Genomic DNA, 113,565 nt, shown 5'->3' on the forward strand with positions numbered 1-113,565 from the left:
TTGAACGCTATTTTTTTTGGATGGCGAGCGAGGCGATATGAGCGACAGCTTTGACCACAATGCTCCGGTGATAGAGCGACGCTGGCCGGCGCTGTTTGCACGGTTGATCACCGAAGCGAGTATGGAAGATCAGGCTGCGCTGGTAGAAGGTTTAGGCTCGACCCTGAGCATTGCCGGCATTCAGCTCACCAGTCGCCATGACCGTACGCGTGAAGCACGACTGCAGGCCGCCAGCCTACCCCCGGCCAGCCCGGTGGTGCATGTCTACGGCACGGGGTTGGGTGACTTGCCGTCCGTCTTGCTTGAGAGCACCGATCTTCAGCGTTTGTACGTGCATATCCTCAACGGTGCGATTTTCCTGTTGACGCTGCAGTTGCTCGATCAGCGGCAGTGGCTCAGCGATCCACGGATCGAGTTGCGGTATGCCGGTGATTCGCCGGACATCCACCTGCCGTTTTTTGCGTTGCCCTCCGAGATGCTGCTGGCAGACGATTTTAACGCCAAGATTCGTGATCGGCTGATCAGCGAAGTGCACCTTGCCTTCAATAATCGCGAGTTCGACCCGCAGTCCCCGGAGATTGTCCAGCGACTGGAAGAGAGTGTTGAGCTCGTCAGCCAGGATGCCGATGTCGCCGAGTTGTTTGCGACATGCCAGGGTCGGGAAGTGTATGTGATTGCCACGGGGCCGAGCCTGGAACAGCATTTCGAGCAGCTTCGAGCGGTACGCGCGCAGGCACAGCGGCCCTTGTTCATCAGCGTCGATACCGCCTACCGACCCCTGCGCGAACACGGCATCAAGCCGGACCTGGTGGTCACTATCGACCAACGCATCAGCTTCAGGCATTTGCCGCCCGAAGACACGGGCGACATCCCTCTGGTCTATCTGCCGCTGAGCGACCCTCAGGTCTTGACGGCGTGGCAAGGGGCTCGTTACGTCGGGTATTCCGCCAGTCCGGTCTATGCCGCTATCCGCCAGCAGATCAGCAAGGCTGAGTTGTATGTCGGCGGCAGTGTGATCCATCCAGCGGTGGATCTGGCCGTGAAGATGGGCGCGGACCGCATTACGCTGTTCGGCGCCGATTTCGCGTTCCCCATGAACAAAACCCATGCCGGCTGGAATGATGGCGAGCTGGGTCCTGCGGTGAGTCAGGCCAAGCACTGGGTGCTCGACGGGCATGGGCAGCGCGTGCGCACGCAGTTGAATTTTCGCAGTTACCTGTGTGAGTTGGAGCGCTACATCGCCGGGCATCCGCAGGTGCGCTTTTTTAACAGCAGTCGGGCAGGCGCGATGATTGTCGGTACGACGTTCAATCAGGAGTTCGTGCAGTGAGTGGTTTTGCACAATGCATCAGTGAATGCCGTCAGTGCGCCGGGCTGTTTCGTCTCGGGCGTGATGTCGAGGCGGCGCTGACCATGGTCGACGTCTTTGAGAAGTCGCAAACTCTGTTTAGCCGAACACCTCCAGCGATCCAGCAGCAGTGGGCGCAATTGCTGATGTCGATGTTCGCTGCACAGGAAGCGCAGGACTGGCTGGGGTTGGCTGACTCAATGGAATATGAATTGATCGACTTGCTGGAAGCAGGCCACGTTTATCTCTAATCGATATTTTTACTGGGTCAGCGTAATCCTGTCGTTTTTTCGCTTCGCTTTTATAGGCGTTTTTTGACGTCAAGTTTCTCTCGTGGGTCTCGTGCAGGCCTTTGTTTTCGGAGGGGTGGCAGTGTGATGGCAATTTTTTTCAAAAAAGCCCTCAAGCAACCTGCAATCGCGACGATAACTACTACGAAGGTTCTCTAGGCCATACCCGGCGGTTGCCAGGGCCGGAAGCCGCAGCACCCAACCAACGAGGAACTCATCATGTCTTTAGGCGTAAACACTAACGTTACTTCCCTGAACGTCCAGAAGAACCTGGGCCGTGCATCGGACGCCCTGTCTACTTCCATGACTCGCCTGTCTTCCGGCCTGAAAATCAACAGCGCAAAAGACGACGCTGCCGGCCTGCAGATTGCTACCCGCATGAGCAGCCAGATTCGCGGTCAGACCGTAGCGATCAAAAACGCCAACGACGGTATCTCGATGGCTCAGACCGCTGAAGGCGCTCTGCAAGAAACCACCAACATTCTGCAGCGTATGCGTGAACTGGCTGTACAAGCACGTAACGGCACCAACGGTACTGCTGACCGCACCGCGACCAACTCTGAATTCACCCAGATGTCGGACGAACTGACTCGTATCGCGAGCAGCACCAACCTGAACGGCAAATACCTGCTGGACGGTACTGCTGGCGCCATGACTATTCAAGTAGGTGCCAACACCGGTACTTCCAACCAGATCACCTTGACCCTGAGCAGCAAGTTCGACGCCGCCAGCCTGTCCGTAGGTTCCGGTACTGTTGTTCTGACCGGTGCAACCAGTGCTGCCGCCGGTTCGGCTATCGACGGTGCAATCACCGCAATCGACGCCGCTATCGCCATCGTAACTGCCAACCGTGCAAACCTCGGTGCTTCGCAAAACCGCCTGACTAGCACCATCGCCAACCTGCAAAACGTCAACGAGAACGCCACCGCTGCAATGGGTCGCGTACAAGACACCGACTTCGCAGCAGAGACTTCGGAGCTGACCAAGCAACAAACCCTGCAACAAGCTTCCACCGCTGTTCTGGCTCAAGCCAACCAGCTGCCTTCCGCTGTACTGAAACTGCTTCAGTAATTTCGGAATGAGTTTTGGCGGGGGGGTGCGCTTGTCGTGCTCTCTCGCTTTTTTGCTTTAGAAGGTGATGGATATGGACATGAGCGTTAAGCTGAATTTGTCTTACCCGGCCGCCCCTGGTACCGCTGCCGATAAACCGGCTACTGTGTCTCGCAGCGACAACGATACCGTTCAACCTGTGGCTGAAAGCAAAAGCTCGGATCCGGGCAAGTTGAAGCAGGCCGTGCAAGAGATCGAAAAATTCGTACAGTCGGTCAAACGCAATCTGGAGTTCTCCATCGACGAGGCTTCCGGCAAAGTGGTTGTGAAAGTGATTGCCAGTGAATCGGGTTTGGTGGTGCGGCAGATCCCTTCCGAAGAAGTCCTGAAACTGGCGGAAAGTTTGAATACGGCCAGCAACGTGCTGTTCGACGCGAAAGCCTGAGAAATGGCATGAATCGTGTCTGTACGTTGAGTTGACGGCGCATCCGGTCAAAAGACCGGCGACAGACAGAAAGGGAGATGCACATGGCAAGTCCAATCACGCCGGGTACAGGCCTCGGTTCCGGTCTGGATATCAATTCGATCGTTACAGCGCTGGTCAACAGTGACAAGTCGGCCAAGCAGAACCAGATCACCACCCAGACGACGCTCAATACGTCGAAGATATCGGGTGTGGGCTCGCTCAAAAGTGCGCTGGCCGCCTATCAGGCCGCCATGGATAAGCTCAATAGCAGCACAGCCCCTGCGTTTGCGGGTTTTGCGGCAACTTCGTCGACTGCGACGACCTTGACGGCGACCTCTGACAACACGGCCGTCAACGGTACGTACAACATCAAGGTCAACAACCTGGCTACCGGTTCGAAAGTGGCTAGCGCTTCTTTTGCAGGCGGTGCTACCAGTACCATTCCGAGTGGTAATTTGACCATCAGTCAAAATGGCACTGACTACAACGTTACTATCCCGACGAGTGCAACTTTGCAATCCGCTCGTGACGCGATCAACTCCACTCTGAGTGGTCAAGGCATATCGGCCAACATCGTGACTGACAGCTCGGGCTCACGCCTTGTTATCGGGTCGACTACGACCGGCAAGGGGTCAGACCTGAAGGTCAGCGGTATTCCCGGTCTGGCAATCGACGGCACTCAAGTCCTGGGCACCATCCCTGATCCGAGTAACCCGGGCCAGACCATTCCTGATCCAAACGGTGCAGGAACGATTGGTGCGCTGGCTACTGATGCGAGTCTGACGATTGATGGTCTGGCAGTGACCAGCAAAACCAACACCATCAATGGTGCGGTGAGCGGATTGAGCATGACGCTGGTGGCACTGGGTACCTCGACAGTAACTGTGTCGACCAACACGACCGGGTTGCAGACTGCGTTGCAGTCCTTCGTCGACTCCTATAACACCTTGGTGAAAACGGTCACCTCACTGACCCAGGCCACCGCCGATAGCAGTGGCAAGCTGACGGTCTCTGCTCCAATGACCGGTGACTCCTTGCCTCGTTCGCTGCTGGCTGATGTTCGCAAGGAGCTGGTCACGCCGGGTCCGGGTGGGCAGCTGTCGGTGCTGGCGCAATTGGGTATCACGACGGACCAGAAGGCCGGTACGCTGAATTTTGATACCGCAAAGTTCAATACTGCAATGACCACCAAGGCGTTGGGCAGTCAGATTCAAACCCTGTTTACCGGTACCAACAGCAGCAACGGCCTACTGGCCAGAATGAGCAAGGCGATCAGCCCTTACTCGCAGACCGGTGGCATGTTGGATCAGCGCACCACCAGCCTGAACAAGCAGAAAAACGACTTGAGTTCTCAGCAAGTGGCGTTGGATCTGCGTGTCACCACGCTGACGGCGACGCTGACCGCCAAGTACAACGCCATGGACCTGTTGGTTGGGCAGATGAAGGCGACGGGAAGCAACATCACCTCGTTCTTCAATAGCCTGGATGCGCAACAACGCGGCTAAGTAGCGATGATGTGACAGAAAAAACCCGGCTGTGTTTTAACGCGCCGGGTTTTTGTTTTTTGATTTAAAGTTTTTTGGCTCGTAGCCGATATATTGGTCAAGCGAGCCCATGAATTGTGATGAGGTAGAAACATGAATCCGATGTTAGCCCTTCGGCAATATCAAAAAGTTGGAGCGCAAGCCCAGGTCTCCGAAGCCAGTCCGCACCGTTTGGTGCAGATGCTGATGGAGGGTGGGCTGGATCGTATTGCCCAGGCAAAAGGTGCCATGGAGCGCAAGGATATTCCGGGTAAAGGTGTATTGATCAGCAAGGCCATCGGTATCATTGGCGGCTTGCGTGAGGGCCTGGATCTTGAGAGCAGGGCTGAAGAAGTGGGGCAGCTTGATAACCTCTATGTCTACATGATGAAGCGTCTGGCTGAAGCCAACATCAAGACCGACCCAAAGATTCTCGACGAAGTCGCGGGTTTGCTTCGCACCGTCAAAGAAGGGTGGGACGCCATCGCCGAGCCAAGCCCGCAGTTTTAAGGAGATCACCATGAGTCTTGTATTGCAGCGAATCGAACAGACCCGCGAAGCGTTGGTCGGGGCATTGGCTGAGCGCAACTGGGAAGTCATTGGTGCATTGGACCTGGATTGCCGTTCCTGCATGGAAGACGTTATGAGTGAGGCGATCCTGGACGAGGCCGCGTTGCGCGATAACCTTGAGGAGTTGCTGGGGGTGTACAAGCAGCTTCTTGAGGCGGCAACGGGAGAAAGGCAGGCGATAGTCGATGAGATGACGCAGATCCATCAAGCACAGAACGCGGCAAAGGTTTACCATCTGTTTGGATAATTAATCCTCGGTTAATCCAGACATGTGCGCCATAAATTTGACTGTGCACGTTTTTTTGACTTAACTAGTGGCTGTTTTCAGATTTCAGGCGTCTACAGGCACATGGTGTCCTGCAAGCGTCTCGCTTGCCCCTTATTTCGGGCATTGAGTTGACTAGGGAAGTTGCTATTGCATGTGGCGTGAAACCAAAATTCTGCTGATTGATGACGATAGCGTCCGCCGCCGCGATTTGGCGGTGATTCTGAATTTTCTCGGTGAAGAAAATTTACCCTGCGGTAGCCATGACTGGCAGCAGGCTGTCGGTTCGTTGGCATCCAGTCGTGAAGTAATTTGTGTCCTCATCGGGACGGTCAATGCTCCAGGTGCGCTTCTGAGTCTGTTAAAGACACTCTCCACCTGGGATGAGTTCCTTCCGGTTTTGTTGATGGGCGATAATTCTTCCATTGACCTGCCGGAAGACCAGCGTCGCCGAGTGCTTTCGACCCTGGAAATGCCACCCAGCTACAGCAAGTTGCTCGATTCCCTGCACCGTGCCCAGGTCTATCGCGAGATGTACGACCAGGCCCGTGAGCGCGGTCGTCACCGCGAACCCAATCTTTTCCGTAGCCTTGTCGGCACCAGCCGGGCGATTCAACACGTCCGCCAGATGATGCAGCAAGTCGCCGACACCGATGCCAGCGTGCTGATCCTCGGTGAGTCGGGGACTGGCAAGGAAGTGGTTGCGCGTAACCTGCATTACCACTCCAAGCGCCGTGAGGCGCCGTTCGTGCCGGTCAACTGCGGGGCGATCCCCGCGGAGCTGCTGGAAAGCGAATTGTTCGGCCATGAGAAGGGCGCCTTTACCGGTGCGATCACCAGCCGTGCCGGGCGTTTCGAACTGGCCAATGGCGGCACCCTGTTCCTCGACGAAATCGGCGACATGCCGTTGCCGATGCAGGTCAAATTGCTGCGTGTGTTGCAGGAGCGCACCTTCGAGCGCGTGGGCAGCAACAAGACCCAGAGCGTCGATGTGCGCATCATCGCGGCCACTCACAAGAATCTCGAAAGCATGATCGAGATCGGCACCTTTCGCGAAGACCTGTACTACCGCCTGAATGTGTTCCCGATCGAGATGGCGCCGTTGCGCGAGCGCGTCGAGGACATTCCGCTGCTGATGAACGAGTTGATCTCGCGCATGGAGCACGAAAAGCGGGGTTCGATCCGTTTCAACTCGGCGGCAATCATGTCGCTGTGCCGTCATGGCTGGCCGGGTAACGTCCGCGAGCTGGCGAACCTGGTGGAGCGCATGGCGATCATGCATCCGTACGGCGTGATCGGCGTGGTCGAATTGCCGAAAAAATTCCGCTACGTCGACGACGAAGACGAGCAGTTGGTCGACAGCCTGCGCACCGACCTGGAAGAGCGGGTGGCCATCAACGGTCACACTCCCGACTTCAGTGCCAATGCCATGCTGCCGCCGGAAGGCCTGGACCTGAAGGATTACCTCGGTGGTCTGGAGCAAGGCTTGATTCAGCAGGCTCTGGACGATGCCAACGGCATTGTCGCGCGAGCTGCCGAACGCCTGCGAATCCGTCGGACCACCCTGGTGGAGAAGATGCGCAAGTACGGTATGAGTCGTCGTGACGGTGATGAACAGGCGGATGATTGACGCCTGTTTTTCAACTCCTTCATTTATAGGCGGTTTTTTTTCGGCACGGGTATTGCTACATCCCTCGCAACGTTCCGTTTCACTGACGGTCAGCCAAGCGAGAGAGCACGATGCCCCAAGCCGCCCAGATGTCTCCTGTCTCAGATGCTTTTGGGAATGCCCTGGGGCAACCGTCGTCGGTAGAGCAGGCAAGCCGGCAGGGTCTTGAACAGGCTTTTGCCCTGTTCAGCCAGATGTCGAGCCAGTTGACCGACTCCTACAGCATGCTCGAGGCCCGGGTCACCGAGCTCAAGGGCGAGCTGGCGGTGGTCAGCGCCCAGCGCATGCAGGAGCTGGCGGAAAAAGAACGCCTGGCCAACCGTCTGCAAAACCTCCTCGATCTGTTACCCGGCGGCGTCATCGTCATTGATGCCCTGGGCATCGTGCGCGAGGCCAATCCGGCGGCTTGCGAACTGCTTGGGCTGCCTCTTGAGGGTGAGCTGTGGCGGCATGTCATTGCCCGTTGCTTTGCGCCCCGTGAAGACGACGGCCATGAAGTGTCCCTCAAGGACGGTCGGCGATTGTCGATTGCCACGCGCTCGCTGGATGCAGAACCCGGTCAGTTGGTGTTGCTCAACGACCTGACTGAAACCCGTCATTTGCAAGATCAACTGGCCCGCCACGAACGCCTGTCGTCCCTGGGGCGAATGGTCGCGTCGCTGGCTCATCAGATTCGTACGCCATTGTCTGCCGCGTTGCTGTATGCCAGCCATTTGACCGAGCAGGCGTTGCCGGTCGAGACCCAACAGCGTTTCGCCGGGCGACTCAAGGAGCGCCTGCATGAGCTGGAGCACCAGGTGCGCGATATGCTGGTGTTTGCTCGCGGCGAGCTGCCCTTGACCGATCGTGTAACCCCCAGGCAACTGATGCAGTCGCTGCAAGCGGCAGCATTGACCCATGTGCAGGACCTGCCAATCCGCTGGCAGTGTGACAGCCATGTCGGCGAGTTGCTGTGCAGTCGCGACACCCTGGTCGGGGCCATTCTCAACCTCATCGAAAACGCCATTCAGGCCAGCGGCGGTCATGTCCGTCTGAAGGTTCATCTGTACACCCGCGAAAACACCCTGCGCCTGTGTGTCAGCGATAGCGGCAGCGGTATCGACGACGCCGTGCTGGCGCGTTTGGGCGAGCCGTTTTTCACCACGAAATCCACCGGGACCGGCCTGGGCCTGACGGTGGTCAAGGCGGTTGCGCGTGCCCATCAGGGCGAGTTGCAGTTGCGCTCGCGGCTGGGGCGCGGCACTTGCGCGCAGGTGAGCCTGCCGCTGTTTTTCGGTGAAAAAACCAGCGCTCAGAGAGCCGAGTAAAGGTCATGGGTATCAAGGTTCTACTGGTCGAGGATGACCGCGCGCTACGCGAAGCACTGGCTGACACGCTGTTGCTCGCCGGGCACGATTACAAAGCCGTCGGTTCGGCGGAAGAAGCATTGGCGGCCGTGGGGGGCGAGGCGTTCAGTCTGGTGATCAGCGACGTCAATATGCCGGGCATGGATGGCCATCAGTTGCTCGGCTTGCTGCGCGCGCGTCAGCCGCAACTGCCGGTGTTGCTGATGACCGCGCACGGTGCCGTGGAGCGGGCAGTCGATGCGATGCGCCAGGGCGCTGCGGATTATCTGGTCAAGCCGTTCGAGCCCAAGGCCTTGCTCGATCTGGTGGCCCGTCATGCCTTGGGCAGTCTGGGCGCGCCGGAGAGCGAAGGGCCTGTCGCGTTCGAACCGGCCAGTGCGCAGTTGCTCGAACTGGCTGCGCGGGTCGCGCGCAGCGACTCCACGGTGCTGATTTCCGGCGAATCGGGGACGGGCAAAGAAGTGCTGGCGCGCTACATTCATCAACATTCTCATCGCGCCAGCCAGCCGTTCATTGCGATCAACTGTGCGGCGATCCCCGACAACATGCTGGAGGCCACGCTTTTCGGTCACGAAAAAGGTTCGTTCACCGGTGCCATAGCGGCGCAGGCCGGCAAGTTCGAGCAGGCCGATGGCGGGACTATCCTGCTCGACGAAATTTCCGAGATGCCCCTGGGGCTTCAGGCGAAATTGCTGCGTGTGCTGCAAGAGCGCGAGGTTGAGCGAGTCGGTGCACGCAAGCCGATCACCCTGGACATTCGTGTCGTCGCCACCACTAACCGTGATCTGGCCGGGGAAGTGGCGGCGGGGCGTTTCCGTGAAGACCTTTATTATCGCCTGTCGGTGTTTCCGCTGGCCTGGCGTCCGTTACGCGAGCGCCCCGCCGACATCCTGCCGCTGGCCGAGCGTCTTCTGGCCAAGCACGTCAATAAAATGAAGCATGCCGTGGCGCGACTGTCCCCCGAGGCGCAGGCTTGCCTGGTCGGTTATCCGTGGCCGGGTAACGTGCGTGAGCTGGACAACGCGATCCAGCGTGCGCTGATCCTGCAGCAAGGAGGCTTGATTCAGCCTCAGGATTTCTGTCTGAGCGGCCCGGTCGCCTGTGCGCCCCTGCCGGCCCTGGCGTCGGTGCCCGTGCCCGCGCGGGCGGTGGAGGTCGAAGCCGAAACGGGCGGAGCGCTGGGGGATGACCTGCGTCGCCGTGAGTTCCAGATGATTATCGACACGCTGCGTACCGAGCGTGGCAGGCGCAAGGAGGCTGCTGAGCGGCTGGGCATCAGCCCGCGTACCTTGCGCTACAAATTGGCGCAAATGCGCGATGCGGGAATGGACGTGGAAGCCTGTTTGTTCGCCACCTGAACGCTTGCTTTTGTAGGGGGCGAGCCTGCTCGCGATGGTCGTTAACGATTACTCGGGGTTTCAGGATAAGCGCGGTGCTCTTGAGATCATCGCGAGCAGGCTCGCTCCTGCAGGACGAGGTTCGGCTTAGGGCCGGGGTTGGCTTTTGTTGGGCGCAGTCGCGGAGCTGGCACCCTTGTTGCTAACACCTCACTACCCGCCGAGTGAGTGTCAAAAAATTGCGGGACGCCAACGACGTAGTTCGTCAAAGAGAGAAGTCATGAGCCAAGGTATTGAATTCAACCGATTGATGCTGGATATGCGCGCCATGCAAATGGATGCCATGTCTGCGCCGAAATCGTCTGCCGCAGTCCCTGAACTGAGTGGCACCAGCTTTTCCGACATGCTCGGTCAGGCTGTCAATAAAGTGAACGACACCCAGCAGGCTTCGACTCAATTGGCCAACGCCTTCGAGATTGGCAAGAGCGGCGTCGACCTCACCGACGTGATGATTTCCTCGCAAAAGGCCAGCGTGTCTTTTCAGGCATTGACCCAAGTGCGTAACAAGCTGGTTCAGGCTTACCAAGACATCATGCAGATGCCGGTTTAAGGACGAGATTGAGTCATGGCAGAAGCAGTCGCCGATAATGTTCCGGCCAAGGCCACACCGATAGACGGTAAACCGCCGCTGTTCGGCCTGTCCTTCCTGGAAAACCTTTCCGAGATGACCATGTTGCGTCAGGTGGGCCTGCTGGTCGGCCTGGCGGCGAGCGTGGCGATTGGTTTTGCCGTGGTGTTGTGGTCCCAGCAACCGGACTACCGGCCGCTGTACGGCAGCCTTGCCGGTATGGACGCCAAGCAGGTCATGGATACCCTGGCCTCCGCCGATATTCCCTACACCGTTGAACCCAATTCCGGTGCCTTGCTGGTCAAGGCCGATGACCTGTCCCGTGCGCGGCTCAAGCTCGCGGCCGCTGGTGTCACTCCCAGCGATGGCAATATCGGCTTTGAAATCCTCGATAAAGAGCAGGGTCTGGGCACCAGCCAGTTCATGGAGGCGACCCGCTACCGTCGCGGCCTTGAAGGTGAACTGGCGCGCACCATCTCCAGCCTGAACAACGTCAAGGGTGCCCGTGTGCACCTGGCGATTCCGAAGAGCTCCGTGTTCGTGCGCGACGAGCGCAAGCCAAGCGCTTCGGTCCTGGTTGAACTCTATTCCGGCCGCTCTTTGGAGCCTGGCCAGGTCGTGGCCATCGTCAATCTGGTGGCGACCAGCGTTCCTGAACTCAGCAAGTCGCAGATCACCGTCGTCGACCAGAAGGGCAACCTGCTCTCCGATCAGGCGGAAAACTCCGAATTGACCATGGCCGGCAAGCAGTTCGATTACAGCCGTCGCATGGAAAGCATGCTCACCCAGCGCGTGCATAACATCCTGCAGCCGGTGTTGGGCAATGACCGCTACAAAGCCGAAGTCTCGGCCGATGTGGATTTCAGTGCCGTCGAATCGACTTCCGAGCAGTTCAATCCCGATCAGCCGGCGTTGCGCAGCGAACAGTCGGTCAACGAACAGCGTACCGCCAGCAATGGCCCGCAAGGCGTACCGGGTGCCCTGAGCAACCAGCCTCCATCGCCGGCCTCGGCACCGCAAACCACCGGTGGCGCCACGGCGTCGGCCGGCATGGTGCAGCCAGGTCAGCCATTGCTCGATGCCAATGGCCAGCAAATCATGGACCCGGCCACCGGTCAGCCGATGCTGGCTCCGTACCCGGCGGACAAGCGTCAACAATCCACCAAGAACTTCGAACTCGACCGTTCCATCAGCCACACCAAGCAGCAGCAGGGTCGTTTGAATCGCCTGTCGGTGTCGGTGGTGGTGGATGACCAGGTCAAGATCAACCCGGCCAACGGTGAAACCACCCGTGCGCCATGGAGCGCCGATGAATTGGCGCGCTTCACGCGTCTGGTGCAGGACGCCGTCGGTTTCGATGCCAGCCGTGGCGATAGCGTCAGCGTGATCAACATGCCGTTCTCTTCCGAGCGCGGTGAAGTGATTGCCGATATTCCGTTCTACTCCCAGCCGTGGTTCTGGGACATCGTCAAGCAAGTGCTGGGTGTCTTGTTCATCCTGGTGCTGGTGTTCGGTGTACTGCGTCCGGTGCTCAACAACATCACCGGTGGCGGCAAAGGCAAACAGCTGGCCGGCATCGGCAGCGACGTTGAGTTGGGCGGCATGGGCGGCCTGGATGGCGAACTGGCCAACGACCGCGTCAGTCTCGGTGGCCCGACCAGCATCCTGCTGCCGAGCCCGAGCGAAGGCTATGACGCACAGTTGAACGCAATCAAGAGCCTGGTGGCAGAAGATCCGGGTCGTGTGGCCCAGGTCGTGAAAGAGTGGATTAACGCAGATGAGTGATAACCGAGCCGTTGCCGCCAAACTGTCCAAAGTCGACAAAGCCGCGATCCTGCTGCTGTCCCTGGGCTCGACCGATGCCGCTCAGGTACTGCGCCACATGGGGCCCAAGGAGGTCCAGCGTGTAGGTGTGGCCATGGCGCAGATGGGTAACGTGCACCGCGAGCAGGTCGAGCAGGTGATGAGCGAGTTCGTCGACATCGTCGGCGACCAGACCAGCCTGGGCGTTGGCTCCGACGATTACGTGCGCAAAATGCTCACCCAGGCCCTGGGCGAAGACAAGGCCAACGGCCTGATCGACCGGATCCTGCTGGGCGGCAACACCGGTGGCCTCGACAGCCTGAAGTGGATGGAGCCACGCGCCGTCGCCGACGTGATTCGCTACGAACACCCACAGATCCAGGCGATCGTGGTGGCGTACCTCGACCCGGACCAGGCCGGTGAAGTGCTCGGCAACTTCGACCACAAGGTTCGACTGGACATCATTCTGCGGGTTTCCTCGCTCAATACCGTGCAGCCGGCAGCCCTGAAAGAACTCAACCAGATTCTCGAGAAGCAATTCGCCGGCAACTCGAATGCTTCGCGTACCACCCTGGGTGGTATCAAGCGTGCCGCAGACATCATGAACTTCCTCGACAGCTCGATCGAAGGCCAGCTCATGGACTCGATCCGCGAAGTCGACGAAGACCTGTCCGGTCAGATCGAAGACCTCATGTTCGTGTTCAACAACCTGACCGATGTCGACGACCGTGGTATCCAGGCGTTGCTGCGCGAAGTGTCCTCCGACGTGCTGGTACTGGCCCTCAAAGGCTCGGACGAAGGGGTCAAGGAAAAGATCTTCAAGAACATGTCCAAGCGTGCGGCCGAACTGTTGCGCGACGACCTCGAGGCCAAGGGCCCGGTGCGCGTCAGCGACGTGGAAACCGCGCAGAAAGAAATCCTCACCATCGCCCGCCGTATGGCCGAAGCCGGGGAAATCGTTCTCGGCGGCAAGGGCGGCGAGGAAATGATCTAACGCCATGGCCAAGCATGATGAGTCGCCCACTGACCTGATCCGGGCCAGGGATGTCAGTGGTTTCGATACCTGGGCGCTGCCCAGCTTCGATCCGCCTGCACCCGAGCCCGAGCCTGAGCCGGAACCCGAACCGCCGGAAATGGAAGAAGTGCCGCTGGAAGAAGTCCAGCCACTGACCCTCGAAGAGCTCGAAAGCATTCGCCAGGAAGCCTACAACGAAGGCTTCGCCACCGGTGAGCGAGAGGGATTCCACAGCACCACGCTGCGGGTTCGTCAGGAAGCCGAAGTGGCGCTGGCGGCGAAGATCGCCGCTCTGGAACAACTGATGGCGCATCTGTTCGAGCCTATTGCCGAGCAGGACACACAGATCGAAAAGTCTTTGGTCGACCTCGTCCAGCACATCACAAAACAAGTGATTCAGCGCGAACTGACCATCGATTCGACGCAGATCGAACACGTCATGCGCGAGGCCCTCAAGCTCCTGCCGCTGGGCGTCGGCAATGTGCGGCTGTACATCAATCCGCAGGATTTCGAGCAAGTCAAAGCACTGCGCGAGCGCCATGAGGAAACCTGGCGCATCGTTGAAGACGAAGCGTTGCTGCCGGGCGGTTGCCGGGTGGAGACGGAACACAGCCGTATCGATGCCACGATCGAAACCCGCGTTACGCGGGTGATGGACAAGCTGTTCGATCAACTGCACGAACAGGCCCTGCACCCGGCCGCCCCCGACCTGAGCCTGGAACTGCCGGTCGAAGCCAAGCCGGCCATTGCGCCAGTGCCGGACGTTCCCGATGCGCCTTGATCGCACCAGTTTCTCCAAGCGCCTGGGCAGTTATGCCGAGGCCACGGAACTGGCTGGCGCACCGATCCTCGAAGGGCGCTTGCTGCGCATGGTCGGTTTGACCCTTGAAGCCGAAGGCTTGCGCGCCGCCATGGGCAGCCGTTGCATGGTCATCAACGACGACAGCTATCACCCGGTACAGGTCGAAGCCGAAGTCATGGGCTTCTCCGGCAGCAAGGTCTTTCTGATGCCGGTCGGCAGCGTCGCCGGCATTGCACCCGGCGCCCGGGTCGTTCCCCTGGCGGATGCCGGTCGCCTGCCGATGGGCATGAGCATGCTCGGGCGAGTACTCGATGGTGCCGGGCGTGCGCTGGACGGCAAGGGCGGGATGAAAGCCGAGGACTGGGTGCCGATGGACGGCCCGACCATCAACCCGCTCAAGCGCGAACCGATCAGCGAGCCGCTGGATGTCGGCATTCGCTGCATCAACGGTATGTTGACGGTCGGTCGCGGTCAGCGGCTCGGGCTGTTCGCCGGTACCGGCGTCGGTAAATCCGTTTTGCTGGGCATGATGACCCGCTTCACCGAGGCCGACATTATCGTCGTCGGGCTGATCGGTGAGCGGGGTCGTGAAGTCAAGGAGTTCATCGAGCACATCCTCGGTGAGGAAGGGCTCAAGCGTTCGGTGGTGGTGGCGTCGCCAGCGGACGATGCGCCACTGATGCGTCTGCGCGCAGCCATGTATTGCACGCGAATTGCCGAATATTTTCGAGACAAGGGCAAGAACGTCCTGTTGCTGATGGATTCGCTGACCCGTTTCGCCCAGGCCCAGCGGGAAATTGCCCTGGCCATCGGCGAACCGCCGGCGACCAAGGGTTATCCGCCCTCGGTGTTCGCCAAGTTGCCGAAACTGGTGGAGCGGGCCGGTAACGCCGAGAAGGGCGGCGGTTCGATCACCGCGTTCTACACCGTACTGTCCGAAGGCGACGATCAGCAGGACCCGATTGCCGACTCGGCGCGAGGCGTGCTCGATGGTCACATTGTGCTTTCCCGGCGTCTGGCCGAAGAGGGGCATTACCCGGCGATCGACATCGAGGCGTCCATCAGTCGGGTCATGCCGGCGGTGGTGTCGCCGGAGCACATGGCCCGTGCGCAGTATTTCAAACAGTTGTGGTCGCGCTATCAACAGAGTCGCGATTTGATCAGCGTCGGTGCCTATGTTGCCGGTGGTGATCGCGAGACCGATCTGGCGATTTCCCTGCAGCCACGGTTGGTCACATACCTGCGCCAGGGCCTCAACGACAACGTCAGCCTGGGCGAAAGCGAGGCCTATCTGGCCTCGATCTTCGCGCCTGCGGCGGGCGGTTAACCGGTCATGGCCCAGACCCGGGCAGGGCGCCTGGCCCCCGTGGTGGGAATGGCCGAAAAGGCCGAGAAAACCGCAGCCCAGCGTCTGGGGCACTTTCAGGGGCAGGTGCGTCTGGCGGAAAGCAAACTCGCCGACCTCGAAGCCTTTCGTCTCGATTATCAAGAACAATGGATCGTGCGCGGCAGTGGCGGCGTGTCGGGCCAATGGCTGCTGGGCTATCAGGGCTTTCTGGCGCAACTGGGCACGGCCATCGATCAGCAGCGACAAAGCCTGGCCTGGCACCAGAACAACCTGAACAAGGCACGGGAAACCTGGCAGCAGGCATTTGCCCGGGTCGAAGGTTTGCGCAAACTGGTGCAACGCTACGCGGATGAAGCGCGGGTGCTCGAAGACAAGCGCGAACAAAAGCTGCTGGATGAGTTGTCCCAGCGCTTGCCGCGCCAGGATGCGTATTGAAAAGATGAGCCGCGATGGCGATCTGATGGACGGCACCATTTTCCGGCCTTGCCCCAACTGTTACCAAATGCTAAACCTTGTACAAGCCGGTTCCCCAATGACAAGGAAGCCATGACATGTCAGTTGTTACAGAAATCTCTGCGGATGGACAAAAGCTGACGATATCGGTCAAGGGACGATTCGATTTCGCCAAGCACCGAGAATTTCGCAACTCCTATGAACTGCCCGATGGCGCCATGCCGAGTTCCGTTGTAGTCGACCTGAAAGAGGCGACTTATCTCGATAGTTCGGCGTTGGGGATGTTGTTGCTGCTTAGGGATCATGCCGGTGGCGAAAACTCCGATATTCGCGTCGTCAACAGCAGTTCCGATGTGAAGAAAATCCTCGCGATTTCCAATTTCGACAAACTGTTCGACATCAGTTGATCGCCGTGCAGCCTGCACTCGAATCGCTGACGATTCTGATTGCCGAAGACAGCGCGGCGGATCGCATGCTGTTGTCGAGCATCGTTCGTCGCCAGGGGCATCAGGTGCTGACCGCGGCCAACGGTGCCGAAGCGGTCGAAGTCTTTCGCCTGCAATGTCCGCAACTGGTATTGATGGACGCAATGATGCCGGTGATGGATGGCTTCGAAGCCGCCCGGCAGATCAAGGCGCTGGCGGGGGAAAACCTGGTGCCGATCATCTTTCTCACGTCATTGTCCGAAAGCGAAGCCCTGGCCCGTTGCCTGGAAGTGGGCGGCGACGACTTTCTGGCAAAGCCTTACAACCAGGTGATTCTCTCGGCCAAGATCAAGGCGATGGACCGATTGCGACGATTGCAGGCCACCGTGCTGCAGCAGCGCGATCAGATCGCCCGGCACCACGAGTATTTGCTCAACGAGCAGCGGGTGGCGAAGGCCGTGTTCGACAAGGTGGCCCATTCTGGCTGCCTCAACGCCCCTAATATCCGTTACCTGCAATCGCCCTACGCACTGTTCAACGGCGATCTGTTATTGGCCGCATTCACCCCGGCGGGTGACATGCATGTGTTGCTCGGTGATTTCACCGGCCACGGTTTGCCGGCTGCCGTCGGTGCGATGCCCCTGGCTGAAGTCTTTTACGGCATGACCGCCAAGGGCTATGGCCTGGCGGAAACCTTGCGCGAGATGAATGCCAAGCTCAAACGCATCCTGCCGGTGGACATGTTCTGCTGCGCAACGCTGCTGTGCCTGAGTGTTCAGCGACGTTCGGTGGAGGTCTGGAATGGCGGCATGCCGGACGGCTACCTGCACAGCATGGCCACTGGCGAACGAACGCCCCTGACTGCCCGCCATTTGCCCCTCGGCGTGCTGAGTCCGCAAGCCTTTGATGATCGCACTGAAGTGTTTCCGATGGCGCTCGGGGATCGGGTATTCCTGCTCTCCGACGGAGTGATCGACACCTGCGATGCTAACGAACAGCTGTTTGGCGTGCAGCGACTGCAAGAGGTGTTTGCGCTCAATCGTCAGCCGGATGCACTGTTCGAAGAGATCGAGCGGGCGCTGCGGGACTTTGGCGGCGAAGCGCGCGACGACGTGAGCATGGTCGAAATCAGCCTGTTGGAGCCCGCACGGCTGAATCCGCCCGCCGTGGTCTACTCCGACAGCGGTCAATCCTGCCCGCTGGACTGGTCGGTGAGTTTCGAATTTCGTGCCGCCACCCTCAAGCGCTTCAATCCGTTGCCCTATTTGCTGCAATTGCTGCTGGAGGTTCACGGTCTGCGTGCGCAAAGCGGGGCGCTCTACAGCGTGCTGGCCGAGTTGTATTCCAATGCGTTGGAGCATGGTGTGCTGGGCCTGGATTCAGGCCTCAAGCGCGATGCTTCGGGTTTTACCCGCTACTACCAACAGCGGAATGTGCGCCTGGATGAGTTGCAGGACGGTTTTGTCCGGGTGCATTTGCAGGTCACGCCAGAGGGCGAGGGTGGTTGCCTGGCGATTTGCGTCGAAGACAGCGGCAAGGGATTCGATATCGAGCGGGTGCTGGAACGCCCTCTGGATCCTGTCCGTCTGTCGGGACGCGGAATCAGTCTGATCCGCCAGTTGGGGCGCAATGCCAGCTGGTCCGACGAGGGTCGTAGTGCCCGCGTGGAGTTTTACTGGGAGGCTCTGGCATAATCCGCGCATTCTTGATCAAGGAGTGAGCAAGTGGCAGATAAACATCTCGACCCGGACGTGCTTAGCGCGTTGCAAGAGGTCATGGAGGGCGAGTATCCGATCCTGGTGGATACCTTTCTCGCTGATTCCGAACAGCGCTTGCAGCTGCTGAAACAGGCCGCCAACGCTACGCAGTTCCTTGAGACCGCTCACAGCTTCAAGGGCAGCAGCAGCAACATGGGCGCGATTCGTCTGGCTGACCTGTGTCATGAGCTGGAGCTGAAGGCGCAAGGGCAAAATCTTTCAGGCGCCGAGGCGCTTGTCGCGGAAATCGATCGCGAATTCGCGTTCGTTCGACCGCTCTATGAGGAAGAGCGACGGCGTTCGCTCTCCGCCAGTTTGATCATTCGGCGCTAATAAAGGCGCCGTTTGAACAAAACTGGCGCGACCCTTGCAGCAATCTCCCCCAACTGTACCTACGATCCCAGTGCAGCGGAGACCGTTTCATGCCCGTTACCCCCAATTCACTTCTTCAGGCCGCCGCGCAGGCCAAGACTCAAGCTGCCGCCAATTCCACGGCGCCAACCGCTGAGCCCGGGGACAAGGCCTCCAGCTTCGCGCAGCTCTACGCCAGGCAAGCCGAGAACAAACCGGCTGCCGCGGCAGGCGGACCGGCCAAGCCGGCACGCGAAACAACGCCCGACAAAGCCGGAAAAAAAGACATCGCCGGCGATAAATCTGCCGCCCCGGAACCGACGGTTGCCGATAGCGGCAAAACCTTGCCCGCCGATAAACCGGCGCAGGGCGATGACAAGGTCGCCAGCGATAATGCTTCGGATGCCACGCAGACCCTGGCTGCCGATACAGTGCCAGTTGACCCGGCGCTCGATCCGGCCATGATGCAGGCCGTGCAGCCGGAGGTGACCGCACCTGTGCCGACAACGCCGCCAGTGGCTGAAACTGTACAGCCATCGGCTGAAGCGCCAGTCGCCGCAACGGTGGCAGCGCCTGCGACAACAACGGCGGCCGCCGCGACCACGACCCCTGATTTCGATCCCGAAGCCGATCCCCTTGACGCGTTACCGGCTGTTCGCATGGCGATGGAGCAGAGCGGCCACGTTTCCGCATCCAGTCAGGCGCAGCCGAAAGCGGCATCGACCTCCGCACAGGCGCAGGCTGATGGAGAGCCGACCTCGGCACAGAGTTTTGCCGCCGGTATGGCGAGCATGCTTGAAGTGCAAGCCGACAAGGACAGCACCAGCCAGGGTGGGGACAAGGCGTTCAGTGGTCTGATCGATGACGGTCTGAAGGATCTCAAATCCGCCAGCAGCGACACTCGGGTTGATGATTTCGCCAACCGTCTGGCGGCGTTGACTCAGGCCGCCACGCCGAAAACGGCCAACGCATTGCCCGTGAACCAGCCGATCGCGATGCATCAGAGTGGCTGGACCGACGAAGTGGTCAATCGTGTCATGTACCTGTCGAGTGCCAATCTGAAGGCGGCTGACATTCAGCTGCAGCCGGCGGAACTGGGGCGCCTCGACATTCGGGTCAACATGGTGCCGGATCAACAGACCCAGGTGACGTTCATGAGCGCTCATCCGGCTGTTCGCGAAGCGCTCGACGGGCAGATGCATCGGTTACGCGACATGTTCGCGCAGCAGGGCATGGGGCAGGTCGATGTCAACGTGTCCGATCAGTCCCGTGGATCGCAGCAAGGACAGGATCAGGCCCATCAAGGGCAGAGTGGGCGTACCAGTGCCAGTGGTGGCCGCCTCGACTCCGTGGATGACGATATCGCCTCGAGCGTGGCTGAAGTGGCTGCGACAACGACCAGCGTGATCGGCTCCAGTGCCGTCGACTACTACGCCTGATCCCGCCAGATACATAACCCTGTGGGAGCGCGCTTGCCCGCGATGAGGTCATAACATTCAGCATGTTCGTTGATTGTTACACCGCCATCGCGGGCAAGCCCGCTCCCACAGGGTGTTGCGGCGTGCTTCAGATCGTATGCATCCCCACCCATCTCCATTCCGATACTTCTGGCATAACACTTGCTCTTGCCTTGCCGTGCGACTGTGAAAACCCGAATAGTGACGGATTATTGGCATGGCGAAGAGCGACGCAGCAGTAAAAGACCCCGCAACCAAAGGCAAACTCAAGCTGATTATCTTGATCGTGGTGGCCCTGCTGCTGGCGATCGGCTTGTCCGTGGGGGCGACCTGGTACTTCATGCACAGTAACCAGAGCAAGCCTGTTGCCGTGGCTGAAACCGCCCCGGTCGGCAAGCAGCCCGCGATTTTCGAATCCATGGCGCCGGCGTTCGTGGCCAACTTCAACCAGAACGGTCGTCAACGCTACATGCAAGTGAGCATCACCATGCTCGCCCGCAACCAGGCTGATCTGGATGCACTCAAGGTGCACATGCCAGTGATCCGCAATAACCTGGTCATGCTGTTCTCCGGGCAAGACTTCGCCACGCTCGCGTCGCCGGTCGGCCAGGAAATGTTGCGCCAGAAGGCCACGGCCAGCGTCCAGGAAGTGGCGCAGAAAGAACTTGGCAAAGTGGTCGTCGAACAGTTGCTTTTCACTAATTTCGTACTGCAGTAGGAACACGACATGGCCGTGCAGGACCTGCTGTCCCAGGATGAGATCGACGCGCTGTTGCATGGCGTCGACGATGGTCTGGTACAGACCGATACCGTTGCCGAGCCCGGCAGCGTCAAAAGCTATGACCTGACCAGCCAGGATCGCATCGTCCGTGGACGCATGCCGACCCTGGAAATGATCAACGAGCGTTTCGCCCGCTACACACGCATCAGCATGTTCAACATGCTGCGCCGCTCGGCAGACGTGGCGGTCGGTGGCGTGCAGGTGATGAAATTCGGCGAATACGTGCACTCGCTGTACGTGCCGACCAGTCTCAACCTGGTCAAGATCAAGCCGCTGCGCGGTACCGCGCTGTTCATCCTCGACGCCAAGCTGGTGTTCAAGCTGGTGGACAACTTCTTTGGTGGTGACGGCCGTCACGCGAAGATCGAAGGTCGTGAATTCACCCCGACCGAGCTGCGTGTCGTGCGCATGGTGCTGGAACAGGCCTTCGTCGATCTGAAGGAGGCCTGGCAGGCGATCATGGAAGTGAACTTCGAGTACATCAACTCGGAAGTGAACCCGGCCATGGCCAACATCGTCGGTCCGAGCGAAGCCATTGTGGTCTCGACCTTCCACATCGAACTCGATGGCGGTGGCGGTGACCTGCACGTGACCATGCCGTACTCGATGATCGAGCCGGTGCGCGAAATGCTCGACGCCGGTTTCCAGTCGGACCTCGACGATCAGGACGAGCGTTGGGTCAATGCATTGCGCCAGGACGTAATGGATGTCGACGTGCCAATCGGCGCCACGGTTGCCCGTCGCCAGCTGCGCCTGCGCGACATCCTGCACATGCAGCCGGGGGACGTGATCCCGGTGGAAATGCCGGAAGAGATGATCATGCGCGCCAACGGTGTGCCGGCCTTCAAGGTCAAGATGGGCTCGCACAAAGGCAACCTCGCGTTGCAGGTGATCGAGCCGATCGAACGCCGCTGACAGGCGCCCTAAACATTCGCTTTTAACTGACGGCTTCCAATCGAATGGTTGCCTGCCGAGGAACACGAGATGGCAAACGACATGAATACCCAGGACGACCAGGCGCTGGCGGACGAATGGGCTGCGGCCCTGGAAGAAACCGGTGATGCCGGGCAGGACGACATCGATGCCTTGCTGGCCGCCGATGCGGCCAGTTCGTCATCCAATCGCTTGCCCATGGAAGAGTTCGGCAGCTCGCCGAAAAGCAACGAGCCGGTTAGCCTCGAGGGGCCGAACCTGGACGTGATCCTCGACATTCCGGTGTCGATCTCCATGGAAGTCGGCAGCACCGACATCAACATCCGCAACCTGCTGCAGCTCAACCAGGGTTCGGTGATCGAGCTCGATCGTCTGGCCGGTGAGCCTCTGGACGTGTTGGTCAACGGCACGCTGATTGCCCACGGCGAAGTGGTGGTGGTCAACGAGAAGTTCGGCATCCGCCTGACCGACGTGATCAGCCCAAGCGAACGCATCAAGAAGCTGCGCTGAGTGAAAAGGCTTCTGGGGTTTGTGCTGGCGTTGCCGCTCAGCGTGCTGGCGGCCGAACCGGTGGCGACGGTTGCGAACGCTGCTGCCGTACCTGCGGTCGGCAGCGGCGTGGCCGGGCAATTGACGCAACTGGTATTCGGCTTGCTGCTGGTGCTGGGGCTGATTTTTTTCCTCGCCTGGCTGTTGCGTCGGGTCCAGCAGGCCGGACCGGCCGGCAAGGGGCAGGTGATCGAACTGATCGGTTCCCGTGCCCTGGGCCCGCGTGACCGTTTGATGCTGGTGCAAGTCGGCAGCGAGCAGATTCTCCTGGGTCTGAGCCCTGGCACCATCACGGCGTTGCATGTGCTCAAGGAGCCGGTGCAAGTGCCCAGTACCGAGTCGACGACCCCCGAGTTTGCCCAGCGCCTGATGGAGCTGTTGGGCAAGGATCAGAAGGATAAGAAGTAATGGGTGCGTTACGCATCGTCTTGACGCTGGCGCTGATGCTGGCCGCGCCGCTGGCGTTCGCCGCCGATCCGTTATCGATCCCGGCGATTACCCTGGGCACCAATGCCCAGGGCGCGCAGGAGTACTCGGTCAGCCTGCAGATCCTGCTGATCATGACCGCGCTGAGTTTCATCCCGGCGTTCGTCATGCTGATGACCAGTTTCACCCGGATCATCATCGTCTTTTCGATCCTGCGTCAGGCCCTTGGCCTGCAGCAGACGCCGTCGAACCAGATTCTCACGGGCATGGCGCTGTTCCTGACCCTGTTCATCATGGCGCCGGTGTTCGATCGCGTTAACCAGGATGCCTTGCAGCCATACCTGGCGGAAAAACTCACCGCCCAGGATGCCGTGGCCAAGGCCCAGGTGCCGATCAAGGACTTCATGCTCGCCCAGACCCGCACCAGCGATCTGGAGCTGTTCATGCGCCTGTCCAAGCGCACCGACATTGCCACGCCTGATCAGGCGCCACTGACCATCCTGGTGCCGGCATTCGTGACGTCGGAGCTCAAAACCGCGTTTCAGATCGGCTTCATGATCTTCATTCCGTTCCTGATCATCGACCTGGTCGTGGCCAGTGTGCTGATGGCCATGGGTATGATGATGCTGTCGCCCCTGATCATTTCCCTGCCGTTCAAAATCATGCTGTTTGTACTGGTGGATGGCTGGGCGTTGATCATCGGCACCCTGGCCAGCAGTTTTGGCGGTGTGTCGCCATGACGCCTGAAGTCGCCGTCGATATCTTCCGCGAAGCGCTATGGTTGACCACCATGATGGTGGCCGTGCTGGTCATCCCGAGTTTGCTGGTGGGTCTGTTGGTGGCGATGTTCCAGGCCGCCACCCAGATCAACGAACAGACCCTGAGCTTTTTGCCGCGACTGTTGGTGATGCTGGTGACGCTGATCGTCGCCGGTCCGTGGTTGGTGCAGACCTTCATGGAGTACATCCAGCAGTTGTACGGCAGTATTCCGCAGGTCATTGGTTAAACCATGTCGCTGCTCGCATTGACCGACACCCAGATCAGCACCTGGGTGGCGGCATTCATGTTGCCACTGTTTCGCGTGGGGTCGCTGCTGATGGTCATGCCGGTTTTCGGCACGACCCTGGTGCCCCGGCGGATACGCCTGTATTTCGCCGTGGCGATCACCGTGGTCATCGCGCCGGGCCTGCCCCCCATGCCGCCGGTGCATGCGCTGGACTTGAGCGGGTTGCTGCTGATCGCCGAGCAGATCCTCATCGGCGCCGTAATGGGCTTCTCGTTGCAGTTGTTCTTCCAGGCCTTCGTCGTGGCGGGGCAAATCGTCGCCATTCAGATGGGCATGGGCTTCGCCTCCATGGTCGACCCCACCAATGGTGTGTCGGTGGCGGTGATCGGGCAATTCTTCACCATGCTGGTGACCCTGATGTTCCTGGCGATGAACGGCCATCTGGTGGTGTTCGAAGTGTTGACCGAAAGCTTCACCACGCTGCCGGTCGGTAGCGGCTTGACCGTCAATCATTACTGGGAGCTGGCCGGCAAGCTCGGCTGGGTGCTTGGTGCGGCGCTACTGCTGGTGTTGCCGGCGATCACGGCGTTGCTGGTGATCAACATCGCCTTTGGCGTGATGACCCGGGCGGCGCCGCAATTGAACATTTTCTCCATTGGTTTTCCGCTGACGCTGGTGCTCGGGCTGTTTATCGTCTGGGTCGGGCTGGCGGACATTCTCAACCAGTATCAACCGATGGCCTCCGAGGCCTTGCAGTTTTTACGCGAACTGGCACAGGCGCGCTGAGTCATGGCAGAGAGCGAAAGCGGTCAGGACAAAACAGAAGACCCCACGGAGAAAAAGAAAAGGGACGCCCGGGAGAAGGGCGAGATTGCCCGCTCCAAGGAGCTGAACACCCTGGCCATCATGCTTGTTGGTGCCAGTGCGCTGCTGATTTTCGGCGGGGTCATGGCGCAAGACATGATGGAGCTGATGCGCCTGAATTTCTCGCTGCCGCGGGAGGTGATTCTGGATCAACGATCCATGGCCACCTACCTCATGCATTCAGGGAAAATCGCGCTGTGGTCGATTCAGCCATTCATGATTGCGATGGTGCTGGCGGCGATTATCGGACCGATTTCCCTCGGTGGCTGGTTGTTTGCCGCAGGGTCCATGGCGCCCAAATTCAGTCGCCTGAACCCCGGTCCGGGCCTCAAGCGCATGTTTTCCGCCAAGGCGCTGGTGGAACTGCTCAAGGCCCTGGCCAAGTTCATCATCGTCCTGTTCGTGGCCCTGGCGGTGTTGTCCTCCGACATCGACGACTTGTTGCGCATCGCCCATGAACCGCTGGAAATGGCGATCATCCACAGTCTGCAAGTGGTGGGCTGGAGCACCTTGTGGATGGCTTGCGGGCTGATCATCATCGCCGCCGTGGATGTCCCGGTGCAGCTTTGGGAAAGCCACAAGAAACTGCTGATGACCAAGCAGGAAATCCGCGACGAACACAAGGATCAGGAAGGCCGGCCAGAGGTCAAGCAGCGGATTCGCCAGCTGCAGCGCGATATGTCCCAGCGGCGGATGATGGCGGCAATTCCCCAGGCAGACGTGGTCATCACCAACCCGACCCACTACGCCGTGGCGCTCAAATACGATCCGGACAAGGGCGGAGCGCCGATGCTGATCGCCAAGGGCAGCGACTTCCTGGCCCTGAAAATCCGCGAAATCGCGGCGGCCAACGAGATCCTGTTGCTGGAGTCGCCGGCGTTGGCGCGATCGATCTACTACTCGACGGAGCTTGAGCAGGAAATTCCGGGAGGGTTGTATCTGGCGGTGGCGCAGGTGCTGGCTTACGTTTATCAGATTCGCCAATACCGCGCAGGCAAAGGAAAGCGGCCGGAGCCGCTTAAGGATGATTTGCCGATTCCGCCGGATTTGCGGCGGGATGTATGAGTGCTTCACCTTCGTCGTGATTCGCAGTTGATGCGTCAATAGCGGCCCGCTTAGTCTCGCGTCGTTATGCCATTCATTCAATGATTTTTTCGTTTTGCTGTCTTCATGAAGTGCCTGCGGTAATCGCGACAGTTATTTAGAATAAAGCTTCATATTTATTATTCGTCAGCTGCGAATGTCTCGTATGGATGAGGTCGGATGCTGAGTGTTTGGAAAAAGGCTGCCGTATGAAGGGGGACGCGATTCGTATAGACGTTTTTTCAAGTTTGAGTGTTCCAAAGCTCGGTTTTCAATGCTGATTCTCGTTAGGTCGTCGCTTCTCGTCATGTCTGTGTGTTTTTTGAGGTACTCAAGTATCTTGATTCTTTTGTCAACCTTCGCTGTCAGCTTTTCCAGGCGCTCAGATTTTCCAACGAACTCTGGCGCTTCCAATAAATGATTGATTTTACTGTGCGCTCTATTGATTTTATTGCTCTCGTGGAGAGTTGCAAATCCAATTAACCTTTCTTCGGCGACATGGGCAAGCTCCGGGGGCAATGTTTCTAGTATGTTGATGTTTTTTTTTGTTGCGGTGGTGGTTAACTTATTTATGATGTGGTGGATGTCATGGTCGTCAGCGGTGTAAGGCATTGTTTGTATGACTTTTTTCAAAAAAACATTAAACCAGCTATGCCCTGTTGTATCTGTCCGATTCAAGGGATCTCCGCCACAATACGTATACGAATTAAAACCGCCCCGTTCGAACGGACTCCAACTATCCGGACTATTGAACCGCATCAACACCGGATTAAACGCCCGATACCCATTCCCCAATAAATAACACCCGGTCACCGGGTCCGGCCGTTCGCCGTTGAAGCCCAGCAGGCTGAGCAAGCCACTGGATGCCGGGCGATGGCCGTAGGGGGAATAGGCGATGGGGCGCGGCTGAGTGCCTTTCTTGAGGGTATGCAGCACCGAACGTTGCAGGTCAGTGGCCAGCAGCGTGGTATCGAGTTCATCGCCCTCGCGTTGCTGCTGAGCCAGCAGAAGGTCGTCGTGCTGAATGATCGAATGCTTTGTTGTGCCTTGAATTTCGGTCGCCAGGCGGCTTTTGCAGTAGAAGCGCTGATGGACCGGTGTATCAGGTTGTGTCTGGTGGACCAGTCGATCCAGCGGATCATAGCGATATTGGCAGCGCAGGGTTGTGGATGGGGTGGTCATTGGCTTACTCCGCAGATAAAAAATGGAGAGCTTGAGTATCTGCGCAGGTGCCGAGGTCGGGTACTAGCAGAACTGATAGTCCGTGAGCGTCGCCCCTGTTCACGTCCGTCCAGGCCACCCATAGCCCCGTGAAAAAAACCATCTGTTTCTCCCTTCGCAAAAGTTGGAAGGCTTCTTGCAGTAGCCGCCCTGCGCCCGCTTCAGGCGTCAAAAGTTTGCTTTAAAGGAACGGGGAAAACCGGTGGATCGCTCTCAGTTAATCAACAGTGCCCGCAGCAATATCGCTGACCTCAGTCGAGGCAACCTGGGTGTGCCGCTGTTGCTGCTGGTCATGCTGGCGATGATGATGTTGCCGGTGCCGCCGTTCCTGCTCGATGTGTTCTTCACTTTCAACATTGCCCTGTCGATCGTCGTGCTGCTGGTGTGCGTGTACGCCTTGCGGCCGCTGGATTTCGCGGTGTTCCCGACCATTCTGCTGGTGGCGACGTTGTTGCGGCTGGCGTTGAACGTGGCCTCCACGCGGGTGGTGATGCTCCATGGCCAGGACGGCCACGCCGCTGCCGGCAAGGTGATCCAGGCTTTCGGTGAGGTGGTGATCGGCGGTAACTACGTGGTCGGTATCGTGGTGTTCGCGATTCTGATGATCATCAACTTCGTCGTGGTGACCAAGGGTGCCGGACGCATCTCCGAGGTCAGCGCGCGTTTCACCCTGGATGCGATGCCCGGTAAACAAATGGCCATCGACGCCGACCTCAACGCCGGCCTGATCGATCAGAACCAAGCCAAGCTGCGCCGGATGGAAGTGGCCCAGGAAGCCGAGTTCTACGGTTCCATGGACGGTGCCAGCAAGTTTGTTCGCGGTGACGCCATTGCCGGCCTGCTGATTCTGTTCATCAACCTGATCGGCGGCATGGCGGTCGGGATCTTCCAGCACAACATGAACTTTGCCGATGCCGGCAAGGTGTACGCGCTGTTGACCATCGGTGACGGTTTGGTGGCGCAATTGCCATCACTGTTGTTGTCGACCGCTGCCGCGATCATGGTGACCCGTGCTTCCGGTTCGGAAGACATGGGCAAGCAGATCAATCGCCAGATGTTCGCTTCGCCCAAGGCACTGGCGGTGGCCGCTGGCTTGATGGCGGTCATGGGCCTGGTGCCCGGCATGCCGCATTTCTCGTTCCTGAGCATGGCGGCCCTGGCGGCAGGCGGCGCCTACCTGTTCTGGAAGAAGCAGAGCGTGGCCAAGGTCCAGGCGCTGCAAGAGGTCAAGCGTCAGCAAGAACTGTTGCCTTCGCCGGCTCGCGCCCAGGAAACCAAGGAGCTGGGTTGGGACGATGTGACGCCTATCGACATGATCGGCCTGGAAGTGGGCTACCGCCTGATCCCGCTGGTGGACCGAAACCAGGGTGGCCAGTTGCTCGCGCGAATCAAGGGCGTGCGCAAGAAGCTTTCTCAGGACCTCGGGTTCCTGATGCCCACCGTGCATATACGTGACAACCTCGACCTGGCACCCAGTGCCTATCGCTTGACCCTCATGGGGGTGATCCTGGCCGAGGCGGAAATTTACCCGGAGCGCGAGTTGGCGATTAACCCGGGGCAGGTCTACGGGACGCTCAATGGCATCACCGCCAAAGATCCGGCTTTTGGCCTGGAGGCGGTCTGGATCGAAATCAGCCAGCGTGCACAGGCGCAATCCCTCGGCTATACCGTGGTCGATGCCAGTACAGTAGTGGCAACCCACTTGAACCAGATTTTGTACAAGCATTCGAGCGAGCTGATCGGCCACGAGGAAGTGCAGCAACTCATGCAGTTGCTGGCCAAAAGCTCGCCAAAGCTGGCGGAAGAGCTGGTGCCGGGCGTGGTTTCGCTGTCGCAGTTGCTCAAGGTGCTGCAGGCGCTGTTGGCCGAGCAGGTGCCGGTGCGGGACATCCGCAGCATCGCCGAAGCCATCGCGAACAATGCCGCCAAGAGTCAAGATACTGCCGCCTTGGTGGCCGCCGTGCGCGTCGGCGTATCCCGCGCAATCGTCCAAAGCATTGTAGGCACTGAGTCGGAGCTACCGGTTATCACTCTGGAGCCAAGGTTGGAACAAATATTGCTCAATAGTCTGCAGAAGGCAGGACAAGGCTCTGAAGAGGGCGTTCTGCTGGAGCCAAGCATGGCTGAGAAGCTGCAGCGCTCGTTGATCGATGCGGCGCAGCGTCAAGAGATGCAAGGTCAACCGGTGATTCTGCTGGTCGCTGGACCGGTTCGCGCGATGCTTTCGCGATTTGGCCGGCTGGCAGTCCCGGGTTTGCACGTGTTGGCTTACCAGGAAATCCCTGACAACAAGCAAGTGACCATCGTTGCGACAGTAGGGCCCAACGGCTGAGGTAGTGGTTTATGCAAGTTAAGCGTTTTTTCGCCGCCGATATGCGTCAGGCCATGAAGCTGGTTCGTGATGAGCTGGGCGCCGACGCAGCCATCATTGGCAACCGCCGTATCGCCGGTGGTGTCGAACTCACGGCTGCCCTGGATTACAAGCTGTCGGCGCTGGCCCCGCGTGTGCCGAACATGGAACTCGAGGACGAGCTGCGCAAGACGCAATCGCGGATCGTCACCGCCCAGGCTGAATTGAGCCTGCGAGGCGATGGCGAGAGCGACATTGGCATCAATCGTCAATTGTTCGCCGGCCTGCCGTTGACCGCCGCCGAGCCGTTGATCGAACCGACGTATGCCGAACCCCGTCGTCCTGCACCCGCCGCTGCGCCAGCGTCGAGTGGTGTGGACCCGCGGGCGTTGGACTCCATGCGTTTCGAACTCAACAGCCTGCGTGAACTGATGGAAGTACAGCTCGGCTCCCTGGCCTGGAATCAGCTGCAAGGCAGCCGTCCGGATCAGGCGAACCTGTGGCGCCGTTTGCAGCGCATCGGCCTGTCCGGCCCGTTGTCGCGGGATCTGCTGGCGCTGATCACCGATATCGACGAACCCCGTCAGGCCTGGCGCATGCTGCTGGCGCACCTGGCGCGGATGATCGCTACGCCGGAAATGGAGCCGCTGGAAGAGGGCGGTGTGATTGCCATGGTCGGCCCCGCCGGCATGGGCAAGACCACCACCCTGGCCAAGCTGGCCGCTCGTTACGTGCTCAAGTACGGCCCGCAGAACATCGCGCTGGTGAGCATGGACAGCTTCCGCATCGGTGCCCAGGAGCAGCTCAAGACCCTTGGTCGGATTCTCAATGTGTCGGTGACCCATGTCGATCCGGGGCAATCCCTGGTGCAGGCGCTGGATCCATTGCTGCGCAAGCGCGTGGTGCTGATCGATACCGCCGGCCTGCAGGCCAGTGATCCGGCCCTGCGCATGCAGCTCGAAAGCCTGGCCGGTCGGGGCATCAAATCGAAAAATTATCTGGTTCTGGCAACCACCAGCCAGAAACAGGTTCTAACCGCCGCTTATCACAGTTACAAGCGCTGCGGGCTCGCGGGCTGCATCCTGACTAAACTGGATGAAACGGCCAGCCTGGGCGAGGTGTTGAGCCTGGCCATCAGTCATGAACTGCCGGTGGCGTACCTGACCGATGGCCCGCGGATTCCGGATGATTTGCATCTGCCGCGTCGTCATCAGTTGGTCAGTCGCGCCGTTAGCGTGCAAATGCAGGAAGAACCCAGCGAAGAAGCCATGGCTGACATGTTCGCTGACATCTACCACAGTCCGACCAAGCAGGTTGGCTGAGGTAAAAATGAATAGTTTTTGTACCTACATCGATGGTCTGCCATGCATTGTTCCGGTTGAGAACGCGCAGCCAGTAATGTGGCCTCCGTCTATGCAAGACAAGGTAAAGAAATAACATGGGCAGCATGCATCCCGTACAGGTGATCGCGGTGACCGGCGGCAAAGGTGGCGTCGGGAAGACTAACGTGTCAGTGAACTTGTCCCTGGCTTTAGCTGAGCTTGGCCGTCGCGTCATGCTGCTGGACGCCGACCTGGGGCTGGCGAACGTCGACGTTCTCCTGGGCCTGACACCCAAACGTACCCTGGCCGACGTGATCGAAGGCCGGTGCGAATTGCGCGACGTCCTGCTGCAGGGGCCGGGCGGCATCCGCATCGTTCCGGCCGCGTCCGGCACCCAGAGCATGGTTCATCTGAGTCCGGCGCAACACGCCGGCCTGATCCAGGCTTTCAGCGACATCGGCGACAACCTCGACGTACTGGTGATCGACACCGCTGCGGGCATTGGTGACTCGGTAGTCAGTTTTGTCCGCGCGGCGCAGGAAGTCTTGCTGGTGGTCTGCGACGAGCCGACTTCGATCACCGACGCCTACGCCTTGATCAAATTGCTCAACCGCGATTACGGCATGAACCGTTTCCGGGTCCTGGCCAACATGGCGCAGAGCCCGCAGGAAGGCCGCAATCTGTTCGCCAAGCTGACCAAGGTCACGGATCGCTTTCTCGACGTCGCCCTGCAATATGTCGGTGCCGTGCCTTACGACGAAAGCGTGCGCAAGGCCGTGCAGAAGCAACGTGCCGTCTACGAAGCGTTCCCGCGCTCCAAGTGCTCGCTGGCGTTCAAGGCCATCGCCCAGAAAGTCGACACCTGGCCGCTGCCTGCCAACCCGCGCGGACACCTGGAGTTTTTCGTTGAGCGCCTCGTGCAACAAACGGCAGGACCCGTGCTATGACCGCCAGCGGTTACAACCTGTACAAGAAGTCGGCACGTGACGCGCAGTACGAGTTGATCGAGCGTTACGCGCCACTGGTTAAACGCATTGCCTACCATTTGCTGGCGCGCCTGCCGGCCAGTGTCCAGGTCGAAGACCTGATCCAGGCCGGGATGATCGGCCTGCTGGAAGTGTCGGCCAAATACGACGCCAGCAAAGGCGCGAGTTTCGAAACGTACGCGGGCATACGAATCCGCGGCGCCATGCTCGATGAAGTGCGCAAGGGGGACTGGGCGCCTCGTTCGGTTCACCGCAACACGCGCATGGTCAGCGACGCAATTCGCTCGATTGAAGCTAAAACCGGCCGTGACGCTAAAGATCACGAAGTTGCGGCCGAACTCCAATTGAGTCTCGACGATTATTACGGGATTTTGAACGACACCCTGGGCAGCCGGTTGTTCAGCTTCGACGATCTGTTGCAGGACGGCGAACACGAAGGGCTGCACGAGGATGGCGCGAGTGCTCATCTCGAGCCGTCACGCGATCTGGAAGATGAACGCTTCCAGGCGGCGCTGGCGGATGCGATTGCCAATTTGCCGGAGCGCGAGCGACTGGTGTTGGCGCTGTACTACGACGAAGAGTTGAATCTCAAGGAAATCGGTGAGGTCCTGGGGGTTAGCGAATCTCGGGTCAGCCAGTTACACAGCCAGTGCGCGGCCCGCTTGCGGGGGCGTTTGGGAGAGTGGCGAGCGCGCTGAAGGCAGTGTGGGGGCACTGCGACGTGACTGGTGGGGTATTAGCCGCGCCGGTCTCGATCCGTTGTACTCCAGACTGTCATTGAGTGCTTTGCCAGATTGATTGAAATGGCGCGTCCAGGTGCTGGGCGCGTTTTAGTCTGCTTGGAGGTCGAATTGGACAAGAACATGAAAATCCTCATCGTTGATGACTTCTCAACGATGCGGCGGATCATAAAAAACCTGTTGCGTGACCTTGGGTTCACCAACACGGTCGAGGCCGACGATGGCACTACTGCCATTCCGGTTCTCAACAGCGGGAGCATCGACTTTCTGGTGACGGACTGGAACATGCCTGGCATGACCGGTATCGATCTGCTGCGCCACGTGCGTGCCGATGAAAAGCTCAAGCATCTGCCCGTGTTGATGGTGACCGCTGAAGCCAAGCGCGAGCAGATCATCGAAGCGGCCCAGGCGGGCGTTAACGGCTATGTGGTCAAACCCTTCACTGCCCAGGCGTTGAAAGAAAAAATCGAGAAGATTTTCGAACGCATCGGTTGAACTGCGCCACGGGGGAGCTATGGGACATAACGAATCATCGCAGGGCGATTTTGAATCGACCCTGAAAAAACACGCCGTCGAACTGGTCGCGAGCCTTGAAAAAGGCAGGTTCGGCGATGCTGTGCAATTGATCCATGAGCTCAACCAGACCCGTGACCGCGGCCTGTACCAGGAAGTGGGCAAGCTCACCCGCGAGCTGCATAGTGCGATTGTCAATTTCCAGATTGACCCGCACATGCCGCAAGCCGAGGAGGTGTCACAGATCACCGATGCCACCGAGCGTCTGGGTTATGTGGTCAAGCTGACCGAGGCCGCAGCCAACCGCACCATGGACCTGGTGGAAACCGCCACGCCGCTGGTCAACAGCCTGGCTGATGAAGCCCAGGCCTTGAGCACGGACTGGGGGCGGTTCATGCGTCGCGAAGTCGGGGCTGAAGAGTTCCGCGAGCTGGCCCGGCGAGTCGACGGGTTCCTGTCGCGCAGCAGCGCAGACAACCGCGCGGTGTCGAGCAACCTGAACGACATCCTGCTTGCCCAGGATTACCAGGACCTCACCGGTCAGGTGATCAAGCGTGTGACCCTTCTGGTCACCGAAGTCGAAAGCAACCTGCTCAAGCTCGTGCTCATGGCCAGTCAGGTGGACCGCTTCGCGGGCATCGAACATGACCGTGAAGCGATGCTTGCAGAAAAAGATCCACAAAAACATCTCTCTCAGGGTGAAGGTCCGCAGATTCATGCCGATAAAAGAGAAGACGTTGTGTCCGGTCAGGACGATGTGGACGATTTGTTATCCAGCCTGGGATTTTAGCGTTTTAGAATTTTAGGTTTTTTGGGTTTTTAGACCTGTAGGAGCACCCCCTTAATGAGCTTCGGCGCCGATGAAGAGATCCTTCAGGATTTCCTGGTTGAGGCCGGCGAGATTCTAGAGCAACTGTCCGAGCAACTGGTCGAGCTGGAAAGCCGGCCGGATGATGCGGACTTGCTCAATGCAATTTTTCGCGGTTTTCACACTGTAAAAGGGGGCGCCGGCTTCCTTCAGCTCAATGAGCTGGTGGAGTGCTGTCACATCGCCGAGAACGTGTTCGACATCCTGCGCAAGGGCGAGCGTCGCGTTGACTCGGAATTGATGGACGTGGTTCTCGAAGCACTGGACGCGGTGAACGGCATGTTCGGCGAAGTCCGTGAACGCAGCCCGATCACGGCGGCCACACCCGAATTGCTTGCGGCGCTGGCCCGTCTGGCCGAGCCGCAATCGGCTGACGAGGCTGCTCCCGCGCCTGTCGCCGAAGTGATGGAAGAGCCTGTTGCCGAAAGCGGCGCGGGCGACATCACCGACAATGAATTCGAACAACTGCTGGACTCGCTGAATGCCGTCAAGGCCCAGGCGGAAGCGCCAGCAGCTGCTCCAGCACCGGACGGCGCTGCCGCCGCCAGTGACGAAATCACCGATGCCGAGTTCGAGTCGTTGCTCGATCAACTGCACGGTAAAGGTCAGTTCGCCGTCGATGCGGTGACGGCGCCTGCGGAACCGCAAGCCCCGAAAGAGGCGGGCGACAGCTCCGATATCACCGACGACGAATTCGAAGCCTTGCTCGATCAGTTGCACGGCAAGGGCAACTTTGCTGTCGATGCGCTGGAGTCGGCCATCGCTTCGGTACCGACGCCAGCAGCGCCAAACGCCGCCGCAGCGGGCAGCGATCTGATCACCGATCACGAGTTCGAATCGCTGCTCGACGAATTGCACGGCAAAGGCAAGTTCACTGAAGTCGGTACTGCTACCGGTGCCAGTGCTGCCGGCACCAGTGCTTCGGTGGCGACGCCGGTGGCCAAGGCCGCGGCACCGAAACCGGTGGCGAAGGCTAGCGAGCCCAAGGCCGAAGCACCGGCGCCAGCCGCTGCACCGGCTCCGGCCCGTGCCGCGACCCCGGCCCCGGCGCACGAAAAGCCGGCCAGTGAAGCAGAGACAACCGTGCGGGTCGACACCGCACGTCTCGACGAAATCATGAACATGGTCGGCGAATTGGTGTTGGTGCGTAACCGCCTGGTTCGCCTGGGTGCCAACAGCGCCGATGAGGCCATGTCCAAGGCTGTGTCGAACCTCGATGTGGTCACCGCCGATCTGCAGACCGCGGTCATGAAGACCCGGATGCAACCGATCAAGAAAGTCTTCGGGCGCTTCCCGCGTCTGGTTCGCGACCTGGCTCGCCAGCTCAAGAAAGAGATCAACCTGGAGCTGGTCGGCGAAGAAACCGACCTCGACAAGAACCTCGTCGAGGCCCTGGCGGACCCGTTGGTCCACTTGGTACGCAACGCAGTCGACCACGGTATCGAGTCGCCGGAAGAACGCGAAGCCTCGGGCAAGGCCCGCGGTGGCAAGGTGATCCTGGCCGCGGAACAGGAAGGCGACCACATCCTGCTGTCGATCTCCGATGACGGCAAGGGCATGGACCCGAACGTCCTGCGTTCCATCGCGGTAAAACGCGGCGTGATGGACAAGGACGCGGCCGATCGCCTGAGCGACACCGAGTGCTACAACCTGATCTTCGCCCCGGGCTTCTCGACCAAGACCGAGATCTCCGACGTGTCGGGTCGTGGCGTGGGCATGGACGTGGTGAAAACCAAGATTTCCCAGCTCAACGGCTCGATCAACATCTACTCGGCCAAGGGCCAGGGTTCGAAGATCGTCATCAAGGTGCCATTGACCCTGGCGATCATGCCGACGCTGATGGTCATGCTCGGCAACCAGGCGTTCGCGTTCCCGCTGGTGAACGTCAACGAGATTTTCCACCTCGACCTGTCGACCACCAATGTCGTGGACGGCCAGGAAGTAGTGATCGTGCGGGACAAGGCGCTGCCGTTGTTCTATCTCAAACGCTGGCTGGTCAGCTCCGCCGCTCACGAAGAGCAGCGCGAGGGCCATGTGGTGATCCTTTCGGTGGGCACTCAGCGGATCGGCTTCGTCGTCGATCAACTGGTGGGCCAGGAAGAAGTGGTCATCAAGCCATTGGGCAAAATGCTCCAGGGAACCCCAGGCATGTCGGGCGCCACCATTACCGGTGACGGTCGCATCGCGCTGATTCTCGATGTTCCGAGCATGCTCAAGCGTTACGCCACGCGGCGTATTTGATTCTGATGGAGCGGGGCGACTGAGCCTCGCTCTGTCTAACGGAGTGTTTATGGCAGTCAAAGTCCTGGTGGTGGATGATTCGGGGTTTTTCCGCCGCCGCGTCTCGGAAATTCTTGCAGCGGATTCGAATATCCAGGTCGTCGGTACGGCGACCAACGGAAAAGAGGCGATCGATCAGGCGCTGGCCCTCAAGCCGGACGTGATCACCATGGACTACGAGATGCCGATGATGGATGGCATCACAGCAGTGCGGCACATCATGCAGCGCTGCCCGACTCCGGTCTTGATGTTTTCTTCGCTAACCCACGAAGGCGCCCGGGTCACCCTGGATGCGCTGGACGCCGGCGCGGTGGATTTCCTGCCGAAGAATTTCGAAGACATTTCGCGCAATCCCGAGAAGGTCAAGCAACTGCTGTGCGAGAAGATTCTCAGCATCTCGCGCAGTAACCGACGTATCAGCACCTACACGGCACCGCCACCGGTAGCGGCCCCCGCCCCGACACCCGCGCCTTCGAGCGTTGGCAGTTACGGCGGCAACGTGCCTGCGCGTCCGGCTCCGATTCCGGCTCGTGCACCTGCGCACGCGCCTTCGTCGCCTGCGCCAAAACGCAAGGCCTACAAACTGGTCGCCATCGGCACCTCCACCGGCGGTCCGGTTGCCCTGCAACGGGTGTTGACCCAGTTGCCGGCCAATTTCCCTGCACCGATCGTGCTGATCCAGCACATGCCCGCCGCCTTCACCAAGGCATTCGCCGAGCGTCTGGACAAGCTCTGCCGCATCAGTGTCAAGGAAGCCGAGGACGGCGACATCTTGCGTCCGGGCCTGGCGCTGCTGGCGCCGGGTGGCAAGCAAATGATGATCGACGGTCGTGGCGCAGTGAAAATCCTGCCGGGCGACGAGCGTCTGAACTACAAACCCTGTGTCGACATCACCTTCGGTTCCGCAGCCAAGTCCTACGGTGACAAAGTTCTGGCGGTCGTGTTGACCGGGATGGGGGCCGACGGCCGTGAAGGTGCGCGCCTGCTCAAGCAGGGCGGCAGTTCGATCTGGGCCCAGGACGAAGCCAGCTGCGTGATCTACGGCATGCCGATGGCCATCGTCAAGGCCGAGCTCGCTGACGCTGTGTATAGCCTCGACGACATTGGCCGGCACCTGGTCGAGGCGTGTGTCTGATGGACGTTCTCAGCCTGATCGGGATCATTCTGGCGTTCGTTGCCATCATTGGTGGCAACTTCCTCGAAGGCGGTCACCTCGGTGCATTGGCCAACGGCCCGGCGGCGTTGATCGTACTCGGCGGGACCCTCGGCGCGGCGTTGCTGCAATCCCCGATGAGTGCCTTCAAGCGCGCCATACAGATTCTGGCGTGGATTCTGTTTCCGCCGCGCATCGATCTGGCCGGTGGCGTCGACCGTGTCGTTAACTGGAGCCTGACCGCGCGCAAGGAAGGCTTGCTCGGGCTGGAAGGCATGGCTGACACCGAACCCGACAACTACTCGCGCAAAGGCCTGCAACTGTTGGTCGACGGTGCCGAACCCGAAGCGATCCGCAGCATTCTGGAAGTCGATTTCTATACCCAGGAAAGCCGTGACATCGAAGCCGCCAAGGTCTTCGAAAGCATGGGCGGTTACGCACCCACCATCGGCATCATCGGTGCGGTGATGGGCCTGATTCACGTCATGGGCAACCTGGGTGATCCGTCGCAACTGGGCAGCGGCATCGCCGTGGCCTTCGTCGCCACCATCTATGGCGTGGCCAGTGCCAACCTGGTGCTGTTGCCGATTGCCGCGAAACTTAAGTCCATCGCGCTGCGTCAATCGCGTTATCGCGAAATGCTGCTGGAAGGCATCCTGTCGATCGCCGAAGGTGAAAACCCTCGCTCCATTGAGTTGAAGCTTCAGGGCTTCATGGATTGATGGGGGTAATGAACGATGGCACGCCGTCGCCAGCATGAAGAGCATGTAAACCATGAACGTTGGCTGGTTTCCTACGCCGACTTCATCACCTTGCTCTTTGCCTTCTTCGTGGTGATGTACTCGATCTCTTCGATCAACGAAGGCAAGTACAAGGTTATTTCCCAAGCGCTGATCGGTGTCTTCACCGACGCCGATCGCTCCTTGAAACCGATCCCGATCGGCGAAGAACGACCGAAGACCGTGACTCCGGCCAAGCCACTGGTCCAGGACAGTGATCAGGTCGATGCCGGTGTCGCTGGCACCAGCGATCCACTCAAAAGCATCGCCGACGACATCAGTGCGGCGTTCGGCGACTTGATCAGCTCCAATCAGATGACTGTGCGCGGCAACGAGTTGTGGGTCGAGATCGAACTCAATTCCAGCCTGTTGTTCGGCAGTGGCGACGCCATGCCCAGCGACATCGCGTTCAACATCATCGACAAGGTCGCCGCGATTCTGAAGCCGTTCGACAACCCGATTCATGTCGAGGGTTTCACCGACGATCAACCGATTCGCACGGCGCAGTACCCGACCAACTGGGAACTGTCTTCGGCCCGTTCGGCCAGTATCGTGCGCATGCTCGCGATGCAGGGGGTAAACCCGGGTCGCCTGGCGTCGGTGGGGTACGGCGAATTCCAGCCAGTGGCCAATAACGCCACGGCAGAAGGCCGGGCGCGCAATCGTCGGGTGGTGCTGGTGGTGTCGCGCAATCTCGATGTGCGACGCAGCCTGACCGGCACGGGGACCGCTCATGCACAACCGGATGCGGCGTTGAAGCGTGCTGGCACACAAACTGCACCGACCCCGGTCAAGTCGCCGGGACGAGAGGGAGCCGTCAATTCTCCGTCACCCGCATTAACACGTTGAGCTATTTCTCGGTCGATCCAATCGGCCGGGAGGAACAATCCGAATGAGAGTCTGGGCAGTCGCCAATCAAAAGGGTGGTGTCGGTAAAACCACTTCCTCTATCGCTTTAGCCGGATTACTGGCCGAGGCGGGCAAGCGCGTGGTCGTGGTCGATCTCGACCCCCACGGCTCCATGACCAGCTATTTCGGTTACGACCCCGACACTCTGGAACACAGCAACTACGACCTGTTCCTGCACAAGGGCAGCGTGCCTGAGGGCTTGCCCGGCCAGTTGTTGCTGTCCACCAGCGACGAACGCATTTCCCTGCTGCCATCGAGTACGGCGCTGGCGACCCTTGAGCGTCAGTCACCGGGCCAGAGTGGCCTGGGCCTGGTGATTGCCAAGAGCCTGGCGCTGTTGTGGCAAGACTTCGACTACGCGGTGATCGACAGCCCGCCATTGCTGGGCGTGCTGATGGTCAATGCCTTGGCGGCGAGCCAGCAGTTGGTGATCCCGGTGCAGACCGAACACCTGGCGGTCAAAGGCCTGGAGCGTATGGTCAACACCCTGGCGATGATCAACCGGTCACGCAAACAGGCGCTGCCGTTCACCATCGTGCCGACCTTGTTCGATCGCCGCACGCAAGCGTCTATGGGCACGCTGCGTGTCCTGCGCGACAAATTCCCTGACGACATCTGGCAAGGCTACATTCCGGTGGACACGCGATTGCGCGATGCCAGCCGGGCAGGGCTGACGCCTTCGCAATTCGACGGGAAAAGCCGGGGCGTTCTGGCCTACCGTTCGTTGCTCAAGCATTTGCTGGCGGCGCAACTCGTTCCGCAGGTGGCGTGAGATGAATCCAGTCCCGGCAGGAGCGAGCTTGCTCGCGATGGACGACAACGATAACGCGGGCTTCCTGGGGATGCGCGGCGCTCATACCTTCATCGCGAGCAAGCTCGCTCCTGCAAGGGGGCAGCCATGAATCGGCCAGTGAAGACCACCTCGCGTCCGCAACTGGCGCTCCAGTCTTATCTGGACAGCTTGCTGATGGAGGCGACCGAAGAACTGCCGGTTGAAGTTCAAGCGCTTGCTGAAGTCGTCGAAGTTGTCGAAGCGATTGAAGTCGAAGCTGCGCTGGATGAGTTCCAGGCGGCCGTGCTCGAAGAGCAGGCCCGTGATGCACAGAAAGCCGCCGTCGCTGCTGCCCCGGAACTGACACCTTCAGTGCCGAAGCCTGCAGTCGCCGTGCTCGAAGCACCGGCCCCCGTTCTGGCGCCGGTATCGACCATCGCGCCGTTGCTGCAGGCACTGGTCCCGCCACCCGATGAAATGCACCAAGCCTTGGTGCCGCCGGTCGTCGAAGTGCATCTGCCGCCGGCCAACACGCCGCCACCGGTGGAAACCGATGGTCGTCCGTCCTGGGCCGCCGAACCGTTCGAATGCCTGCTGTTCGATGTCGCCGGTTTGACCCTGGCGGTGCCGCTGGTGTGCCTGGGGTCGATCTACCCGCTGGCGGGGCATGAACTGACGCCGTTGTTCGGCCAGCCGGAATGGTTCCTCGGCATCCTGCCGAGCCAGGCGGGCAATCTGAAGGTATTGGACACCGCGCGTTGGGTCATGCCCGACCGTTATCGCGATGACTTCCGCCAGGGCCTGCAATACGTCATTTCGGTCCAGGGCTACGAGTGGGGGTTGGCGGTGCATCAGGTCAGCCACTCGTTGCGCCTGGACCCGAACGAAATCAAATGGCGCAGCCATCGTGGTCAACGGCCATGGCTGGCGGGCACCGTGATTGAACACATGTGTGCATTGCTCGACGTTTCCGCGCTGGCCGAGTTGATCGCCAGCGGTGGGGCCAGGCACATGGGCGGCAGCAAGCCGGCTCACAAACCTACATAACAGAACAACACCGCTAGGGCGGTTTCTTGAGGGGTCAGGGTATGAATGATAAGGCGACGGCGGCAAAGGGTTCCGAAGATCCGATCCTGCAATGGGTAACCTTCAAACTGGACAACGAAACCTACGGCATCAACGTGATGCGCGTTCAGGAAGTCCTGCGCTACACCGAAATCGCTCCGGTTCCGGGTGCACCGAGCTACGTGCTGGGCATCATCAACCTGCGCGGTAACGTGGTCACCGTGATCGACACCCGTCAGCGCTTCGGCCTGATGAACGCCGAAATCAGCGACAACACCCGTATCGTCATCATCGAAGCCGACAAGCAAGTGGTCGGGATCATGGTCGACAGCGTGGCCGAAGTGGTTTACCTGCGTCAGTCGGAAATCGAAACCGCGCCGAACGTGGGTAACGAAGAGTCCGCCAAGTTCATTCAAGGCGTGTGCAACAAGAACAACGAACTGCTGATCCTGGTCGAACTCGACAAGATGATGAGCGAAGAAGAATGGTCGGAACTGGAGAGTATCTGATTGATTCTTGAGGTGGCGGTCATTGTCCTGTTCCTGTTTTGGGCAGGCACGCTGGCAATGTTTCTGGCGTACATTCGCGGTCAGCGGCTGATTGCCGCGCAACAGGCCCAGAGTGATGCGCTGCGCGATCAGCGCATCAAGGAGCTGGCCAAGCGCGTCGACAATTACCAGAACGGCAGCGTGCGCATGGGCGAAGACCTGCACGAACTGCGCGCGATCGTCGCGCCTTTGCCGGACAAACTGGCCCAGCTGGAACAGCGCGACCCTTCCAGCCTGTCGTTCGCCCAGGCGGCACGACTGGTTGGAATGGGCGCCAGTGTCGACGAACTGACCCAGTCCTGCGGCTTGACCCAGGCTGAGGCGGAGTTGATGAGCAAGTTGCACAAGAGCAGCTAGTAACCTGTAGGAGCGAGCCCGCTCGCGATGGACGTTAACGATGACGCGGGCTGTCTGAATCAACGCGTCGTGCCTGAGTCCATCGCGAGCAGGCTCGCTCCCACAGTGGTTTCAGGCCGGTCACAAAATCGGTGTTCACCGAAAATCAAATGTAGGAGCGAGCCTGCTCGCGATGGGCGTTAACGGTGACGCGGGCTGTCTGAATCAACGCGTTGCACTTGAGTCCATCGCGAGCAGGCTCGCTCCCACAGTGGTTTCAGGCCGGTCACAAAATCGGTGTTCACCGAAAATCAAATGTAGGAGCGAGCCCGCTCGCGAAGGGCGTTAACGATGACGCGGGCTGTCTGAATCAACGCGTTGCACTTGAGTCCATCGCGAGCAGGCTCGCTCCCACAGTGGTTTCAGGTTGGGCAAAAAATCGGTGTTCACCGAAAATCAAATGTAGGAGCGAGCCTGCTCGCGAAGGACGTTAACGATGACGCGGGCTTTCTGAATCAACGCGTTGCACTTGAGTCCATCGCGAGCAGGCTCGCTCCCACAGTGGTTTCAGGCCGGTCACAAAATCGGTGTTCACCGAAAATCAAATGTGGGAGCGAGCCTGCTCGCGATGGCGTCCTCGAAGCCTCAATAATCATCCCCGCGTTCAGTGACATCCTTCTCGACCATGGGCGCGTCCGGAATGTGTCCGGCCGGGAACTTGCCCTTCAGATTCCACGCAAACGCAATGANACATTTGATTTTCGGTGAACACCGATTTTGTGACCGGCCTGAAACCACTGTGGGAGCGAGCCTGCTCGCGATGGCGTCCTCGAAGCCTCAATAATCATCCCCGCGTTCAGTGACATCCTTCTCGACCATGGGCGCGTCCGGAATGTGTCCGGCCGGGAACTTGCCCTTCAGATTCCACGCAAACGCAATGATCTCGGCAATCGTCAGATAGAGTTCCTGCGGAATGCTGTCCCCCAATTCCATGCGCGCCAACAATTTCACCAGCTCGGCGTTTTCGTAGATCGGCACTTCATGGTCGCGAGCGATCCGCAGGATTTCTTCCGCGAGTTCTTCATCGCCCTTGGCGGTGAGGGAAGGGGCGTGGGTGCCGTCGTATTTGAGGGCGATGGCCTGGCGTGGGGCGTTGGGGTTTTTCATGCGTTTTCGTCGACCCAGCGTTGTTCGAGGCGGGTTTGGGGGCCTTGGGGTGGTGTGCCGAGGTGGCAGTCGAGATCGCCGACGTTCAGGCCGGATGCCAGCAAACGTTCGCGCAATGCCGACAGGTTGCTTTCGATCAGGCTGGCGGTGTAGGGCCGTTCGGCCCACAGTTGGCTCGACAGGCTGCCTTTGATCAGCTGTGCCTGAACCAGCAGCGGCCCCAAGGGTTCCATGTTGAATGCCAGGTCGACGCGCCACAGTTGCTGTCTGGGTTCGCGTTCGTCGCGGCGTTCCTGTTGCGATTCTTTTTCGGGGGCTTCTTCTCGTTGGAACTTGACCTGCAACGGCACGATGTCCTGCAGGTTGCGCATCGGGATTTCCAGTTGCCAGGTGCTCACCAGGCGCCCGTCGGCGGTCACGCCGGTCTGTTCCAGACTCGACAACTGATGGCTTTGAAGGCGTGAAACCGCAGCGGCGGCCAGGCGCAGCAGATGTTCGAGGTCATCTTCACCTTCGGGATTTTGCAGCAGGCGTTCGGGTAACGGGAAACTGGTCGGCGGCGGTTTGGCGCTGACCTGGCCGAGCATGCCCAGGGCATTGCGCACGAAATTCGGCATGGCCTGGACCAGCGTATTCGCCGCGATAATCGCGCTGAGGTTGGTGTTGGCTTGAGGCCCTGGCGTCAATTGCGCGATCAGCTTCAGCAGGTCGGCCTTCAGGTCAGGCGCCAGTGTCGGGTTCTGCCCGGCCAGCAGCTTGGTCTCGAGGAACGTACCGCTGTTGAGTAACGCCTGGGCCAGGCCTTTGGCCGTACTCAGTTGCTGAACATCGGGCAGGCCGGCAAGCAGCCGTGAAGCGGCGGAGCGCAGATCGACGGAGGTCTGGTCGGAATCCGGCAGGTCTTGCAGGAGTTTGAGCAAACCGTCCAGCGAGCCTTGGCGACTTTGCTGGTCGACCAGTTGTTGAGTCACCGCCAGTTGTTCCTGACGACTGCTCAAGGGCACGAATTTCAGTGCCTGAGTGTCTTGCACCTGTGCGCTCAGCAGGGTGCCGATGCGCAATGGTTGCGGGCTGTCGATGCTCAGGGTGCTGCCACTCAGGACGGTATTGAGCAGGCTCACCATCGAGCGAAACACCGCGGGTTGGCCAGGCACCTGCGGCAACGCCTGGGAGGTCAGCACTTTGCCTTGCAGCAGCGTGCCGACCGGCAGTTGCGCCGTGTCGATACGGGTGAGGGTGGCGACGCTGGAGGCAATGGCTTGTTGCACGGTGACCGCCAGGTTGCTCGCCGACGGCTGAGTGACCACCATGCGGGTGCCTTGGGCCATCGGTTGGTCGCTGGTGGCCTGGACGGTGGTCTGACGGCCGCTGTCGAGGGTGACCTTGAGCAGCAATTGAAAAGTCTGATCCGCCTGCTTGAGCGACAGCACTTCGGCCGTGGCGGTCTGGCCAGCGGTGATCAGGCCCTCCATCGGCGTCAGCAGCTTGATCAGCTCGCCGCTGACCGTCAGCGGACGTGTGGTCGCCGGCATGGTCTGCGGTAGAGGGGGCGTGTTCAATTCGACTGTCATACGCGGTCACAACCTTGGGAAAATGCGCTCTTTAGAGTAGGAAATGGCATGTATAATGCCGCCCCGTTGTCTACAGGGCGGCCGAAACGTAGAAATATTTGACCCAGCTCTCTGGTTCGGGCTGCCAATACCTTTATTCTGCCTCTCTTTAACGGCCGTGCCAGAGCCGACTTGAACCGTATAAGGCCCTTGAACCCTTGATCAGTCCTGTCCTGCAAACCGTTGCCCTTGCCTGTGAGCGAGACCTTCGGCTGCTCTTCGAAAATCTCGATTTGAGACTGGCCAGTGGCGAAATGGTACAGATCAGCGGTCCCAATGGCAGTGGCAAAACCAGCTTGCTACGCCTGCTTTCGGGCCTCATGCAGCCGACCGACGGTCAGGTTCTGCTCAACGGTCAGCCGCTTGACGAACAACGTACGGAGCTGGCGCGTAACCTGTTGTGGATCGGCCATGCCGCGGGGATCAAGGACCTGCTGACCCCCGAAGAGAATTTGAGCTGGCTCTGCGCACTGCATCAGCCAGCCTCCCACGACGCGATCTGGCAGGCCCTGGCCACTGTCGGATTGCGCGGTTTCGAAGATGTTCCCTGTCACACCCTGTCCGCTGGCCAGCAACGCCGTGTGGCGCTGGCCCGGTTGTACCTGGACTGTCCACCGCTGTGGATCCTCGATGAGCCGTTCACCGCCCTCGACAAGCAGGGCGTGGCGCAACTCGAAGAGCACCTGGCTGCGCATTGCGAGCGCGGCGGCGTAGTGGTATTGACCACACACCACTCCCTGAGCCGGATGCCGGCCGGTTATCGCGACATTGATCTGGGGAAATGGGCCGTATGAGTGTTTTCGGCCTGTTGGTCGCCCGTGAGGCCCGTCTGCTGTTCCGCCGTCCGGCGGAGTTGGCCAATCCGCTGGTATTCTTCGCCATCGTCGTTTCGTTGTTCCCCTTGGCGGTGGGACCCGAGTCTCAATTGTTGCAAACCTTGTCTCCGGGACTGGTCTGGGTCGCAGCCCTTTTATCGGTTTTGCTCTCGCTGGACGGGCTTTTCCGCAGTGATTTCGAAGATGGATCACTGGAACAGTGGGTCCTTTCGCCGCACCCCCTGGCTCTTCTGGTTTTGGCCAAGGTGCTGGCACACTGGGCGTTTTCCGGCCTGGCACTGGTTTTGCTCGCACCCTTGCTGGCTTTGATGCTCGGTTTGCCTGCCGCCTGTCTGCCGGTGTTGCTGCTTTCTTTATTGCTGGGTACACCGGTGCTGAGCCTGCTCGGTGCGGTGGGCGCGGCCCTGACGGTGGGTTTGAAGCGCGGCGGCCTGTTGCTGGCGTTGCTGATACTGCCGTTGTACATCCCGGTGTTGATTCTTGGCAGTGGCGCCTTGCAGGCGGCCTTGCAAGGCATGCCGGCGACCGGTTATCTCCTGTGGCTTGGTAGCCTGACCGCCCTGGCGATAACCCTGACACCTTTTGCAATAGCTGCTGGCCTGAAGATCAGCGTCGGCGAATAATGAGGTCTGGTTAAAAAATAACCAGTAAAGACCCTTTGGCTGACTCGTGATAACGAGCGGCAACCGTGATGGAAACAGTATGAACTGGACGTGGTTTCACAAGCTCGGCTCGCCCAAGTGGTTCTACGGCATCAGCGGCAAAATGCTGCCATGGCTGAGTGTCGCGGCGTTGCTGCTGATCGGTGTTGGCGTGGTCTGGGGCCTGGCCTTCGCACCGCCCGACTACCAGCAGGGCAACAGTTTCCGGATCATCTACATCCACGTTCCGGCGGCCATGCTGGCGCAGTCCATCTATGTGATGCTGGCCGTGTGCGGCATCGTCGGGCTGGTCTGGAAGATGAAACTGGCCGACGTCGCCCTGCAATGCGCGGCGCCCATCGGCGCCTGGATGACCGCCGTGGCACTGGTCACCGGCGCGATCTGGGGCAAACCGACGTGGGGCTCGTGGTGGGTCTGGGATGCCCGACTAACGTCCATGCTGATTCTGCTGTTCCTGTACTTCGGTCTCATTGCGCTGGGCAATGCGATCAGCAATCGTGAGAGCGCCGCCAAGGCGTGCGCGGTGCTGGCCATTGTCGGTGTGATCAACATCCCGATCATCAAGTACTCGGTGGAGTGGTGGAACACCCTGCACCAGGGCGCGACCTTCACCCTCACCGAAAAACCGGCCATGCCCGCCGAAATGTGGCTGCCATTGCTGCTGACGGCGCTGGGTTTCTATTGTTTCTTCGGTGCGGTGTTGCTGCTGCGCATGCGCCTCGAAGTGCTCAAGCGCGAGGCGCGGGCCACTTGGGTGAAGGCCGAAGTGGAAAACAGCCTGGAGGTCGTTCGATGAGTTTTGCTTCATTCGGCGACTTCATCGCCATGGGCCATCATGGCCTGTATGTCTGGTCAGCCTATGGCATCTGCCTGGCGGTTCTGGCCCTCAACGTGGCGGCGCCGATCCTGGCCCGCAAGCGGTATCTGCAACAAGAGGCGCGTCGTCTGCGCCGGGAGAACGGCAAGTGAATCCCCTGCGTAAAAAGCGTCTAATCATCATTCTCGGGATCCTGGTCGGTGTCGGCGCTGCCGTCGGCCTGGCCCTGAGCGCCCTGCAGCAGAACATCAATCTGTTTTACACCCCGACCCAGATCGCCAACGGCGAAGCCCCCCATGACACGCGCATCCGCGCCGGCGGCATGGTCGAGAAGGGGTCGCTGCAACGTTCCAGCGACTCCCTGGACGTGAAGTTCATCGTCACCGACTTCAACAAGTCCGTCACCATCACCTATCGCGGCATCCTCCCGGACCTGTTCCGCGAAGGGCAGGGCATCGTCGCCCTGGGCAAACTCAACGCCGACGGCGTGGTGGTGGCCGATGAAGTGCTGGCCAAGCACGATGAGAAATACATGCCACCGGAAGTGACCAAGGCCCTCAAGGACAGTGGTCAAACCGCTCCAACACCTGCGAAGGAGGGTTGACCCATGACGTCCGCAATCTTCATCCCGGAACTGGGCCACCTGGCCATGATCCTGGCACTGTGCCTGGCGCTGGTTCAGGCCGTGGTGCCGTTGCTCGGTGCCTGGCGCGGCGACCGCTTGTGGATGAGCCTGGCCCAGCCCGCCGCCTGGGGCCAGTTCGCCTTTCTGGTATTCGCCTTTGGTTGCCTGACCTACGCCTTCATGACGGACGACTTCTCCGTCGCCTACGTGGCCAGCAACTCCAACAGCGCGTTGCCCTGGTACTACAAATTCAGCGCCGTGTGGGGCGCGCACGAAGGTTCGTTGCTGCTCTGGGCGCTGATCCTCGGCGGCTGGACCTTCGCGGTGTCGGTGTTCTCCCGGCAGTTGCCGCAAGTGATGCTGGCGCGGGTGCTGGCGGTCATGGGCATGATCAGCACCGGTTTCCTGCTGTTCCTGATCCTCACGTCCAACCCGTTCTCGCGGATCCTGCCGCAGATACCGGCGGACGGCCGTGACCTGAATCCATTGTTGCAAGACATCGGCCTGATCGTGCACCCGCCGATGCTGTACATGGGCTATGTCGGCTTTTCCGTGGCCTTCGCCTTCGCCATTGCCGCATTGCTCGGCGGTCGTCTCGATGCTGCGTGGGCTCGTTGGTCGCGCCCCTGGACCATCGTGGCCTGGGCGTTCCTCGGTATCGGCATCACCCTGGGCTCGTGGTGGGCCTACTACGAACTCGGTTGGGGCGGCTGGTGGTTCTGGGACCCGGTGGAAAACGCTTCCTTCATGCCGTGGCTGGTGGGCACTGCGCTGATTCACTCGCTGGCGGTCACGGAAAAGCGTGGCGTGTTCAAGAGCTGGACCGTGTTGCTGGCCATCGCCGCCTTCTCGCTGAGCCTGCTGGGGACCTTCCTGGTGCGTTCCGGGGTGCTGACCTCGGTGCACGCCTTTGCGTCCGATCCCGAGCGCGGCGTGTTCATCCTGATTTTCCTGTTGTTTGTGGTCGGTGGCTCGCTGACGCTGTTCGCCCTGCGCGCACCGGTGGTCAAGAGCCAGGTCGGCTTCAACCTCTGGTCGCGGGAAACCCTGCTGCTGGGCAACAACCTGGTGCTGGTGGTCGCGGCTTCGATGATCCTGTTGGGCACCTTGTATCCCTTGGTCCTGGATGCGATGACCGGCGCCAAGCTGTCGGTCGGCCCACCGTATTTCAACGCACTGTTCATTCCGTTGATGGCGTTGCTGATGCTGGTGATGGCGGTCGGCGTGATCGTGCGCTGGAAAGACACCCCGGTGAAATGGCTGGCAGGCATGCTGACCCCGGTGTTGCTCGGCAGCACCGCGCTGGCTGTGGTGGCCGGTGTCGCGTATGGCGACTTCAACTGGGCGGTGCTGGCGACCTTCCTGCTCGCCGCCTGGGTGTTGCTGGCCGGTGTGCGTGACATCTTCGACAAGACTCGCCACAAAGGCCTGATCAAAGGACTGCCGACCCTGACCCGCAGTTATTGGGGCATGCAGCTGGCGCACCTGGGCATCGCGGTCTGCGCCCTCGGCGTGGTGCTGTCGAGTCAGAACAGTGCCGAGCGCGACCTGCGCCTGGCGCCCGGCGAATCGATGGACCTGGCCGGTTATCACTTCATCTTCGAAGGCGCCAAGCACTTCGAAGGCCCGAACTTCACGTCTGACAAGGGCACCATCCGGGTGATCCGCGACGGTCGGGAAGTCAGCGTGCTGCACCCGGAAAAACGCCTCTACACCGTGCAGAACTCGGTGATGACCGAAGCCGGGATCGACGCCGGCTTCACCCGTGACCTGTACGTCGCACTGGGTGAACCGCTGGGCGATGGTGCCTGGGCCGTGCGCGTGCACGTCAAGCCGTTCGTGCGCTGGATCTGGTTCGGCGGCTTGCTCACCGGCCTGGGTGGTGTGCTGGCGGCGCTGGATCGACGGTATCGGGTCAAGGTGAAAAGCCGAGTGCGTGAAGCACTGGGCATGTCGGGAGCCACTGCATGAGACGCTGGTTGATGCTGTTGCCACTGGTGATTTTTCTGGTGGTCGCTGTTTTCCTGTATCGCGGTCTGTACCTGGACCCGGCCGAGTTGCCCTCGGCCATGATCAACAAGCCGTTCCCCGAGTTTTCCCTGCCCGCGGTGCAGGGCGACAAGACCCTGACCCGCGCCGACATTCTGGGTAAACCGGCGCTGGTCAACGTGTGGGGCACCTGGTGCATTTCCTGCCGGGTCGAGCACCCGGTGCTGAACAAACTCGCCGAGAAGGGCGTGGTGATCTACGGCATCAACTACAAGGACGTCAATGCCGACGCCTTGAAGTGGCTGAACGAATTCCACAACCCCTACCAGCTCGACATCCGTGACGACGAGGGCACGCTGGGTCTGAACCTCGGTGTCTATGGCGCTCCGGAAACCTTCTTCATCGACGCCAAGGGCATCATCCGCGACAAGTTCGTCGGCGTGATCGACGAGCAGGTCTGGCGCGAAAAACTGGCGGCCAAATATCAGGCGCTGGTCGACGAGGCCAAGCCATGAAGCGCTGGATCGCTGCCGTCATTTTGGGTTTGAGCCTGGTCGGTGTGGCGCAGGCTGCCATCGACACCTATGAGTTCGCCAAGGAAGGTGATCGCGAGCGTTTTCGCGAGCTGACCAAGGAGTTGCGTTGCCCCAAATGCCAGAATCAGGACATCGCCGACTCTAACGCCCCTATTGCTGCCGACCTGCGCAAAGAGATTTTCCGCATGCTTGGCGAGGGCAAGGACAACCAGCAGATCATCGATTTCATGGTTGATCGCTACGGTGACTTCGTCCGTTACAAACCCGCTCTCAACGCCAAGACTGCACTGCTCTGGTTCGGCCCGGCCGGTCTGCTGCTGGGCGGTTTTGTGATCATCGCGGTGATCGTCCGCCGTCGTCGTGTGCAACGCGCCGCCACCCCGGGCTCGCTTTCTGCCGAGGAGCGCGAGCGCCTCGACCACCTGTTGGATAAAAACCAAGAATGATTGATTTCTGGCTCGCTGCAGGTCTGCTGCTTCTGGTGGCCCTGAGTTTTCTGCTGATCCCCGTTCTGCGTAGTCGTCGCGCCCAGCTCGAAGAGGATCGTACCGCCCTGAACGTGGCGCTGTATCAAGAGCGCGTGGCTGAGTTGCAGACTCAGCAGGAAGAAGGCGTGCTCGATGCGGCGCAAATGGATGCCGGTCGCGCCGAAGCCGCCCGTGAATTGCTCGCCGACACCGAAGGCGTCGCCGCGCCACGGGTGTCGCGCCTGGGCAAGCCGGCACCGTTGCTGGCAGCGGTCCTGGTGCCGGTGCTGGGCCTGGGTTTGTACCTGCATTTCGGTGCCAGCGACAAAGTCGAGCTGACCCGGGAATTCTCCCAGCCACCGCAGTCGATGGAAGAGATGACCCGGCGTCTGGAGCGCGCGGTCGCGGCGCAGCCCGATTCCGCTGAAGCCTTGTATTTCCTCGGTCGTACTTACATGACCCAGGATCGTCCTGCCGATGCCGCGAAGATTTTCGAGCGCACCGTGAACCTGGCCGGTCGTCAGCCGGAACTGCTCGGTCAATGGGCTCAGGCCCAGTATTTCGCCGATGGCAAGCAGTGGTCGGAGAAAATCCAGGCACTGACTGACGAAGCGCTCAAGGCTGATCCGAAAGAAGTCACCAGCCTCGGGCTGCTGGGTATCGCGGCTTTCGAAGGTCAGCGTTATCAGCAAGCCATCGATTACTGGAATCGCCTGTTGGAGCAATTGCCGCCGGACGACCAATCCCGCGTGGCGCTGCAGGGCGGCATTACCCGCGCCACCGAGAAACTGGTGGCCAGCGGCGGCAAGGTGGCCGAGGCGCCCGCAGCCAAACCGGCTGCGCGACTCAAGGTTCATGTGGACCTGGCGGCCGAGCTGAAAGGCAAGGTCCAGCCGGGCGACAGCGTCTTCATCTTTGCTCGCGCCACTTCAGGCCCACCCGCGCCGTTGGCGGCCAAGCGCCTGACCGTGGCCGACTTGCCGGCAACCGTCGAACTCGGCGATGCCGATGCAATGATGCCGCAGTTGAAACTGTCGAACTTCCCTGAAGTCCAACTGGTTGCGCGCATCTCCCGTGCCGGTCAACCGACGGCAGGTGAGTGGGTCGGTCGCAGCCAGCCTTTGGCCAGCAGCACCACCGCGCCGCAGACACTGACCATCGACAGCCCGGACAAATAACAGGAAACGCCACCATGACCGCCATCGCTCGTATCACCTTGCTCAGCGTTGTTTTGGGGCTGAGCGCTTGTGCGGTCCAACGGCCACCCGAACATCAGACCCCGTCACCGATCCCGTCGTCGCAGCCGGGCACCAAGCCGGCGCCTTCGACCGCACCGGGTAAATCGACCACCCCGGCCAAACCCGCGAAACCGCTGCCACGTACCTCGGCCAGCTTCGCGCCACCGCCGGGTGGCAACAGTCATTGGGACCCGAAACTGGGTGTCTATGTGCTCGATGATCAACCGAACACGTTCTACCGCCAGCGCACCTACTACCGCTGGGATAACGGCTGGAGCCGCTCGATCAGCCCGAAAGGGCCGTGGGAAGAGACGGATATCCACGGCGTGCCGGGTGGTTTGGGGCGGCAATTCGGGCAGTGACGCAAAGGCGACCTTCGGGGTCGCCTTTTTTGTGCTGCCTGCTGGCGACGACAGGGTGTCGGACGACTTCAACGCCGGATGGACGGAGCCCCGAACACCGTGCGCGGCGGATTGCACTGGAGTAATGTGGCGGCCTTCGACGCGACGGCTTGGGTTGAACAGTCGTGGCGAGCATGCACGGGTTTCGCGTGCAGCCCTTTGTCCGGACGGGCTGCCGTGGGTACAACGAGTCAGGCGACATGCAGGAAGGTATTTTGATGGCGGGCAGGTTGATCTATCTCATCGGTCCTTCCGGCTCAGGCAAGGACAGCCTGCTGGAGGCCGCACGAGCACGGCTTGCCGAACGTGGCTGTCGAATCGTACGGCGGGTCATCACTCGCTCGGCGGAAGCGGTGGGGGAATCGGCGCTGGGTGTCAGCATGCAACAGTTCGCCGAAATGGAGGCCCAGGGCGCCTTTGCCCTGAGCTGGCACGCTAACGGCCTGGCCTATGGCATTGCGCGCGACATCGACGACTGGCTGGCGGCAGGGGAGGACGTGCTGGTCAATGGCTCTCGCGGGCACCTGCAGAACACTCGCGAGCGTTACCCCGACCTGATCGTGCTCTTGCTGACCGTGGATCTGGCCGTGTTGCGCCAGCGCCTGCTGGCGCGCGGGCGTGAATCGGTGGTCGAGATCGATCGCCGACTGGCCCGCAATGCCCGTTTCAATGAGCGCTTGCTGGCCGATAGCGAGCCCGCCGTGCATCTGCTCGACAACTCCGGCCCGCTGGATTACACGGTTGAACGTCTGCTGGTCTGCATCGACAAATCAGGCGCGTGAGCCCGGTGATCTTGGCGCAGGTCGGGTCAATTCAGAGCTCTTTTGTCAGCAAGCCCTGACGGTGCCATTGGCCAACTCCGTGGCCATTCAGGCCATGGCCGGGAAAGGTTGTTTTGACACCGTCAAAAACCGCAGTAACGCCAACAGCGGAAACGCACTGCCCACCACCACGATCCACAACCAGCCACCCTGTTCGTACACCAGGCTCGCCACCGACGAACCGAACGCACCGCCGATGAAGATGCTGGTCATGTACAGCGCATTGAGTCGGCTGCGGCTTTTGGCGTCGAGGGCGTAGACCGCGCGTTGGCCGAGGACCATATTCATCTGCACGCAAAAATCGAGTACCACACCGGTCACCGCCAGACCGATCACGCTGTAGGCCGGATGGATGAAGGCCGGCAGGAAGCTCAGGCTGGCGAACAGCAGGGCCAGCAAGGACGCGACGCGGGTGTGGCCGGCATCGGCCAGGCGACCGGCGATGGGCGCGGCGATGGCGCCGATGGCACCGACCAGCGCAAAGATCGCGATCTGGCTTTGCGACAGGCCATGGTTGCGCGCCAGCTCCAGTGGCACCGCGGTCCAGAACAGGCTGAACGTGGCGAACATGCATCCCTGGTAAAACGCACGCTGACGCAACACCGGTTGCTTGCGCAACAGCGTCCACAGCGAGCCCAGCAACTGGCCGTAAGAAGCACTGTGATCCGGTTGGCGCTTGGGGATGGTCAATGCGAGCACAACGCTGATGGCGACCATCAACAGCGCCGCGATGACAAACATCGCCCGCCAGCCGAAATGGTCCGCCACCACGCTGGACACCGGCCGCGCCAGCAGAATCCCCAGTAGCAGGCCTCCCATGATCCCGCCGACCACACGACCGCGAGACTCTTCCGGCGCCAAATGCGCGGCCAGTGGAATCAGGATCTGCACCGACACCGAACTGAAGCCCACCAGCAGCGAAATCAGCAAAAACACGTTCGGCTGATCGGTAAATGCCGCGCCCAGCAGACTGGCAATCGCCACCACCGTGGTGGTGATCATCAGCCGACGGTTCTCCAGCAAATCACCCAGTGGTACCAGGAAAAACAGGCCCAGCGCATAACCGATCTGGGTCAACGAAACGATCAGGCTGGCCATGGTGTTGGTCAGGCCGATGTCCGGGGCGATCAGGCCGATGATGGGTTGCGCGTAGTAAATGTTGGCCACGATGGCGCCACAACAGAAAGCGAACAGCAGCACCATGCCTCGGGTCATTGTCGCGGTGCCGTGGGACGCCTGGGTCGCTGGGTTCATAACGTGTCTCGCTGAACAAAAGGGAATGCGCGCAGGCTAATGGCCTGATGGGTACGGCGGAAGAGTGATTGGAGTGATACCACTCATTTCATTGCGGAATGAGTGACGGGATCATGTGCCGTCGGCCCGTGAACCTTGCGTCGAAATCTTGAGGTCTGATGATACATTCACTTACATCCTGTTCGATAGCATGCTCATGTTCGCTGCTTCACTTCGTTAACGTTCATTAGCGGAAGTCACGTCCATGACTTTCTGCGGCAATTTCAGCGGAAATGGCAAGCCCAACAGGAGCGAGTTTTTTCGCGAAGCTCGTTAACGATTATGGGTAAATCCGGATGACCAGTGGCGCACTTGGGTTTTTCGCGAGCAGGCTCGCTCCTACGGGGATTTGGTGCTGTATAGACGAGAAAGGCGACCTGTTGAGGTCGCCTTTTTCATTACCGCCAGGGTTTATTGCGCATAAATCTGATCGAAAACCCCACCATCATTGAAGTGGGTTTTCTGCACGGTGCGCCAGTCGCCGAAGGTCTTCTCTACCGACAGGAAGTCGACTTTCGGGAAACGGTCGGTGTACTTGGCCAGCACGGCCGGGTCACGCGGGCGCAGGTAGTTGGCGGCGGCGATTTCCTGGCCTTCCGGCGACCACAGGTACTTCAGGTACTCCTCGGCGGCGGCGCGGGTGCCTTTCTTGTCGACGGTTTTGTCGACCACCGACACCGGCGGCTCGGCTTCGGCGGACACGCTTGGGTAGATGACTTCAAACTGGTCGCGGCCGAACTCGCGGGCGATCATTTCCGCTTCGTTTTCGAAGGTCACCAGCACATCGCCGATCTGGTTGGTCATGAAGGTGGTGGTTGCGGCACGACCACCGGTATCGAGCACTGGCGCCTGTTTGAACAGTTTGCCGACGAAGGCTTTGGCCTTGTTCTCGTCGCCGCCGTTCTTCAGCACGTAGCCCCACGCCGACAGGTAGGTGTAGCGGCCATTACCCGAGGTTTTCGGGTTAGGCACGATCACCTGCACGCCATCCTTGAGCAGGTCCGGCCAATCCTTGAGTGCTTTCGGGTTGCCCTTGCGGACGATGAACACGGTGGCCGAGGTAAACGGCGCACTGTTGTTCGGAAGGCGCGTCACCCAGTTGTCCGGGACCAGTTTGCCGTTGTCCGCCAGGGCGTTGATGTCGGTGGCCATGTTCATGGTGATGACGTCAGCCGGCAGGCCGTCGATGACCGAACGCGCCTGTTTGCTGGAGCCGCCGAAGGACATCTGCAGGGTGATGTTTTCGTTGTGCTCGGCTTGCCAGTGTTTCTGGAACGCAGTGTTGTAGTCCTTGTAGAAATCGCGCATCACGTCGTAGGAAACGTTGAGCAGGGTCGGTGCGGCCTGAGCCACACTGGTCAGTGCCAGGCCAGCGGCCAGAAGTGAGGCGCCAAAGAGTTTTTTCACTGCGCAATCCTTGTTCTGAAAGTTGTTTTTAAAGTTGAGGCAATTTGCCAGCGACTATAGCCGGGCGCGCATAGTCCTTTAAAGATTAAAAAGTACTTTGCTTATTCCATTTTCTTGAACAATGCATTGCCGCAACGAGAGCAGAACGCGGCGTCGGGTTCATGGCTTTTTTTCCGGCACACAGGGCAATCGTGGTCAAGGTTTTCACCGCGCATGGCGTTGGCCAGTTCAGCGGTGAATATGCCGGTCGGCACGGCGATGATCGAGTAACCGGTGATCATCACCAGCGAGGAAACCACCTGCCCCAGCGGCGTCTTCGGCACGATATCGCCGAAGCCTACGGTGGTCAGGGTCACGATAGCCCAATAGATGCCTTTGGGGATGCTGGTGAAGCCATTTTGCGGGCCTTCGATCACGTACATCAGCGTACCGAACACCGTCACCAGCGTGCAGACGCTGACCAGGAACACCACGATTTTCTGCTTGCTGCCGCGCAGGGCGGACATCAGGTAGTTGGCTTGTTTCAGGTAAGGGCTGAGCTTGAGTACGCGGAAAATCCGCAGCATCCGGATGATCCGGATAATCAGCAGGTACTGCGCATCGCTGTAATACAGCGCGAGGATGCCGGGCACGATGGCCAGCAGGTCCACCAGGCCATAAAAGCTGAAGGCGTAGCGCAGCGGCTTGGGCGAACAGTACAGGCGCAGGCCATATTCGATGGCGAAGATGACCGTGAAACCCCATTCGATATACGCCAGCACATCGGCGTAGTTCTGGTGTACGGCATCGATGCTGTCGAGCATCACGACCACCAGGCTGGCGAGGATGATCAACAGCAAAATGCCGTCGAAACGCCGACCGGCCTGGGTGTCGGTCTGGAAAATCATGACGTAGAGTTGTTCACGCCAATTTTTAGTGCTGCTGTCCATGGATAACGCCTGACTCGAGAATCAACGCAGCCTAGGTCGATTCTCCCCGGGAGCGCAAGGCACAGAGGCATCCATGGCGTTGCCGAACACTTGAGCCACCGAACGGACCAGCCAGCCGGCGAGGATGAACGGCGCGGTCAGCGTGGGCAGGCCGATCGTGGCGAACACCGGCGTCAGCAGCAACGCCAATGCAATGCCGGCCAGTGGCAGCCACGGCTGCTGGCGCTGTGCACTGAAGGCGAGGGCGACGAGCACGGCGTTATAGCCACCGAGGCCGAGCAGGGCGGTATAGAAGTCATGGTGCAGCAGGCTCCAGCCCATGCCCGCGACAGATGCCAACAACGCCCAGCAGAATGCGCGACGGTCAGCCATCAGCAAGCCGGCGGCGATGATCGCACCGGCCAGCGGCTGGCCGAGGAACATCACCTGACCCAAGCCTTTGAGTGGTGCAGCGAGCATGTTCAGCGTGTTGATTTCGATCAAATGCGCCTGGGTCGAGGGCGTAGCAAAGCACAGCAACACCCAGCTCAAGATCACGAAGGGTGCGGTGTAGGCGGGCAGGCATTGGCTGAGCCGGGCACGCTTGAGCCACTGTTGGGTGAGCATCGCGCTCAGCCCGCCGCAGGCGATGATCACCAGCGGCAGCATGGCCGACCAGGGAAAATAGAGGCTCAGCAACAACCCGAGCAAAACGCCGTTGTAACTGAACAGCCCGGCCTGGCGATCGGCCTTGGCGTAGCCACGACGTTGCGCGGTGAGCAACCCGGCGACGCCGCCGAGCAGCGCGCCGCCGAGCAGGGCGGGTGCGGTAAACAGAATGGCGAGCAGGCACAGCAGACCGAACAGCGGATGACGCTGGAGGAATACCTGACTGAAGCCATTGAGCAAGGCCGTCGCCCAATCGGGGCAATGGGTGTTGAAGTGGTTGGCAGGCATGGCAGTTCTGAAAGTCAAAGGGAGCGAGTCGGTCGAGCGCGACCCCGGCTGATCGCCAGCAGGCTGGCTCCCACACCGAATCTCAGTTCAATTTTGATTCCGTGATCGACACAAAACCAATGTGGGAGCCAGCCTGCTGGCGATGAGGCCGGCATGGGCGCTCTAGATCAACGTCTCGATGCGCAACGAGTTAGTCGACCCCGGTTGCCCGAACGGCACACCCGCCGTGATCAACAATGTGTCCCCACGCTGGGCCATGCCTTGGGCCTGGGCGATCTCCAGCGCGGTCGAGCACACCTCATCCACCTGACGCAGGCGATCGTTGACCACCGAGTGCACGCCCCACGCCACGCTCAGGCGACGGGCGGTTTGCAGGTTCGGCGTCAGGTTGAGGATCGGCACCGTCGGCCGCTCCCGTGCCGCTCGCAGGGTCGACGCGCCAGACTCGCTGTAATTGACCAGGACCGCCACCGGCAGCACATTGCTGATGCGACGGATCGCGCAACTGATCGCATCGGAAACGGTCGCTTCGGCTTTCGGCCGGCTGACGTCCAGCTGGGTCTGGTAGTCCGGGCCGTTTTCCACCTGACGGATGATCTTGCTCATCATCTGCACGGCTTCCAGCGGGTATTCACCGGAGGCGGTTTCCGCCGACAGCATCACCGCGTCCGCACCTTCGGCCACGGCGTTGGCCACGTCTGTGACTTCGGCGCGGGTCGGGGCCGGCGAGAAGCGCATCGATTCGAGCATCTGGGTGGCCACCACCACCGGTTTACCGAGCTGGCGACACGTGCTGATGATGTTTTTCTGGATCTGCGGCACGCTTTCGGCCGGCACCTCCACGCCGAGGTCACCCCGGGCAACCATGATCGCGTCGCTCAACTCGGCGATTTCCCGCAGTTGGGTGACCGCCGATGGTTTTTCGATCTTGGCCATCAAGAACGCTCTGTCGCCGATCAGGGCGCGGGCTTCGCGGATGTCGTCCGGACGTTGCACGAACGACAGGGCCACCCAGTCCACACCGAGTTCGAGACCGAAGCTCAAGTCGCGGCGATCCTTGGCGGTCAACGGGCTCAGGTCGAGCACCGCTTGCGGCACGTTCACCCCTTTGCGATCCGACAGTTCGCCGCCATTAAGCACCGTGGTATCGATGGCGTCGGCGTACTTGGTGACCACCCGCAGGCGCAACTTGCCGTCGTCCAGCAGCAGGTCCATGCCCGGCTCCAGCGCGGCGATGATTTCCGGGTGCGGCAGGTTGACCCGGCGCTCATCGCCCGGCGTGGTGTCGAGGTCCAGGCGCAGGGCCTGACCGCGTACCAGTTGCACCTTGCCCTCGGCGAACTTGCCGACCCGCAGTTTCGGGCCTTGCAGGTCCATCAGGATGCCCAGCGGATAATTCAGCTGGCGCTCGACTTCACGGATCCACTGATAGCGCTGGGCGTGGTCGGCATGATCGCCGTGGCTGAAGTTCAGGCGGAAGATGTTGACCCCGGCCTGCACCAGCTCGCGGATGTCGTCGATTCCGTCGGTGGCAGGGCCGAGGGTGGCGAGGATTTTGACCTTTTTATCAGGCGTCATGGTTTTGGGCTCTCGAGAATCAGAATGGCACGGAAGTCGTTGACGTTGGTGCGGGTCGGCTCGGTGACGATCAGTGCGTCCAGCGCCTCGAAGTAGCCGTAACCATTGTTGTTGTCCAACTCGTCGCTGGCGCTCAAGCCGAGGGCGGCGGCACGCTCGTAACTGTCCGGGGTCATGATCGCGCCGGCATTGTCTTCGGAGCCGTCGATGCCATCGGTGTCACCGGCCAGCGCGTAGACACCGGGCAGGCCCTTGAGGCTGTCGGTCAGGCTGAGCAGGAATTCAGCGTTGCGTCCGCCCCGGCCATTGCCGCGCACGGTCACGGTGGTTTCGCCACCCGAGAGGATCACGCACGGCGCCGGCAATGGCTGCCCATACAGGACCACCTGGCGGGCGATGCCGGCGTGGACTTTGGCCACCTCGCGGGATTCGCCTTCCAGGTCGCCGAGGATCAGCGGGCTGAAGCCGGCCTGGCGGCATTTCACGGCGGCAGCCTCCAGCGATTGTTGCGGGCGGGCGATCAACTGGAAATGACTGCGGGCCAGGCTTGGGTCGCCGGGCTTGACCGTCTCCGATTCCGGGCTTTGCAGCCAGGTGCGCACGGACGCCGGCACTTCGATGGCGTAGCGCTTGAGGATCGCCAGCGCCTCGGCCGACGTGCTCGGGTCGGCCACGGTGGGGCCGGAGGCGATGACCGTGGCGAGGTCGCCCGGTACGTCGGAAATCGCGTAGGTATAGACGGTGGCGGGCCAGCAGGCCTTGCCCAGGCGCCCGCCCTTGATCGCCGAGAGGTGCTTGCGCACGCAGTTCATCTCGCCGATGGTCGCGCCGGATTTGAGCAGGGCTTTGTTGATCGACTGCTTGTCGGCCAGGGTGATACCGGCGGCGGGCAGGGCGAGCAACGCGGAACCCCCGCCCGAGAGCAGGAAGATCACGCGGTCGGCTTCGGTCAGGTTGCTGACCAGTTCAAATACCCGTTTGGCCACGGCCTGGCCGGCTGCATCCGGTACCGGGTGCGCGGCTTCGACCACTTCGATTTTTTCACAGGGCGCGCCATGGCCGTAACGCGTCACGACCAGGCCGGACACTTCACCCTGCCAGCGGCGCTCGACCACCTGGGCCATGGCCGCCGCGGCTTTGCCGGCACCGATGACGATCACCCGACCGCTGCGATCTTTGGGCAAATGGGCTTCGAGGACTTGCTGCGGATGGGCAGCGTCGATGGCAGTGGCGAACAGCTCGCGCAGGAATTGTTGCGGATCGACCGACATGGCGGGCTCCCGAGAATTCTTGTTATTCGAAAGGGCAACTCAGATTCCTTGTGGGAGCGAGCCTGCTCGCGAAGGCGGTGTGTCAGCCAACATGGATGTTGAATGTGCAACCGCTTTCGCGAGCAGGCTCGCTCCCACAGGGATTTGTGCAGGCTTTATTTTTTGTCGCGAATCGAGAAGTTCGCCATGTGCTCCAGGCCTTTGATCAGTGCCGAGTGATCCCAGTTGCTGCCACCGATGGCCGCGCAGGTGCTGAACACTTGCTGGGTGTTGGCGGTGTTCGGCAGGTTGATGTTCAGCTCCTTGGCGCCTTGCAGGGCCAGGTTCAGGTCCTTCTGATGCAGGCTGATGCGGAAGCCCGGATCGAAGGTGCCCTTGATCATGCGCTCGCCGTGTACTTCGAGGATCTTCGAGGAGGCGAAACCGCCCATCAGCGCTTCACGCACCTTGGCTGGATCGGCACCGTTTTTCGAGGCGAACAGCAGGGCTTCGGCCACGGCCTGGATGTTCAGGGCCACGATGATCTGGTTGGCCACTTTCGCGGTTTGACCGTCGCCATTGCCACCGACCAGGGTGATGTTCTTGCCCATGGCCTGGAATAGCGGCAAGGCACGTTCGAAGGCATCGGCGTCGCCACCGACCATGATGCTCAGGGTTGCAGCCTTGGCACCGACTTCACCGCCGGACACCGGCGCGTCGAGGTACTGGGCGCCTTTCTCGTTGATCCTGGCAGCGAAAGCCTTGGTGGCGGTCGGCGAGATCGAGCTCATGTCGATCACGATTTTGCCTTTGCCAACGCCGGCGGCAACGCCATCGGCGCGGAACAGCACGTCATCGACCTGCGGGGTATCCGGCACCATGACGATGATGAATTCGGCTTCCTGGGCCACTTCTTTCGGGTTCGCCAGGGTAACGGCGCCAGCGGCGACCAGGTCGGCAGGCGCGGCGTCGTGGTGCGCCGACAGGAACAGGCTGTGACCGGCTTTCTGCAGGTTCGCCGCCATTGGGTGGCCCATGATGCCGGTGCCGATAAATCCGATTTTAGCCATGAGAAAATCCTCTTGTTTTTGTCTTGCTCAAGCAAATAGGGAACTGCTTTTTGTGGGAGTGAGCCTGCTCGCGATAGCGGTGTGCCAGGCAACATAGATGTTGAATGTGCCGGCCTCTTCGCGAGCAGGCTCGCTCCCACAGGATTTGTGTCAGATCGCGTTATGGGTTTTCAGCCAGCCCAGGCCTGCTTCGGTAGTGGTCAACGGCTTGTATTCGCAGCCGACCCAGCCCTGATAGCCGATGCGGTCCAGGTGTTCGAACAGGAAGCGGTAGTTGATTTCACCGGTGCCTGGTTCGTGACGCCCCGGGTTGTCCGCGAGCTGCACGTGGTTGATCTCGGCCAGGTGCGATTGCAGGGTGCGGGCCAGATCGCCTTCCATGATTTGCATGTGATAGATGTCGTATTGCAGGAACAGGTTGGCGCTGCCGACCTGCTCGCGAATCGACAGGGCTTGCGCCGTGTTGTTCAGGTAGAAGCCGGGGATGTCGCGGGTGTTGATCGCTTCCATCACCAGTTTGATGCCCGCCGCCTGCAGCTTGTCGGCCGCGTACTTGAGGTTGGCGACGAAGGTTTTTTCCACGGTGGCGTCGTCTATGCCTTGTGGGCGAATTCCGGCCAGGCAGTTGACCTGGGTGTTGCCCAGTACTTGTGCGTAAGCGATCGCCAGGTCGACACCGGCGCGGAACTCTTCGACCCGGTCTGGCAGGCAGGCAATGCCGCGTTCGCCCTTGGCCCAGTCACCGGCCGGCAGGTTGAACAGCACTTGGGTCAGACCGTTGGCGTCGAGCTTGGCCTTGATTTCGGCGGAGCTGAAGTCGTACGGGAACAGGTATTCCACGCCAGTGAAACCGGCCTTGGCGGCGGCTTCGAAGCGGGCGAGAAAGTCCTGTTCGGTGAACAGCATGGACAGGTTGGCTGCGAAACGCGGCATGGTGGTCTCCTGTAAATTTGTCATGCCCCTTGTGGGAGCGAGTTTGCTCGCGATAGCGGTGTGCCAGACAACATGGATGCTGAATGTGCCGGCCTCATCGTCGGAACGCCGCCCGGAGCAAGCTCGCTCCCACAGGGGTATTGATCAATAGTTAATCGAGCAACGAAATCGCCGTCGGTGCATCGTTGCCAACCAGCGCCAGGTCTTCGAATTCGTTGACGGCGTTGATCTCGGTACCCATGGAAATGTTGGTCACGCGCTCCAGGATAATCTCAACGATCACCGGCACCTTGAACTCTTCGATCAGCTCCTGGGCCTTGCGCAGGGCAGGCTGGATCTGAGCCGGTTCGAATACGCGCAGCGCCTTGCAGCCAAGGCCTTCGGCAACCGCGACGTGATCGACACCGTAGCCGTTGAGTTCCGGCGCGTTCAGGTTATCGAAGGACAGCTGCACGCAGTAGTCCATGTCGAAGCCGCGCTGCGCCTGACGGATCAGCCCCAGGTACGAGTTGTTCACCACAACGTGGATGTAGGGCAGTTTGAACTGCGCGCCCACCGCCAGTTCTTCGATCATGAACTGGAAGTCATAGTCGCCCGACAGCGCGACAACCTTGCGGTCCGGGTCAGCCTTGACCACACCCAGTGCCGCCGGAATGGTCCAGCCCAACGGGCCGGCCTGACCGCAGTTGATCCAGTGACGCGGCTTGTAGACGTGCAGGAACTGCGCGCCGGCAATCTGCGACAGACCGATGGTGCTGACGTAGCAAGTGTCCTTGCCGAACACCTGGTTCATCTCTTCATACACGCGCTGCGGTTTGACCGGCACGTTGTCGAAGTGAGTCTTGCGCTGCAGGCTGGCCTTGCGCTGTTGGCAATCCTGCAGCCAGGCGCTGCGGTTTTTCAGCTTGCCGGCGGCTTGCCATTCGCGAGCGACTTCGATGAACACGGTCAGCGCGGCAGCGGCGTCGGAAACGATGCCCAGGTCCGGGGTGAACACGCGGCCGATCTGCGTGCCTTCGATATCGACGTGAATGAACTTGCGGCCTTCGGTGTAGACATCCACCGAACCGGTGTGACGGTTGGCCCAGCGGTTACCGATACCCAGCACCACGTCGGATTTCAACATCGTGGCGTTGCCGTAGCGGTGCGAAGTCTGCAAGCCAACCATGCCGACCATCAGTGGGTGATCGTCCGGGATGGTGCCCCAGCCCATCAGGGTCGGGATGACCGGGATGCCGGTCAGTTCAGCGAATTCAACCAACAGATCGCTGGCATCGGCGTTGATGATGCCGCCACCGGCCACCAGCAATGGACGCTCGGCCTGATCGAGCAGGGCCAACGCTTTCTCGACCTGAACACGGGTCGCCGTCGGCTTGGCCAGCGGCAGTGGCTGGTAGGCGTCGATATCGAATTCGATTTCGGCCATCTGTACGTCGAACGGCAGGTCGATCAGGACCGGGCCAGGACGGCCGGAACGCATTTCGTAGAACGCTTTCTGGAACGCGTAAGGCACTTGGCCCGGCTCCAGGACCGTGGTTGCCCACTTGGTGACTGGCTTGACGATGCTGGTGATGTCGACAGCCTGGAAGTCTTCCTTGTGCATACGGGCGCGGGGTGCCTGGCCGGTGATGCACAGGATTGGAATCGAGTCGGCCGAGGCGCTGTAGAGCCCGGTGACCATGTCGGTGCCGGCAGGGCCGGAAGTGCCGATGCACACGCCGATGTTGCCGGCCTTGGTGCGGGTGTAGCCCTCGGCCATGTGCGACGCGCCTTCAACGTGGCGGGCGAGGACGTGATCGATGCCGCCGACCTTTTGCAGGGCGGAGTACAGCGGGTTGATGGCGGCACCGGGGATGCCAAAAGCGGTATCAACCCCTTCACGGCGCATCACCAGAACGGCGGCTTCGATTGCTCTCATTTTGCTCATGGTTTTGTGCCTCTTTACGTTTTGTAATTGTATACAAGTGGCTTTGCGCAGAGTGTATTCACGGCGGACGGCGCAGGTCAATCCATTTTCTCAAGCGGTTGTTTCATTCGTCGGAAGCCCTATTCAGTGTGGCTTTTCGTCGCATGTGGCGATTTTTGATAATTATTGTATACAAAAAAATAACTCATTGTGTTCTATTTGTCGCATCGGACTGCAGTGCATCGAGGCAGTCCAACGGCTTTCCGAAAAACAAAATGAGGACGGCACCATGAGCGCTTTAACCTTGAAAGTCGCAGTCAACCTGGTCAACGAGGCCATCACCGCGGGGCGTGCAATCAGCGCGGCACCGTTGACCATTGCGGTACTGGATGCCGGTGGGCATCTGATCACCCTGCAACGCGAAGACGGCGCCAGCCTGCTGCGCCCGCACGTTGCCATCGGCAAAGCCTGGGGCGCCATTGCGCTGGGCAAAGGCTCGCGCCTGCTGGCGCTGGACGCACAACAACGCCCGGCGTTTATCGCTGCGTTGAACAGCCTGGGCCAGGGCAGCGTCGTGCCGGCACCGGGTGGTGTGCTGGTTCGGGATCAGGAGGGGAAAGTGCTGGGGGCGGTAGGGATCAGCGGCGATCTGTCGGATGTCGATGAGCAGTGTGCGATCACTGCGATTGAGGCGTTGGGGTTGAGGGCGGATGCGGGGGTTGTGGCTTGATCTTCGGCGTTTGATCGAAAGTCATCGCTGGCAAGCCAGCTCCCAGGATCGTGCGTAGAGTCGAAATTCCGCGAACGACATAAAACCTTGTGGGAGCTGGCTTGCCAGCGATGGCGAACTCCAGATACATCAAGATAAAAAGCGGAACCTGCCAATCGCATAACTGCGGTCTAGCCTTCTGATGAACTCATCATCAGGGGGCAATGGATTGCCTGGTCTTCCCGCTTCAAGTCGTCTGCGAACTGGCCGTTATGTCGAGCCAAATCGAATCTATCTACTGACAACCAACACACTTCATCGTGAACCGATCTTTTCCGACTTTGCTCTGGGCAGATTGGTTGTTCATCAATTTCGCCGAGCACAAAATATTGGGTTGGCGAATTCTCTGGCTTGGATAGTCATGCCCGACCATTTCCATTGGTTGGTCGAATTGGAAAACTGTTCCCTGCGCAGACTGATGCGTGAGACGAAGTCTCTGATTACTAGAGAGGTGAACTTATACAGCGGAAGGAGCGGGGCGCTTTGGCAGCAAGGGTTTCATGACCGAGCGCTGCGGCGGGATGAAGATTTGGTGAAAATGGCACGGTATGTGGTGGCTAACCCGTTGCGAGCTGGATTGGTCGAGAAGCTTGGTGATTATCCGCTATGGGATGCCATTTGGGTTTGAGGCCGCACCGAGTCGCCTTCATCGCTGGCAAGCCAGCTCCCACAAGTATTTGTGTCGTTCACAGAGTTTGAATTCAACACAGAATCCCGTCGGAGCAGGCTTGCCGGCGGTAGCAGCACCAGGGTCTTTCAGTCCGGCTCACACCCTTTGAGCACCAACCGGATGATCGTCTGCGCCGCGGCTTCATAATCTTCTTCATCCAGCTTGGCCTTGCCGGTGATGGCGGTGATTTGCCAGTCGAAATCGGCGTAGGTCTGGGTCGCGGCCCAGATGCTGAACATCAGGTGGTTGGGGTCGATCGGGGCGATTTGGCCGCGGTCGATCCAGGTCTGGATGCAGTCGATGTTGTGTTTGGCCTGGCTGTTGAGCTGCTCGACCAAATCGGCGCTCAGGTGCGGGGCGCCGTGCATGATTTCGCTGGCGAACACCTTGGAGGCAAACGGCAGGTCACGGGAGATGCGGATTTTCGAGCGGATGTAGTTGCTCAGCACTTCGCTGGGCACGCCTTCGGGGTTGAAGGGGGTCGAAGCCTGCAGGATTGGCTCGATGATGCTTTCCAGCACCTCGCGGTAGAGGTTTTCCTTGGATTTGAAATAGTAGTAGACGTTGGGCTTGGGCAATCCCGCCTTGGCTGCGATGTCGCTGGTTTTGGTCGCAGCGAAGCCTTTGTCGGCAAATTCTTCACTGGCGGCACGCAGGATCAGTTGTTTGTTGCGCTCGCGGATAGTGCTCATAAACCAGGTGGTTCCTTGCCTGTACTGGCGGTTGCGCATGGTAGCACCGGCCTTTGGCGGCGCTCAAGAATGCGCCGTGCGGCGCTCGGCCGCGCTATGCTGCACGCCATTCATTCAAGAAGGAAATCCAATTCATGGCAGGAAGCAGTTTGCTGGTGCTGATCGACGACATCGCCGCCGTACTCGACGACGTGGCGTTGATGACCAAGATGGCCGCCAAGAAGACCGCCGGCGTGCTCGGTGACGATCTGGCGCTCAATGCCCAGCAGGTCAGCGGTGTGCGTGCCGAGCGAGAAATCCCGGTGGTCTGGGCGGTCGCCAAGGGCTCGTTCATCAACAAGCTGATCCTGGTGCCATCGGCGCTGGCCATCAGCGCATTCATTCCCTGGCTGGTCACGCCATTGTTGATGGTGGGCGGTGCTTACCTGTGTTTCGAAGGTTTCGAGAAACTCGCCCATAAGTTCCTCCACAGCAAGTCTGAAGACCAGGCCGAGCACGCCGAACTGGTTGAGGCGGTGGCAGACCCTGCGGTCGACCTGGTGGCGTTCGAAAAGGACAAGATCAAGGGCGCCGTTCGTACCGACTTCATCCTGTCGGCGGAAATCATTGCCATCACCCTCGGCACCGTGGCCGGTGCGTCGCTGACCCAGCAGGTGATCGTGCTCTCGGGCATTGCCATCGTCATGACCATTGGCGTCTACGGGCTCGTGGCGGGCATCGTCAAGCTCGATGATCTGGGCCTGTGGCTGACGCAAAAGCCCGGGCAGATGGCCAAGCGCATCGGTGGCGGGATTCTGCGCGCGGCGCCGTACATGATGAAAAGTCTGTCGGTGATCGGTACGGCGGCGATGTTTCTCGTCGGTGGCGGCATCCTGACCCATGGTGTGCCGGTGGTGCATCACTGGATCGAAGAGGTCGGCGCGGGCGCGGGCGGTGCCGGTTTTATCGTGCCGGTGTTGCTCAATGCGGCGGCGGGGATTGTGGCAGGGGCGGTGGTGTTGGTGGGGGTGATGGCTGTCAGCAAAATCTGGAAATGGCTTAAGGGCTGAGGTCAGGGTTCCTTTCAACAGAAACACCTATGACTGTGGGAGCGAGCTCGCTCCCACAGTCGTTTGTCGTGCCTGGAGTTACTCGGCAATCCGCAATTTGCGCGACTCGGTGTACACGTAGCGTACCTTCTCGTATTCGAACGGCGAGTTCAGTTGGCCATAGCGGAAGTTGGTCTGGTAGCGCTTGTCGATGCCGCGCAGTACCCAGATTTCCGGATGGTTGGAGCTGACTTCAGAGACGTTCAGGTAGTTGATCGCCGACTCCGCACTGAAGTCCACCACCAGCCCGCCGGTGTCGCGGATGTTCGAAGGTCCGAGGATCGGCAAGACAAAGTAGGGACCGCCCGGCACACCATAAAAGCCCAGGGTCTGGCCGAAGTCTTCGTCCTGGCGGGGCAGGCCCATGGCGGTGGCCGGGTCCCAAAGTCCGGCGATGCCGATGGTGGTGTTGAGCAGGAGGCGCCCGGTGATTTCCATCGAACGGTGGCCCTTGAACTGCAACAGGCTGTTCAACAGGTTCGGTACGTCGCCGAGGTTGTTGAAGAAGTTGCTGACCCCCGTGCGCAATAAGCTTGGCGTGACGTAGCGATAACCGTTGACCACCGGCAGGAATACCCACTGATCGAACCGGTAGTTGAAGTGGTACACGCGGCGGTTCCACTGTTCCAGCGGATCGTAGACGTTCAGCGCGCTGAGCGTAGAGCGTTCGAATTCACGCTGATCCAGCCCCGGATTGATCTTGAGTTTGCTCAGGGGTTCCTTGAAACCGTCGCTATCGACCACAACCGGGGCGTTGGCTTTGCTGTTGTCGGCGTTGGCCGTGCCGGCACAGAGCAACGCAGCGATAAGCAGGAGGTATTTAGCCACGGAAGAACTCCAGCATGGCGTCGCTGTTGACGCGGTAGTTAAGGTTGCCGCAATGGCCGCCCAGCGGATAAAGGGTCAGGCGATCGCCAAAGGTCTTGCGCAGGAAACCGAGGTCGCCAGGGCCGAGGATCACGTCGTCGGCGTTATGCATGACGGCGATTTTCGGGCTGTCGTGCAGGTAGTCCTTCAGCGCGTACAGGCTTACCTGGTCGATCAGTTGCAGCAAGCTGCCGCCATCGGTGCGGGCGCGCCACATCGGAATCACCTGTTCGGTGATGTAGCAGTCGAAGTCACACTGCAACGCGCGTTTGAGGAAAGGCGTCAGGCTGGTGCCCTCGGTGATCGGGTACTTCGGTGGGGTAATCAGGCCCCGGCGGTTGATCAGGTCAGAGGTGAAGGCAATGTCGGCCGCCGAGAAGCGGAACGAAGTGCCGATCAACATGGCCATCTGTTCGTTGCTCAGGTGCTGCTTGGACTGCTGGAAGTCGTAGAGCAGTGCATCGTTGAGATCGATGTAGCCTTTCTGCTGGAAGTAGCGGGTCAGTTTGTTCAGCACCAGCTCGTAGAACGTAGTGGTGTTGTTGATGCCCTTGACCTCGGTCTGCACCAGCTTGTCGAGGTTGGTGATCGAGGTGTAGAGATTCACCGGCGGATTGAGCAGAAGGACTTTCTTGAAGTTGAAGCTGCGGCGGGTCTCGTCCAGGTGCGCGACGAAGGCCGCATCCAGGGCGCCCAGGCTGTAGCCGCTCAGGTAGTAATCGGTCACGGGGACGCCGGGGTTTTGCGCACGCACGGCTTGCATCACCCGGTACATATCTTCGGCATCTTCCTTGCTGATGCCCGGCGTGGCGAAGCGTGAGGCGGCACTGATGAAGTCGAAGCTGGTTGGCGACGACAGTTGCACCACGTGATAGCCGGCCTTGTAGTAGAGCTTTTTCAGGTATTCGTTAATGCTGCTGTCATAGCGTGCGCCGGTGCCGGCGATCAGGAAGATCAGCGGTGCGGCTTTATCCTGGGTGGCAATGCGGTAAGTGAGTTTCTTTACCGCCCAGAAGTTGTCCGGCAAGTTGAATGCCCGCTCCGGGCGCAAGGTCATGCTGCGATCCGACTGATGGATGTCGTCGTCCAGCGGCAGCTCGGGACGCAAGTCCGGAGGCGTCGTGGCGATGGTCGCCTCGAACGGGTTGGTCAAGGGGAAGCCATAACTGGCGGCGTCGATATCGACCGCCATTGCGGACGCACTTAATATCAGGCCGCCAAACAGGGCAGCGAAGCGCAAGGAACGGAGCATGACTGGATCCCTTAAAAAAGGTGTCGAATGAAGTTCGCAGGCTATGACCATTGAATTTGCGCCAAAGTGCCACGCATCGGCACCAAACAGGCCTGATTTCGAAGTAATAGTAGCCGGACGATACAGGTTGCAGCGATTGAATGACCAGTTAACTGTTGTTAGCGCTTGCGTAAGGCTGTCGGGCGATTAAGCTGGCCGCCGTTTTTCGCTTATTGGAGTGCTTCATGTCCCGTCGTCTGCCCGTGATTTTGCTGCTTGTTTTGCTGCCTGTATGGCTGGCCGCCAGTTATGGCGCGCGTTACGGTTTCATGGAGGATGCACAATGGGTGGGCATCTGCGTGGATGAGGCGAGTCGTTGGGAATGCCAGGTCCGTTCGAATCTGGGTTTGATGATTCACTTCAACGTATTGGGCTGGAGTGCGTTGGTGGCTGCGGTGATCGGTTTCTTGCTGCCGGGGCGGGCAGGGTGGTGGTTGGCGGTGTTGGCGCTGGTGTTCGGGTTTCCGGCGCTGGCGCTGTACAACACGACCCTGGCGGTTTTTGCGGTAGTGATTGCCGGGTTGCGGTTGGTCAGGGCGTCAGCCAGCGCCTGATAATCCGCCTTCGCGAGCAGGCTCTCTCCCACATTGATCTCTGTCGTACACAAAATCTGTGAGCACTGAAGATCGGGTGTGGGAGCGAGCCTGCTCGCGAAAGGGCGGGTAGCTGTCACGAAGATCAGCTCTTGCGTACCCGCAAGCAGCGCCACAACGCGGCTACCATCAACACGCTCACCAGCGCCCAGCCCCAGGCCTGCTGGTTCTGCAAACCCTCGCGATACAACTGCGGCGCAATACCGGCACCGATGATGAAGGTCAGCAGGGCGATTTCGCGGCGCGGCACACTGACTGGGCGGCACAGATAAACCAGTGCCGGCACGATGAATGCGACGCTCGGGAAGCTGCGATAGCGTGGGTCGAACACCATTTCCAGCATCATCACTGCAGCAGCGAACCCTGTGGTCGCCACCCACCAACCCGCTCGTCGTTCCAGCGCATTGAACGCCCATCCACGCCAACCGGTGCGCGGGCTCAGCGTCAGCGCCGCATGGGCCAGCGCCAACAGGTTCAACGCTGTCAGCAAGGCAACCCAAAGCCATTCACTGCCAAAGCGCGTGGTAACTCGCGCCAGGTCGCCCCAGGCACCTATCGCGCAGGCGGCCAGGGCCCCCAGCAGCGGCAATACCAGCGCAGCGCGAGTACTGCGCACGCGACCGCCAAGGATCAGCGTACCGAGGAAGATCAAGCCACCCACCACCAGCCACTGCGACCAGTACGGCACGTTCGTCACCGGCCCGGCCAGCACGCCCTTGTCCTGGCGATCGGCATCGAACAGTCCCCAGTAGCCGCCGACCGCACCTTCGCTGGCGCGCTTCCACGGTTGGTCGAAGGCTTCGATCAGGTTGTAGTGCCAGCCCTGCTGCTCGGCCATGGCGACGAAACCGCGAATGAACTTGGCTTCATTGACCCGGCTCGGCAAAGCGGTTTCACGCTGGCGACCTTCGCTTGGCCAGCCGGTTTCGCCAATCATCACGTCCTTGGGGGCGAATTTGTTGCTGAACACCTGGCGCACTTCGGCCACATGTTGCAGGGCGGCGTCGATGTTCGAAGGATCGTCTTCCCAATAGGGCAGCAAATGGATGGTGAGGAAATCCACGGCTGGCGCGATTTCCGGGTGCTTGAGCCAGAACTCCCAGACGTCGGCATAAGTGACAGGCTGTTTGACCTGGCTTTTGACTTTATTAATAAGCTTCGCCAGTTGCGCGCCGGTGACTTCCTTGCGCAGCAGGGTTTCGTTACCGACGATCACCGCCGTGACCACGTCCGCGTTGGCGTTGGCCGAGGCGATCAACAGGTCGACTTCTTTTTCGGTGTCCACCGGATTGCTGTTGACCCAGGCGCCGATCATCAGCTTCAACCCGTGCTTGCGCGCCAGGTCCGGCAGCGCCTCAAGACCGGTCATCGAGTAGGTGCGGATGCACTCGAAACGGGTCGCCAGCAGGGCGAGGTCGGCGTCCATGCGCTCGGGGCGCAGTTTGAACGGCTGATCGAACGGCGATTGGTCCTTGTCGAAGGGGGTGTAGGAGGCGCATTGCAGCTTGTGCGTCGCGCTGGCGACGTCCGGCAGAATCACCGGTTTGCCGAGGCCGTACCAGAAACCACAGAGGGCAAAGAGGCCCAGCAGGCAGGCGAAAAGATAAGCGAAAAAAGGGAAGCGAGATGTCGCAGGCATGATCAGGCCGTCTGGGAGCAAAGCGGCGCATGTTACCTGCATTTGCCGTGTGCTTGGTGGCCCGCATGATTTTGACATGCAAAGTTCGGGCGGATTGAGCGGCGAGTGTGCGGGGCCACGGATTAATGGCTTTCTGATGTCGTTTCTCGATGTCTTGAGGTCGCTGGCAGAGCAGGTCGCCCTTGTCGTCAGGTTGATTATCGGAGGCGTCAGTACCCTCGTTGATAAACGCGCTGATGATCGAACGGGTTTGCGGTGGGCGTGATGGGGGCGCTGTGCACCATAACAATACGTTGACGCGACTCGGCATCCGTCGAGCGCAGCACTTTCGGGGAAGTAACGATGAAGATGCGACGACTTTTAGGTGCAAGTGCCGCTCTGGTACTTGCGATTGGCTCCACATTCGCCAATGCCGAGAGCAAGACCCTGAGCATCGGTTACGTTGACGGTTGGTCCGACAGCGTCGCGACCACTCACGTAGCGGCAGAAGTGATCAAGCAGAAACTCGGTTATGACGTGAAGCTGCAAGCCGTTGCGACCGGGATCATGTGGCAGGGCGTGGCAACCGGCAAACTCGATGCCATGCTGTCGGCCTGGCTACCCGTGACGCATGGCGATTACTGGGCCAAGAACAAAGATCAAGTGGTCGACTACGGTCCGAACTTCAAGGACGCGAAAATCGGTCTGATCGTGCCGGAGTACGTCAAGGCCAAGTCGCTGGCTGATTTGAAAACCGATGAAAGCTTCAAGAATCGCATCGTCGGCATCGACGCAGGGTCGGGTGTCATGCTCAAGACCGAGCAGGCGATCAAGGACTATGACCTGACCGGCTATCAACTCAAGGCCAGTTCCGGCGCCGGCATGATTGCCGAACTGACCCGTGCCGAGAAGAAAAACGAATCCATCGCCGTCACCGGTTGGGTGCCGCACTGGATGTTCGCCAAATGGAAACTGCGCTTCCTGGAAGACCCGAAAGGTGTTTATGGCGCGGCTGAAACCGTGAACAGCATCGGCAGCAAGGAACTGGCAACTAAAGCACCCGAAGTGGCCAAGTTCCTGAAGAACTTCCAATGGGCCTCGAAAGACGAAATCGGTGAAGTCATGTTGGCGATCCAGGATGGCGCCAAGCCAGAAGTCGCCGCAAAAGATTGGGTGGCAAAACACCCGGAGCGTGTTGCCGACTGGACCAAGTAATCGCGAAGCAAGCGTCTAATCCGCGCAATGCAGGGTCGCCCGATATCCATGTCGGGCGGCCCTTTTTATTTCTGAAGGATTAATGTCGGGTGACGGCTGTTTTTTATCGGCCGGAAATTGGCGAAAACGTCATGTCGTTCTAAGACTAAGGTCGTCTGGAACCTGGCTCGCAGCCGCATACAGTGGATATCGTTCCAACTAAATCTGTGCTGCGAGGATAAAAACAATGAACGACAGCATTTACCTCTCGATTCAAAACAGCCCGCGATTCAAGGAGCTGGTTAGCAAGAGAGAACGATTCGCCTGGATTCTTTCGGCGATCATGCTAGGGCTTTACTCCGGATTCATCCTTTTGATTGCCTATGGGCCGCATATTCTGGGTGCGAAAATCAGCCCGGAATCTTCGATTACCTGGGGCATACCGATTGGCGTCGGGCTGATTGTTTCGGCCTTCGTCCTGACCGGTATCTACGTACGACGCGCCAATGGCGAATTCGACGACCTGAACAATGCGATTCTCAAGGAGGCTCAGCAATGATCCGGCGTCTAATGGCTCTATTGAGCATCGCAGCTTTTGCACCTGGCGCCTGGGCGGCCGAAGCCCTGACCGGCGAAGTACATAAACAACCGCTGAACGTTGCCGCGATTCTGATGTTCGTGGTGTTCGTCGGCGCGACCCTGTGCATCACCTACTGGGCTTCCAAACGCAACAAGTCGGCGGCTGACTACTATGCGGCGGGTGGCAATATCACCGGTTTGCAGAATGGTCTGGCAATTGCCGGTGACTACATGTCCGCAGCGTCCTTCCTGGGTATTTCCGCCCTGGTGTTCGCCTCCGGCTACGATGGCCTGATCTACTCGATCGGTTTTCTGGTGGGCTGGCCGATCATTCTGTTCCTGATCGCCGAGCGCCTGCGCAACCTGGGTAAATACACCTTTGCCGACGTGGCGTCCTACCGCCTCGGGCAAACCCAGATCCGCACGCTGTCTGCTTGTGGTTCGCTGGTGGTGGTGGCGTTTTACCTGATTGCGCAAATGGTCGGTGCCGGCAAGCTGATCCAGTTGCTGTTCGGTCTCGACTACTACGTTGCAGTGATCCTGGTGGGTATCCTGATGTGCATGTACGTGCTGTTTGGCGGCATGCTGGCGACCACCTGGGTACAAATCATCAAGGCAGTGTTGCTGCTGTCCGGCGCCTCGTTCATGGCACTGATGGTGATGAAGCACGTCAACTTCGACTTCAACATTCTGTTCTCCGAGGCGATCAAGGTTCACCCTAAAGGTGAAGCGATCATGAGCCCGGGCGGTCTGGTGAAGGATCCGATCTCCGCGTTCTCCCTCGGTCTGGCACTGATGTTCGGTACCGCTGGCCTGCCGCACATCCTGATGCGCTTCTTCACCGTGAGTGACGCGAAAGAAGCTCGCAAGAGCGTGCTGTACGCAACGGGCTTCATTGGCTACTTCTACATCCTGACCTTCATTATCGGCTTTGGCGCGATCCTGCTGGTCAGCACCAATCCTGCGTTTAAAGATGCGGCTGGTGCGCTGTTGGGCGGCAACAACATGGCGGCGGTGCACCTGGCCAACGCGGTGGGTGGCAGCATTTTCCTGGGCTTCATCTCGGCGGTAGCCTTCGCGACCATTCTGGCAGTGGTTGCCGGTTTGACACTGGCCGGTGCTTCGGCGGTGTCTCATGACCTGTACGCCAGCGTGATCAAGAAGGGCAAGGCCAACGACAAGGACGAAATCCGGGTGTCGAAAATCACCACCGTCATTTTGGGCGTGCTGGCGATCGGTCTGGGTATTTTGTTCGAAAGCCAGAACATTGCGTTCATGGTCGGCCTGGCGTTCTCCATCGCGGCGAGCTGTAATTTCCCTGTGCTGCTGCTTTCGATGTACTGGAAGAAGCTGACCACGCGAGGTGCGATGGTCGGTGGCTGGTTGGGTCTGGTGAGTGCCGTGGGCTTGATGATCCTTGGGCCAACCATCTGGGTGCAGATCCTGCATCACGAGAAGGCCATCTTCCCGTATGAGTACCCGGCGCTGTTCTCGATGGTTATTGCCTTCATCGGTATCTGGTTCTTCTCGATTACCGACAAGTCGGCTGCGGCAGACAACGAGCGGGCGCTGTTCTTCCCGCAATTCGTTCGCTCGCAGACTGGTCTGGGCGCGAGTGGGGCGGTTTCGCACTAAGGCTTGATGCTTTTATATAAGTAACGCAGTTGTAAAAGATGCCCCGGTCGAAAGATCGGGGCATTTTTTATTGGGCGGTGATCGCACGATTCCGTGAATATCCGCCCAATAGGGATGCGGGAGCTAACTTGCTCGCGAAAAAGTGCGGATAGCTCGGGCAGTCAGACAGGGCGCGTTATCGTTGGCGTCCATCGCGAGCAGACTCGCTCCTACAGGGGGGGGGCGCTGTCCCGCTCCCAGGGAGGTGACGTTACGGCAGGGGTGGGAGCGCTTGGTGACTTGGTCGCCCGCCGTAAGGGCGAAGCCCAAGGTGGTCGTTGCCGAAGAAGCGGATATGTACACAACAAGCGCACAAACAAAAACGGCCTCTGCTTACACAGAGGCCGTTTGTGGTACAGCTAAGACGCTATAGCAAGACAGGTCTTACTTGCGGTCTTCCAGCTTGGTGATGTCACGCGACTCGTAGCCGGTGTACAGCTGGCGCGGGCGGCCAATCTTGTACGGGCTGGAGAGCATTTCTTTCCAGTGGGAGATCCAGCCGACAGTCCGCGCCAGGGCGAAGATCACGGTGAACATGCTGGTTGGAATGCCGATTGCCTTGAGGATGATCCCCGAGTAGAAGTCGACGTTCGGGTACAGCGAGCGCTCGATGAAGTACGGGTCGGTCAGGGCGATCTCTTCCAGGCGCATGGCCAGTTCGAGTTGCGGATCGTTCTGGATACCCAGTTCCCTCAACACTTCGTCGCAGGTCTTCTTCATGACGGTAGCGCGTGGGTCGCGGTTTTTGTAAACGCGGTGACCGAAGCCCATCAGCTTGAACGGATCGTTCTTGTCCTTGGCCTTGGCAATGAACTTGTCGATGTTGGAAACATCGCCAATTTCATCGAGCATGGTCAGAACGGCCTCGTTGGCGCCGCCGTGGGCAGGGCCCCACAGTGCAGCGATACCGGCGGCGATACAGGCGAACGGGTTGGCACCCGAAGAACCGGCAAGACGTACGGTAGAGGTCGATGCGTTCTGCTCGTGGTCGGCGTGGAGGATGAAGATCCGGTCCATGGCCTTGGCGAGTACCGGGCTGATCGGTTTGATCTCGCACGGGGTGTTGAACATCATGTGCAGGAAGTTTTCCGCGTACGACAGGTCGTTGCGCGGGTACATCATGGGTTGGCCCATGGAGTACTTGTAAACCATCGCTGCCAGGGTTGGCATCTTGGCAACCAGGCGGATCGCGGAAATTTCGCGATGCTGCGGGTTATTGATGTCCAGGGAGTCGTGGTAGAAGGCCGAGAGGGCGCCGACTACACCGCACATGACGGCCATCGGGTGAGCGTCGCGACGGAAACCGTTGAAGAAGGTCTTCAGCTGTTCGTGAACCATGGTGTGGTTCTTGACGGTGCTGACGAACTGGGCCTTTTGTTCTGCGGTCGGCAATTCGCCGTTGAGCAGCAGATAGCAGGTTTCCAGATAGTCCGACTTTTCAGCCAACTGTTCGATCGGATAGCCGCGGTGCAGCAGAATGCCGTTGTCGCCGTCGATATAGGTGATCTTCGACTCGCAGGAGGCGGTCGACATGAAACCAGGGTCAAAGGTGAAACGGCCCGTGGCCGTCAGGCCCCGAACATCGATAACATCGGGACCAACGGTGCCGGTTAAAATGGGCAGCTCGACGGGGGCTGCGCCCTCGATGATCAACTGCGCTTTTTTGTCAGCCATGTGGCCTCCTATTTATGCTTGAAATCATCAGACAGACCCCCCACGCAGGGCCCGCACCACTATAGTGAGATAAATTCGAATGTCAATTTGCCTAAAGTCTTGCTCCAGAAGGCTTTAACCGGACTTTTTTCTCGAAATTGCCTGCCATTTACGCCTTTTATGTCAGATGCGCAATCCGCTGTTTGGGTGAGGTGATTGCGTTGTCATTAGTAGCCTAACTGTCTATACTCGGCCACCGACCGCCAAGGGCTTTTGGGCTTGCTTTATTGGGGGTCGCCTCCCTGGGTGGTGGTTACCTGACCAGTGCACTCCCCAACAACTTTGCCCTGATTGTTAGGGGCTCTTCAGTGTGAAAAAAAAGCCGTGAAAAGCCAACGACCTGTAAACCTAGACCTAAGGACCATCAAACTCCCAGTCACTGCTTACACGTCCATTCTTCACCGTATATCCGGTGTCATCCTCTTCGTGTGCCTTGCCATCATGCTTTACGCATTGGACAAGTCGCTGAGCTCCGAGGAAGGCTTCGGTCAGGTGAAAGCGTGTCTGACCAGTCCGCTAGCGAAGCTAGTGATTTGGGGCATTCTATCCGCTCTGCTGTATCACTTGGTTGCCGGTGTGCGCCACTTGATCATGGACATGGGCATCGGTGAAACGCTGGAAGGCGGCAAGCTGGGCTCGAAAATCGTTATCGCCGTTTCCGTGGTGATAATCGTTCTGGCAGGAGTTTGGATATGGTAACTAACGTCACGAACCTGTCGCGTTCGGGCCTCTATGACTGGATGGCGCAACGTGTGTCTGCGGTCGTTCTCGCGGCTTACTTCATCTTTCTGATCGGATACGTCGTTGCCCACCCGGGCCTCGGCTATGCCCAGTGGCATGAACTGTTCGCCAATAACTGGATGCGTATCTTCAGTCTCCTGGCCCTCGTTGCCCTTGGCGCTCACGCCTGGGTCGGCATGTGGACCATCGCGACCGACTACCTGACGCCAATGGCGTTCGGCAAGTCCGCGACTGCTGTACGTTTCCTTTTCCAGGCAGTATGCGGCGTTGCGATGTTCGCTTACTTCGTCTGGGGTGTGCAGATTCTCTGGGGTATCTGAGTCATGGCTAACATTCCAACGATTTCTTTCGACGCCATCATCATTGGTGGTGGCGGTGCTGGCATGCGCGCAGCGCTGCAACTGGCACAAGGCGGTCACAAGACTGCCGTAATCACCAAGGTTTTCCCGACTCGTTCGCACACCGTATCGGCACAGGGTGGCATCACCTGCGCCATCGCGTCCGCGGATCCGAACGATGACTGGCGCTGGCACATGTACGATACCGTCAAGGGCTCCGACTATATCGGTGACCAGGACGCTATCGAATACATGTGTCAGGAAGGCCCGGCTGCAGTTTTCGAACTGGACCACATGGGTCTGCCGTTCTCCCGTACCGAAACCGGCCGCATCTACCAGCGTCCGTTCGGCGGTCAGTCCAAGGACTACGGTAAAGGCGGCCAGGCTGCGCGTACCTGCGCGGCGTCCGACCGTACCGGTCACGCCCTGCTGCACACTCTTTATCAGGGCAACCTGAAAGCCGGTACCACGTTCCTGAACGAGTACTACGCTGTTGACCTGGTGAGAAACCAGAAAGGCGAATTCGTCGGCGTTATCGCCATCTGCATCGAAACCGGCGAAACCACCTACATCCGTGCCAAGGCTACCGTTCTGGCCACTGGCGGTGCAGGTCGTATCTACGCTTCCACCACCAACGCCCTGATCAACACCGGTGACGGCGTTGGCATGGCTCTGCGTGCTGGCGTTCCGGTTCAAGACATCGAAATGTGGCAGTTCCACCCGACCGGCATCGCCGGCGCCGGTGTACTGGTGACCGAAGGTTGCCGTGGTGAAGGTGGTTACCTGATCAACAAGCACGGCGAGCGTTTCATGGAGCGTTATGCTCCGAACGCCAAAGACCTGGCGGGTCGTGACGTTGTTGCCCGTTCGATGGTTAAGGAAATCATTGCCGGTAACGGCTGTGGCCCGAACGGCGATCACGTGATGCTCAAACTCGACCACCTGGGCGAGGAAGTGCTGCACAGCCGTCTGCCAGGCATCTGCGAGCTGTCGAAAACGTTTGCTCACGTTGACCCGGTGGTTGCTCCGGTTCCGGTTGTTCCGACCTGCCACTATATGATGGGCGGCGTTGCCACCAACATTCACGGTCAGGCAATGACTCAGGACGCCGACGGCGTAGACACCATCATCCCTGGTCTGTTCGCTGTAGGCGAAGTGGCTTGCGTATCGGTTCACGGTGCCAACCGTCTGGGCGGTAACTCGCTGCTCGACCTGGTGGTCTTCGGCCGTGCGGCTGGTCTGCACCTGGAAAAAGCGCTGACCGACGGTATCGAGTACGACGACGCCACCGACGCCGACATCAATGCTGCCCTGGCCCGTCTGTCCGCTCTGAACGCGCGTACCGATGGCGAAGACGTGGCAACCCTGCGTCGCGAGCTGCAAAGCTGCATGCAGAACTACTTCGGTGTGTTCCGTACTGGCGAATACATGCAGAAGGGTATTGCCCAGCTGGCTGATCTGCGCAAGCGCATCGCCAACGTCAAGATCAACGACAAGTCGCAGGCGTTCAACACTGCGCGTATCGAAGCTCTTGAGCTGCAAAACCTGCTGGAAGTGGCTGAAGCGACTGCGATTGCTGCCGAGGTTCGTAAAGAGTCCCGTGGTGCTCACGCTCGTGAAGACTACGAAGACCGTGACGATGAAAACTGGCTGTGCCACACCCTCTACTTCCCGGGTGAAAAACGCGTCGCCAAGCGTGCCGTTAACTTCTCGCCGAAGACGGTTCCGATGTTTGAACCGAAAATTCGGACTTACTAAGGGTGGCAGCCATGTTGCAAGTCAGTGTTTATCGTTACAACCCTGATCAGGACGCTGCGCCGTTCATGCAGGAATTCCAGGTTAATACCGGTGGTAAAGACCTGATGGTGCTGGACGTGCTGGCCCTGATCAAAGAGCAGGACGAAGGTTTCTCCTATCGTCGCTCTTGCCGTGAAGGTGTTTGCGGTTCCGACGGCATGAACATCAACGGCAAAAACGGTCTGGCGTGCATCACGCCGCTGTCCGCCGTTGTAAAAGGTAACAAGTTGATCATTCGTCCTCTGCCAGGTTTGCCGGTTATCCGTGACCTGGTCGTTGATATGAGCATCTTCTACAAGCAATACGAGAAGGTTAAGCCTTACCTGCAGAACGACACGCCGGCTCCGGCCATCGAACGTCTGCAGTCCCCTGAAGAGCGTGAAAAGCTCGACGGTCTGTACGAGTGCATCCTGTGCGCTTGCTGCTCGACCTCTTGCCCGTCCTTCTGGTGGAACCCGGACAAGTTCCTGGGTCCAGCTGCACTGCTGCAAGCGTATCGCTTCCTGGCAGACAGCCGTGACACCAAGACATCCGAGCGTCTGGCTTCGCTGGATGACCCGTTCAGCGTATTCCGCTGCCGCGGGATCATGAACTGCGTCAACGTTTGTCCGAAGGGCCTGAACCCGACTAAGGCCATCGGTCACATTCGTAACATGCTGCTTTCCAGCGGCGTGTGATTCAGCTGCTGTACCCGTAGGACCGCTGTACCCGTGGATGCTACGGTGCAGGCTTCAACCGGCACCGTAGTTTTAACCTGAGCAGCAGCTCATAAAGCTGCCGCTCTTATTTTGAAGAAATGAGACAAGCAGGGGCATCCGGGCTGGTACCCGGACTATCAGTGTGATCCTAGTGGCTTGTTTTGGTCGCTGCATTCGGACTTCTGCAAGTTTGCTCGGCGTCGACACCGATGGTGTTCCCCTAACCGAGGGTGACCAAGCATGCAAGAAAGCGTGATGCAGCGCATGTGGAACAGTGCCTACCTATCCGGTAGTAACGCTGCCTATGTGGAAGAGCTCTACGAGCTTTACCTGCACGACCCTAACGCTGTGCCAGAAGAGTGGCGCACCTACTTCCAGAAGTTGCCTGCTGACGGCAACTCTTCCACCGATGTTTCGCACTCCACAATTCGCGATCATTTCGTCTTGCTGGCAAAGAACCAGCGCCGCGCTCAACCGGTTTCCGCCGGCAGCGTGAGCAGTGAGCACGAGAAGAAGCAAGTTGAAGTGCTGCGATTGATCCAGGCCTACCGTATGCGTGGCCACCAGGCAGCCCAGCTTGACCCGCTGGGGCTGTGGCAGCGTCCTGCACCTGCAGACCTGTCGATCAATCATTACGGCTTGACCAATGCCGATCTTGATACGACCTTCCGTGCCGGCGACCTGTTCATCGGCAAAGAGGAGGCGAGCCTACGCGAAATTCACGAAGCGTTGCAGCAGACATATTGCCGCACCATCGGCGCTGAATTTACGCACATCACCGATTCCGAGCAGCGCCAGTGGTTCCAGCAGCGTCTGGAAAGCGTACGCGGCCGTCCAACGTATTCCGCTGACATCAAGAGCCACTTGCTTGAGCGCGTGACTGCCGGTGAAGGCCTGGAAAAATACCTGGGCACCAAATACCCGGGCACCAAGCGTTTCGGTCTGGAAGGCGGCGAGAGCCTGATTCCGATGCTTGACGAACTGATCCAGCGTTCCGGTTCCTACGGCACCAAGGAAATCGTCATCGGCATGGCCCACCGTGGCCGTCTGAACGTGCTGGTCAATACCTTCGGCAAGAACCCGCGCGAGCTGTTCGACGAGTTCGAAGGCAAGAAAAAGGTCGAGCTGGGTTCCGGTGACGTTAAATACCACCAGGGCTTCTCGTCCAACGTGATGACCACCGGTGGTGAAGTTCACCTGGCCATGGCCTTCAACCCGTCCCACCTGGAAATTGTTTCTCCAGTGGTCGAGGGTTCGGTCCGTGCCCGTCAGGATCGTCGCAACGACCCTACCGGCGAGAAGGTTCTGCCGATCTCCATCCACGGTGACGCTGCAATCGCAGGTCAGGGCGTGGTCATGGAAACCTTCCAGATGTCGCAGACCCGCGGTTTCAAGACCGGCGGTACCGTGCACATCGTGATCAACAACCAGGTCGGTTTCACCATCAGCAACCCGCTGGACTCGCGCTCCACCGAGTACGCCACCGACGTTGCGAAAATGATTCAGGCGCCGATCCTCCATGTGAATGGTGATGATCCGGAAGCCGTATTGTTCGTGACCCAGCTGGCCATCGACTACCGCATGCAGTTCAAGCGTGACGTGGTAATCGACATGTTCTGCTACCGTCGTCGCGGCCACAACGAGGCCGACGAGCCAAGCGGCACCCAGCCGATGATGTATCAGCAGATCACCAAGCAGCGCACCACCCGTGAGCTGTACGCTGATCGTCTGACCCAGAGCGGTGTGCTGGACGCTGAGCGTGTTCAGGCGAAAGTCGACGAATACCGCAACGCGCTGGACAACGGCCTGCACGTAGTGAAAAGCCTGGTCAAAGAGCCGAACAAAGAGTTGTTCGTGGACTGGCGTCCGTACCTGGGTCACGCCTGGACTGCGCGTCACGACACTCGCTTCGATCTGAAAACCCTGCAGGAACTGTCCGCCAAGCTGCTGGAAATTCCGGAAGGCTTCGTGGTTCAGCGCCAGGTTGCGAAGATCTACGAAGACCGTCAGAAGATGCAAGCCGGCGGCCTGCCGATCAACTGGGGTTACGCTGAAACCATGGCGTACGCGACCCTGGCGTTCGAAGGTCACCCGATTCGCATGACCGGTCAGGACATCGGCCGCGGTACGTTCTCGCACCGTCACGCTGTTCTGCACAACCAGAAAGATGCCGGCACCTACATCCCGCTGAAACACCTGTACGAAGGTCAGCCACGCTTCGACCTGTACGACTCGTTCCTGTCGGAAGAAGCGGTACTGGCATTCGAATACGGCTACTCGACCACCACGCCGAACGCGCTGGTGATCTGGGAAGCCCAGTTCGGTGACTTCGCCAACGGTGCGCAGGTCGTTATCGACCAGTTCATCACCAGCGGCGAGCACAAATGGGGCCGTCTCTGTGGTCTGACCATGCTGTTGCCACACGGCTACGAAGGTCAGGGTCCGGAGCACTCCTCCGCACGTCTTGAGCGTTACCTGCAGCTGTGCGCCGAGCACAACATTCAGGTGTGCATGCCGACCACCCCGGCTCAGATCTACCACTTGCTGCGCCGTCAGGTGATTCGCCCGCTGCGCAAGCCACTGGTCGTCCTGACGCCGAAGTCGCTGCTGCGTCACAAGCTGGCCATCTCGACTCTGGAAGATCTGGCCGAAGGTTCGTTCCAGACCGTGATCCCGGAAATCGATGCCCTGGACCCGAAAAAGGTCGAGCGCATTGTTCTGTGTAGCGGCAAGGTCTACTACGACCTGCTGGAAAAACGTCGTGCCGAAGGCCGTGACGATATCGCCATCGTGCGTATTGAGCAGCTGTACCCATTCCCTGAGGACGACTTGAAAGAAGTCCTGGCTCCTTACACCAACGCCAAGCATGCCGTCTGGTGTCAGGAAGAGCCGATGAACCAGGGCGCCTGGTACTGCAGCCAGCACCACTTGCGTCGCAGCATCAGCACCCTCAACAAGTCTCTCGTACTCGAGTACGCGGGCCGTGAGGCTTCTGCTGCCCCAGCATGTGGTTACGCATCGATGCACGCCGAGCAGCAGGAAAAACTGCTGCAAGACGCGTTTACCGTTTAACGCCTTCGCGCACCTGAAACCGAATTTAAGGAACCACAGATAATGGCTATCGAGATCAAAGCCCCCACTTTCCCGGAATCGGTTGCCGATGGCACCGTTGCCACCTGGCACAAAAAACCGGGCGACGCCGTCAAACGTGACGAACTGATCGTCGACATCGAAACCGACAAAGTCGTACTGGAAGTTCTGGCCACCGCTGACGGCGTGCTGGGCGCTATCGTCAAGAACGAAGGCGACACCGTTCTGTCCGACGAAGTCCTGGGCTCCATCGTTGAAGGCGGCGCTGCTGCCGCTGCTCCAGCCGCTGCCGCTCCGGCCGCTGCCCAGGCTGCTGCTCCAGCTGCCGAAGGCGAAGACGATCCGGTCGCTGCTCCAGCCGCTCGCAAGCTGGCTGAAGAGAACGGCATCAACATCGCCTCCGTTGCCGGTACTGGCAAAGGCGGTCGTGTGACCAAGGAAGACGTGGTTGCAGCCGTTGCCGCCAAGAAAGCCGCTCCAGCCGCCGCGCCTGCCAAGGCTGCCGCACCTGCCGCTGCTGCTCCGGTGTTCGCTGCCGGTGACCGCGTTGAAAAGCGCGTTCCGATGACCCGTCTGCGTGCCAAGGTTGCCGAGCGTCTGGTTGAAGCTCAATCGAACATGGCGATGCTGACCACTTTCAACGAAGTCGACATGACCGAAGTCATGGCCCTGCGTTCGAAGTACAAGGATCTGTTCGAGAAGTCCCACAATGGCGTGCGCCTGGGCTTCATGTCGTTCTTCGTGAAAGCGGCCACCGAAGCGCTGAAACGCTTCCCGGCAGTCAACGCGTCGATCGACGGTGCCGACATCGTTTACCACGGCTACGCTGACGTCGGTGTTGCTGTTTCCAGCGATCGCGGCCTGGTTGTGCCGGTTCTGCGTAACGCCGAACTGATGAGCCTGGCTGAAATCGAAGGCGGCATCGCCACTTTCGGCAAGAAAGCCCGTGACGGCAAACTGTCGATGGAAGAGATGACCGGTGGTACGTTCACCATCACCAACGGTGGTACCTTCGGTTCGATGATGTCGACTCCGATCGTCAACCCGCCGCAAGCAGCTATTCTGGGCATGCACAACATTCTGCAGCGTCCAATGGCGATCAACGGTCAGGTCGTTATCCGTCCGATGATGTACCTGGCTCTGTCCTACGATCACCGTCTGATCGATGGCAAAGAAGCTGTGACCTTCCTGGTGACCATCAAGAACCTGCTGGAAGACCCGGCTCGTTTGCTGCTGGATATCTGATAGAAGCAGTCGCGAGCTGCAAGTTTCAAGCTGCCGGTAATGGCAGTTTGGCTTGCAGCTTGCGGCTTCAAGCTTTTCGCTAAAGAGGATTTTTTGAATGTCGCAGAAATTTGACGTAGTAGTGATCGGTGCGGGCCCTGGCGGCTACGTGGCTGCCATCAAGGCCGCTCAACTGGGCCTCAGCACTGCCTGCATCGAGAAGTACACCGACAAGGAAGGCAAACTGGCCCTCGGCGGTACTTGCCTGAACGTCGGCTGCATTCCATCCAAGGCGCTGCTGGACAGCTCCTGGAAGTTCCACGAAGCGCAAGACGGTTTCGCGATCCACGGCATCAATCACGCCGGCGTGACCATGGACGTGCCAGCGATGGTCGGCCGCAAAGCCAACATCGTCAAAGGCCTGACCTCCGGCGTTGCGACCCTGTTCAAAGCCAACGGTGTGACCTCCATCCAGGGTCACGGCAAGCTGCTGGCCGGCAAGAAAGTCGAAGTCACCAAGCCTGACGGTTCGGTTGAAGTCATCGAAGCCGAAAACGTGATCCTGGCTCCTGGCTCGCGTCCGATCGACATTCCGCCGGCTCCGGTCGACCAGAATGTGATCGTCGATTCCACCGGTGCCCTGGAATTCCAATCCGTACCCAAGCGTCTGGGCGTGATCGGCGCTGGCGTGATCGGTCTGGAACTGGGTTCGGTCTGGTCGCGTCTGGGTGCGCAAGTGACTGTCCTTGAAGCACTGGACACTTTCCTGATGGCAGCGGACACCGCTGTTTCCAAGGAAGCGCTGAAAACCCTGACCAAACAAGGTCTGGACATCAAGCTGGGCGCACGCGTTACCGGTTCCAAAGTGAACGGCGACGAAGTCGTTGTGAACTACACCGATGCCAATGGCGAACAGAACATCACGTTCGACAAGCTGATCGTAGCCGTTGGTCGCCGTCCAGTGACCACTGATCTGCTGGCCGCCGATTGCGGCGTGACCCTCGACGAGCGCGGTTTCGTGCACGTTGACGATCACTGCGCTACCACCGTACCGGGCGTCTACGCCATCGGCGACGTGGTTCGTGGCATGATGCTGGCTCACAAGGCCTCGGAAGAGGGCATCATGGTTGTCGAGCGCATCAAGGGCCACAAAGCCCAGATGAACTATGACCTGATCCCTTCGGTTATTTATACTCACCCGGAAATTGCATGGGTGGGTAAAACCGAGCAGGCCTTGAAAGCTGAGGGCGTTGAAGTTAACGTCGGCACCTTCCCGTTCGCAGCCTCTGGCCGTGCCATGGCTGCCAACGATACCGGTGGTTTCGTCAAGGTCATCGCAGATGCCAAGACCGACCGCGTATTGGGCGTCCACGTGATTGGCCCAAGCGCTGCAGAACTGGTTCAACAGGGCGCAATCGGTATGGAATTCGGCACCAGCGCTGAAGACCTGGGCATGATGGTTTTCTCCCATCCGACCCTGTCTGAAGCCTTGCACGAAGCAGCTCTGGCAGTGAATGGCGGCGCCATCCACATCGCCAACCGCAAGAAACGTTAAGATAATAAGAAACCACGGCGGTACGGCCCGTCGTGAGCCTTGCATGCAAGACTCACCGCGGAATGTCCGCCGGACGCAGTCTTGCGTAGCTCAGCTACGCAAGCAGCAGTCACAGGTGGTGCGGCACTTCAACAAGTGCAGCACCGAATGCGCAGTACCTAACGAAGACGGTAAAAAGCATGAATCTTCACGAGTATCAGGGTAAGCAGCTGTTCGCTGAGTACGGCCTGCCGGTATCCACTGGTTACGCGGTAGACACCCCGGAAGCAGCAGCAGAAGCTTGCGATAAAATCGGCGGCAGCGAGTGGGTTGTAAAAGCCCAGGTTCACGCCGGTGGTCGCGGTAAAGCGGGCGGCGTCAAGCTGGTTCGCAGCAAAGAAGACGCCAAAGCCTTCGCACAGCAGTGGCTGGGCAAGCGTCTGGTGACCTACCAGACTGACGCCAATGGTCAGCCAGTCACCAAGATCCTGGTTGAATCGTGCACTGATATCGCTAAAGAGCTGTACCTGGGCGCTGTCGTTGACCGTTCGAGCCGTCGTATCGTGTTCATGGCTTCCACCGAAGGTGGCGTGGACATCGAAAAAATCGCTCACGACACTCCAGAAAAAATTCTGAAAGCCACTATCGATCCACTGGTCGGCGCTCAGCCGTTCCAGGGTCGCGAGCTGGCATTCCAGTTGGGTCTGGAAGGCAAACAAGTTGCCCAGTTCGCCAAGATCTTCGTAGGTCTGGCCAAACTGTTCCAGGATCACGATCTGGCCCTGCTGGAAGTGAACCCGCTGGTGATCAAGGCTGACGGCGATCTGCACTGCCTGGACGCCAAGATCAACATCGACGCCAACGCCATGTACCGTCAGCCTAAGCTGAAGACTTTCCACGACCCGTCGCAAGACGATCCGCGCGAAGCGCACGCTGCCAAGTTCGAACTGAACTACGTAGCACTGGAAGGCAACATCGGTTGCATGGTCAACGGTGCCGGCCTGGCCATGGGTACCATGGACATCGTCAACCTGCACGGCGGCAAGCCAGCCAACTTCCTCGACGTAGGTGGTGGTGCTACCAAAGAGCGCGTGACCGAAGCCTTCAAGATCATCCTGTCCGACACCAACGTCGCTGCAGTACTGGTCAACATCTTCGGCGGCATCGTTCGTTGCGACATGATTGCCGAAGGCATCATCGGCGCCGTGAAAGAAGTCGGCGTGAAAATCCCGGTTGTTGTTCGCCTTGAAGGCAACAACGCTGAGCTGGGCGCTAAAGTACTGGCAGAAAGCGGTTTGAACATCATCGCTGCTACCAGCCTGACCGACGCTGCTCAACAAGTTGTCAAAGCTGCGGAGGGCAAATAATGAGCGTCCTGATCAATAAAGACACCAAAGTTATCTGCCAGGGTATTACCGGTTCGCAAGGTAGTTTCCACACCCAGCAAGCCATCGAGTACGGCACCAAGATGGTTGGTGGTGTAACGCCTGGTAAAGGCGGCACCGAGCACCTGGGTCTGCCAGTGTTCAACACCGTGAAAGACGCTGTAGCTGCCACTGGCGCCACCGCCAGCGTGATCTACGTTCCGGCTCCTTTCTGCAAGGACTCGATCCTGGAAGCTGCATTCGGCGGCATCAAGCTGATCGTGTGCATCACCGAAGGCATTCCTACCCTGGACATGCTGGACGCTAAAGTTAAGTGCGACGAGCTGGGTGTTACCCTGATCGGCCCTAACTGCCCAGGCGTGATCACTCCAGGCGAATGCAAGATCGGCATCATGCCAGGTCACATTCACTTGCCAGGCAAGGTCGGTATCGTTTCCCGTTCCGGCACCCTGACCTACGAAGCTGTGAAGCAAACGACTGACGCCGGTTTCGGTCAGTCGACTTGCGTCGGCATCGGTGGTGACCCGATCCCGGGTTCGAACTTCATCGACATCCTGAAGCTGTTCCAGGAAGACCCGAAGACCGAAGCGATCGTGATGATCGGTGAGATCGGCGGTTCGGCTGAAGAAGAAGCGGCTGCCTACATCAAGGCACACGTGACCAAGCCGGTTGTTTCCTACATCGCTGGTGTGACTGCTCCTCCGGGCAAGCGCATGGGCCATGCTGGCGCAATCATCTCTGGCGGCAAAGGCACTGCAGACGAGAAATTCGCTGCTCTGCAAGACGCAGGCGTTAAAACCGTGCGTTCGCTGGCAGACATCGGCAAGGCCCTGGCCGAGCTGACGGGTTGGGCGGTCAAGTAAGCTTCGCGCTTAGCTGACGCTTTACCAAACAAAGGCCACCTTCGGTGGCCTTTGTCGTTTCTGGTTCTTTGGAAACGCTTGAGGCTTTTTTGTGGCGAGGGGGCTCATGAAATTTAGATACGTAAACACGACACGGGAGTGTCGCGTATCGGATAGTTCGCCCCTTAACAGTGCGCTTGACGCTCAAATTCGTTAGGATACGCGCCATTTTTGTGTCTGCGGCCCACAAGGCAGCGACGCGCTAAACGGGTCAGTCTCATACGGACCGACAGCATTTCCCTCACCCATAGGGAAATCCCTCTCTAAATTCCGATTCAGTAGTGTGGTATTTCCTTAATGAAAGTGTTGAAAGGCCAGGACATCCTGGCACTTGGTTTTATGACGTTTGCCCTGTTTGTCGGGGCTGGCAACATCATCTTCCCGCCTATCGTCGGTTTGCAGTCCGGGCCTAATGTCTGGATGGCGGCGCTGGGTTTCCTGATCACCGCCGTTGGTCTGCCAGTGATCACCGTTGTCGCGCTGGCCAAGGTCGGTGGCGCAATGGATACATTGAGCAGTCCGATCGGTAAAGTCGCCGGTGGACTGTTGGCGGCTGCGTGCTATCTGGCCGTTGGTCCGCTGTTCGCGACGCCACGTACCGCGACCGTATCGTTCGAAGTGGGTCTGGCGCCGTTGACCGGCGAAAGCCCGCTGGCGCTGTTCCTGTATAGCTCGGTCTACTTCCTGCTGGTGTTCTTCATTTCCCTGTACCCGGGCCGCTTGCTGGACACGGTTGGACGCTTCCTCGCACCGTTGAAGATCATTGCCCTGGCTGTGCTGGGCATCGCAGCATTCGCCCTGCCGGCCGGAGACATCGGCCATGCAACACCTGAATACGTTGCGGCGCCATTCTCCCAAGGTTTCATCAATGGTTACCTGACCATGGATACCCTGGGCGCCCTGGTGTTCGGCATCGTTATCGTCAACGCTATCCGCTCCCGCGGTGTCGAGTCGCCAGCGCTGATCACCCGGTATGCGATCATCGCCGGCTTGATTGCCGGCGTGGGCCTGGCACTGGTTTATGTCAGCCTGTTCCGCCTGGGTTCGGGCAGCCATGAAGTGGCGGCTGGTGCGACTAACGGGGCGGCGGTACTGCATGCCTACGTGCAACACACCTTTGGCTCCCTCGGCAGCGGTTTCCTGGCGGTACTGATCTCTCTGGCGTGCCTGGTGACTGCGGTTGGCCTGACCTGCGCCTGCGCCGAATATTTCAGTCGTGTACTGCCTCTGTCCTACAAGACGCTGGTGATCATCCTGGCTGCGTTTTCCCTGTTGGTGTCCAACCTGGGCCTCACCAAGCTGATTGCGTTCTCGATCCCGGTACTCACCGCGATTTACCCGCCGTGCATCGCCTTGGTGGCACTGAGCTTCTGCAAGGACTTCTGGCATGAGCAAGGTCGCATCGTCGGTCCGGTGATGCTGGTGTCGTTCATCTTCGGTCTGATCGACGCCCTCAAGGGCGCGGGTCTTGCGGACTGGATGCCTGCCCAATTGGCTCACCTGCCGCTGAGTGAACAAGGTCTGGCGTGGCTGGTGCCATCGTTCATGACTCTGGTGGTTGCCGTGGTCTGTGACCGTATGTTGGGCAAGCGCGCCGAAGCGCTGGCTTAAGCTTCGTGGGTCCGCCACAAGCGGGCCGGCAAGCAGAAACGGAAATGCCCCGTATCAATCGATACGGGGCATTTTTTATGGGGGGAATGCGGTGCCTTTTCTTCTGCGTTAACGTCGAAGGGTTGCCAAAATCCAATGTGGGAGCGAGCCTGCTCGCGATGGCGCGTTAACTCCAACAAAGAAGTTGGCTGATCAGCCGCTATCGCGAACAGGCTCGCTCCCACAAGGTTTCAGTGTTCCGCCAAGCCATCCATAAGGACCTGCATGTCGTTCATCCACGCCAACCTGATCCACATTCTCGCCGCCCTCTGGTTCGTTATCTGCTGGGGTGGCTACACCCGTTACGCGACATGGAAGGGCCGCGACACCGCGTGCCTGGCCAGCGTGCTGCACCTGTATCGTGAAGATTGGATGCGTCGCATGTTGCTGCGTGACAACCGCATCGCCGATGCCAGCGTGATTGGAAACCTGGAGCGCAATGCATCGTTCTTCGCCTCCAGCACGCTGATTATCCTGGCCGGTATTCTCACGGTACTTGGCGCGTCGGAAAGAGCGGTGTCGCTGCTGGCGGATATCCCGATGGTGCAACAGGCTTCCCAGGGGATGTCGGAAATCAAGTTGCTGTGCCTGGCGCTGGTGTTCGTCTACGCGTTCTTCACGTTCAGCTGGTGCATGCGCCAGTACAACTTCGCGGCCGTCCTGGTGGGTTCAGCACCCATGGTCGGCGAGCGCCATGTGTCCGAGCAGGAGCGCAAAGCCTTCGCGTCCCGGGCAGCCCGGGTTATTTCCATGGCGGCCAACCAGTTCAACTTTGGTCTGCGTTCCTATTACTTCGGCATGACCATGCTGGCGTGGTTCGTCAGTCCCTGGTTGTTCATGTTGATGAGTGCCGGTGTCGTGTTTGTGTTGTATCGCCGGGAATTTCACTCCGACGTTCTCGACGTGATGGTCTATACCCCTACAGAGGCACCATTGCCTGAGGTGAACAAAGAGGCGGCTTGATGAGTATTCCGTTCTGGTGTGTGTTTATCAGTGCGTTGCTGATTTACGTGGCGCGTATGCCCGTGACCAAGGCCATGAAAGAGCAGGGCGGTTACAACAATCACCTGCCGCGCCAACAGCAGGCGCAACTTACGGGCCTGGGGGCCCGCGCAGTGGCCGCGCACCAGAACAGTTTCGAAGCGTTCATATTGTTTGCCGTGGGTGTGTTGATGGCGCATACCACGCAGGCGTCGGGCTGGCTTATTGACCTGTTGGCGATCATCTTTGTGATCGCGCGAATTATCTATTTGCTGTGCTACTGGAAAGACCTGACATGGCAGCGCAGTCTGGTTTGGCTGGTGGGTTTAATCTGTTCATTGTTGTTGATGATTAGTCCGACTTTTCGAACGATTTTGCTCTAACGAGGTTACGGCCAATCAAATTGCAGGCAAAAGAAAACCCGCACTTGGCGGGTTTTCTTTATCACGCTAAAAACCGTTTCAGTTTTTAGGCGCGGCTTCTTTTGCCGCTGCTTCGTTCGATTCAGCCTGAGCTTTGGCAGCTTCAGCGTTTTCTTTCGCAGCGTCGTTCACTTTATCCTGAGCTTTGTTCATGTCTTGCTGAGCTTGCTCAGCATGTTTGTTGGCATCTTGAGCTTTGTCCTCGGATTTTTTATCGCAGGCAGCGAGACCGAGGGAAGCGGTCAACATCAAGGCAATAGCTAAAGTCTTACGCATGGGGTGTTTCTCCTTATGGAAAATATCTACTGGCCTTTCGAGCACAGCCATCAGGGTTAAGTTCCTCAAATCGTTCAGATATATAAGTTTGATCTAACGCGGAACTTTTGCCGGGACCGTTAACGCACAGTATGAAGACTAAATAAGAGCTTTTATCACATGGCCGAAAACCCCGTTTTTGAGCGTGCCACACGATTTTTGTCGGCGCTGCGCCATTGCCAGGTGCTAGGGCTGCGGGTGCACAGCGCCAGCAGCGAAGGGTTGACGGTTATGCTGCCCTATACCCCGAAAATCGTCGGAAATCCGCAAACCGGAGTCATCCATGGCGGTGCGCTGACCACACTGATGGACACCGCCTGCGGCATGTCCACCCTCTGTGTGCTGCCAGAGTTCGAGGTCTGCCCGACCCTCGACCTGCGCATCGACTACATGCACGCCGCCGAACCGAATAAAGACGTCTTCGGTTTCGCCCAGTGCTACCGCGTCACCACCGATGTGATTTTCGCCCGCGGCTTTGCCTATCAGGACGATCCCGGGCAACCCATTGCCCATGTGGTGGGCACCTTCATGCGGATGGGCAAGGGCATTAAGGGCGCAAAAGGCTTGGGTGGCGCGATCGCCGGAGGAGCGAAATGACTGACTCATTCAAGCAGCAGCTGCAACAGGCTCATGAGCGGGGCGACTATGGCGAATTGCTGCAGCGGATTCCCTACGCCGCGCTGATCGGCGTCGAATGCTCACGGGTGGGGGATGAACTGCTGTTTCGTCTGCCGGCCAACAAGGACAATATTGGAAACCCTTTATTGCCGGCTATTCATGGTGGTGTCATTGCCGGTTTCATGGAACTGGCCGCCGCGTTGCACCTGCTGGTGTCCACCGGCTCGCCAGGTGTGCCGAAGATTATCGATTTCTCCCTCGACTACCTGCGCGCCGGGCAGTTCCGTGATACCTGGGCCAGGTGCCAGGTGTGTCGCCAGGGACGCCGCGTCGCCAACGTGGCGATTACGGCCTGGCAAAGCACGGAAGCGGAACCCATCGCCACAGCCCGGGCGCATTTCAAACTCGAGGAGCCCTTGAAATCCTGAACACAGCCCCCAACTCTGATGACATCCCGCCGCCGGCCTTCAAGGTCGCGGCTTAGCCATCTGATTGGAGTTTGATGACCATGAGTGTGGAAACTCAAAAGGAAACCCTGGGCTTCCAGACCGAGGTGAAGCAACTGCTGCACCTCATGATCCATTCGCTGTATTCCAACAAGGAAATTTTCCTTCGCGAACTGATCTCGAACGCCTCTGACGCTGTAGACAAATTACGTTTCGAAGCGCTGTCCAAGCCAGAACTGCTGGAAGGTGGCGCCGAACTGAAAATCCGTGTCAGCTTCGACAAGGACGCCAAGACCGTCACCCTCGAAGACAACGGCATTGGCATGAGCCGTGAGGATGCGATCACGCACCTGGGCACCATCGCCAAATCCGGCACCGCCGATTTCATGAAGCACCTGACCGGTGACCAGAAGAAAGATTCGCACCTGATCGGTCAGTTCGGTGTCGGCTTCTACTCTGCATTCATCGTCGCCGACAAAGTCGACGTGTTCAGCCGTCGTGCCGGCAGCGCCGCCAGCGAAGGCGTGCACTGGTCGTCCAAGGGCGAAGGCGACTTCGAAGTTGCAACCATCGATAAAGCCGAGCGCGGTACCCGTATCGTCCTGCACCTGAAATCCGGTGAAGACGAATTCGCCGATGGCTGGCGCCTGCGCAACATCATCAAGAAGTATTCCGACCACATCGCCTTGCCGATCGAGTTGCCGAAAGAAGTGGCAGCCGTCGAAGGCGAAGAGAAGCCGGCCGCCGAATGGGAAACCGTCAACCGCGCCAGCGCCCTGTGGACCCGTCCGCGTACCGAGGTCAAGGACGAGGAATACCAGGAGTTCTACAAGCACATCGCTCACGACTTCGAAAACCCGCTGAGCTGGAGCCACAACAAGGTTGAAGGCAAGCTGGAATACAGCTCGCTGCTGTACGTGCCGGCCCGTGCTCCGTTCGACCTGTACCAGCGTGAAGCGCCGAAAGGCTTGAAGCTCTACGTGCAGCGCGTGTTCGTCATGGATCAGGCAGAGTCGTTCCTGCCGCTGTACCTGCGTTTCATCAAGGGCGTGGTCGACTCCAACGACCTGTCGCTGAACGTGTCGCGGGAAATCCTGCAGAAAGACCCGATCATCGACTCCATGAAGTCGGCGCTGACCAAGCGCGTTCTGGACATGCTGGAGAAACTGGCGAAAAACGAGCCTGAGCAATATAAAGGCTTCTGGAAAAACTTCGGTCAGGTCATGAAAGAAGGCCCGGCGGAAGACTTCGCCAACAAAGAGAAAATCGCTGGCCTGCTGCGTTTCGCGTCGACCAACGGTGACGACGGCGAACAAGTGGTCGGCTTGGCCGATTACCTGGCGCGCGCCAAGGAAGGTCAGGACAAGATCTACTACCTGACTGGCGAAACCTACGCGCAAGTCAAAAACAGCCCGCACCTGGAAGTCTTCCGCAAGAAAGGCATCGAAGTGCTGCTGCTGACCGACCGTATCGACGAGTGGCTGATGAGCTACCTCAACGATTTCGACGGCAAGAGCTTTGTTGATGTGGCGCGCGGTGACCTGGACCTGGGCAACCTGGACTCGGAAGAGGACAAGAAGGCCGCGGAAGAAGTCGCCAAGTCCAAAGAAGGTCTGGTTGAGCGTCTGAAAACCGCACTGGGCGAATCCGTCGCCGAAGTTCGGGTTTCCCATCGCCTGACCGATTCCCCGGCGATTCTGGCCATCGGCGAGCAAGACCTGGGCCTGCAAATGCGTCAGATCCTGGAAGCCAGCGGGCAGAAGGTCCCGGACTCGAAGCCGATCTTCGAATTCAACCCGGCTCACCCACTGATCGAGAAGCTCGACAAAGAGCAAAGCGACGAACGCTTCGGCGACCTGTCGCACATCCTCTTCGATCAGGCGGCCCTGGCGGCCGGCGACAGCTTGAAGGATCCGGCGGCGTACGTGCGTCGTCTGAACAAGCTATTGGTTGAGCTGTCGGCTTGACTGCATTGTAGAAAAACCCGCTTCGGCGGGTTTTTTCATTCTGGTGTTTAAAAAATCAGGAGTCAGAAATGAGCCAAATCACTGTACGTTCCGTTGCCTATCAGATTGACGGTCAGCCCTACGAAAGCCGTGTGGCCTTTGATGCCGACCATAAGGGCCCGCGTCCGGGCTTGTTGATGGCGCCGAACTGGATGGGCGTCAGCGCTGGCGCCGAGGAAATCGCCAAGTCGGTGGCGGCCAAGGGATACGTGGTCTTGATCGCCGATCTCTACGGCCAATCGGTTCGTCCACAAAATAACGATGAAGCGGGCGCGGCGATGATGCCGTTGAAGAATGACCGCCCATTGCTGCGTAAGCGCATGCAAGTGGCGTTCGAGCAACTGCAAAGCCAGGGCGAAGTGGCTGTCGATACCTCGAAGCTGGCCACGTTCGGTTTTTGCTTTGGGGGTTGCTGCGCGCTGGAGTTCGCCCGTACCGGTGCGCCGGTGAAGGCTGCGGTCTCGTTTCACGGCACTCTGGACACGCCTGACGTCAACGATGCGAAAAACATCAAGGGTAAGGTGTTGGTCCTGCACGGCGCTTCCGATCCGTTAGTGCCGAAAGAGCAGCTGCCGGCGTTTGAAGAGGAAATGAATGCCGCAGGCGTGGATTGGCAACTGCTGAGCTACGGCGGCGCGTTCCATTCGTTCACCGATCCGCATGCGAATGTGCCGGGCATGATGATGTATGACGCCAAGGTCGCCGCGCGTGCGTTCACGTCGATGCACAATCTGCTGGATGAAGTGTTCAAGGGCTGATGTTGTCCGGCACTGACTAATGCAGTGCCCGGGCTGGCCTCTTCGCGGGCAAGCCCGCTCCCACGGGGACTGATGGCGTTCGCATTATTTGTGACTCACCTCGAAACCCTGTGGGAGCTGGCTTGCCAGCGAAGGCGACCTACCAAGCGGCACAAAACTACGGCAATTCGATCCGCTCGACTTCCCCCGGCACCTTCGGCCAATCCCCGGCCGCCCAGCGTCGGCGTGCTTCATCGATAGCCGCCGGATCGCTCGCCACGAAATTCCAGTTGATCCGTCGTGGACCATCCAGAGGGGCACCGCCAAACAACACGGCATGACAGTCGCTTTCGGCGAACAAAGTCATTTCCTCCCCTTCAGGCAATACCACCAGTGCATGGGGCTCCACAGGCTCACCGTCCAGTTGCACCTCGCCGCTCAAGACATATAGCGCACGTTCTTCATGTTCGGTTGGAATCAGCAGCGTCGTCGCCGTTTGCAGGGTCAGCTCCGCATAGAGCGTCGGAGACAGTACGGGGACCGGCGATTCCAGGCAGAAGCCCGTCCCGGCAATCATGCGGATTTTCACCCCCAGGTTCTCGCTGACCGGCAGTGTGGCGGCGGGGTGATGGCTGTAATGTCCCGGGCCTTGCTCATGATCCTTGGGCGAGGCCAGCCAGATTTGCAGGCCGTGCATCGTAAAGCCGTTTTCCTTGAGCGCCTCTGGCGTGCGCTCGACGTGGGCAATGGCGCTGCCGGCGGTCATCCAGCTGACATCACCGGTATCCACGACCTGATCGGAACCGAGGCTGTCCTTGTGCTGGATCTGCCCCTGGAACAGATAGGTGAGGGTGGAGAGGCCTATATGTGGATGCTGGCGGATGTTCATGCCTTTGCCCGGCGGGTAGCGGGTTTCCAGCATGTGGTCGAAAAATACGAAGGGGCCGACGCTGCGGCATTTGGCGGACGGCAGCGGGCGAAGAATCGGCTGGCCCTCGACATCTTCGGCGCGGGGGCGGATCACGAGCGGAGTGTTCATTGTGCATTCCAGACTGAGCGGGTGATGCATTCGAGCATAACCCGCCAGCGCAGCCCTTGCCGCTATTGGCTGAAAGCGCCTTCGGACAAATGGGTTTCGATGCTGACGTCGCTGGTGGTCATCAATTTGTGGATCGGGCAACGATCCGCCACGCGGTGCAGTTCTTCGCGCTGGGCATCGGTCAGCACGCCCTTGAGGGTCAGTTTGACGTGCAGCGCGTACTTGCCTTTCTGCTCCTGGCTGTTGTCGCGCTTGACCTCGACGCCGACACCGGTGAGCGGGATGTCCTTTTTCTTTGCGTACATTTTCAGTGTCAGGGCCTTGCAGGCACCGAGGGCGGCGTCGAAGTAGTCGTGTGGCTCTGGCGCCGAACCCTCGCCACCGGCTGTGGTGGGCGCATCGGCAAAGAGTTCATGGTCGTCGATCTGGACGCTGTGACGCAAACCTTCGGCGGAAACGGTGTTGACGGTGACAGTCATGGGAAACCTCGCAAGCGACAGGAAAAGTCATTCGATCAAAAAAGACCTTGAAGGTATAGAGCATGCGTGCGGCGACGCGTTCCGGTTTTTTGTTCCGGCATGAAAAAGCCCCGCGATGGCGGGGCTCTTTGTCTTGATCCGGCTCAGCTGCCTTTGACGGTCTTGCCGTTGACCTGGCCGTCCAGGAGCATGATGTTGTACTCCTTGCCGTCGGTTTCGACCTGTTGCAGGCGGACCAGCAGGTAATCCCAGTCCTTGGCGAACCACAGCACGGTGGTGCGCTTGCTTTGAGTCGGGTCACGCACGCGCTCGACCTTGATCGCATCGATCTGGCCAGCCTTGGTGTCGACTTTTTCCGAACCCAGCACGCGGAAGTCATAGGTATCGACTTCGCCATCATCGACAACCTGATAGCTCATGCTCTTTTTGCCGGCGGCCACGTCATGCTGCAGCGCCAGTTGATAGGTGGATTTGTCGACCATGCCGCGATTGAGCGGAATATTGACCGCGTCGCCACGATCGGTGCCGGTGACCTTCTTGGCCGTCCAGTCGAAGTCCAGATCAGCTTTCTTGGCCTTGCCCAGGCCGCCGCGTGCGAAGTGGTAGGACTGCGGCAGCAGAGTGTCTTTGTCGACGGTCAGCGTGCTTTCTTCTGACAGGCTGGCGATCATCATCGAAGCCTTGAAGCTGAGTTTCCAGACGCCATTGGCTTCCTTGGTCAGGCTGCGTTCGGCGGTGCCGCTCATGGGCAACTGCTTCCAGTCTGCGGTGTAGCTGGCGGAGAAAGGTTGAAGGTCTGCAGCCTGCGCGAAGGGCAGGGCGAGCAGGGCGCAAGCGAAGAGCAGGGCACGACGCATAAAGTCTCCTAGGTTCGAATCAAGTGGCCGTTGGCCGCGAGTAACTGTCCATCCAGTAAAGCACCCTGCTCACCGAGCGATAACCGACCTTCTGCAAACCAGCGGACGGCCATCGGGTAGATCAGGTGTTCCTGAACATGGACCCGCTGCGCCAGGCTCTGCGGCGAGTCGTGCAACTCTACCGGTATTACAGCCTGTACGACCAGTGGTCCGCCATCGAGTTCCTCTGTGACGAAGTGCACGGAGCAGCCGTGTTCGGTGTCCCCGGCTTCCAGCGCCCGCTGATGAGTGTGTAACCCTTTGTATTTGGGCAGCAGCGAGGGATGGATATTGAGCAGGCGACCCTGATAGTGGCGCACGAAGTCAGCGCTGAGGATGCGCATGAAACCGGCCAGGACCACGAGTTTGGGATTGAAGGCGTCGATCAGTTCAATCAGAGCGGCATCGAAGGCCTCGCGGCCGTCGAAAACCTTGTGATCCAGGAAGCGGGTGTCGATGCCCGCATCCCTGGCGCGTTGCAGGCCGTAGGCGTCGGCGCGGTTGGAGATCACCGCAGCGATGCGGACCGGGCTGTCGCCGGTCCGCGTGCTGTCGATCAAGGCCTGCAAGTTACTGCCGGTGCCGGACAGCAGCACCACCACATCACAGGTCTTAGGCATCAGTGAGCCTTGAGGTTTTTCAGTTCAACCTGGGCTGCGCCTTCGGCAGCAGTGGAGATCTGACCGATGACCCATGGCTGCTCGCCGGCTTCACGCAGGACCTTCAGGGCAGCGTCCACGTGCTCTTGCGCCACGCAGATGACCATGCCCACGCCGCAGTTCAATACGCGGTGCATTTCGTTCTCGTCGACGTTGCCTTTCTCTTGCAGCCAGTCGAACACCGCTGGACGGGTCCAGCTTGCCACGTCAACCACGGCTTGAGCGCCTTTTGGCAGTACGCGTGGAATGTTGTCCAGCAGGCCGCCACCGGTGATGTGGGCCATGGCTTTGACGGCGCCGGTTTCCTTGATCAGCTTGAGCAGCGGCTTGACGTAGATACGGGTCGGGGCCATCAGCAGGTCGGTCAGCGGCTTGCCGTCGAGCTGGGTGTTTTCGATGTCGGCACCGGACACTTCGATGATCTTGCGGATCAGCGAGTAACCGTTGGAATGCGGGCCGGACGACGGCAGGGCGAGCAGGGCATCGCCGGCTGCGACTTTGGAACCGTCGATGATTTCGGATTTTTCCACGACGCCGACGCAGAAACCGGCCAGGTCATAGTCTTCGCCTTCGTACATGCCAGGCATTTCAGCGGTTTCGCCGCCAACCAGGGAGCAGCCGGACAGTTCGCAGCCAGCACCGATGCCGGTCACGACCTGAGCGGCGGTGTCGACGTTCAGTTTGCCGGTGGCGTAGTAGTCGAGGAAGAACAGCGGCTCGGCACCGCAGACCACCAGGTCATTGACGCACATGGCAACCAGGTCGATGCCGATGCTGTCGTGTTTGTTCAGGTTCAGCGCCAGGCGCAGTTTGGTGCCGACGCCGTCGGTACCGGAAACCAGCACGGGCTGCTTGTAGCCAGCCGGGATTTCGCAGAGGGCGCCAAAACCGCCCAGGCCGCCCATGACTTCCGGGCGCGCAGTGCGCTTGGCGACGCTCTTGATGCGTTCGACCAATGCTTCACCGGCGTCGATGTCTACACCGGCGTCCTTGTAGCTCAGGGAGGGTTGCTTGCTCATGATCCAGGCCTTTAGGGGGGATTCAGGGGTAACGACCGGGTCCAGCGGGGCCGCCGAAATCGACGAGGGCGATTGCCTCACGCGATATTCGAAGGTGCCCGGCTGTTGCCGGTCTGCGAAGGCGCGCGATTTTATCAGGCTTGAAGGGCAGCGGCCATCCTCAGGCCGACGGCAGGGGCATATCCGCCTAAAAAAATCGTATTTGTCCCGTTTGGTGGCATCCTTCACGCCTGCTCAAGGTACCGCCATTAAGCGTCTATCGTTATGACAGTGCGAAAACTTACTCGGGACGTGTGAATGTTTTGCGCCGGGCGATGGTCACAGCCTTGCTCGATCGTCTTCATGCGGCCTGTTCCAGCCGCTCTTGTCGCCAGGAATCTTTCATGCGTTTTTCCAAATTCTTGTTTGTGGGCTGTTTATCCCTGACCAGTCTGGTCAGTCATGCCGAAACCGTCAAAGGCCTCTATCAAGTGCGCGAGCCCGTCAGCAGCCAGACGCAGGAGGAGCGTGATCAAGCGACTCAGCGCGCGCTGGACACCCTGGTATTGCGCCTGACCGGTGACCCCAAGGCAGCTCAGAGTCCGGGGTTGGCGGCGATTCGCAAAGATCCGCAGCAAATCATCAGTCAGTACGGCTTTGACGCAGGACCGCCGGAAGTGTTGAAGGTCGATTTCGACCCGACAACCACCGAGCAGGCGTTACGTCGCGCCGGGTTGGCCATGTGGGGCGCCAATCGGCCGTCGATCCTCGGCTGGTGGTTGAACGATTCTGCGGAGGGATCAAGCCTGGTGGGTGATGGCCAGGCCAGTGCGACGCCGTTGCGCCGGGCAGCACAGCACCGTGGTTTGCCGTTGCGCCTGCCGCTTGCGGACCTGGGTGAGCAAGTCGTCGCCACGGCGCCGAATCTGGAAAGTTCCGATCCGGCAGCGTTGCGCGCCGCCTCGGAACGTTACAACGCCGACGCCGTGCTGGCCGTGCATGCCCGCGAAGAGGGCGGTCAATGGCAGGCCAAATGGCACTTATGGCTGGGTGATCAGAAAGAAGCCGGCAGTGTGCAGGGGGCCGATCAGGCTGCCGTGGCGGACGCAGTGATGCTCGCGGTCAATGAGCGTCTGGCGCCGCGATTCGTCGCCAGGCCGGGGGCTTCGACGCAGCAGTTGCTGGAAGTGCAAGGCATGAACCTTGAGCGCTACGCGACGCTCGGACGTTTACTGGAACCCTTTGGCGGGCGTCCGCAAAGTGTCGACGGTGACCGGATTCTGTATCGGGTCAATGGCAGTACCGATCAACTGCGGGCGCAGTTGTCACTGGCGAAGTTGCAGGAGGTGGCCGCGGCGCCAACCCCGGCACCGGCACCACCTGTCCAGCCCGTAGCGGACGGTTCGACCCCGGCTGCTGCGCCATCTCCGGTTGCGACGCCGCAATTGCATTTCCGCTGGTAGATTATCTTTCTTTATATAGAAGCAATGGAGTGGTTCATGGCCGATACGCGGCGTTGGTTCTGGTTGGGTGGAGTGGTCCTGCTCTGCGCGTTTGTCTGGCTGTTGCATCCGATCCTTACGCCGTTCCTGGTGGCGTTGCTGCTGGCCTATCTGTTCGATCCGTTGGTGGATCGGCTGGAAAAGGCCGGGTTGTCTCGGACCTTGGGTGTGGTCGCGGTGTTCGCGCTCTTCACCTTGATCTTCACCGCGTTGCTGCTGGTGCTGGTGCCGATGCTCGCCAAGCAGTTGTTCCGGTTATATGAGCTGGCGCCACAGATGCTCGATTGGCTGCAGCACACTGCATTGCCGTGGGCGCAATCGAAGTTCGGGTTGTCGGAGGGGTTCTGGAAATTCGACAAGCTCAAGGCTGCGATCAGCGAACACATGGGCCAGACCACCGATATCGTCGGAGTGGTACTGAGTCAGGCGACAGCTTCCGGCCTGGCGTTGATTGGCTGGTTGGCCAACCTGGTGTTGATTCCGGTCGTGAGTTTTTACCTGCTGCGGGACTGGGACCTGATGATGGCCAAGATCCGCAGCCTGCTGCCGCGTGACCGTGAAGAGCGCGTGGTGTCGCTGGCCGGTGAATGCCATGAGGTGCTGGGAGCGTTTGTCCGTGGCCAGTTGCTGGTGATGGTGGCGTTGGGTGTGATCTATGCCGCGGGCCTGATGCTGGTGGGGCTGGAGTTGGGGCTGTTGATCGGCCTGATTGCCGGTCTGGCGGCCATCGTGCCGTACATGGGTTTCGTCATTGGTATTGGCGCCGCCTTGATAGCGGGCCTGTTTCAGTTTGGTGGCGATCTGTATCCCATGGTCGGCATCGTCGCGGTGTTCATGGTGGGGCAAGCGCTCGAAGGCATGGTGCTGACGCCATTGCTGGTGGGAGACCGGATTGGCCTGCACCCGGTGGCGGTGATTTTCGCCATTCTGGCCGGTGGTGAGTTGTTCGGGTTTACTGGCGTTTTGCTGGCGCTGCCGGTCGCGGCGGTGATTATGGTGCTGGTGCGCCATGTGCATGATTTGTATAAGGATTCTGATATGTACTCGGGTGTTGACGAACCTGAACTCTAGGCCTTGCCATGGGTAGCCCGGCTCGAAGCCGGGTTATCGCCGGCTCCGCCAAAGAAACTGTCATAAAACCAGGGCGCCAACGCAAACCTTTGATTTTGCTTGTGGTCTGTCGCATTGTGCGGTCGGCGTCACGGGTATAAACTTCGCAAACTTTACACAGAGGCCACTAACGGTTCCTTTGGAACTGTTCAGTCAGCATGAAACCGATTCAGCTGCCCCTAGGTGTGCGTCTGCGTGATGACGCCACCTTTATCAACTACTACCCAGGCGCCAATGCCGCTGCACTCGGCTATGTCGAGCGTCTATGCGAAGCCGACGCCGGCTGGACCGAAAGCCTGATTTACCTATGGGGCAAGGACGGGGTAGGGCGTACGCATCTGTTGCAGGCGGCCTGCCTGCGCTTCGAGCAGTTGGGCGAGCCGGCGGTGTATTTGCCGTTGGCCGAATTGCTGGACCGCGGTATCGAAATTCTCGACAACCTTGAACAGTACGAACTGGTCTGCCTGGATGATCTTCAAGCGGTGGCCGGCAAGGCCGACTGGGAAGAAGCGCTGTTCCATCTGTTCAATCGCCTGCGCGACAGTGGCCGACGACTGTTGATTGCCGCATCGACTTCCCCGCGTGAACTGCCGGTGAAGCTGGCAGACCTCAAATCCCGCCTGACCCTGGCGCTGATCTTCCAGATGCGTCCGCTTTCGGACGAAGACAAATTGCGTGCCCTGCAACTTCGCGCCTCGCGGCGAGGACTGCATCTGACCGACGAGGTCGGGCACTTTATTTTGACCCGTGGAACCCGCAGCATGAGTGCGCTTTTCGAGTTGCTCGAACGGCTCGATCAGGCCTCCCTCCAAGCACAGCGCAAGCTGACTATTCCCTTCCTGAAAGAGACGCTTGGCTGGTAGAAAAAAACCGGGAATGCCAAGGCCGGCGGGGCTTTCGGCATATTTCAGGCGCCAGGAAATACGCTTTCCTGCAAGGCTGCAGGCTGCGCAAGTGTTCAATATGGGCCTAAGCGCTTAGATGTTGGCAAGAAACCGATAAGTCACAAAAAGTTCGATTGAATTTGCAAATGAGGATGATAGCGGGCATAGTCTCGACTTCTTTACAACTATCAGCCACGGTCGTGCCCATGCTAAAGCGCTTCGCACCCCTCGTGCCTCTCGCACTCGTCACCCTGTTATTCGGTTGCGCTGCTCACTCTCCAGTGTCCCAGCAAGAGCAGCAGCAACAGGTTAAAAATTCTGTTACCGCACAGTCGTCCGCTCGTTACCAGGACGCTTTTTACCAGGAAGAGAAGGCCACTGAAAAAGAGCTGGCTGACTTCGCCGATGGCAAGTCGTATCAACTTCCGGCACTGGCGGACAGCATCCTCGAACGCGGCATGTCCCTGATCGGTACCCGTTACCGTTTCGGCGGCACTTCTGAAGCCGGTTTCGATTGCAGTGGGTTCATCGGCTATCTGTTCCGTGAGCAAGCCGGCATGAACCTGCCACGCTCCACTCGCGAAATGATCAACGTGGATGCGCCACTGGTGTCTCGCAGCAAGCTCAAGCCTGGCGATCTGCTGTTCTTCGCCACCAACGGTCGTCGCGGTCGTGTCAGTCACGCCGGGATCTACCTGGGTGACAACCAGTTCATCCACTCCAGCAGCCGCAAAAGCGGTGGTGTCCGGATTGATAGCCTGGGCGACAGCTACTGGAGCAAGACCTTCATCGAAGCCAAGCGAGCTCTCGCGATGGCGCCAAACGCGGCTCCGATCGTGACCGCACGCAATTAAGCGGACATTTTGTAAGGCGAACTTAAAGTCTTACTTGAAGTTTGCCGCATAAGCGCTAGAATCTGGTCTATGAATGATGGCAAACCGCCTGCGTAACGCGCAGGCGGTTTTCTTTTCTGCACCCCCAGCAGAAAAACGCCGCAGCCAGATCAGGATGCTCTGCTTATGTCGACGTCGGCCCGCCTCGCAATCATGCTTTTCGCAGCGCTGCTCAGCGCTTGCGCCAGCCGCACACCGCCGCCTGCGCCGGTGGCTCGCGCTCCTCTCGTTTTCGGTTCGTCCCAAGCCTTTTCGCCTGAAGCGGAAGACGTACTGTTTCGTGCGTTGGGCCTGGTGGGTACGCCGTATCGCTGGGGTGGCAATACACCGGATTCCGGGTTCGATTGCAGTGGGCTGATCGGCTACGTGTACCGTGATGTCACCGGTATCTCGCTGCCACGCACCACTCGCGAAATGATCTCCATGCAAGCGGCCAATGTGGGCAAGGAAGGCCTGCAGACGGGTGACCTGATCTTCTTCGCCACCAATGGCGGTTCGCAGGTCAGTCATGCAGGCATCTACGTTGGCGAAGGTCGCTTCGTCCATGCGCCAGCCACCGGCGGCACGGTGAAGCTCGACAGCTTGTCCAAGGCGTATTGGCAGAAAGCCTACCTGAGCGCCAAGCGCGTCCTGCAACCGGAACACCTGGCGCGCAACCCGTAACAGCCAGAGGGTGCTGCCATGACCGCTCGCACGCTCAATCTTGACGACTCGCTCTATCACTATCTGCTTGATGTGTCCCTGCGCGAAACGCCGCTGCTCAAGCGCTTGCGCGACGAAACCCAGGCGTTGCCCATGGCGCGCTGGCAGGTGGCGCCGGAGCAGGGGCAGTTTCTTGCATTGCTGGTGAAACTGACCGGTGCGCGACGTCTGCTGGAAATCGGAACGTTCACGGGGTACAGCGCGCTGTGCATGGCTGCGGCACTGCCCGATGACGGCTCGATGATCTGCTGCGATATTCCCGGCGACTACAATGCCACCGCACGTCGTTACTGGCGGGAGGCCGGCCTGGCCGAGCGTATTGATCTGCGTCTGGCGCCCGCGCTGGAGACCCTCGCCGAACTGGAGAGGCAAGGGCAGGGCGGGCAATTCGATCTGGTCTTCATCGACGCCGACAAGGCCAATTATCCCACCTACCTTGAACACGCGCTGCGGCTGCTGCGGGTGGGTGGATTGGCGGTGTTCGATAACACACTGTGGAGCGGTCGGGTACTGGAAGAGCATCCGCAGAGTGCAGACACCCGAGCCATCCAGGCGCTCAACCGTGCCTTGAAGGATGACTCGCGCGTGGACCTGTCGATGTTGCCGTTGGGCGATGGGCTCACGCTCTGCAGCAAACGGTGATCCTTGTGGAAGCGGGCTTGCCCGCGATGGCGGCAGTTCAAGCAACCTCCATGTTGCATGTGTCGGCCTCATCGCGGGCAAGCCCGCTCCCACAGGTTTGATGTGTAATTATTTAGCTGCTGAAACCCGCCAAACCTTGTTCCCGACATCGTCCGCCACCAACAAGGCGCCTTGCTGATCTATCACCACGCCCACTGGCCGGCCCATGGCTTTTTCTTGGTCATTGAGAAAACCCGTGAGCACATCCACCGGTTGCCCGCTTGGTTTGCCGGCGTCGAACGGCACGAATATCACTTTGTAGCCGCTGTGCGGCTTGCGGTTCCATGAGCCGTGCTGGCCGATGAAGGCGCCCTGGATGAATGGCGCCGGCAACCGGCTGCCTTCGGCAAACGTCAGTCCCAGGGACGCGGTGTGCGGGCCGACCGCATAGTCCGGCGCGATCGCCTTGGCCACCAGGCCCGGGTTTTGCGGCTCGACGCGAACGTCGACATGCTGGCCGTAATAGCTGAAAGGCCAGCCATAGAACGCGCCGTCCTTGACCGAGGTGATGTAGTCCGGCACCAGATCGCTGCCGATTTCATCGCGCTCATTGACCGCCGTCCACAGGGCGCCGCTGTGCGGCTCCCAGGACAGGCCATTGGGGTTGCGCAAGCCCGAGGCAAAGATCCGGTGATTGCCGGTGGCGCGGTCCACTTCCCAGATCGCCGCACGGCCTTCTTCCTTGTCCAGGCCGTTTTCGGCAACGTTGCTGTTCGAGCCCACCGTCACGTACAGCTTGCTGCCGTCCTTGCTGGCGATGACATTCTTGGTCCAGTGGTGATTCAGTGTGCCGCCGGGCAGGTCGAGTACTTTGATCGGTTGCGACTTGATCGCTGTATCGCCGTTTTCATAGTGAAAGCGCAGCAATCGATCGGTGTCGGCGATGTACAGGTCATTGCCGACCAGCGCCATGCCGAAGGGCGAGTTCAGGTTTTCCAGAAACACCGTGCGGGTTTCCGCGATGCCGTCGTGGTCCTGGTCGCGCAGCAGGGTGATGCGATTGGGGCTCGGCACGCCCGCACCGGCGCGCCCCATGACTTTCTTCATGACCCAGCCGCGTATGCCTGTCCCGTCATCGGGTTTGGGCGGTGCATTGGTTTCGGCCACCAGCACGTCGCCATTGGGCAGCACGTAGAGCCAGCGCGGATGGTCGAGGTTCTCGGCGAACGCGGCCACTTGGGTGCCGGCAGCGGCGACGGGTTTGGCGCCCTCCGGCCAGCCGATCGCCGGGGCAATGTTGACCGTCGGAATCAGCGTCTTGTCGGGTTCTGGCAGTTTGGGTGACGGGCCGGTGCCGTCGGAGACTTGCAGGCTGGAGGTGTCACCGCAAGCGGCGAGTCCTCCGGCGAGCGCGATAGCGAGTACGAGTTGGGGCTTGCGCATACTGATCTTCCCTATGAATGCAGTGACCTGGTCAGTAGAGAAGTTACGTTGCGCGATGGTTCAACCGTTAGCCGCGAGCTTCCTTGAACAGCACGGCAATGCCGGGATGATAGTGACCCCCTTCGTTGTGCAACTTGCGGTAGGCGTAGGGGAAATACCAGGCGACGGCGCAGGAGTGCTCCTTTTGCAGGTCGTCGACCATGTCCTGCAATTCTTCCGGGGTGGCACCATGCTGGGTTTTCTGCGGTGCCACAAACAGGCAGCCGAGTCTCAGGTCGCTGGCGTAACTGATGCGTTTGGCCTCGCTGGTGATATCGAGCAGGGCCTGGGTCAGGTTCAGGCTGTTCACCCGTGGCCAGCGTTGTGTGGCTTGAATCCAGGCGCGTGCTTCGGGTGTGGCGATAAACAGGTCGGCACGACCGTTGCGTTCGCCTTCATCGATTTGCTTGCGGGTGGGCGATTGTTGCAGGGTGACCATTTCGGCCATCCAGGCAGCGGCGGAAAGCAGGCCGAGATTGGCTTTTTCGTCGAGCCAGTAAGGCGTTTCGTTATCGCCGCGTACGGCGTTGTAGCGGTCGATACAGTCAAACCAGCGCTCCAGCACCGGGCGCAGGAATTCCAGTTGCGGATTGCTGATGGTCATGCCTTGCATGGGGCTCACCCTTGTTATTGTGATGTGGGGTTGTGGCTCTTTGATATCATTGCTTGAAGTGTGGCACAAGATTGGCGTCAGTTTATTGATCAACGGCAGTTATTCGCTCGCGTCCCCCGTCTTCAATTGACGCTCCACCCCCAACCCTCTAACCTTCGCGGCTTGTTTCAGGTGCTCTGTGACTTGGGTCGACAGAGTGAAACAGGGAAGCCGGTGAGCAGGTCCTTCAATGCGTGAAGGCCTTCGATCCCGGCGCTGCCCCCGCAACGGTAAATGAGTGAAAGCTGCGCCTTGAGCCACTGCGTCGTCATTGATGCGGGAAGGCGCGCAGCCAGGCCAACGCCGCTCATGAGCCCGGAGACCGGCCTGATCCATTCAAGCGGCATCACGGTGGGCGATGCCAGGCTTCTTGCCGTCTGTTCTTGTGCCTGCCCGCCGTTATCCTGCCTCAACGGAGAGCTCTCCCATGACTGATACCCCTGATCGTGACGAACGTCATCTGGCGCGCATGTTGCGCAAAAAAGCCGTAATCGATGAACGCATCGCCAACTCCCCGAACGAATGCGGCCTGCTGCTGGTGCTGACCGGCAACGGCAAGGGCAAGAGCAGCTCGGCGTTCGGCATGCTGGCCCGCTCGATGGGCCACGGCATGCAGTGCGGTGTGGTGCAGTTCATCAAGGGGCGCAACAGCACGGGTGAAGAGCTGTTCTTCCGGCGCTTCCCGGAACAGGTTCGTTTTCATGTGATGGGCGAAGGTTTTACCTGGGAAACCCAGGATCGCCAGCGCGACATCGCCGCCGCCGAAGCCGCGTGGGACGTGTCCCGTGAACTGCTTGGAGATCCGTCCATCGGTCTGGTGGTGCTGGATGAGTTGAACATCGCCCTCAAGCACGGTTACCTCGATCTGGATCGGGTGCTCAGTGACTTGCAGGCTCGCCCGCCAATGCAGCACGTGGTGGTCACCGGTCGTGGCGCCAAGCCTGAGATGATCGAGTTGGCCGACACCGTCACTGAAATGGGCATGATCAAGCACGCCTTCCAGGCCGGTATCAAGGCGCAGAAAGGCGTCGAGTTGTGAGTCGCGCGGTATGAATAGCCCTCGTCAATGCCCGGCGGTACTGATTGCCGCGCCGGCCTCCGGTCAGGGCAAGACCACCGTCACCGCCGCGCTGGCCCGTTTGCATCGCAATCAGGGACGCAAGGTTCGTGTGTTCAAATGTGGCCCGGACTTTCTCGATCCGATGATTCTGGAGCGCGCCAGCGGTGCGCCGGTGTATCAACTGGACATGTGGATGGTCGGCGAGCAGGAGAGTCGGCGTCTGTTGTGGGAGGCCGCAGGCGAAGCGGACCTTATCCTCATCGAAGGTGTCATGGGGCTGTTCGATGGCACGCCGTCCAGTGCCGACCTGGCGCGGCACTTCGGTGTGCCGGTGCTGGGTGTGATCGACGGCACCGCCATGGCGCAGACCTTTGGTGCCCTGGCCCTGGGGCTGGCGCGCTATCAACCCGACTTGCCGTTTGCCGGTGTCCTGGCCAACCGCGTGGGCACCCTGCGTCACGCGCAGTTGCTTGAAGGCAGCCTGACCGAAGGCCTGCGTTGGTATGGCGCGTTGTCCCGCGAAACCGCTATCGAATTGCCGAGTCGTCACCTTGGCCTGGTGCAGGCCAGTGAGTTGAACGATCTCGATCTGCGCCTCGATGCGGCGGCCGAAGCCCTGGCCAGCAGTTGCGAGGTGGCGCTTCCGCCGGCCGTGGAATTCGCTGCCCCGGATGTGATCGCTGCCGAACCACTACTGGCGGGTGTGCGCATTGCCGTGGCCCGTGATGAAGCCTTTGCCTTTACCTATGGCGCCAGCCTGGATTTGCTGCGGGCCATGGGCGCCGAGTTGTCGTTCTTTTCACCGATGCGTGACAGTCGTCTACCCGAGGCAGACAGCCTCTATCTGCCGGGCGGCTACCCGGAATTGCATCATGTGGCGTTGTCGCAAAACACCTCGATGCTGAACGCGATCCGCGCGCACCACGAGGCGGGCAAACCCTTGCTCGCCGAATGTGGCGGCATGTTGTATTTGCTCGATTCGCTCACCGATGTCGAAGGTACGCGTGCAGAATTGGTCGGCCTGCTGGCCGGGGATGCGGTGATGCAAAAGCGTCTGGCAGCGCTGGCGCTGCAGGCTGTCGAATTGCCGGAAGGTTCCCTGCGTGGGCATACCTATCATCATTCGCTGACCACCACCGGGCTCGTGCCGATTGCCCGTGGCTTGAGCCCCAATGGCGGTCGCGGGGCGGAGGCGGTTTATCGTGAGGGGCGGATGACAGCTTCTTATGTGCATTTCTATTTTCCGTCCAATCCGACCGCTGTAGCCGCATTGTTTGCACCCGATCTTGAGGACGCCTTCGCCGGCAAGCCGGCTCCTGCAGTTGATCACCTGAACCCTGTAGGCGCTGGCTTGCCAGCGAAGAGGCCATGACCGACAACGCATTCACCGAAGCCGAACGCGCGGCGGTCTACCGGGCCATCGGCGAACGTCGCGACATGCGTCACTTCAGTGGTGGCACGGTTGAGCCTGAATTGCTGCGGCGGTTGCTCGAAGCCGCGCACCAGGCGCCAAGTGTCGGCTTGATGCAGCCCTGGCGGTTCATCCGCATCAGCGACCAAACCCTGCGCGGCCAGATCCGGGAACTGGTGGAGCAAGAGCGCATTCGCACCGCCGAAGCCCTCGGCGAACGCACCGACGAATTCATGCAGCTCAAGGTCGAAGGCATCAATGATTGCGCCGAGGTGTTGGTGGCGGCGCTGATGGACGATCGCGAGCGGCATATTTTCGGTCGTCGCACCTTGCCGGAAATGGACATGGCCTCGTTGTCCTGCGCGATCCAGAACCTGTGGCTGGCGTCCCGGGCCGAAGGCTTGGGCATGGGCTGGGTCTCGCTGTTCGAACCGCAAGCCCTGGCCGATTTGCTCGGCTTGCCGCCCGGTGCCAAACCATTGGCCATTTTGTGCCTGGGACCGGTCAAGGAATTCTACCCGGCACCGATGTTGGTCCTTGAAGGCTGGGCGCAGGCGCGTCCGCTAAGTGAATTGTTGTATGAAAATTATTGGGGAGTGCGCCAATGAGTGTGGCGTTGTTGAGTGTCGCCGCCGTGGCGCTGGATGCGCTGCTGGGTGAACCCAAACGCTGGCATCCGCTGGTGGCGTTCGGCCGGTTTGCCGAGCGTATCGAGCAACGTTTCAACGCGGGTGGTCGCGGCTGGCGCAGTCACGGGGTCACCGCGTGGGTGATTGCGGTGTTGCCGTTGACCTTGTTGGCCACGGCATTTTCCTGGGCGCCTTATGTGGGCTGGATGGTCGAGATTCTTGCGTTGTACTGCGCCCTCGGCATGCGCAGCCTGGGCGAACACGTCGAACCCGTGGCCAGGGCCTTGCGCAGCGATGATCTGGAGGAGGCGCGTACGCGCGTCAGTTACCTGGTCAGCCGCAAGACCAGCGAACTGGATAAAACCGAAGTGGCCCGTGCCGCCACCGAGTCGGTACTGGAAAACGGCAGTGACGCCGTGTTTGCCGCGCTGTTCTGGTTTGCCGTGGCCGGTGCGCCAGGCGTGGTGCTCTACCGTTTGAGCAACACGCTGGATGCCATGTGGGGCTATCGCAATGAACGCTTCGAGCGTTTCGGCTGGGCGGCAGCCAAAATCGATGATGTGCTCAATTACATTCCCGCGCGTTTGGTGGCATTGACCTACGCCTTGCTGGGCAAGACCCGACTGGCCTTGAAATGCTGGCGGACCCAGGGCCCGACCTGGGACAGCCCGAACGCCGGCCCGGTGATGGCTGCGGGCGCCGGTGCGCTGGGCGTCGAATTGGGTGGGGCGGCGATCTATCACGGTGAACTGCATCAACGTCCGCAACTGGGTGAAGGCGTGCCGGCGGATGCCGACTCCATTGATCGTGGCTGGCAACTGGTCCAGCGCGGGGTATGGTTATGGCTGCTGATTCTCTGCCTGGGGGCTGAATTTTATGCTTGAGCACGGTGGACGGTTGCGCAAGGCAGCGCTCGAATACGGCATCGAGGAAGCCGATTGGCTTGACCTGTCCAGCGGCCTCGCGCCCTGGCCGTTTCCCGTTCCGGATATCCCGCTGCGGGCCTGGGCGCGGCTGCCGGAAAACGATGACGGGCTGGAACAGGCCGCCTGCGATTACTACGGCACCCTGCAGGTATTGCCGGTGGCGGGGTCGCAGATGGCCATCCAGTTACTGCCGCGTCTGCGTCGGGCGGGGAAGGTGGGCGTGCTGTCGCCGTGTTATGCCGAACATGCCGAAGCATGGCGCCGCAATGGCTACATCGTGCGTGAGGTGCTGGAGCAGGAAGTCGATTTTTTTGTCGACAGCCTGGATGTGTTGGTGGTGGTCAACCCGAATAATCCCACCGGCTTGAGCCTGCCCCCCGCTCGCCTGCTCGACTGGCATTCACGGCTGGCCCAGCGCGGTGGCTGGCTGGTGGTGGACGAAGCATTCATGGACAACACACCGCAGCAGAGCCTGGCGCCGTTCTCTCATCTGGTCGGCCTGATCGTGCTGCGTTCGTTCGGCAAGTTCTTTGGTCTGGCCGGGGTGCGGCTGGGATTTGTCCTGGCCGAGCGCAAGTTGCTCAAGTTGCTCGCCGAACAAGTGGGGCCATGGGCCGTCAGCGGTCCGACCCGGGTGGTGGGCCAGGCCTGCCTGCGTGATGTCGAAGGGCACGCATCGCAACGCGTGCGCGCGGAAGTGGCCAGTGAACGTCTGGCGGCGCTCCTGGAGCAGCACGGTTTCAAGCCTGACGGCGGCTGCGCATTGTTCCAGTGGTTGATCACCGATCGCGCCGAAGAACTGCATGAGTTCATGGCCCGGCGCGGCATTTTGCTGCGGTTGTTCACGCACAACAGCAGTCTGCGCTTCGGGTTGCCTGCCGATGAAGCCGACTGGGTGCGTCTTGCCGCCGCATTTGCAGCCTTTGCCAAGGAAGGCCAATGACAACGTTGATGGTGCAGGGCACCACATCCGATGCCGGTAAAAGCACACTGGTGACGGCGTTGTGTCGTTGGGTTACGCGTCAGGGCGTCAGCGTGGTGCCGTTCAAGCCGCAGAACATGGCGCTCAACAGCGCCGTGACGGCCGACGGTGGCGAAATCGGTCGCGCGCAAGCCGTGCAGGCACAGGCCGCTTACCTCGAACCGCACACCGATATGAACCCGGTGCTGCTCAAGCCCAACAGCGATACCGGCGCTCAGGTGATCATCCATGGTCGCGCCGTCACGACCATGAACGCCGTCGCCTATCACGACTACAAAGCCATCGCCATGCAAGCGGTGCTGGCTTCCCACGCGCGGTTGAGTGCGGCGTATCCGGTGGTGATGGTCGAAGGTGCGGGGTCGCCAGCGGAGATCAACCTGCGTGCCGGGGACATCGCCAACATGGGCTTCGCCGAGGCGGTGGATTGCCCGGTGCTGCTGATCGCCGACATCAATCGTGGCGGGGTGTTCGCGCATCTGGTGGGGACGCTGGAGCTGCTGTCGCCCAGCGAGCAGGCGCGAGTCAAGGGCTTCATCATCAATCGCTTTCGCGGCGATATCGCCTTGCTGCAACCCGGCCTCGATTGGCTGGAACAGCGCACCGGCAAGCCAGTGATCGGCGTGCTGCCGTACGTGCTGGATCTGCACCTGGAGGCCGAGGATGGCATCGATCAGCGCCAGACCGACAAGGCCGATCAGGTTTTGAAAGTGGTGGTGCCGGTGCTGCCGCGCATCAGCAACCACACCGATTTCGACCCGTTGCGCCTGCACCCGCAAGTGGACCTGCAATTCATCGGTCCCGGCCAGGCGATTCCGCCAGCCGATCTGATCATCCTTCCCGGCTCGAAAAGCGTGCGCAACGACCTGGCGTATCTGCGCGCCAACGGTTGGGAAACCGCGATCTCGCGACACCTGCGCTACGGCGGCAAAGTGCTGGGCATCTGCGGCGGTCTGCAAATGCTCGGCGAGCAGGTGCACGATCCGCTGGGCCTGGAAGGCGTTCCGGGGTCCAGCGCCGGGCTGGGGTTGTTGGCGTTTGAAACCCGACTCGAAGAACACAAGCAGCTGCGCAATGTGCGCGGGCGTCTGGCGCTGGAGAATGCTGAAGTCAGCGGCTATGAAATCCATGCCGGCGTCACCACCGGGCCGGC

The 113,565-nt window shown here is 59.7% G+C and carries 113 protein-coding genes, 1 pseudogene and 1 riboswitch (1 of these 115 only partly in view); of the genes and pseudogenes, 88 read left to right on the forward strand and 26 right to left on the reverse strand.

Annotated features, from left to right (window positions below; genetic code table 11):
- The first annotated feature begins 37 nt into the window (after positions 1-37).
- From JQF37_RS20365 to flhB, 28 genes are all read left to right on the forward strand, one after another.
- A complete protein-coding gene (locus JQF37_RS20365; protein ID WP_103402463.1) occupies positions 38-1,330 on the forward strand; it encodes a 6-hydroxymethylpterin diphosphokinase MptE-like protein in 1,293 nt (430 codons plus the stop codon).
- Positions 1,327-1,599 carry a hypothetical protein gene (locus JQF37_RS20370; RefSeq protein ID WP_130203796.1) on the forward strand — a complete coding sequence of 91 codons (273 nt, stop codon included), beginning with the start codon at positions 1,327-1,329 and terminating at the stop codon, positions 1,597-1,599. Before JQF37_RS20365 ends, JQF37_RS20370 begins: the two co-directional genes overlap by 4 nt.
- A 258-nt stretch (positions 1,600-1,857) precedes the next feature.
- Positions 1,858-2,709, forward strand: a complete 852-nt coding sequence (locus tag JQF37_RS20375) for a flagellin domain-containing protein (RefSeq protein ID WP_130203795.1) — start codon at positions 1,858-1,860, stop codon at positions 2,707-2,709.
- 73 nt (positions 2,710-2,782) lie between these two features.
- Complete coding sequence (locus JQF37_RS20380; RefSeq protein WP_103402466.1) at positions 2,783-3,133, forward strand: flagellar protein FlaG; 351 nt, start codon at positions 2,783-2,785, stop codon at positions 3,131-3,133.
- 83 nt (positions 3,134-3,216) lie between these two features.
- Entirely contained in the window at positions 3,217-4,659 is a 1,443-nt protein-coding gene (gene fliD, locus JQF37_RS20385; RefSeq protein ID WP_103402467.1) for a flagellar filament capping protein FliD, read from the forward strand.
- A 132-nt stretch (positions 4,660-4,791) separates the two neighbouring features.
- A complete protein-coding gene (fliS, locus tag JQF37_RS20390; protein ID WP_103402468.1) occupies positions 4,792-5,187 on the forward strand; it encodes a flagellar export chaperone FliS in 396 nt (131 codons plus the stop codon).
- 10 nt (positions 5,188-5,197) lie between these two features.
- Positions 5,198-5,494 carry a flagellar protein FliT gene (locus JQF37_RS20395; RefSeq protein WP_103402469.1) on the forward strand — a complete coding sequence of 99 codons (297 nt, stop codon included), beginning with the start codon at positions 5,198-5,200 and terminating at the stop codon, positions 5,492-5,494.
- Positions 5,495-5,666: 172 nt separating this feature from the next.
- The gene (locus tag JQF37_RS20400; protein ID WP_103402470.1) at positions 5,667-7,142 is read left to right on the forward strand and encodes a sigma-54 dependent transcriptional regulator; all 1,476 of its coding nucleotides are present in this window, start codon (positions 5,667-5,669) and stop codon (positions 7,140-7,142) included.
- A 110-nt stretch (positions 7,143-7,252) separates the two neighbouring features.
- Entirely contained in the window at positions 7,253-8,488 is a 1,236-nt protein-coding gene (locus JQF37_RS20405) for an ATP-binding protein (protein WP_130203794.1), read from the forward strand.
- Between the two features lie 5 nt (positions 8,489-8,493).
- Positions 8,494-9,885, forward strand: coding sequence for a sigma-54-dependent response regulator transcription factor FleR (fleR, locus tag JQF37_RS20410; protein ID WP_130203793.1), 1,392 nt, complete (start codon positions 8,494-8,496; stop codon positions 9,883-9,885).
- A 259-nt stretch (positions 9,886-10,144) separates the two neighbouring features.
- A complete protein-coding gene (gene fliE, locus JQF37_RS20415) occupies positions 10,145-10,474 on the forward strand; it encodes a flagellar hook-basal body complex protein FliE (RefSeq protein WP_130203792.1) in 330 nt (109 codons plus the stop codon).
- Positions 10,475-10,489: 15 nt separating this feature from the next.
- Complete coding sequence (gene fliF / locus JQF37_RS20420; protein ID WP_130203791.1) at positions 10,490-12,277, forward strand: flagellar basal-body MS-ring/collar protein FliF; 1,788 nt, start codon at positions 10,490-10,492, stop codon at positions 12,275-12,277.
- Entirely contained in the window at positions 12,270-13,289 is a 1,020-nt protein-coding gene (gene fliG / locus JQF37_RS20425; protein WP_204149758.1) for a flagellar motor switch protein FliG, read from the forward strand. Before fliF ends, fliG begins: the two co-directional genes overlap by 8 nt.
- A 4-nt stretch (positions 13,290-13,293) precedes the next feature.
- Positions 13,294-14,091 (forward strand): flagellar assembly protein FliH, encoded by a 798-nt coding sequence (fliH, locus tag JQF37_RS20430; protein WP_130203789.1) that lies wholly within the window; start codon positions 13,294-13,296, stop codon positions 14,089-14,091.
- Positions 14,081-15,439, forward strand: a complete 1,359-nt coding sequence (gene fliI, locus JQF37_RS20435) for a flagellar protein export ATPase FliI (RefSeq protein WP_130203788.1) — start codon at positions 14,081-14,083, stop codon at positions 15,437-15,439. Before fliH ends, fliI begins: the two co-directional genes overlap by 11 nt.
- A gap of 6 nt (positions 15,440-15,445) precedes the next feature.
- Entirely contained in the window at positions 15,446-15,895 is a 450-nt protein-coding gene (fliJ, locus tag JQF37_RS20440) for a flagellar export protein FliJ (RefSeq protein ID WP_103402478.1), read from the forward strand.
- A 116-nt stretch (positions 15,896-16,011) separates the two neighbouring features.
- On the forward strand, positions 16,012-16,320 hold the full coding sequence (locus JQF37_RS20445; RefSeq protein ID WP_130203787.1) for an STAS domain-containing protein: 309 nt from the start codon (positions 16,012-16,014) through the stop codon (positions 16,318-16,320).
- Positions 16,321-16,325: 5 nt separating this feature from the next.
- Positions 16,326-18,032: a fused response regulator/phosphatase gene (locus tag JQF37_RS20450; RefSeq protein WP_130203786.1), complete on the forward strand. Its 1,707-nt coding sequence runs from the start codon at positions 16,326-16,328 to the stop codon at positions 18,030-18,032.
- A gap of 30 nt (positions 18,033-18,062) precedes the next feature.
- On the forward strand, positions 18,063-18,428 hold the full coding sequence (locus JQF37_RS20455) for an Hpt domain-containing protein (protein ID WP_130203785.1): 366 nt from the start codon (positions 18,063-18,065) through the stop codon (positions 18,426-18,428).
- A gap of 89 nt (positions 18,429-18,517) precedes the next feature.
- Positions 18,518-19,885: a flagellar hook-length control protein FliK gene (locus tag JQF37_RS20460; protein ID WP_130203784.1), complete on the forward strand. Its 1,368-nt coding sequence runs from the start codon at positions 18,518-18,520 to the stop codon at positions 19,883-19,885.
- Positions 19,886-20,120: 235 nt separating this feature from the next.
- The gene (gene fliL, locus JQF37_RS20465; protein ID WP_103402482.1) at positions 20,121-20,621 is read left to right on the forward strand and encodes a flagellar basal body-associated protein FliL; all 501 of its coding nucleotides are present in this window, start codon (positions 20,121-20,123) and stop codon (positions 20,619-20,621) included.
- A gap of 9 nt (positions 20,622-20,630) precedes the next feature.
- A complete protein-coding gene (fliM, locus tag JQF37_RS20470) occupies positions 20,631-21,599 on the forward strand; it encodes a flagellar motor switch protein FliM (RefSeq protein WP_047531984.1) in 969 nt (322 codons plus the stop codon).
- A gap of 69 nt (positions 21,600-21,668) precedes the next feature.
- Positions 21,669-22,127, forward strand: coding sequence for a flagellar motor switch protein FliN (gene fliN, locus JQF37_RS20475; protein ID WP_103402483.1), 459 nt, complete (start codon positions 21,669-21,671; stop codon positions 22,125-22,127).
- Positions 22,128-22,574, forward strand: a complete 447-nt coding sequence (gene fliO, locus JQF37_RS20480) for a flagellar biosynthetic protein FliO (protein WP_130203783.1) — start codon at positions 22,128-22,130, stop codon at positions 22,572-22,574.
- Positions 22,574-23,332 (forward strand): flagellar type III secretion system pore protein FliP, encoded by a 759-nt coding sequence (gene fliP / locus JQF37_RS20485; RefSeq protein ID WP_090324267.1) that lies wholly within the window; start codon positions 22,574-22,576, stop codon positions 23,330-23,332. Before fliO ends, fliP begins: the two co-directional genes overlap by 1 nt.
- Positions 23,329-23,598, forward strand: coding sequence for a flagellar biosynthesis protein FliQ (fliQ, locus tag JQF37_RS20490; RefSeq protein ID WP_103402486.1), 270 nt, complete (start codon positions 23,329-23,331; stop codon positions 23,596-23,598). The genes fliP and fliQ overlap by 4 nt, the downstream gene beginning before the upstream one ends.
- A gap of 3 nt (positions 23,599-23,601) precedes the next feature.
- Positions 23,602-24,384: a flagellar biosynthetic protein FliR gene (gene fliR, locus JQF37_RS20495; protein ID WP_130203782.1), complete on the forward strand. Its 783-nt coding sequence runs from the start codon at positions 23,602-23,604 to the stop codon at positions 24,382-24,384.
- A 3-nt stretch (positions 24,385-24,387) separates the two neighbouring features.
- Positions 24,388-25,527 carry a flagellar biosynthesis protein FlhB gene (gene flhB, locus JQF37_RS20500; protein ID WP_130203781.1) on the forward strand — a complete coding sequence of 380 codons (1,140 nt, stop codon included), beginning with the start codon at positions 24,388-24,390 and terminating at the stop codon, positions 25,525-25,527.
- Between the two features lie 165 nt (positions 25,528-25,692).
- Here flhB and JQF37_RS20505 read toward each other — a convergent pair whose 3' ends face one another.
- Positions 25,693-26,727, reverse strand: a complete 1,035-nt coding sequence (locus JQF37_RS20505; protein WP_130203780.1) for an RHS repeat-associated core domain-containing protein — start codon at positions 26,725-26,727, stop codon at positions 25,693-25,695.
- A 241-nt stretch (positions 26,728-26,968) separates the two neighbouring features.
- Between JQF37_RS20505 and flhA the strand changes: the two genes are divergently transcribed.
- From flhA to JQF37_RS20575, 14 genes are all read left to right on the forward strand, one after another.
- Positions 26,969-29,098 (forward strand): flagellar biosynthesis protein FlhA, encoded by a 2,130-nt coding sequence (gene flhA / locus JQF37_RS20510; RefSeq protein WP_198132644.1) that lies wholly within the window; start codon positions 26,969-26,971, stop codon positions 29,096-29,098.
- Between the two features lie 11 nt (positions 29,099-29,109).
- Positions 29,110-30,438 (forward strand): flagellar biosynthesis protein FlhF, encoded by a 1,329-nt coding sequence (gene flhF / locus JQF37_RS20515; RefSeq protein WP_130203778.1) that lies wholly within the window; start codon positions 29,110-29,112, stop codon positions 30,436-30,438.
- Between the two features lie 116 nt (positions 30,439-30,554).
- Positions 30,555-31,385 carry a flagellar synthesis regulator FleN gene (gene fleN / locus JQF37_RS20520; protein ID WP_008001746.1) on the forward strand — a complete coding sequence of 277 codons (831 nt, stop codon included), beginning with the start codon at positions 30,555-30,557 and terminating at the stop codon, positions 31,383-31,385.
- The gene (gene fliA, locus JQF37_RS20525) at positions 31,382-32,122 is read left to right on the forward strand and encodes an RNA polymerase sigma factor FliA (protein WP_047531963.1); all 741 of its coding nucleotides are present in this window, start codon (positions 31,382-31,384) and stop codon (positions 32,120-32,122) included. Before fleN ends, fliA begins: the two co-directional genes overlap by 4 nt.
- Positions 32,123-32,287: 165 nt before the next feature.
- Positions 32,288-32,659, forward strand: a complete 372-nt coding sequence (locus JQF37_RS20530; protein ID WP_003183998.1) for a chemotaxis response regulator CheY — start codon at positions 32,288-32,290, stop codon at positions 32,657-32,659.
- Between the two features lie 19 nt (positions 32,660-32,678).
- The gene (locus JQF37_RS20535; protein ID WP_047531959.1) at positions 32,679-33,467 is read left to right on the forward strand and encodes a protein phosphatase CheZ; all 789 of its coding nucleotides are present in this window, start codon (positions 32,679-32,681) and stop codon (positions 33,465-33,467) included.
- Between the two features lie 54 nt (positions 33,468-33,521).
- Positions 33,522-35,786 carry a chemotaxis protein CheA gene (locus JQF37_RS20540; protein ID WP_130203777.1) on the forward strand — a complete coding sequence of 755 codons (2,265 nt, stop codon included), beginning with the start codon at positions 33,522-33,524 and terminating at the stop codon, positions 35,784-35,786.
- Positions 35,787-35,835: 49 nt separating this feature from the next.
- Complete coding sequence (locus JQF37_RS20545) at positions 35,836-36,960, forward strand: chemotaxis response regulator protein-glutamate methylesterase (RefSeq protein WP_130203776.1); 1,125 nt, start codon at positions 35,836-35,838, stop codon at positions 36,958-36,960.
- On the forward strand, positions 36,960-37,700 hold the full coding sequence (locus JQF37_RS20550) for a flagellar motor protein (RefSeq protein ID WP_130203775.1): 741 nt from the start codon (positions 36,960-36,962) through the stop codon (positions 37,698-37,700). Before JQF37_RS20545 ends, JQF37_RS20550 begins: the two co-directional genes overlap by 1 nt.
- Positions 37,701-37,715: 15 nt before the next feature.
- On the forward strand, positions 37,716-38,606 hold the full coding sequence (gene motD / locus JQF37_RS20555; protein WP_130203774.1) for a flagellar motor protein MotD: 891 nt from the start codon (positions 37,716-37,718) through the stop codon (positions 38,604-38,606).
- A 43-nt stretch (positions 38,607-38,649) separates the two neighbouring features.
- Positions 38,650-39,438, forward strand: a complete 789-nt coding sequence (locus JQF37_RS20560; RefSeq protein WP_204149759.1) for a ParA family protein — start codon at positions 38,650-38,652, stop codon at positions 39,436-39,438.
- Between the two features lie 126 nt (positions 39,439-39,564).
- Positions 39,565-40,485, forward strand: coding sequence for a chemotaxis protein CheW (locus JQF37_RS20565; protein WP_130203772.1), 921 nt, complete (start codon positions 39,565-39,567; stop codon positions 40,483-40,485).
- A gap of 41 nt (positions 40,486-40,526) precedes the next feature.
- On the forward strand, positions 40,527-41,012 hold the full coding sequence (locus JQF37_RS20570) for a chemotaxis protein CheW (RefSeq protein WP_007980742.1): 486 nt from the start codon (positions 40,527-40,529) through the stop codon (positions 41,010-41,012).
- Positions 41,013-41,408: a DUF2802 domain-containing protein gene (locus tag JQF37_RS20575; RefSeq protein WP_103402497.1), complete on the forward strand. Its 396-nt coding sequence runs from the start codon at positions 41,013-41,015 to the stop codon at positions 41,406-41,408.
- Between the two features lie 624 nt (positions 41,409-42,032).
- Here JQF37_RS20575 and JQF37_RS20580 read toward each other — a convergent pair.
- The 3 genes and pseudogenes from JQF37_RS20580 to JQF37_RS20590 all read right to left on the reverse strand — a co-directional run.
- Positions 42,033-42,134, reverse strand: a pseudogene (locus JQF37_RS20580) (flagellar biosynthesis protein FlhB); the annotation flags it as partial.
- Positions 42,135-42,224: 90 nt separating this feature from the next.
- Positions 42,225-42,554 carry an EscU/YscU/HrcU family type III secretion system export apparatus switch protein gene (locus JQF37_RS20585; RefSeq protein ID WP_130203770.1) on the reverse strand — a complete coding sequence of 110 codons (330 nt, stop codon included), beginning with the start codon at positions 42,552-42,554 and terminating at the stop codon, positions 42,225-42,227.
- Positions 42,551-44,125 carry a flagellar hook-length control protein FliK gene (locus JQF37_RS20590; RefSeq protein ID WP_130203769.1) on the reverse strand — a complete coding sequence of 525 codons (1,575 nt, stop codon included), beginning with the start codon at positions 44,123-44,125 and terminating at the stop codon, positions 42,551-42,553. The genes JQF37_RS20585 and JQF37_RS20590 overlap by 4 nt, the downstream gene beginning before the upstream one ends.
- A 197-nt stretch (positions 44,126-44,322) precedes the next feature.
- On the opposite strand from JQF37_RS20590, the gene ccmA reads away from it, so the two are divergent.
- From ccmA to phnN, 11 genes are all read left to right on the forward strand, one after another.
- Positions 44,323-44,958, forward strand: coding sequence for a cytochrome c biogenesis heme-transporting ATPase CcmA (gene ccmA, locus JQF37_RS20595; protein ID WP_130203768.1), 636 nt, complete (start codon positions 44,323-44,325; stop codon positions 44,956-44,958).
- Positions 44,955-45,623, forward strand: coding sequence for a heme exporter protein CcmB (gene ccmB, locus JQF37_RS20600; protein WP_007980754.1), 669 nt, complete (start codon positions 44,955-44,957; stop codon positions 45,621-45,623). Before ccmA ends, ccmB begins: the two co-directional genes overlap by 4 nt.
- 79 nt (positions 45,624-45,702) lie before the next feature.
- On the forward strand, positions 45,703-46,458 hold the full coding sequence (locus JQF37_RS20605) for a heme ABC transporter permease (RefSeq protein WP_130203767.1): 756 nt from the start codon (positions 45,703-45,705) through the stop codon (positions 46,456-46,458).
- Positions 46,455-46,631: a heme exporter protein CcmD gene (ccmD, locus tag JQF37_RS20610; RefSeq protein ID WP_007980758.1), complete on the forward strand. Its 177-nt coding sequence runs from the start codon at positions 46,455-46,457 to the stop codon at positions 46,629-46,631. Before JQF37_RS20605 ends, ccmD begins: the two co-directional genes overlap by 4 nt.
- Positions 46,628-47,083, forward strand: coding sequence for a cytochrome c maturation protein CcmE (gene ccmE / locus JQF37_RS20615; RefSeq protein ID WP_047531942.1), 456 nt, complete (start codon positions 46,628-46,630; stop codon positions 47,081-47,083). Before ccmD ends, ccmE begins: the two co-directional genes overlap by 4 nt.
- A 3-nt stretch (positions 47,084-47,086) precedes the next feature.
- Positions 47,087-49,075 carry a heme lyase CcmF/NrfE family subunit gene (locus tag JQF37_RS20620; protein ID WP_130203766.1) on the forward strand — a complete coding sequence of 663 codons (1,989 nt, stop codon included), beginning with the start codon at positions 47,087-47,089 and terminating at the stop codon, positions 49,073-49,075.
- Positions 49,072-49,608, forward strand: coding sequence for a DsbE family thiol:disulfide interchange protein (locus JQF37_RS20625; protein ID WP_130203765.1), 537 nt, complete (start codon positions 49,072-49,074; stop codon positions 49,606-49,608). The genes JQF37_RS20620 and JQF37_RS20625 overlap by 4 nt, the downstream gene beginning before the upstream one ends.
- On the forward strand, positions 49,605-50,075 hold the full coding sequence (locus JQF37_RS20630) for a cytochrome c-type biogenesis protein (RefSeq protein WP_047531936.1): 471 nt from the start codon (positions 49,605-49,607) through the stop codon (positions 50,073-50,075). Before JQF37_RS20625 ends, JQF37_RS20630 begins: the two co-directional genes overlap by 4 nt.
- A complete protein-coding gene (gene ccmI, locus JQF37_RS20635; protein ID WP_047531934.1) occupies positions 50,072-51,274 on the forward strand; it encodes a c-type cytochrome biogenesis protein CcmI in 1,203 nt (400 codons plus the stop codon). The genes JQF37_RS20630 and ccmI overlap by 4 nt, the downstream gene beginning before the upstream one ends.
- Before the next feature lie 14 nt (positions 51,275-51,288).
- Complete coding sequence (locus JQF37_RS20640) at positions 51,289-51,696, forward strand: hypothetical protein (protein WP_130203764.1); 408 nt, start codon at positions 51,289-51,291, stop codon at positions 51,694-51,696.
- Positions 51,697-51,953: 257 nt separating this feature from the next.
- A complete protein-coding gene (phnN, locus tag JQF37_RS20645; protein ID WP_130203839.1) occupies positions 51,954-52,517 on the forward strand; it encodes a phosphonate metabolism protein/1,5-bisphosphokinase (PRPP-forming) PhnN in 564 nt (187 codons plus the stop codon).
- 87 nt (positions 52,518-52,604) lie between these two features.
- Here phnN and JQF37_RS20650 read toward each other — a convergent pair whose 3' ends face one another.
- The 9 genes from JQF37_RS20650 to gcl all read right to left on the reverse strand — a co-directional run bounded on the left by JQF37_RS20650 (position 52,605) and on the right by gcl (position 63,879).
- A complete protein-coding gene (locus tag JQF37_RS20650; RefSeq protein ID WP_130203763.1) occupies positions 52,605-53,810 on the reverse strand; it encodes an MFS transporter in 1,206 nt (401 codons plus the stop codon).
- Between the two features lie 450 nt (positions 53,811-54,260).
- On the reverse strand, positions 54,261-55,256 hold the full coding sequence (locus JQF37_RS20655; RefSeq protein ID WP_130203762.1) for a sulfate ABC transporter substrate-binding protein: 996 nt from the start codon (positions 55,254-55,256) through the stop codon (positions 54,261-54,263).
- 101 nt (positions 55,257-55,357) lie between these two features.
- Positions 55,358-56,185 (reverse strand): ion transporter, encoded by an 828-nt coding sequence (locus JQF37_RS20660; RefSeq protein WP_130203761.1) that lies wholly within the window; start codon positions 56,183-56,185, stop codon positions 55,358-55,360.
- A 21-nt stretch (positions 56,186-56,206) separates the two neighbouring features.
- On the reverse strand, positions 56,207-57,121 hold the full coding sequence (locus JQF37_RS20665; protein ID WP_130203760.1) for an urea transporter: 915 nt from the start codon (positions 57,119-57,121) through the stop codon (positions 56,207-56,209).
- A 162-nt stretch (positions 57,122-57,283) separates the two neighbouring features.
- Positions 57,284-58,699, reverse strand: a complete 1,416-nt coding sequence (pyk, locus tag JQF37_RS20670; protein WP_090324211.1) for a pyruvate kinase — start codon at positions 58,697-58,699, stop codon at positions 57,284-57,286.
- Positions 58,696-59,970, reverse strand: a complete 1,275-nt coding sequence (locus tag JQF37_RS20675) for a glycerate kinase (protein ID WP_130203759.1) — start codon at positions 59,968-59,970, stop codon at positions 58,696-58,698. Before JQF37_RS20675 ends, pyk begins: the two co-directional genes overlap by 4 nt.
- A gap of 155 nt (positions 59,971-60,125) precedes the next feature.
- Positions 60,126-61,019, reverse strand: coding sequence for a 2-hydroxy-3-oxopropionate reductase (locus JQF37_RS20680; protein ID WP_130203758.1), 894 nt, complete (start codon positions 61,017-61,019; stop codon positions 60,126-60,128).
- Positions 61,020-61,169: 150 nt separating this feature from the next.
- The gene (gene hyi, locus JQF37_RS20685) at positions 61,170-61,952 is read right to left on the reverse strand and encodes a hydroxypyruvate isomerase (RefSeq protein ID WP_090464084.1); all 783 of its coding nucleotides are present in this window, start codon (positions 61,950-61,952) and stop codon (positions 61,170-61,172) included.
- 151 nt (positions 61,953-62,103) lie between these two features.
- Complete coding sequence (gene gcl / locus JQF37_RS20690) at positions 62,104-63,879, reverse strand: glyoxylate carboligase (protein WP_047531913.1); 1,776 nt, start codon at positions 63,877-63,879, stop codon at positions 62,104-62,106.
- Positions 63,880-64,147: 268 nt separating this feature from the next.
- Between gcl and JQF37_RS20695 the strand changes: the two genes are divergently transcribed.
- Positions 64,148-64,588, forward strand: a complete 441-nt coding sequence (locus JQF37_RS20695; RefSeq protein ID WP_130203757.1) for a heme-binding protein — start codon at positions 64,148-64,150, stop codon at positions 64,586-64,588.
- Positions 64,589-64,796: 208 nt separating this feature from the next.
- Positions 64,797-65,255, forward strand: a complete 459-nt coding sequence (locus JQF37_RS20700) for a transposase (RefSeq protein WP_130203838.1) — start codon at positions 64,797-64,799, stop codon at positions 65,253-65,255.
- 128 nt (positions 65,256-65,383) lie between these two features.
- Here JQF37_RS20700 and JQF37_RS20705 read toward each other — a convergent pair whose 3' ends face one another.
- Entirely contained in the window at positions 65,384-65,989 is a 606-nt protein-coding gene (locus tag JQF37_RS20705) for a TetR/AcrR family transcriptional regulator (protein ID WP_090464078.1), read from the reverse strand.
- A 134-nt stretch (positions 65,990-66,123) separates the two neighbouring features.
- On the opposite strand from JQF37_RS20705, the gene JQF37_RS20710 reads away from it, so the two are divergent.
- On the forward strand, positions 66,124-67,038 hold the full coding sequence (locus tag JQF37_RS20710) for a DUF808 domain-containing protein (RefSeq protein ID WP_130203756.1): 915 nt from the start codon (positions 66,124-66,126) through the stop codon (positions 67,036-67,038).
- A 78-nt stretch (positions 67,039-67,116) separates the two neighbouring features.
- Here JQF37_RS20710 and JQF37_RS20715 read toward each other — a convergent pair whose 3' ends face one another.
- Both JQF37_RS20715 and JQF37_RS20720 read right to left on the reverse strand, forming a co-directional pair.
- On the reverse strand, positions 67,117-67,905 hold the full coding sequence (locus tag JQF37_RS20715; RefSeq protein WP_130203755.1) for a VacJ family lipoprotein: 789 nt from the start codon (positions 67,903-67,905) through the stop codon (positions 67,117-67,119).
- On the reverse strand, positions 67,898-69,196 hold the full coding sequence (locus tag JQF37_RS20720) for a serine/threonine protein kinase (protein WP_130203754.1): 1,299 nt from the start codon (positions 69,194-69,196) through the stop codon (positions 67,898-67,900). The genes JQF37_RS20715 and JQF37_RS20720 overlap by 8 nt, the downstream gene beginning before the upstream one ends.
- 224 nt (positions 69,197-69,420) lie before the next feature.
- Here JQF37_RS20720 and JQF37_RS20725 point away from each other — a divergent pair, with 224 nt between their 5' ends.
- Positions 69,421-69,789, forward strand: a complete 369-nt coding sequence (locus JQF37_RS20725; RefSeq protein WP_196586287.1) for a hypothetical protein — start codon at positions 69,421-69,423, stop codon at positions 69,787-69,789.
- Between the two features lie 124 nt (positions 69,790-69,913).
- Here JQF37_RS20725 and JQF37_RS20730 read toward each other — a convergent pair whose 3' ends face one another.
- A complete protein-coding gene (locus JQF37_RS20730) occupies positions 69,914-71,509 on the reverse strand; it encodes a beta (1-6) glucans synthase (RefSeq protein WP_130203752.1) in 1,596 nt (531 codons plus the stop codon).
- 300 nt (positions 71,510-71,809) lie between these two features.
- On the opposite strand from JQF37_RS20730, the gene JQF37_RS20735 reads away from it, so the two are divergent.
- The 3 genes from JQF37_RS20735 to JQF37_RS20745 all read left to right on the forward strand — a co-directional run bounded on the left by JQF37_RS20735 (position 71,810) and on the right by JQF37_RS20745 (position 74,854).
- Positions 71,810-72,661: a glycine betaine ABC transporter substrate-binding protein gene (locus JQF37_RS20735; RefSeq protein ID WP_130203750.1), complete on the forward strand. Its 852-nt coding sequence runs from the start codon at positions 71,810-71,812 to the stop codon at positions 72,659-72,661.
- A 226-nt stretch (positions 72,662-72,887) separates the two neighbouring features.
- A complete protein-coding gene (locus JQF37_RS20740) occupies positions 72,888-73,199 on the forward strand; it encodes a DUF485 domain-containing protein (protein WP_007939152.1) in 312 nt (103 codons plus the stop codon).
- Positions 73,196-74,854 carry a cation acetate symporter gene (locus JQF37_RS20745; protein WP_130203749.1) on the forward strand — a complete coding sequence of 553 codons (1,659 nt, stop codon included), beginning with the start codon at positions 73,196-73,198 and terminating at the stop codon, positions 74,852-74,854. Before JQF37_RS20740 ends, JQF37_RS20745 begins: the two co-directional genes overlap by 4 nt.
- Positions 74,855-75,277: 423 nt before the next feature.
- Here JQF37_RS20745 and gltA read toward each other — a convergent pair whose 3' ends face one another.
- A complete protein-coding gene (gltA, locus tag JQF37_RS20750; protein ID WP_130203748.1) occupies positions 75,278-76,567 on the reverse strand; it encodes a citrate synthase in 1,290 nt (429 codons plus the stop codon).
- Positions 76,568-76,930: 363 nt separating this feature from the next.
- Between gltA and sdhC the strand changes: the two genes are divergently transcribed.
- The 12 genes from sdhC to JQF37_RS20810 all read left to right on the forward strand — a co-directional run bounded on the left by sdhC (position 76,931) and on the right by JQF37_RS20810 (position 91,329).
- Positions 76,931-77,305, forward strand: coding sequence for a succinate dehydrogenase, cytochrome b556 subunit (gene sdhC / locus JQF37_RS20755; protein WP_130203747.1), 375 nt, complete (start codon positions 76,931-76,933; stop codon positions 77,303-77,305).
- Entirely contained in the window at positions 77,299-77,667 is a 369-nt protein-coding gene (gene sdhD / locus JQF37_RS20760; RefSeq protein ID WP_090324185.1) for a succinate dehydrogenase, hydrophobic membrane anchor protein, read from the forward strand. The genes sdhC and sdhD overlap by 7 nt, the downstream gene beginning before the upstream one ends.
- A 3-nt stretch (positions 77,668-77,670) precedes the next feature.
- A complete protein-coding gene (gene sdhA / locus JQF37_RS20765) occupies positions 77,671-79,443 on the forward strand; it encodes a succinate dehydrogenase flavoprotein subunit (protein WP_130203746.1) in 1,773 nt (590 codons plus the stop codon).
- Positions 79,444-79,454: 11 nt separating this feature from the next.
- Complete coding sequence (locus JQF37_RS20770) at positions 79,455-80,159, forward strand: succinate dehydrogenase iron-sulfur subunit (RefSeq protein ID WP_130203745.1); 705 nt, start codon at positions 79,455-79,457, stop codon at positions 80,157-80,159.
- A 261-nt stretch (positions 80,160-80,420) separates the two neighbouring features.
- Positions 80,421-83,252, forward strand: coding sequence for a 2-oxoglutarate dehydrogenase E1 component (locus tag JQF37_RS20775; protein WP_130203744.1), 2,832 nt, complete (start codon positions 80,421-80,423; stop codon positions 83,250-83,252).
- A 42-nt stretch (positions 83,253-83,294) separates the two neighbouring features.
- A complete protein-coding gene (gene odhB / locus JQF37_RS20780; RefSeq protein WP_047531880.1) occupies positions 83,295-84,515 on the forward strand; it encodes a 2-oxoglutarate dehydrogenase complex dihydrolipoyllysine-residue succinyltransferase in 1,221 nt (406 codons plus the stop codon).
- A gap of 97 nt (positions 84,516-84,612) precedes the next feature.
- Positions 84,613-86,049: a dihydrolipoyl dehydrogenase gene (gene lpdA / locus JQF37_RS20785; protein WP_047531878.1), complete on the forward strand. Its 1,437-nt coding sequence runs from the start codon at positions 84,613-84,615 to the stop codon at positions 86,047-86,049.
- A 179-nt stretch (positions 86,050-86,228) separates the two neighbouring features.
- Positions 86,229-87,395: an ADP-forming succinate--CoA ligase subunit beta gene (gene sucC, locus JQF37_RS20790; protein ID WP_130203743.1), complete on the forward strand. Its 1,167-nt coding sequence runs from the start codon at positions 86,229-86,231 to the stop codon at positions 87,393-87,395.
- Positions 87,395-88,276 (forward strand): succinate--CoA ligase subunit alpha, encoded by an 882-nt coding sequence (gene sucD, locus JQF37_RS20795; protein WP_003223019.1) that lies wholly within the window; start codon positions 87,395-87,397, stop codon positions 88,274-88,276. Before sucC ends, sucD begins: the two co-directional genes overlap by 1 nt.
- 336 nt (positions 88,277-88,612) lie before the next feature.
- Positions 88,613-89,926 carry a branched-chain amino acid transport system II carrier protein gene (brnQ, locus tag JQF37_RS20800; protein WP_130203742.1) on the forward strand — a complete coding sequence of 438 codons (1,314 nt, stop codon included), beginning with the start codon at positions 88,613-88,615 and terminating at the stop codon, positions 89,924-89,926.
- Between the two features lie 264 nt (positions 89,927-90,190).
- The gene (locus JQF37_RS20805; RefSeq protein ID WP_090464058.1) at positions 90,191-90,928 is read left to right on the forward strand and encodes a DUF599 family protein; all 738 of its coding nucleotides are present in this window, start codon (positions 90,191-90,193) and stop codon (positions 90,926-90,928) included.
- On the forward strand, positions 90,928-91,329 hold the full coding sequence (locus JQF37_RS20810; protein ID WP_130203741.1) for an MAPEG family protein: 402 nt from the start codon (positions 90,928-90,930) through the stop codon (positions 91,327-91,329). The genes JQF37_RS20805 and JQF37_RS20810 overlap by 1 nt, the downstream gene beginning before the upstream one ends.
- A 78-nt stretch (positions 91,330-91,407) precedes the next feature.
- Here JQF37_RS20810 and JQF37_RS20815 read toward each other — a convergent pair whose 3' ends face one another.
- Positions 91,408-91,644, reverse strand: a complete 237-nt coding sequence (locus JQF37_RS20815) for a hypothetical protein (RefSeq protein WP_047531867.1) — start codon at positions 91,642-91,644, stop codon at positions 91,408-91,410.
- 159 nt (positions 91,645-91,803) lie between these two features.
- On the opposite strand from JQF37_RS20815, the gene JQF37_RS20820 reads away from it, so the two are divergent.
- From JQF37_RS20820 to JQF37_RS20835, 4 genes are all read left to right on the forward strand, one after another.
- Entirely contained in the window at positions 91,804-92,280 is a 477-nt protein-coding gene (locus JQF37_RS20820) for a PaaI family thioesterase (protein ID WP_130203740.1), read from the forward strand.
- Positions 92,277-92,729 carry a PaaI family thioesterase gene (locus tag JQF37_RS20825; protein WP_130203739.1) on the forward strand — a complete coding sequence of 151 codons (453 nt, stop codon included), beginning with the start codon at positions 92,277-92,279 and terminating at the stop codon, positions 92,727-92,729. Before JQF37_RS20820 ends, JQF37_RS20825 begins: the two co-directional genes overlap by 4 nt.
- A gap of 80 nt (positions 92,730-92,809) precedes the next feature.
- Positions 92,810-94,714 (forward strand): molecular chaperone HtpG, encoded by a 1,905-nt coding sequence (htpG, locus tag JQF37_RS20830; RefSeq protein WP_047538965.1) that lies wholly within the window; start codon positions 92,810-92,812, stop codon positions 94,712-94,714.
- 68 nt (positions 94,715-94,782) lie between these two features.
- Entirely contained in the window at positions 94,783-95,511 is a 729-nt protein-coding gene (locus JQF37_RS20835; protein ID WP_130203738.1) for a dienelactone hydrolase family protein, read from the forward strand.
- A 157-nt stretch (positions 95,512-95,668) separates the two neighbouring features.
- On the opposite strand, the gene JQF37_RS20840 is transcribed toward JQF37_RS20835, so the two are convergent.
- The 5 genes from JQF37_RS20840 to purM form a co-directional block, all read right to left on the reverse strand.
- Positions 95,669-96,529, reverse strand: coding sequence for a pirin family protein (locus JQF37_RS20840; RefSeq protein WP_130203737.1), 861 nt, complete (start codon positions 96,527-96,529; stop codon positions 95,669-95,671).
- 62 nt (positions 96,530-96,591) lie between these two features.
- Positions 96,592-97,008 (reverse strand): OsmC family protein, encoded by a 417-nt coding sequence (locus tag JQF37_RS20845; RefSeq protein WP_047531858.1) that lies wholly within the window; start codon positions 97,006-97,008, stop codon positions 96,592-96,594.
- Between the two features lie 143 nt (positions 97,009-97,151).
- Positions 97,152-97,865: a DUF3108 domain-containing protein gene (locus JQF37_RS20850; protein ID WP_130203736.1), complete on the reverse strand. Its 714-nt coding sequence runs from the start codon at positions 97,863-97,865 to the stop codon at positions 97,152-97,154.
- Between the two features lie 8 nt (positions 97,866-97,873).
- Positions 97,874-98,524 carry a phosphoribosylglycinamide formyltransferase gene (purN, locus tag JQF37_RS20855; protein WP_130203735.1) on the reverse strand — a complete coding sequence of 217 codons (651 nt, stop codon included), beginning with the start codon at positions 98,522-98,524 and terminating at the stop codon, positions 97,874-97,876.
- Positions 98,524-99,582, reverse strand: coding sequence for a phosphoribosylformylglycinamidine cyclo-ligase (purM, locus tag JQF37_RS20860; RefSeq protein ID WP_130203734.1), 1,059 nt, complete (start codon positions 99,580-99,582; stop codon positions 98,524-98,526). Before purM ends, purN begins: the two co-directional genes overlap by 1 nt.
- A 383-nt stretch (positions 99,583-99,965) precedes the next feature.
- Here purM and JQF37_RS20865 point away from each other — a divergent pair, with 383 nt between their 5' ends.
- From JQF37_RS20865 to JQF37_RS20890, 6 genes are all read left to right on the forward strand, one after another.
- Positions 99,966-101,024: a DUF2066 domain-containing protein gene (locus JQF37_RS20865; RefSeq protein ID WP_130203733.1), complete on the forward strand. Its 1,059-nt coding sequence runs from the start codon at positions 99,966-99,968 to the stop codon at positions 101,022-101,024.
- Positions 101,025-101,060: 36 nt separating this feature from the next.
- Complete coding sequence (locus JQF37_RS20870) at positions 101,061-102,134, forward strand: AI-2E family transporter (protein ID WP_130203732.1); 1,074 nt, start codon at positions 101,061-101,063, stop codon at positions 102,132-102,134.
- 197 nt (positions 102,135-102,331) lie between these two features.
- Positions 102,332-103,036: a DnaA regulatory inactivator Hda gene (gene hda, locus JQF37_RS20875; RefSeq protein ID WP_007898944.1), complete on the forward strand. Its 705-nt coding sequence runs from the start codon at positions 102,332-102,334 to the stop codon at positions 103,034-103,036.
- Positions 103,037-103,263: 227 nt separating this feature from the next.
- The gene (locus JQF37_RS20880; RefSeq protein ID WP_130203731.1) at positions 103,264-103,911 is read left to right on the forward strand and encodes an NlpC/P60 family protein; all 648 of its coding nucleotides are present in this window, start codon (positions 103,264-103,266) and stop codon (positions 103,909-103,911) included.
- A 165-nt stretch (positions 103,912-104,076) separates the two neighbouring features.
- Positions 104,077-104,613, forward strand: coding sequence for a C40 family peptidase (locus JQF37_RS20885; RefSeq protein ID WP_130203730.1), 537 nt, complete (start codon positions 104,077-104,079; stop codon positions 104,611-104,613).
- 18 nt (positions 104,614-104,631) lie between these two features.
- A complete protein-coding gene (locus JQF37_RS20890; protein ID WP_130203729.1) occupies positions 104,632-105,294 on the forward strand; it encodes a class I SAM-dependent methyltransferase in 663 nt (220 codons plus the stop codon).
- Between the two features lie 108 nt (positions 105,295-105,402).
- Here JQF37_RS20890 and JQF37_RS20895 read toward each other — a convergent pair whose 3' ends face one another.
- Both JQF37_RS20895 and JQF37_RS20900 read right to left on the reverse strand, forming a co-directional pair.
- Positions 105,403-106,716, reverse strand: coding sequence for a sorbosone dehydrogenase family protein (locus JQF37_RS20895; protein WP_130203728.1), 1,314 nt, complete (start codon positions 106,714-106,716; stop codon positions 105,403-105,405).
- A 67-nt stretch (positions 106,717-106,783) separates the two neighbouring features.
- On the reverse strand, positions 106,784-107,368 hold the full coding sequence (locus JQF37_RS20900; RefSeq protein WP_130203727.1) for a hypothetical protein: 585 nt from the start codon (positions 107,366-107,368) through the stop codon (positions 106,784-106,786).
- A 152-nt stretch (positions 107,369-107,520) separates the two neighbouring features.
- A riboswitch (cobalamin riboswitch) is annotated at positions 107,521-107,753 on the forward strand.
- 81 nt (positions 107,754-107,834) lie between these two features.
- Here JQF37_RS20900 and cobO point away from each other — a divergent pair.
- The 6 genes in view from cobO to JQF37_RS20930 are tightly spaced (at most 10 nt apart) and all read left to right on the forward strand, a layout consistent with a single transcriptional unit that may run on beyond the window.
- Complete coding sequence (gene cobO / locus JQF37_RS20905; RefSeq protein WP_130203726.1) at positions 107,835-108,446, forward strand: cob(I)yrinic acid a,c-diamide adenosyltransferase; 612 nt, start codon at positions 107,835-107,837, stop codon at positions 108,444-108,446.
- A 10-nt stretch (positions 108,447-108,456) separates the two neighbouring features.
- Positions 108,457-109,839: a cobyrinate a,c-diamide synthase gene (locus JQF37_RS20910; RefSeq protein ID WP_130203725.1), complete on the forward strand. Its 1,383-nt coding sequence runs from the start codon at positions 108,457-108,459 to the stop codon at positions 109,837-109,839.
- Positions 109,836-110,486, forward strand: a complete 651-nt coding sequence (gene bluB, locus JQF37_RS20915) for a 5,6-dimethylbenzimidazole synthase (RefSeq protein ID WP_130203724.1) — start codon at positions 109,836-109,838, stop codon at positions 110,484-110,486. Before JQF37_RS20910 ends, bluB begins: the two co-directional genes overlap by 4 nt.
- Entirely contained in the window at positions 110,483-111,391 is a 909-nt protein-coding gene (gene cbiB / locus JQF37_RS20920) for an adenosylcobinamide-phosphate synthase CbiB (protein WP_130203723.1), read from the forward strand. Before bluB ends, cbiB begins: the two co-directional genes overlap by 4 nt.
- Positions 111,384-112,376: a threonine-phosphate decarboxylase CobD gene (gene cobD, locus JQF37_RS20925; protein WP_130203722.1), complete on the forward strand. Its 993-nt coding sequence runs from the start codon at positions 111,384-111,386 to the stop codon at positions 112,374-112,376. The genes cbiB and cobD overlap by 8 nt, the downstream gene beginning before the upstream one ends.
- Positions 112,373-113,565 carry the 5' portion of a cobyric acid synthase gene (locus JQF37_RS20930; RefSeq protein ID WP_130203721.1) on the forward strand. It continues 259 nt past the right edge of the window, so the window shows 1,193 of its 1,452 coding nt (coding positions 1-1,193); the start codon lies at positions 112,373-112,375; the stop codon falls past the right edge of the window. The genes cobD and JQF37_RS20930 overlap by 4 nt, the downstream gene beginning before the upstream one ends.

It is taken from the genome of Pseudomonas sp. MIL9 (assembly GCF_016887925.1).
Classification (GTDB): Bacteria; Pseudomonadota; Gammaproteobacteria; order Pseudomonadales; family Pseudomonadaceae; genus Aquipseudomonas; species Aquipseudomonas mohnii.

Coding starts and splice junctions, on each gene's coding strand:
- htpG (WP_047538965.1), top strand. CDS start 92,810: ATGAGTGTGGAAACTCAAAAGGAAACCCTGGGCTTCCAGACCGAGGTG.
- JQF37_RS20720 (WP_130203754.1), bottom strand. CDS start 69,196: ATGCTCCGTTCCTTGCGCTTCGCTGCCCTGTTTGGCGGCCTGATATTA.
- purM (WP_130203734.1), bottom strand. CDS start 99,582: ATGAGCAAGCAACCCTCCCTGAGCTACAAGGACGCCGGTGTAGACATC.
- JQF37_RS20895 (WP_130203728.1), bottom strand. CDS start 106,716: ATGCGCAAGCCCCAACTCGTACTCGCTATCGCGCTCGCCGGAGGACTC.
- JQF37_RS20665 (WP_130203760.1), bottom strand. CDS start 57,121: ATGCCTGCCAACCACTTCAACACCCATTGCCCCGATTGGGCGACGGCC.
- JQF37_RS20810 (WP_130203741.1), top strand. CDS start 90,928: ATGAGTATTCCGTTCTGGTGTGTGTTTATCAGTGCGTTGCTGATTTAC.
- fleR (WP_130203793.1), top strand. CDS start 8,494: ATGGGTATCAAGGTTCTACTGGTCGAGGATGACCGCGCGCTACGCGAA.
- JQF37_RS20585 (WP_130203770.1), bottom strand. CDS start 42,554: ATGAAAAACCCCAACGCCCCACGCCAGGCCATCGCCCTCAAATACGAC.
- JQF37_RS20825 (WP_130203739.1), top strand. CDS start 92,277: ATGACTGACTCATTCAAGCAGCAGCTGCAACAGGCTCATGAGCGGGGC.
- fliF (WP_130203791.1), top strand. CDS start 10,490: ATGGCAGAAGCAGTCGCCGATAATGTTCCGGCCAAGGCCACACCGATA.
- JQF37_RS20890 (WP_130203729.1), top strand. CDS start 104,632: ATGACCGCTCGCACGCTCAATCTTGACGACTCGCTCTATCACTATCTG.
- JQF37_RS20565 (WP_130203772.1), top strand. CDS start 39,565: ATGAATCGGCCAGTGAAGACCACCTCGCGTCCGCAACTGGCGCTCCAG.
- fliN (WP_103402483.1), top strand. CDS start 21,669: ATGGCAAACGACATGAATACCCAGGACGACCAGGCGCTGGCGGACGAA.
- JQF37_RS20775 (WP_130203744.1), top strand. CDS start 80,421: ATGCAAGAAAGCGTGATGCAGCGCATGTGGAACAGTGCCTACCTATCC.
- hda (WP_007898944.1), top strand. CDS start 102,332: ATGAAACCGATTCAGCTGCCCCTAGGTGTGCGTCTGCGTGATGACGCC.
- JQF37_RS20845 (WP_047531858.1), bottom strand. CDS start 97,008: ATGACTGTCACCGTCAACACCGTTTCCGCCGAAGGTTTGCGTCACAGC.
- JQF37_RS20550 (WP_130203775.1), top strand. CDS start 36,960: ATGGACGTTCTCAGCCTGATCGGGATCATTCTGGCGTTCGTTGCCATC.
- ccmB (WP_007980754.1), top strand. CDS start 44,955: ATGAGTGTTTTCGGCCTGTTGGTCGCCCGTGAGGCCCGTCTGCTGTTC.
- JQF37_RS20865 (WP_130203733.1), top strand. CDS start 99,966: ATGCGTTTTTCCAAATTCTTGTTTGTGGGCTGTTTATCCCTGACCAGT.
- JQF37_RS20445 (WP_130203787.1), top strand. CDS start 16,012: ATGTCAGTTGTTACAGAAATCTCTGCGGATGGACAAAAGCTGACGATA.
- JQF37_RS20535 (WP_047531959.1), top strand. CDS start 32,679: ATGGGACATAACGAATCATCGCAGGGCGATTTTGAATCGACCCTGAAA.
- JQF37_RS20405 (WP_130203794.1), top strand. CDS start 7,253: ATGCCCCAAGCCGCCCAGATGTCTCCTGTCTCAGATGCTTTTGGGAAT.
- fliI (WP_130203788.1), top strand. CDS start 14,081: ATGCGCCTTGATCGCACCAGTTTCTCCAAGCGCCTGGGCAGTTATGCC.
- gcl (WP_047531913.1), bottom strand. CDS start 63,879: ATGAGCAAAATGAGAGCAATCGAAGCCGCCGTTCTGGTGATGCGCCGT.
- fliJ (WP_103402478.1), top strand. CDS start 15,446: ATGGCCCAGACCCGGGCAGGGCGCCTGGCCCCCGTGGTGGGAATGGCC.
- JQF37_RS20395 (WP_103402469.1), top strand. CDS start 5,198: ATGAGTCTTGTATTGCAGCGAATCGAACAGACCCGCGAAGCGTTGGTC.
- JQF37_RS20900 (WP_130203727.1), bottom strand. CDS start 107,368: ATGCAAGGCATGACCATCAGCAATCCGCAACTGGAATTCCTGCGCCCG.
- sdhA (WP_130203746.1), top strand. CDS start 77,671: ATGGCTAACATTCCAACGATTTCTTTCGACGCCATCATCATTGGTGGT.
- JQF37_RS20365 (WP_103402463.1), top strand. CDS start 38: ATGAGCGACAGCTTTGACCACAATGCTCCGGTGATAGAGCGACGCTGG.
- JQF37_RS20850 (WP_130203736.1), bottom strand. CDS start 97,865: ATGCGTCGTGCCCTGCTCTTCGCTTGCGCCCTGCTCGCCCTGCCCTTC.
- fliA (WP_047531963.1), top strand. CDS start 31,382: ATGACCGCCAGCGGTTACAACCTGTACAAGAAGTCGGCACGTGACGCG.
- JQF37_RS20695 (WP_130203757.1), top strand. CDS start 64,148: ATGAGCGCTTTAACCTTGAAAGTCGCAGTCAACCTGGTCAACGAGGCC.
- fliL (WP_103402482.1), top strand. CDS start 20,121: ATGGCGAAGAGCGACGCAGCAGTAAAAGACCCCGCAACCAAAGGCAAA.
- sucD (WP_003223019.1), top strand. CDS start 87,395: ATGAGCGTCCTGATCAATAAAGACACCAAAGTTATCTGCCAGGGTATT.
- lpdA (WP_047531878.1), top strand. CDS start 84,613: ATGTCGCAGAAATTTGACGTAGTAGTGATCGGTGCGGGCCCTGGCGGC.
- JQF37_RS20880 (WP_130203731.1), top strand. CDS start 103,264: ATGCTAAAGCGCTTCGCACCCCTCGTGCCTCTCGCACTCGTCACCCTG.
- JQF37_RS20630 (WP_047531936.1), top strand. CDS start 49,605: ATGAAGCGCTGGATCGCTGCCGTCATTTTGGGTTTGAGCCTGGTCGGT.
- JQF37_RS20545 (WP_130203776.1), top strand. CDS start 35,836: ATGGCAGTCAAAGTCCTGGTGGTGGATGATTCGGGGTTTTTCCGCCGC.
- JQF37_RS20820 (WP_130203740.1), top strand. CDS start 91,804: ATGGCCGAAAACCCCGTTTTTGAGCGTGCCACACGATTTTTGTCGGCG.
- cobO (WP_130203726.1), top strand. CDS start 107,835: ATGACTGATACCCCTGATCGTGACGAACGTCATCTGGCGCGCATGTTG.
- JQF37_RS20870 (WP_130203732.1), top strand. CDS start 101,061: ATGGCCGATACGCGGCGTTGGTTCTGGTTGGGTGGAGTGGTCCTGCTC.
- cobD (WP_130203722.1), top strand. CDS start 111,384: ATGCTTGAGCACGGTGGACGGTTGCGCAAGGCAGCGCTCGAATACGGC.
- JQF37_RS20540 (WP_130203777.1), top strand. CDS start 33,522: ATGAGCTTCGGCGCCGATGAAGAGATCCTTCAGGATTTCCTGGTTGAG.
- fliM (WP_047531984.1), top strand. CDS start 20,631: ATGGCCGTGCAGGACCTGCTGTCCCAGGATGAGATCGACGCGCTGTTG.
- JQF37_RS20885 (WP_130203730.1), top strand. CDS start 104,077: ATGTCGACGTCGGCCCGCCTCGCAATCATGCTTTTCGCAGCGCTGCTC.
- flhF (WP_130203778.1), top strand. CDS start 29,110: ATGCAAGTTAAGCGTTTTTTCGCCGCCGATATGCGTCAGGCCATGAAG.
- fliS (WP_103402468.1), top strand. CDS start 4,792: ATGAATCCGATGTTAGCCCTTCGGCAATATCAAAAAGTTGGAGCGCAA.
- brnQ (WP_130203742.1), top strand. CDS start 88,613: ATGAAAGTGTTGAAAGGCCAGGACATCCTGGCACTTGGTTTTATGACG.
- JQF37_RS20770 (WP_130203745.1), top strand. CDS start 79,455: ATGTTGCAAGTCAGTGTTTATCGTTACAACCCTGATCAGGACGCTGCG.
- JQF37_RS20460 (WP_130203784.1), top strand. CDS start 18,518: ATGCCCGTTACCCCCAATTCACTTCTTCAGGCCGCCGCGCAGGCCAAG.
- motD (WP_130203774.1), top strand. CDS start 37,716: ATGGCACGCCGTCGCCAGCATGAAGAGCATGTAAACCATGAACGTTGG.
- hyi (WP_090464084.1), bottom strand. CDS start 61,952: ATGCCGCGTTTCGCAGCCAACCTGTCCATGCTGTTCACCGAACAGGAC.
- JQF37_RS20745 (WP_130203749.1), top strand. CDS start 73,196: ATGATCCGGCGTCTAATGGCTCTATTGAGCATCGCAGCTTTTGCACCT.
- JQF37_RS20815 (WP_047531867.1), bottom strand. CDS start 91,644: ATGCGTAAGACTTTAGCTATTGCCTTGATGTTGACCGCTTCCCTCGGT.
- fleN (WP_008001746.1), top strand. CDS start 30,555: ATGGGCAGCATGCATCCCGTACAGGTGATCGCGGTGACCGGCGGCAAA.
- JQF37_RS20400 (WP_103402470.1), top strand. CDS start 5,667: ATGTGGCGTGAAACCAAAATTCTGCTGATTGATGACGATAGCGTCCGC.
- JQF37_RS20660 (WP_130203761.1), bottom strand. CDS start 56,185: ATGGACAGCAGCACTAAAAATTGGCGTGAACAACTCTACGTCATGATT.
- pyk (WP_090324211.1), bottom strand. CDS start 58,699: ATGACGCCTGATAAAAAGGTCAAAATCCTCGCCACCCTCGGCCCTGCC.
- fliG (WP_204149758.1), top strand. CDS start 12,270: ATGAGTGATAACCGAGCCGTTGCCGCCAAACTGTCCAAAGTCGACAAA.
- JQF37_RS20530 (WP_003183998.1), top strand. CDS start 32,288: ATGAAAATCCTCATCGTTGATGACTTCTCAACGATGCGGCGGATCATA.
- fliE (WP_130203792.1), top strand. CDS start 10,145: ATGAGCCAAGGTATTGAATTCAACCGATTGATGCTGGATATGCGCGCC.
- sdhD (WP_090324185.1), top strand. CDS start 77,299: ATGGTAACTAACGTCACGAACCTGTCGCGTTCGGGCCTCTATGACTGG.
- JQF37_RS20680 (WP_130203758.1), bottom strand. CDS start 61,019: ATGGCTAAAATCGGATTTATCGGCACCGGCATCATGGGCCACCCAATG.
- JQF37_RS20735 (WP_130203750.1), top strand. CDS start 71,810: ATGAAGATGCGACGACTTTTAGGTGCAAGTGCCGCTCTGGTACTTGCG.
- flhB (WP_130203781.1), top strand. CDS start 24,388: ATGGCAGAGAGCGAAAGCGGTCAGGACAAAACAGAAGACCCCACGGAG.
- phnN (WP_130203839.1), top strand. CDS start 51,954: ATGGCGGGCAGGTTGATCTATCTCATCGGTCCTTCCGGCTCAGGCAAG.
- cbiB (WP_130203723.1), top strand. CDS start 110,483: ATGAGTGTGGCGTTGTTGAGTGTCGCCGCCGTGGCGCTGGATGCGCTG.
- sucC (WP_130203743.1), top strand. CDS start 86,229: ATGAATCTTCACGAGTATCAGGGTAAGCAGCTGTTCGCTGAGTACGGC.
- odhB (WP_047531880.1), top strand. CDS start 83,295: ATGGCTATCGAGATCAAAGCCCCCACTTTCCCGGAATCGGTTGCCGAT.
- bluB (WP_130203724.1), top strand. CDS start 109,836: ATGACCGACAACGCATTCACCGAAGCCGAACGCGCGGCGGTCTACCGG.
- fliP (WP_090324267.1), top strand. CDS start 22,574: ATGGGTGCGTTACGCATCGTCTTGACGCTGGCGCTGATGCTGGCCGCG.
- JQF37_RS20910 (WP_130203725.1), top strand. CDS start 108,457: ATGAATAGCCCTCGTCAATGCCCGGCGGTACTGATTGCCGCGCCGGCC.
- JQF37_RS20725 (WP_196586287.1), top strand. CDS start 69,421: ATGTCCCGTCGTCTGCCCGTGATTTTGCTGCTTGTTTTGCTGCCTGTA.
- fliR (WP_130203782.1), top strand. CDS start 23,602: ATGTCGCTGCTCGCATTGACCGACACCCAGATCAGCACCTGGGTGGCG.
- JQF37_RS20840 (WP_130203737.1), bottom strand. CDS start 96,529: ATGAACACTCCGCTCGTGATCCGCCCCCGCGCCGAAGATGTCGAGGGC.
- JQF37_RS20560 (WP_204149759.1), top strand. CDS start 38,650: ATGAGAGTCTGGGCAGTCGCCAATCAAAAGGGTGGTGTCGGTAAAACC.
- JQF37_RS20730 (WP_130203752.1), bottom strand. CDS start 71,509: ATGCAGGTAACATGCGCCGCTTTGCTCCCAGACGGCCTGATCATGCCT.
- fliH (WP_130203789.1), top strand. CDS start 13,294: ATGGCCAAGCATGATGAGTCGCCCACTGACCTGATCCGGGCCAGGGAT.
- JQF37_RS20605 (WP_130203767.1), top strand. CDS start 45,703: ATGAACTGGACGTGGTTTCACAAGCTCGGCTCGCCCAAGTGGTTCTAC.
- fliD (WP_103402467.1), top strand. CDS start 3,217: ATGGCAAGTCCAATCACGCCGGGTACAGGCCTCGGTTCCGGTCTGGAT.
- JQF37_RS20380 (WP_103402466.1), top strand. CDS start 2,783: ATGGACATGAGCGTTAAGCTGAATTTGTCTTACCCGGCCGCCCCTGGT.
- JQF37_RS20740 (WP_007939152.1), top strand. CDS start 72,888: ATGAACGACAGCATTTACCTCTCGATTCAAAACAGCCCGCGATTCAAG.
- JQF37_RS20650 (WP_130203763.1), bottom strand. CDS start 53,810: ATGAACCCAGCGACCCAGGCGTCCCACGGCACCGCGACAATGACCCGA.
- JQF37_RS20590 (WP_130203769.1), bottom strand. CDS start 44,125: ATGACAGTCGAATTGAACACGCCCCCTCTACCGCAGACCATGCCGGCG.
- gltA (WP_130203748.1), bottom strand. CDS start 76,567: ATGGCTGACAAAAAAGCGCAGTTGATCATCGAGGGCGCAGCCCCCGTC.
- JQF37_RS20705 (WP_090464078.1), bottom strand. CDS start 65,989: ATGAGCACTATCCGCGAGCGCAACAAACAACTGATCCTGCGTGCCGCC.
- JQF37_RS20710 (WP_130203756.1), top strand. CDS start 66,124: ATGGCAGGAAGCAGTTTGCTGGTGCTGATCGACGACATCGCCGCCGTA.
- JQF37_RS20675 (WP_130203759.1), bottom strand. CDS start 59,970: ATGTCGGTCGATCCGCAACAATTCCTGCGCGAGCTGTTCGCCACTGCC.
- ccmD (WP_007980758.1), top strand. CDS start 46,455: ATGAGTTTTGCTTCATTCGGCGACTTCATCGCCATGGGCCATCATGGC.
- fliQ (WP_103402486.1), top strand. CDS start 23,329: ATGACGCCTGAAGTCGCCGTCGATATCTTCCGCGAAGCGCTATGGTTG.
- JQF37_RS20640 (WP_130203764.1), top strand. CDS start 51,289: ATGACCGCCATCGCTCGTATCACCTTGCTCAGCGTTGTTTTGGGGCTG.
- JQF37_RS20505 (WP_130203780.1), bottom strand. CDS start 26,727: ATGACCACCCCATCCACAACCCTGCGCTGCCAATATCGCTATGATCCG.
- JQF37_RS20625 (WP_130203765.1), top strand. CDS start 49,072: ATGAGACGCTGGTTGATGCTGTTGCCACTGGTGATTTTTCTGGTGGTC.
- JQF37_RS20375 (WP_130203795.1), top strand. CDS start 1,858: ATGTCTTTAGGCGTAAACACTAACGTTACTTCCCTGAACGTCCAGAAG.
- JQF37_RS20620 (WP_130203766.1), top strand. CDS start 47,087: ATGACGTCCGCAATCTTCATCCCGGAACTGGGCCACCTGGCCATGATC.
- ccmI (WP_047531934.1), top strand. CDS start 50,072: ATGATTGATTTCTGGCTCGCTGCAGGTCTGCTGCTTCTGGTGGCCCTG.
- JQF37_RS20570 (WP_007980742.1), top strand. CDS start 40,527: ATGAATGATAAGGCGACGGCGGCAAAGGGTTCCGAAGATCCGATCCTG.
- purN (WP_130203735.1), bottom strand. CDS start 98,524: ATGCCTAAGACCTGTGATGTGGTGGTGCTGCTGTCCGGCACCGGCAGT.
- JQF37_RS20835 (WP_130203738.1), top strand. CDS start 94,783: ATGAGCCAAATCACTGTACGTTCCGTTGCCTATCAGATTGACGGTCAG.
- JQF37_RS20805 (WP_090464058.1), top strand. CDS start 90,191: ATGTCGTTCATCCACGCCAACCTGATCCACATTCTCGCCGCCCTCTGG.